The sequence below is a fragment of the Cerasicoccus sp. TK19100 genome (assembly GCF_027257155.1).
Classification (GTDB): Bacteria; Verrucomicrobiota; Verrucomicrobiia; order Opitutales; family Cerasicoccaceae; genus Cerasicoccus; species Cerasicoccus fimbriatus.
In genome coordinates, this window is the sequence record NZ_JAPWDU010000003.1 from 689,970 (window position 1) to 805,312 (window position 115,343).

Genomic DNA, 115,343 nt, shown 5'->3' on the forward strand with positions numbered 1-115,343 from the left:
CTTCACGGGTGGCGCTTGATGCACAAGGCAGCGTCTGGGTGGCGAATTTCCGCACTGGTTCGATCGTTAAAATCGTAACTCCGGAAAGCGAGCAGTGGGTCGACCGCAATGGCAACGGCGAGCTTGATACTTCCTCTGGCTTGGGCGACTTGCGTTTCTGGGGCGCAAGCACGCTACCGGAAAACGCCGCTGACGTCGCCACCGATGAACTCGTCGTCATGCACATTGAGACGGGTATTTCGCAACTGCGGTTCATCACCATTGACCAGTTCAACAACATATGGGCAGCAGGCACTGGAGGCAGCGGCTGGAAATATTTTGACGGGGAAACGGGTGAACTGTTGCGAACCGAGCCAAACAATGGCTATGGCGGTTATGGCGGCTACATCTTCAACGATACGATCTTCTCCGCTGGCAGCAAGTTCCTGCATTGGAACGTCAATGATCCAATCGGCAATACCAATGCGAATTGGGATGGCGTTGTCGGTGGCAACTGGTCTTCGGCCCGGGATAGCCAGGGCAATGTGTGGGTAACCAAAGACTGGCATGATTACATTTATAAGTATTCAGAGGACGGTGAGCTTATTGGTCGGTATAAGCATGGCTCCCGCTGGTCGATGGGTATCGCTATAGATTCCAATGACCACGTCTGGGTATCGCATTCTCACTGTTCCAAATCGGTGGGCCATTTGCTGCCTGATGGCACATGGGTTGGGAATGTGACGGTTGCCAACCACGGGCCGGTTGACTTGGCCTTTGACCGTCGTGGATTCCTGTGGGTCAGCGGCACGCCGGGTATCGTGCAGCGTATCAATACCCAGGGTGGACCGATCGGTGCCGATGGCGTAACGCCGGTTGGCGAGGTTGATTTGCAAACGCCCTGGCTTAAGGGCCCACTGTGGACCTATGGCAAATTTACCGGGCGTAGCACGGAATTAACACCGGGCGCTGGCAGTTGGCGTGTGACTTATGATAGTGAAATTCCTTCTGCGCAGTGGGGTAGCGTGGTTTGGAACGCTTATCTATGCAACGACTCGGACGTCGAAGTACGTGTGCGCTTGAGTGAGAATGGTGTTAATTTCGATGAGTGGCAGACCCTGACATTGGAAGAGCCAATTCCTGCCGGCATGGGGCGCTACATCCAAGTTGAAGCCTCCCTTACTTCCGCGAGCACGGGTCATCGGGCCATCTTAAACGACCTCACAGTCGGTACCCTTGGCTACGATGAGCCCGTGGCAGATCGCTTCTGGACGGTTGATCCGGGTGACGACATTGATGGGCTTTGGCCGGAGACCATTCAATTGCGTGGCGCACTTTGCCGCTCAGACCATGAAATCGAAATCGATCCAACCTATAGCTGGACGCAGATCAGCGGTCCGGGTGTTATAACCTTTAATGATTCCTCCAGCATTGCGCCTGCGATTGTTTCGGTCACGCAGCCGGGAGATTATGTTGTGCGTTTCACTGGCGAGTTTGAAGGCGAGGTGCGCTCGCAAGATTTGAATATCCACCTGGTTCCTTTCAACAAGGCACCTTATGTCAATGGTGGTGATAACTTCTTTGTGCGCGGGCCGAACGTTGCTGCACAACTGCAAGGCGTTGTTCGTGATGATGGTCTTCCGGAAGGAGAAGCGCTCAATGTTACCTGGCGCAAAGCTTTTGGTCCGGGAGGTGAGGAGACCGTTAACTTTAGTGACATCTCCGACCCTGAGGCCACCGTTACCTTTACCGAGGCTGGCATCTATCTATTGGAGCTTGTGGCCAACGATTCTGAGTTTGAGACGGTCAAATGCGTTGAAGTTCGCGTTGGTGCCAGCTGTGAGGCGAACATATCCGGTGGCCTCTACGCATGGTGGCAGGCCAACTGTGACCACATCGACCACATTCATGGTAATGTCGGCTTCCCTGAAAACTATCTCGACGAAAATGATGAACCTGAGCCCGCGTTTGCGGATGGCGAAGTCGCCGCTGGGTTCCTATTTGATGGCGTAGATGATCGCATCACGGTATTTGAGTCGCCGAGCTTGGACATCGGCGGTCTTCGGGGGCTGAGTTTTGAATTCTGGGTCAAGCCGGATCGCTCTCGCGATGACACTCTGCTGGAGTTCGCAGAGCTGGACGCGACCGGAGTTTCCATTCGCACCTATAGTGGTGACGGCATCATTTTTGATGTGGTGGGCGAGGATGGAACCAGCCACGCCATCTCCGTGGATTCCGGATTATCCATTGGCAATTGGAATCACGTTGCCGCCATTTGGAACCGTGGAACCGGCCTGGCTGAGATTTATATCAATGGAACTTGGCGGACCGGCGTGCGCTTTGCCGAAACGGATTTTATCGCTAACACCAAGGGCGATCTGTTCTTTGGCAGTAATCGGGATAACAATGATGCATTTGATGGTGTGATGGATGAAATCACCATGTATAATCGCGCCATCAACCCCGATGAAGTATGGGCGATTTATTCGGCTGGCGAGATTGGCAAGTGCCCGCCCAATACCAATCTGGCTCCTGAAGTCGATGCCGGCGGCCTGTATGTCTTACAGGATATTTCGCAAAGCCTCCGCCTGAATGGATTCGTATCGGATGATGGTGTCCCGGCAGGGTTCCCGGTTGAGCATTTCTGGGAGGTTAGTAGCGGCCCTGGTGACATTGTTTACCTGGAGGGCGATGAGGCCTCGCTCGATCCATTGGTGCAATTCACCGCTGAGGGTTATTACTCGCTAAGCCTCTACGCGACCGATGGCGAATATGTGTTGGAGGATGTTGCGACCATCGTAGTCGGGCAGCCCTGTGAGGTTGACGCACCGGACAGCTTGGTCGCCTGGTTCAAGGGCGAAGGCACGACTCAGGACGCCACTGGTGCTAACAACGGTTATGCGATCAACGGCATCGCCTACGCGGATGGAAAAGTTGGTCAGGCAATGCAGTTTAATGGCTCACGCAGTATCCGCGTGTTTTCTTCGCCGGAGATTGATTTGAACAATTCGGCTGAGGGCTTCACCATTGAGTTCTGGGTTCAGCCCGGTCAAGACGCCTCCCGTAATATCTTCAGCTACAATGAACTTGGCGATACGGGCCTGAGCATGTGGTTCCGCCACCTTGATATGGGCGGAAATTTTGGCGATGACACTCGATATGAGTGGTATATCGAACAACCAGGCGGCGCGACGCGGATCGAATTATTCGACAGCCAAATTTTGCCGGTGGTCTTTAACCGCTATCACTTCGCCTTGGTCTATGACCGGACGTTGGGCGTGCTGCGCATGTTCCGCGACGCCCAACTCGTTGCCGAAACCACGGTCGGAGATATCGAGATTCCGACGCAAGGGGATCTCTATATCGGTGGTTATACCAGTTGGACAAAATTCAATGGCCTCTTGGATGAGTTTAGCATCTACAATCAGCCACTTGCTCCGGAAGAAATCGGCGCAATCTATGCCGCTGATACAGTGGGCAAGTGCCTGCCTTCGAACAATCAGGCTCCTGTTGTGTCTGCCGGGCAAGATTCTGGCCTGGTCACCTCCGCTGACCGTTTGCGCCTACAGGGGGTCGTTACCGATGACGGACTCCCCGAGTCGCAAAGCCTTTCGATCAGTTGGCGTCAAATTGACGGCCCCGATGGCGTGGTATTTGCCGATCCGTCCGAGCCACAAACCACGGCGACTTTCCCCGAGGAAGGTCTCTACGAACTCGAATTGGTGGCGAGCGATGGGCTGAAGCGTTCCAGCGATGTAGTGGTGGTTCAAGTGGGTGCCGGTTGCGGACTGGGTGCCTCGAGTTCGCTGGTTGGCTGGTGGCCGGGCAATCGAAACTTTGAAGACGTGATTAATGGCAATCATGGTGGCCCGGTGCGCATGAGCTTCACCAATGGCCACGTGGGCAGTGCCATGAGTTTTGACGGGACGGGGCTGGTGCGTATTGCGCAAAGCGACGAAACGGACCTCGGCGCCTCGGCGGAAGGCTTCACGATCGACTTCTGGGTCAAGCCGGGCGTGGACGCCTCTCGCACGGTGTTTGAGTTTGTTGATCCCGATGTCTCAGGGCCGCGCATGGGCTTCTGGCATGAAGACCGGGGAGGAAACTTCGGTGACGACACGCAAAATCATTGGTTTATTGAGCAGCCAGGCGGAACAACCTTGGAAGCAGTTGGCCCGGTATTGCCAGTCGTTTTCGATCTTTACCACATTGCGTTGGTTTATGATCGGCAGGCCGGATCGATGCGCATGTATCGTAACGCCGTGCTGGATGCAGAGGTGATAGTCGGCGATATACCGATTCCCACTAAAAAGGATTTGTATTTAGGCGGCTACCCGGACCGGGGCAACAAATTCTCCGGTTACCTGGATGAGTTCAGCATCTATGACCGGCCACTTCAACCTGAACAAATTGCCTCAACCTATGCTGCAGGGTCTACGGGCAAATGCCTGCCGACGGACAATGCGGCGCCCTCGGTCTACGCCGGGGAGGATACCGGAATCCTATCATCCACTGGTTCGCTCAATTTGTCAGGCGCAGTCAGCGACGATGGTAAGCCGGGCGAGAGCCCACTGACGATCAGGTGGACCCTTCTCAATGGCCCAGCGTCGGTCAGCTTTGCTGATCCATTCAACCCGACAACCTCGGTGAGTTTTACCTCCGATGGAACTTATGAATTACAACTCTCGGCCAGTGATGGTTTGGCGACGAGCGTCGATGTGGTTGTCGTTCAAGTGGGACAGTCCTGCACCTTGGGCGCCGATACCGACTTGGTGGCCTGGTGGCCAGGCAACCGCAACTATGACGATGTCATCGGTGGTCATCATGGCGGACCGGTGCGGATGAATTTTGCTAACGGCCATGTGGGCAGCGCGATGCACTTCGATGGCTCCGGCTATGTGCGCGTGAATGCCTCGCCGGATCTGGATGTGGGCCATTCGTCCGATGGCTTCACGATTGAGTTCTGGAGCGATATCGATGCGGATCGTAGCGCTAGCTTCTTTGGTTGGCTGGGTGTGGACGGCTACATGAACATTTTCCACCGCGACATGAACGGGGGCTTTGGCGACGACACCCGGTATGAGCTGAATATTGACCAGGCCGATGGCTCGCGAGTTAGCCTGGTGGGTGCCACCTTGGAAGACTTTAACGGGTGGCGACATCTGGCCATTGTCTATGACCCGGAAACCGATCTGCTGCGACTGTATCTAAATGCTGAAATCTATGCCGAAACCATTGTAGCTGACTTGACCGCGCCAACTGACGGCGAGCTCTATTTAGGGGGCTACATCACTTGGTCTAAAACAATTGGCAAGCTAGATGAATTCAGTGTCTATCGTCGTGCGCTCATGCCCGAGGAGGTCAGCGCGATCTATGAGGCAGGCGTCGTCGGCAAATGCCTGCCGACCGCGAACGATGCTCCGGTGGTCTACGCGGGCGAAGATACGGGCGTGACGGGTATTGGCGTAAACCTGACCTTGCAAGGCAATGTGGTGGATGACGGACTTCCCGGCACATCCGAATTGGAGATCGCATGGACTCAACTTAACGGCCCGGGGACCGCGATTTTTGCCGATTCAAGCTCGCCGGTGAGCTCTGTTAACTTCAGCTCCGAAGGCATCTATGAGTTGCAGCTATCGGCTCACGATGGTCTGGACCTTGCCACGGATGTTGTGGTCGTCCAGGTTGGTCCTGGTTGCGGGTTGGGCTTATCGGATTCACTGGTCGGCTGGTGGCCCGGCAATCGTAGCTACGAGGATATCATCTTTGATAATGATGGCCGGCCGGTTCGGATGAGCTTTACCGATGGCCACGTTGGTAGCGCCATGAACTTCGACGGCTCGGGCTATGTGCGCATCGCGCAAAGCGCTGAAACCGATTTGGGCGCTTCGTTAGATGGCTTTACCATTGATTTCTGGGTCAAGCCAGCTGCGGACGCTTCCAAGAATGTATTTGGCTTCGTGGGCCCGGATAATTCCGGACCTCGCATGTGGTTCTGGCACGAAGACCGTGGAGGGAATTTTGGCGACGATACGCAATACCATTGGCGAATCGAACAACCGGACGGCTCCCTGATTTCAGTTGATGGCCCCGTTTTGCCGGTGGTTTACGACCTTTACCACATTGCCCTGGTTTATGATCGTGCAGCGGGCGTATTGCGGATGTACCGCAACGCTCAGTTGGATACAGAGCTTATAGTCGGAGATATTCCGATTCCGACACAGCATGATCTTTATTTAGGTGGCTACGCTGATTGGGGCAACAAGTTCGATGGCTATCTGGATGAATTCAGCATCTATAATCGTCCACTACTTCCAGAAGAAATTGCGGCGACTTTTGCCGCGGGCACCACAGGCAAATGCCTACCGACCGAGAACGAAGCGCCGCAAGTTTACGCGGGTGAAGATATTGGCATCCTGACCTCGGCTGGACCGCTTACGCTGACAGGGTCGGTGACCGACGATGGCTTACCCGGCGAAGGAGCGTTGAGTATCGTCTGGTCGCTACTCAATGGTCCGGCTCCCGTTGTCTTCGGCGACGTGAGCGATCCTGCGACAACGGCCAGCTTCAGCGCCGATGGAACCTATGAGTTGCAGCTTTCTGCCAGCGATGGCCTGGCGACGAGCGTTGATGTGCTGGTCGTGCAGGTAGGGCAGTCCTGCACGCTGGGCGCGGATACCGATCTGGTGGCCTGGTGGCCGGGCAATCGCAATTATGATGACGTCATTGGCGGTCATCATGGCGGACCAGTGCGGATGAGCTTTGCCGATGGCCATGTCGCCAGCGCTATGCGCTTCGATGGCACGGGCTATGTGCGGGTGGACGCTTCCTCTGACCTTGATGTCGGCCATTCTTCCGATGGCTTTACCATTGAATTCTGGGGCGATATTGATGCCGACCGCAGCGCCAGCTTCTTCGGCTGGTTGGGCGCGGATGGTTATATCAATATCTTCCACCGCGACATGAATGGAAGCTTTGGCAACGACACCCGGTATGAGCTCAATATCGATCAAGCCAATGGTTCGCGGGTTAGCTTGGTTGGTGCTACTCTGGATGAATATGACGGCTGGCGTCACTTTGCCGTGGTCTATGATCCGGAAACCGACCTGTTGCGCCTTTACTTAAATGCGGAGGTTTACGCAGAGGCCATCGTGGCAGACCTCACCGCGCCGACCGATGGCGAGCTTTACTTAGGCGGCTATATTACTTGGTCGAAATTCAACGGAAAATTAGATGAATTTAGCGTCTATCGCCGTGCGCTCATGCCCGAAGAAGTCGGCGGTCTTTATGCTGCTGGTGAGGTGGGCAAGTGCCTGCCGGGAGCCAATGAAGCGCCCGTAGTCTTTGCGGGCAATGACATCGCAGTCAGTGCGGTTGGAGAATCAGTCGAGCTGGGCGGACATGTCGTGGATGATGGTCTTCCTGGAGCTTCGATTCTCGACACTGCCTGGACTCAATTGAATGGTCCCGGTGTGGCAACCTTGGTGGACCCTGCCTCGCCCACCTCATCGGTCAGTTTCAGCGCCGAAGGCGTCTATGAACTGGAACTCTCCGCTCACGATGGCCAAGCCCAGTCCAGTGACGTCGTGGTTGTTCAGGTTGGTCCCGGTTGCGGTTTAGGCGCATCGGATGCGCTGGTCGGCTGGTGGCCCGGTAACCGCAGCTATGAAGACGTGGCAAGTGGCAATGACGGTGGCCCAGTGCGTATGAGCTTTTCCGATGGCCACGTTGGTAGCGCCATGAACTTCGACGGCTCGGGCTATGTGCGCATCGCGCAAAGCGCTGAAACCGATTTAGGCGCTTCGTTAGATGGCTTTGCCATTGATTTCTGGGTCAAACCGGCTGCGGACGCTTCCAAAAATGTATTTGGCTTCGTGGGCCCGGATAATTCCGGACCTCGCATGTGGTTCTGGCACGAAGACCGTGGGGGTCATTTCGGCGACGATACGCAATACCATTGGCGAATCGAGCAACCGGATGGCTCCCTGATTTCAATTGATGGCCCCGTTTTGCCGGTGGTCTACGACCTTTTCCACATTGCCCTGGTTTATGATCGTGCAGCGGGCGCATTGCGGATGTACCGCAACGCTCAGTTGGATACAGAGCTTATAGTCGGAGATATTCCGATTCCGACACAGCATGATCTTTATCTAGGTGGCTACGCAGATTGGGGCAACAAGTTCGATGGCTATCTGGATGAATTTAGCATCTATGACCGTCCGCTGACTCAGGCTGAAGTCACCGCCACCTATAGCATGGGTGCCAGCGGTAAATGCCTGACAGATCCGGTCAACCGTGCGCCGCAGCTTCAGTTGGGGCAGGATATCACGCTGCGTCGTCCCACCACCCAAGTGACCGTGACCGCCTCCGCCTTTGACGACGGCTTGCCGACTGGTACACTATCGGGCACTTGGGCGCAACTGTCCGGTCCCGCAGGTGTGAGCTTTAGTGACGCGAATCCGGTCTTTGATGTGAGTGGCAAGGACACACTCCTAAACTTCCCCGCCGAAGGCGTCTATGAACTCCAACTCAGCGTTACTGACGGCGAGTTTTCAGTGACCGATTCGCTGATCGTTTCAGTGCTGCCACCGATCAATCAAGCGCCAACCGTCGAGCTGGGCGATCCGTTTGAAGTATCCATACTTGATGGTGCGGCATTGGCTGGCATCGTGACTGATGATGGCTTTAACGAAGGTGCCCAACTTACCGGTCGTTGGCTTAAACAGTCAGGTCCTGGTAGCGTTACATTTAACCAGCCGATCAATGACTTTGGGACTCTGGTTGGCACTCCTCGCAACGAACCGCTTTCAACGAATGCGAGCTTCAGCGAAGCGGGGGCCTATGTTTTGGCATATCAGCTCACCGATGGCGAATTTACGGTCCGCGACACGCAAGTCGTCACGGTGATCGAACCGGAGAATTTGCCTCCAATGATCACCGTTTCGGGGGGCGCTACGATTCATCTGGCGAACTCCACGCCATTGATCGCCACCGCTACCGACGACGGCTTGCCGGTATCGGGAAGCCTGACCTACCAATGGCGCAAGATAAGTGGGCCGGGCGCCGCGGTATTTGAAAACGCCTTGGCGTTGGAAACGAATGTCAGCTTTACGCAGCGTGGCATTTATCAAATTGAGTTCTCCGCCAGTGATGGTGCTAAGACAGGCTCAGAATCCGTTACGATTTCGGTCATCGATCCTCCCTACGTGGAGCTAGATCTGACGAATAATGGCGTGGTGATTGCGGCTGATCAGGTCTTCCCCTTTAGCGCCTTTACCTACGATATCCAAGACGGTGTCAGCTCAGTTGAGTTCTTCGCGAACGGTGACTCCATCGGCTTCGGTAACCGGGTTCCGAATTCCGACACCTATCGTCTGTCTTTGGCAGGCTCCAGTCTGCCGCTGAATACGCCGCTGGACATCACCGTTACGTCAACGGACTCACTGGGTGATAGCGCCACCGATGGCGGTCTGCGCATCACGGTGCTTGATGGTAACGTGCCAAACCCGGACGCGTTGATTACCTCTCCCACCGAAGGTCAGGAAATCACCGCTCCTACCGACGTCATTGGCTCGGTCACCAGCGATATCCTGGATAACTACGTTCTGGAAACGCGGCTTAAAAACACCAGCGATTGGACGGTCATTGGTTCCGGTACGGAAGCAATCGAAGATGGAACCATAGGTTCCTTTGATCCAACGCTGCTGCGCAATGGTATCTATGATATTCGTTTGACGGCCACGGATTTACTTGGGCGATCGGTCAGCGACACGATCAGTGTGGTCGTTGATACTGGCATGAAGATTGGTCACTTCACGCTGGCCTTTGAAGACCTGAGTATCCCGGTCAGCGGCATTCCTGTGCAGCTCTTGCGGGCCTATGACAGCCGAGGCGCCCTGCAAGGCGACTTTGGTCTCGGCTGGGATCTGGGCATCCGCACCGTGCAGGTCTATGAAAACCGCACGATTGGCGCTCGCTGGGTGCAGGATTCACGTGGTAGCGGCTTGGGGCAACGCCTTTTCTACAGCCCGGCCGAGCCAATCGTGGTTTCGGTGGTACTGGGTGATGATCAGGTAGAGCAGTTTGAGGCTTACTCTCCGACTGAGAATGCTGCGATTATTGGTCAGTGGCCCTTCGCTGCCCAAATCAGCTTCCGCCCGATTAATGGTTCCGTAGGCCAGCTCAGTCATGAGGAGGCGGGCATCAACTTCTCGATCATCGATAGCGGAGACGGCACATTCCAGTTCGACGACTTTGAAGGCGTCTATGACCCGGATGAGTATGTTTACACTTCACCCGATGGCACGAAGTTGGAAATTCAGGAAATCGTGGGTCTGCGCAAGGTCACTGATCGCAATCAAAACATTCTGACGATCACCGAAAGCAGCATCACGCACAGTAGTGGCAAAAGCATCACCTTCACTCGCGACGCGGCTGGACGCATTACCGAAATCACCGACCCCGATGGTGGCGTGTTGCGTTATACTTACGATGCGCAAGGTCGCCTGAGCCGGTTCACGGACCGGACTGGCACGGATACACAGTCGCCGCTCTATGGGCTTTATACGGAATTCCGCTACCAAAACGCCAACTTCCCGAATCACCTGACGTCGATCATCGATCCGCGCGGCATTGAAGCCATCGCGAGTGAATACGACGGCGACGGGCGTCTCATCGTGCAGAAGGACGCCGATGGAAACGAGATCGGCTTCGTGCACGACATCCCCAATCGCAAGGAAACCATCACGGACCGCCTGGGCAATGTCACCGTTCACGAATATGACCTGCAAGGCAACGTAGTGGCGACGACGACGGTTGACCCGAACAATCCTGATGGCCCTGGCCTGACGACCACTTACGAATACGACGCCAATCGCAACGAGACACGCATTGTCGATCCGCTGGGTAATGTAACCGAGATGGCGTATGACTTGGCGACGAACAATCTCCTCACCGAGACGCAGTATGTCAAAGGCGGCGACGGCAATCCGGTGGCGATGACCACCACCTACACCTACGACAACTTCAGCAACCCGCTGACGATTACCGACGCCGAGGGCAAGGTTACCGATTTCGATTACGATCCAGCCACCGGTGATCTGCTCACGATGACTGACGCCGAGGACAACCCAACCAGCTTCACCTACGACGGCGCGGGCAACCTCAAGACGATGACCGACGCCGACGGAAACGTCACCACCAACACCTACAACGGCTCCGGTTACGTGACACTCACGCAGGTGCGTGACGCTGATGGCGTGCTACTTTCTTCCAGCACCTTCACCTACGATGGTCGCGGCAACCAGACTTCGCAGTCGCAGCGCCGCACGCTCTATGACCAGCAGGGTAACGTGCTGGGCACGGAAAACGTGACGACGCAGTTTGCTTATGATCGTGAAGACCGCGTCATTCGCACGACCTTCCACGATGGCACGTTTACTACCACGACTTATAACGACTTCGGGCAGGTAGCGACTCAGACCGATCAAGAGAACGAGACGACGTTCATGTTCTACGATGATCGGGGCAACCTAACGCGCACCGCCTACCCGGACAATACCGAGGAGCGTACCTACTACGACTTGGAAAACCGGCGTGTGGCCATGACCGACCGCCGGGGCTACACCACATATTTCGTCTATGACGAGTTGGGTCGCATGATCGCCACAATCTTCCCGGACGCGACCACGCCCGACCCGGCAACGCTCGACCTGAGCGATTCGCTCGACATACTGGGGAACGCCGACCTCGCCGACAATCCGATGAGCGAGACGCTCTACGACGAGATTGGCCGGGTGGCGTTCAGCTTCGACGAGCGGGGCAATCCGACGACGTATGAGTATGATCCCAACTGCGGCTGCTCTGGTCGCCGGGGCACGGTCACCAATGCGCTCAACCAGACTACAAGCTTTGCCTACAGTCTTAATGGTAATCAGCTCAGCGTCACCGACGCGAACCTGCACACGACGCAGTTCGAATATGATGACCTGAATCGTCCAACCAAGACTATCTTCCACGACAACACCATCACCGAAACCGTCTACGACGAGCTTGGACGTCGTTCGGCGACCATTGACCAAGAAGGCAAGCGCACAGAATACGTTTACGACGGCCTGGGCCGCTTGGTCACCGTCCTGCAGCCGGACCCGGATGCCGCAGCTGCCTTTATCGAAACGCATTACGGCTACGATGAGCTTGGCAATCAGATTAGCCAGACCGATGCCGAAGGCCGCACCACATATTACCAATACGACTCGCTCGGCCGCCGTGTGGCGCGAACTCTCCCCGAGGGCCAGACCGAGACTTACACGTATTACAACGACGGTGCGCTCAAGACCCGGACGGACTTCAACGGCTACACGACCACCTACGAATACGACAAGCTCAACCGGATGACGGCCAGCATCGCGGACCCGACCCACCCATCGCTGGAGCTGCCGCATGCCGCCGCGCGCATCGACTTCGTTTACACGGATTCCGGGCAGCGCCGCAGTGCGACGGTCACCAATGCCGATGGCGTGGTGCTGGATTATCAAGAGTGGCTCTACGACGAGCGTGATCGCTTGACCGATCACCTGACGCCGCGTGGCGACCTGAGCTACACTTACGACGCTTCGGGGAACCTCAAAAGCGTCGACTCGGGCAATGTCAATGGGGTCGAGCTGGCGTATGATTACGATGTGCTCAACCGTCTCGAAACCGTCTACGACGCCGGGGCCGCCCAGCCCGCGCTGGAGCACGACTATGGTTACGACGACGTGGGCAACCTCCAATCGCTGGCCTACGCTAACGGCGTCACCCACACGTGGACGTATAACAGTCTCAACCGTCTGACGAATCTGGTGCAGTCGAGTGGCTCGGGCACGCTCTATGGCTACACCTATGAGCTGCGTGATTCCGGTCACCGTAGCCGCCAGACTGAAACTTCAGGCCGCGTGGTCGACTACACCTACGACAATCTCTATCGCCTCACCTCGGAGACGATCACGAACGACCCATTCGCGGTCAATGGCGTGTCGTCTTGGACCTATGACGATGTCGGCAACCGCCTGACGCAAACTTCCACGCTGCCCGACATCGCTGCGCAAAATGAGACCTACTCCGACAACGACTGGCTCGACGGCGCCATTTACGACGACAACGGCAACACTACCCTGGAAGATGGCAACGCCGACGTCTATGACTTCATGAACCGCCTCGTGCGCCGCACGACATCAGGCGGCTCGGTGATTGACATCACCTACGATGCGGACGGCAACCGCATCACCAAGTCAGCGCCGGCGGGCGTCACCCACTACCTAGTGGACATGAACAACCTCACCGGCTACGCGCAGGTCTTGGAAGAGCTCGACAGCACGCTCACCACGGAGCGCGTCTATACTTACGGCCTCGACCTCATTGCCCAGCATCAGCTCATGCCGGTCGACGCCCCCACGGGCTGGGAAACCAGCTACTACCTCTATGACGGCCTCGGCACCGTCCGCGCCCTGGCCGACGAAAATGGTTCGATCTCAGACGCCTACACCTACGACGCCTGGGGCAACTTGATTAATACTCAGGGACTGACACCCAACAGCTACCTCTTCACTGGTGAGCAGTGGGACCACGACCTGGGCATGTATTTCCTCAGAGCGCGATACATGAACCCCGAGACGGGCAGGTTCCATACACTGGATACGTTCGAGGGGCGGAATGCTGATCCGCTGACGCTACATAAGTATCTTTATGCGCATGCGAATCCGGTGATGTTTGTGGATCCAAGTGGCAATGAAACAATTGCAGGGCTAATGATTGGTTTTTCTGTTAAGCAAGTTTTAGCCGCATCTGTTGCGCTAACGTTTGCATATATGTGGGCTGTTAGTCCACAATTTCGATTGCAAGTTTTAAATGCCAGTGGTCAAGCCGTTGCTCTTTTAAAAAGCAATTTGAACAAAATGAGGACGGCTATTAGAGATGTAGCGAAGAAAATTGGCGAAACGGTTAAGAAGGTCTTGAGAATGCCAAAGTTCTTCGTCATCAAATCAATTATGCCTCAAATTTACAGCTTCAATGTTGGGGCCTTAGCCACGAATCCATCTTGGCATGTTCTCAGATATAATGGGATTCGAAGCCCAAGAACCAAGTCCAATCGGAGATGGATTATGAGGACTTACCGACATCTCAGAGCAGCGGCTCCTAAGGGGTATCAGTTAGATGAGTTTCCATTTGCTTCCACTCATCGAGGGGGACCATTCGGTCCTGCCCTAGGGCGCATGGTTCAAGCTAGTGATAATAGAAAGCAGGGGGGATACTTAGGAGCATTTTATCTCTTACGCTTGAAAGGAAAGTCTCAACCGTTTTTAGTTGTTCCTGTAGGTATATAAATGATGAAAAAAATATCTTTCAGAGGAATTGAATTTATTCTGCCACCTGGGCTGTCTGTAAAAAGTAAGCTCCCAAATTTTTATGCTGAGAACAAAAGTGGTAGTGTAACTTTTGTGTTCGATCTCAAATTTGACAATGAATCCTATTTTGAATCTTTAAGCATGCTTCGTGAGAATTTTGGAGTTAATGAAATGCTTAAAAGTACGATTATTCGCGAAGGTGAGGTCTCATCTCCTGTGATCGGATATGAAAAAATTATTCACCATAGGATAGTTAATAATTTAAACGATCCTGGAAATCACAGTTGGGCTTTAGCTCTTTCGCATAATAATTTTTCTATTTTTATTGAGCTAAATGCAGAGGGCAGTTATGAGTCTATGCGGGATTATTGGGAAAAAATAGTTGACTCCATAAAAATCAGCTAGGGTCAGCGTAATTAAATGAAAAGTCAAACTACAGGCCAACCATAGCCGAGGATATGCCAAATGACTTTCGTGCTTAAACGTTTTTGCGCAATGAACAGGTTCTCAGCTACCAACCCTCCTTGTTTTCAGGAGCTAATATCACCTACATCTGACTGAACGACCAAAAAACCTAGCCTTCCGCGTGGTGCTGTCCCGGTTAAACAGTCATGCTCCTGCGTTTTTCAGCTAGCAGGCTCTCGGCTCAAATTCGGTAATGGCGCGACTGTTCATGCTATTTAGGCGTTAAATTGCCCCGTTCTTGGCAGCAGTCAATTGTTCTTTGACTTCCTCCTACGACCTCGTCGGCAACCGTCTAACGCAAACTTCCACGCTGCCCGACATCGCAGCGCAAAATGAGACCTACTCTGACAACGATTGGCTCGACGGCACCATTTACGACGACAATGGCAATACCACCTTGGAAGATGGCAACACCGACGTCTATGACTTCATGAACCGTCTCGTGCGCCGCACGACATCAGGCGGCTCGGTGATCGACATCACCTACGATGCCGATGGCAACCGGATCACCAAGTCAGCGTCGGCGGGCGTCACCCACTACCTGGTGGACATGAACAACCTCACCGGCTATGCACAGGTTTTGGAAGAGCTCGATAGCACGCTCACCACCGAGCGAGTCTACACCTACGGCCTCGACCTTATCGCCCAGCATCAACTCATGCCGGTCGATGCGCCCACTGGCTGGGAAACGAGCTACTACCTCTATGACGGCCTCGGCACCGTCCGCGCCCTGGCCGACGAAAACGGCCTAATCAGCGACGCCTATACCTACGACGCCTGGGGCAACCTGATTAATACTCAGGGACTGACACCCAATAGCTACCTCTTCACCGGTGAGCAGTGGGACCACGACTTGGGGATGTATTTCCTAAGGGCCAGATATATGAACACGGAGACAGGAAGGTTCCATACACTAGATACCTTCGAGGGCCGAAATGTCGACCCGCAGACGCTGCATAAATACCTGTATGCCCATGGGAACCCTGTATTTGGTTTTGATCCAAGTGGCTATCAGGCCGTTTCGATTAACGATATGGCGATTGGTGTGGCAATTGCAGGCTCTTTGGCACTATTGGCAGTTCCAAGCTTCCTCGATTCCTTACATCATGTTGGAGAAAGTCTCATTACGTGGGCCGTTGGTGCTGCCGTAGATGGTGTTACTTCAGCTATAACTACAGCGGTCCTTCTTGCACACGCTTTTGTCCATTCTACTTCTCAGGCTATAAAAAATGCTGCAGAAAAACTTAAAAAACAATTGAGAAGGATTCGATGCAAAGGGCGTTTATTGTTCCATTATACAGACCCTGCTTCTGCTGTAGCAATTGGAGCTTCGCGTGTGCTTCGCCCAAGTCGTGGTTTTGGAGCTGGTTTTCCTGCGGGTGCATACGCCTCGGATATTTGGCCAATAGATTTTACTTATACTCAGCGTACGTTGTCTATGGGCTTCTACGGCCATCCAGGCCGCGATGTAAGTGCGTTTGTTGCATTTTGTTCTAGACGCTTCACTCCAGCACCTGGCGGTGGGATTGGAAGGGTTACGCACTACGTTGCTCGATCAAAAACATTAGTTCCTATTGACGTAAAGCTCGCTGGCCCTAACCTAATGCCTCCAAGATGATTTTTAGAGATGAAACTAATAGTTGATGTTGATAAAATTAATGACGGTAGAGAAGAGTCTCTACTGCATAGAGAAATTGAAGCGAAGAATGATCCAGTTGAATCGATCTTCGATTTTTCAATTGGCGACTATCCAGTCGGGTTGATGGTAACTTGCGATCCGTTAACAGGTGGGATTGTTGGCCTTTTGGGAGATGGTGATATACTAAAAAAAGAAACTGCAGCTTACGAAAATACTTATTTAAACGTATCTTGTAATGTTGAGGATGAAACGCCTTTAAGTATTTGTTTCCGCTATAAAGAATTTGAGCTGCAACTTAACTTCTCAACGGTTGGTCTTAGATTTTAAATTCACGAACTAGGGCGAAGGGGGCGAACGTTAAATTCTAGGTAAGTTAAAGGGTCGAACGTAGAAAGTAGAATCCCACTCCTTATTCCTCTTTGGATTTCCTGATCAGTTCTTGAGAATGCATGACAGGGAGAGGGTCGCTCGGCTCCGTGGTGGAAAACACCCGAGCAGAAAAGAACTCCAGCGGGACTTTAGCACTGTGACAAAAAGGCATTAGGATCGTTTTGGGCAAACGATGGTAATCATTTTTGAAAAGAGATTAGGATGTGTTGGAGCAATAGATGGTAATGTGTTACTCCAGCAGATGGTAATGTGATGCCCCAAGACATTAGGTTATGTTGGTCCAGCAGATGGGGATGTGTTGCTCCGGTCTAGACCACGACGCTATACGAGGAGCTTGGCCGGGTGGCGTTCAGCTTCGACGAGCGGGGCAATCCGACGACGTATGAGTATGGTCCTAGCAGCGGCTGCTCGGGTCGCCGTGGCACGGTCACCAATGCCGATGGCGTGGTGCTGGATTATCAAGAGTGGCTCTACGACGAGCGCGACCGCTTGACCGATCACCTGACGCCGCGTGGCGACTTGAGCTACACTTACGATGCTTCGGGGAACCTCAAGAGCGTTGACTCGGGCAATGTCAACGGGGTCGAGCTGGCCTATGATTACGACGTGCTCAACCGCCTGGAAACGGTCTACGACGCCGGGGCCGCCCAGCCCGCGCTGGAGCACGACTATGGTTACGACGACGTGGGCAACCTCCAATCGCTGGCCTACGCTAACGGCGTTACCCACACGTGGACGTATAACAGTCTCAACCGCCTGACGAATCTGGTGCAGTCGAGTGGCTCTGGCACGCTCTACGGCTACACCTATGAGCTGCGCGATTCCGGTCACCGTAGCCGTCAGACTGAAACTTCAGGTCGCGTGGTCGACTACACATATGACAATCTCTATCGCCTCACCTCGGAGGCGATCACGAACGACCCGTTCGCGGTCAACGGCGTGTCGTCCTGGACGTATGACGATGTCGGCAACCGCCTGACGCAAACTTCCACGCTGCCCGATATCGCAGCGCAAAATGAGACCTACTCTGACAACGATTGGCTCGACGGCACAATATACGACGACAACGGCAACACCACCCTGGAAGATGGCGACGCCGACGTCTATGACTTCATGAACCGCCTCGTGCGCCGCACGACTTCAGGCGGCGCGGTGATCGACATCACCTACGATGCCGATGGCAACCGGATCACCAAGTCAGCGCCGGCGGGCGTCACCCACTACCTGGTGGACATGAACAACCTCACCGGCTACGCGCAGGTCTTGGAAGAGCTCGACAGCACGCTCACCACGGAGCGCGTCTATACTTACGGCCTCGACCTTATCGCCCAGCACCAGCTCATGCCGGTCGATGCGCCCACTGGCTGGGAAACGAGCTACTACCTCTATGACGGCCTCGGCACCGTCCGCGCCCTAGCCGACGAGAATGGCCTAATCAGCGACGCCTACACCTACGACGCCTGGGGCAACTTGATCAACGTTCAGGGACTAACACCCAACAGCTACCTCTACACCGGTGAGCAGTGGGACCACGACCTAGGCATGTATTTTCTCAGAGCCAGATATATGAACCCCGAGACGGGCAGGTTCCACACGCTGGATACCTACGAGGGCCGGAGCACGGATCCGCATACATTGCATAAATACCTCTATGGAAATGCAAACCCGATGAGTTACATAGACCCGAGTGGCAATTTTAGTCTGCCATCTTTATCTGCCGCAATGGGTGTTCTTTCAAAAGTTATGTCAATGGCTGTCCCAGCGATTAATGTAGCTTGGCGTGTTGCTGGATTCATCGATACCTTTATTTTGATTAAAGACATAGTCTCAGCGTTGCAGAATGGTGCTATAAAGACTTATGTAAATAATTTTTCAAATACTGTGAATAATTCTACAGGCGGTAGTTACGATTTGAAAAAGTTGAGAGCAATGAACAGTGATCATATACTTGATATTATGGGAGCAATTGCGCCAAGAATACCCGACATTGTTAAGTTGATAAATAAGCATCATACATCTTTGATAAGAAGAGCAGTGAAGAATGCTAACCGTTCTAGATTTGTAATATACTTACCTTCATTGCCTGGGAATTTTAGCAAAGGCCCTTCTGATAGTTCTCTGCCTTTGAAAGTCCCTCTTCGCGTATGGAAATTTAAAGTTCAAGCAGTTGCTGGTTCGGAAGGTGGCAGGCTTTTGGGCTTTGGAATTAAATCAGGGGGCAAACCTACACAACAAATTTTCCGTGTGGATTATCATGGTAGAAGAAAGGGTAATCATCCTGCGCCATATACACATTATTTTCAGGCAGGACCAAAAATTCTGAATGAAACCTTTTCTCCTTGGTTCCATTATCATGTAGTTAAGTAGCTATGGACAAAGACACGCTATGGATTGCTTGCGATGTTCCTAAGATGTTATCATCAGAGCTTGGGATCGTATTTTCATCAGTTTATTATCTTATTACAGAGATAAACGTTCCTATGATAGTCGATTCCAATTTCGAGCGGTATTACAAGTCGCTCGAGAGTTTTCGTGAGGAGATGACACGGAAGTATAATTCTGAAGTTGAAAGCTTCATTGAATCATTTCGTAGTGGTAACTCTCGTGAGAACCTAAAAACTCTAGTGCTTGGTAGTAAATTCTATTTTACTTGGGATATTGATGCGCTCTCTGAATGTATGAGTGAGAAAAATAGTAAATATTGCGAAATGGATTACTATGAATATACGACTGGAACCGACCTCTTGCTTCATCTGCAATATAAGTGAAAGAAGGAAACAGGAAAGGGATCGAACGTAGAATTTAAATATTGAGCGAAATCTATGTCAGACCAGTCATAGTCCATGCGTTAGGGTTAAACCTGCAAGACCAACCACTTGGCAAGTGTGCCGCCGTTGCTGCATAGTCGGTGCCTTCTCTGGCGATAGCAGCGCACTGATGGTGTCGCTGCCCCCGCATACCCCGCTTGGTCGACCCGCTCCAATGTGAACCCACAAAAGTTGACGCCAGTGGACCTTCCACCGGAGAATTGTTCACCCTGTCACCACCTTCGAGTTATTTCCCATTCTCGGTGACGCCCCGAATAACCTGTCAAGCATGGGTCATAGTCGCTTTGCGTTGGGCTTACGTTGAATTTTACCGATGTAGAGTCCGGTGCTTGGTCTTTCGTCGGTTTTTACGAACTCGGCGTTAGTTTGGATCGCTTGTTGCGAGTTCTACAGTAAATTAATCCGATAGAGAGCAGTAATATTGTAACCGCAGCTAGTATAAGGCTTTGCTTATCTTTCGCGGCACCGCGTTTTGAGTCGCTTTCCTTCTCAGTCCTTTGCGTTGGCGCATCCTTTAGTCCTTGGGTTACTAAGATCCTATTAGCAGCAGCGGAGATATCTTCATCATCTGAGGATTCCAGTTGTTGGGCTAATTGAGCTACTTGTGGATTTTCAATACGGGCTACTGTGTGTGTAACAAAAGATGACTTCATGAGGCTTGGATCTGTTTCGATCCGGGAAGTAATGACTGCAACCATAGCATCAACCTCGCCCTCGCTTAATTCCCCTCGAAACTGCTTAAGCTTTCTTGAGAGAATATAAATGGCCTGCCGCGAACGATAGTAGTCCTCCTGCCTGATCTGTTCTAAGATATATGGAAGGGATTCGATGCTTAACGAATCAATCTCCGAGTCAAAGTTTGGAGCCCCGCACTGTCCGGCGAGCCGATACACGACCATTTCTTCATCCTCAGCCCCATGCAGAGATATACTAAGTGCGAGAAACGCAAATAAACTACATAGGGTTTTTACGTAGCAGACAGCAAAGTGGGAAACATAGAATTTATACATTGAGCGGAATCAATGATAGGCGAGTTGTAGTCGCGCATGGTGCGATTGAATGTTCGAGATCCACTAATAGCAAGTAGGCCCACTTTGGCGAAGATAAAAGAAGAAGGAAAGTTTCTGGTAACTTATGAACATGGCCTTCAATTGCCGTAGCCATTATCTGGTCCGATAGGTCATGCTGTCTTGTCGATTAAATCGTCAGGCTATCTTGGGTCGGTTGTCGTGCTTGTTGAGGTAGTCGACTTTTTGCTTCCACAATGGGATTGTATCGCTCCCTTTTCCGTCATTTGACGAGCCTTGCTTGCTCAATGCATTGGTTGGGCAAAAAGCAATGGAGCTTTCTAAGGTATCGTGTGCGATGCGTGCTTTGCGTCCATCGAAGGCTCGCAACTTGTTTTTACAGAAACCGGAGCCGCTATCCGAAAGCTGGCAGCCCAAGGGGCGAGCACCTAAAACAGAAGTCTTGAGCGCCGGATACCCGCTACTTCTCTTTTGAGTGCTCAAGGTTTGGCCTTTTACTCACGCACTTCGACATGGCTGATCTCGGCCCAGGTCAGAGCGCGTTGCTCAATCCATCTAGCACTGAATGACTGTTTTGTGACTTCATCAGCAAATTATCTTGAAACACATCACCGTCCTCGACAATAGCGTCGGCACATGAGAGGTTCTTCGAGAATCGACATTTGGATTCGTTCAAAAATAACATGGCTGGAGCCATCTACTTTTTCACCTCCCATGATTCTCTACATGAACTTACGTAAAACTAGGGCTGCCTTCGCATGAACCTCCGTGTAAATTATATTCCATCTGAGGGGACGAATCAAAGTTCACTTGGGGGTATTGAATGGAAGCAGGTATTGCCGGGGCTAGTTTTTGAGATCGATGATCCGAAGCCAGGTTGGCTTAGCTTAATGGTTGCTTGTGATTTACGGGCAGATTGCGTTGTCAGCCTGGAGGATGATTGTGGGAATGTTCATCAGATCGATGCGAGTTTTGCATCTCATGGTCAGCGATTGCGCGTAGCCTGGCCCGCCGGGAGCAAGCGTTTATGCGTGACTAGCATCGAGGGAGAGGGAGCATTGTGGATCGCATCGGCCGCCGGTTTTGCGCCTTGCTTTGTCGAGGATAATGCGTCGATCGAGCAGAGGAGGGAGGCCGCACTAGAACGACTTAGGCAGGATGCGCTTTGTCAATTCAGTTGGATGGGCGGTTGTGTTTTGGATGGCATGCAGCAATTGAGCCAAACAGCCAATCGCCAGGTATGGCAAAAAGCGATTCACGACTGGCTGTCTTACTTCGTCAAGGCGGATGAGCTGCGCTACCAATCGCCCCGCGGCGAACTCGTGCTCAACCTGTTTAATAATATCGAAGGGACGTTGCCCGTTGCGGTTATCGCACGCGAGGATCCCTGGCATCCGGTGTGTGACTTGGCACTAGAGATGTTTAATCGACTCGCACAAAATAATGATGGACGAATCCTAAACGTCGAAATAACGGCGGAAGGTTGCTATACGGTGGCTTATCCGCTGGCTGTTTTGTCCAAAGGTCGTGGTGACGAGGCGCTTCAATTGCTTGCGTTACATCAACTGGAATTACGCCGCGAGCAGCTTTTTTACGCAGGCGATATCTATCTCCGCTCCGGTGAGCATGGGCGGAGTTTCCGAAATTGGACGCGGGGTATTTGCTGGTATCTGCTTGGGATTGCGCGCTGTCTCTCTGTGCTGGGCGTGGATAAGAGCGCTTCACTATGTGCTCATTTTGTGGAGAGAGCCGCGTGGATTATTGCGCGGCAACGTGAAGATGGCTTGTGGGATAACTTTCTCGATGAGCCGGGTTTTCCGCCGGATAGTTCTGGCTCTTGTGGCATCGCGGCGGCATTGATGACGGGGCATTCGCTTGGCTTGCTGGGCGATGAGGCCAGGCAGTGCGCGCAGCGAACATGGGAAGGTGTTGGCCGCTATTTGGAGCCAGATGGCTGGCTGGGCTGTGTCGCGCCAAATAATAAGCGGGGTGAAGCCTCACAGCATACGCGCCGCCGAACGATCGAACCATTTGCTCTCGGATTGTATGCTCAGCTTGCGGCTTCTCTTCGACAGTAGTGGCAAGGTATAACCAACGGTAGGTGTGCCAATTTTGCTGAAAGAGAAATGGCAATGAAATGCTTCCTTTTTGGAGTATGACAAAGCTCTGCGATAAAGGTCGATCTACTCCATGCCACGGAGGGCAATGGCTGGAGGCCCGGGATTGCTTTGAGCTACAAGGCCGTTTTCCGCCATCCTATCACGCAGCTTGCGCGTGAGACTCTTCGGTGTAGATTGGCTAGTCCGAAGTGGCAACAGGAGCAAGCACTGCCCTATGCGTGATGTGCAACCCGGCTTATTTTCGGTCAAACCCTTACCTTGTTCTGGTTGAAGCGTCGGCGACGCTTATTGGGAGTGTCGTCGACACTTCGGGCAACAGTCGGCGACGCTCGGTTTGACAGTCGCCGATACTTAGCAGGCGCTTGAGGTCACGTTGACCTCAGGTTTTTACCATTTCATCTTTCCATACACGATACTCCACATGCCACCAGAGGGCGAGCCTAATCATTGTCCGCGAGCATTATTGGACATTCTTCGGGGCTAGCGATAAATGTTCTGTAGTGGCTATACATTTGGCAACGGCCGATGCACCGCTTTGAATAATGCCGTGTAGAGATTCATTCGTAAGTTTTTACGCCGAGCTCGTAAAAAGAGAGGTCCATACGAAGAAACAAAAATAGCCGTTTTGTAAACGGCTCTAAATCAGCGCTTTTCGCGCTTTAAAAATGGTGCCAGAGGGCAGATTTGAACTGCCGACCAAAGGCTTATGAGTCCTCTGCTCTACCACTGAGCTACTCTGGCATTATAGAAATTCTTCGACTTATACACGTGTTTAAAAGGTATTTTGACGCTTTTGCCTGAACTATTCGGTGTTCATCAATGAATTTTAATGAACTCGCGAATTGGCCAATGGCAGCCGGTCAAAACCTTTGAAAACCTGTAATAAGAACGAGGAAAGCGGTTTAAACTACGTTTGACGGCACTCCAGTCAAGGAGGAAAGTCGAAATTTGCTGTTTAACGCTTGCGGGTGAGATCGGCCGAATTGACCGGTGTAAAATCGCCATTTGCGTAATTCTACTGGATGGCCAAGGACGTTCGCTAGTTGGGTTCAACTGAAGCGCTGAGCTTACCGCTGATCGCGGCAGGTGCGTTCTGATGGCTCAACGATTCAGGAGTTTCGGGTTATTACACCTATAGACGCGGTTAGCTACTACGGCCCCTTAATCTATTGCTGAGGCTGGAGAAGCACTCCGTTTTTGTTACAGTCACTCGAAAATTTGGCACTCCGTTGGGCAATCGTGAGATTTTCAGGGCAAGGACGTTACACCAAGGTGACAGTATGCCCTCTGCGGCAGGGGTAGTCGGGTAAAAGGCCGGTATGCCCTGTGGCGGTGATAAATAGTCTTGATTCTGAACTGATGTAACCGTTTGTTGGTCACATAAATTCTAAGTATCAACTAACTTACTAACCCCCGTACCACTGTGGAAATCAACCAGGAAAAACAAGACAGCATCAACATTGTTAGCCTGAAAGGCCGCCTCGACGCCGGCACTTCAGGACAGCTGGAAGAAACGCTTAACGCACTGGTGGAAGCCGGTGAGCAGAAGGTGCTCGTGGATTGCCGTGAGTTGGACTACATCAGCAGCGCCGGTCTACGTGTCCTCTTGGCTGCTGCCAAGCAGTTCAAGAAGTTGAATGGCTCTATTGCCCTGTCTTCTCTGAACCCGAACGTAAAGCAAGTCTTCGAAATCTCGGGCTTCACCTCGATCTTCCCGATCTACGGTACCCGCGAAGAAGCCATCGACGGTCTTTCCTAAGACTTCGATTCGATCAATTTTGCAACCCCGCTTTCCTCGGAGAGTGGGGTTTTGTTTTGCACCATGCCGACACTGCGGCAGCTACGGACGCTCCAGGGCCAACGGACAATCAATCTGAGCGCCAATGGCGCGGGCACATATTAGCCTAGGGTTTGCAAGGAGCGTAGCGACGAAGCGCAGCCCTGGGATAATGATCCACTGATTATTGGAGTGCTGAAAGCACGGCTTCATCATGCTTCTTGCAGCCGCCCCTTCAGGGCTCAGGCGACTGATTTGCGCTTAATACCTAGGGCTGCACTCCGGTCGGCCTGCGACTTACGCTGACCCTAGGCTTGTATGTGATCGCACCTTTGGTGCTCATCTTCATGGACTTATGGCAATCCAGGTTAGGGGCGATCCACTCTTTTGAATGTCCGTTCGCCTGCACGATCAGGGTTGGGTGAAGCGGTGTTCGAGGCGGTTGCGGGCCTTTTGGAGCATTTGGTAAAACTCCTCGTTGACCATGGGCTTGTTCATGTATTCGTCGGCACCGGCCTTCATCGCGTCCTGCCGGGTTGCGTTGACGGCGTCTGCGGTAATGATGATAATGAACGCCGGTATGAACCCCGTGCGATCGGCGGCAGACTCACGTTTGCGAATCTTGGCAACCGCGGTCAGCCCGTCCATATCCGGCATGTGAACGTCGGCCACGACCACATCGAAATCGCCCGGCACGTAGGCGCGAAGCAATTCTTCGCCCGAGTCGACAACTTGGCACTGATGGCCGCGGCGATGGAGCAGGGCGGAGAGTAATTTCTGGCTGACCGGGCTATCCTCGGCAACGAGCACGCGGAGCTGGCGGCCGTCGAGGGTAACGGGTGCTTCCAGAACCTTCTCCTTGGGCGGTGCGGCGGCGCGGACCGGGATATTGATGAAAAATGTGGCACCTTGGCCCAGCTTGCTGCGAACGCCGATCTCGCCGCCCAGCATCTCGGTGAGTCGCTTGGAAATGGCCAGCCCAAGCCCGGCACCGCCGAAACGCTTCGTGGCGCTGGCGTCGACTTGGGTAAACGAATTGAAGATACGCGATTGGTTGCCCTCGGCGATGCCGATACCGCTGTCGCGCACTTCGATGTTGAGGGAGTATTCGGTGAGCACCTCTTTGCTGCTAACGGGGATGGCGTCGACGTGGATTTCGACCGAGCCTTCGTCGGTAAACTTGATGGCGTTGCCGGCCAGGTTGAAGAGGATTTGTCTCAGCCGGCTGGCGTCGGTGACGATGGTGTGCGGCGTGCGCTTGCTGATGTGAATAGACAGGTCCAGGTCCTTGCGGGCGATCTCGTGCTGAAAGATGGACTCGGTTTCGTGCAGCAGGGACTCGAGGTCAAACGGGGAGAAGTCCAGTTCGATGCGGCCGGCCTCGATCTTGGAAAAGTCGAGCAGGTCGTTGAGCAAGGTGAGCAAATTGTTGGCGCTGGAGTGGATGATATCGGCCAGTTCGGTTTGCTCTTCATCCAGATCGGTTTCGCGCAGGAGCGAGGCGAAGCCCATGATGCCGTTCATCGGCGTGCGAATCTCGTGGCTCATCGAGGCAAGAAACTCGGATTTGGCGCTGCTGGAGGTCTCGGCCTGTTCCTTGGCGTTGCGCAGGTTTTGTGATTCCAGGCGCTGGGCGATCACCAGACGCTGCTGCAGGCGGCGTTCACGGATTTGGGCTTTGCTGAGTTGCTCCTGCTCGCGGTTGAGCTGCTTAACCTTGCTTTCGAGCTCCCGGCTGGCCTGCTCCAGCTCGGCCTCGCGTGCCTCGATATGGGCGAGCATGTGGTTGAAGGCATCGGTTAGTTGGCCTAGCTCGTCGTTGGAGTTTTTAATCGCGCGCAGGGAGAAGTTGTTCGAGCGGGTGATGCGCCCGGCGGTTTCTGCCAGTTGACGAACCGGGATCAAAATAAAGTCCAGCAGCCTTGAGGACAGGCGATGGGCGACAAACAGGCAAACGATGAGAATGGATGAGGTGGCCAGCAGGCCATAGCCAATGGACTGCCAGAGCGGCGTCAGGCTGGAGGCCAGTGCGAGCACTCCGTAGGTTTTGCCATTGTGCTCTACCTGATGGTAATAGACGGCTTCGCCACCCTGTATGGTCATGGCGTCGAAGTTTGCCTTGTCCCCGACGGGCATTGGCTGATGCCCGGATGCTGCGTCGCTGAAGACTTGAGCGTTGGTGGCAGTGGTGAAGCTAATCCAGTTTAGATGGTCCTGGGTCAGGGGGAGCGTCATCACGGCCTTGGCCTCGGAGGGCTCGCCTCGATCAATGGCAAGCGCCACCTGGTAGCCGAGCAGATCTGCATTGCTCTTTAGCTCGTGCTCCAGAGTGCGCAGGCCGTCATAAGTCTGGTAAATGACCATGCCCATGCCTGAGAGGGCGAGCAATACTATGCCGGTCAGCCCAATAATCAGGGTGATCTTTTCCCGTAGAGAGCGGGATTGCAGCTGCAGTTTGAAATCCAAAACAGAGTAGTCAACCATGGCCGTCGCCTAACTGACCTGCGCCAAGGAAACTAGTTGCAGGTTATTGGGGCGGAGGGGAGTCGTCAAAGCAATTAAGCCCGCCTTAAAGTAGGGCGGCGCGTAATTCCTTTTCCAGCTCCTTCTCATCCGGGCTTTCCACGCCATCGCTGAGAAACAGCTGGTTGCTGAGCTGGAAGGCTTTTTCGCGGGTGGCGGCGTCTCCGAGGTTCTCCGAAATACGGTCGAGAAAGCTTTGGCGTGCCTCCGGAAGATTAGGGATGTCGCGCACGCGGGTCACGGCACGGTCGTAGTAGTTATCCATCGTCTCCACGGCCTGCCAGTCCATGGCTTCGAGCCGACGTTGGATTAGCTGGTCTTCAGCCAGTGATACAGTGCGGTCGGAATACATGCAGAAGACCAGCAGATCGACGATGGCTTCGCGTTGGGTCTGGCTGAGGCCATCGGCAGACGCGCCTCCGGCTTTAAACAGGTTTTTCAGGAAATCGAGCATGGCAGATGACAGGATATGGTTGGCCGGTAAGTAGCGATAGGTTAGGAAGATGCTGTTGGTAATGCCAGTGCTAAATTGACCGGCGACTGCCATTTATTTTACTGCCCGTTTGCAGGGCGATGTGGATTCTCAGCGGAGCGCTGTTTAGCTAGAATTCCTCATTCCAAATGCTTGCCAGTGGGAGTGGGCTCTCGCAGAATGTAGTTGTCATGAAATCTCACGAGGTGGTCAAAGCGTGCTTTGCGGACCAAAGCCCCAAGCAAATTGCGGATGAAATCGGCGTTTCGGTTTCGCTGCTGTATAAGTGGTCGCAGGCGGTGGGCGATGGCCAGAGCGGCGCGATCAACCCGCTAGATCGCGCGGTGCAGCTTAACTCCGTTGCGCCGGATAACGACGTGCTCCACTGGCTTTGCCAGCAGGCCGACGGCGTCTTTATCCGCGACCCCGAAAGTGCCGCGCGCGCCTATCGCTACATGCCGGCGACGAATGAGATCGTCCGTCAGTTTGCCGCCATGCTGTCGGAGATCACCCAGGCCGCGCTCGACAACAAAATTACCGACCAGGAAGCCGTTGCGATCCGCGAGTTGTGGGATCGGCTAAAGGCCTACACTGAAGGCTTTGTGACCGCCTGTGAGGAGGGCAACTTCGCGCAGATTCGCGGCATTCCGCCGCCCGAGCCCCCGCCCAGCGGAATCGACTCGCGTTAGGTGGTGCTACTGGTTCCAGGGGAGCTTGGTCAGCACAATGGCCAAGCCGCATTGGCCGCTGAGACCGGCGAAGGTCAGGCCGATGCCGAACATGCCGGGGATCAGGAGGAACCATGGGTTGATGAATGCGCCGAGTAGGGTGCCTACGAGCACGTTGAGCCCGGCGACCACCTTTACCTGTCGATCCAGGCTGAGTGAGAATCCCTGAGAGCCCTCAATACCGGCTTCGCCCGGCCACTGGTTCATCCCGCCCGAGAGCTCGACGACGTTGTCCAGACCGGAGGAATGCCAGATGCCAAGCGCCTTCTGCGAGCGAACGCCGGACTGGCAAATCAGGCATACGGTGCGCCCGTTGGCGGCTTGGTGAAGCTGCTCTGCGGTCTCTGCGGTGAATTTGTTGATCGGATAATTCGAGGCACCGGGGATGTGGCCGCTCCGGAATTCTCCGGGGCTCCGAACATCGATAAGAAACCAATTCTCCGGACTATGGCGCAGCGAATCAGACAGTTTCTGGGGTGAGATACTAGTCTTCATATTTTAGGTTTATAAAGACCTTGCGTGCGCAATCAAGTCTATAAGTGTATGGTTTTCAGTGATTTATAATTACGGTAGTTGACTGAACTTATCAAGATGCTCCTAATGGCGAATGCGCTAACTAGTCGCCGCTTGGTGACTCAGCAAGGGGGTGGCTTTACTTTATCTGACCGTTTCCGAAGACCAGGTACTTGTAAGAGCAGAGCTCGCGCAGGCCCATCGGTCCGCGGGCATGCAGGCGGTCGGTGGAAATGCCGATTTCCGCGCCGAGGCCAAACTCATAGCCGTCGGTGAAGCGGGTGCTGGCGTTCCAGTAAACCGTCGCGGAGTCCACGCCTTGCAGGAACTTGCGTGCGGTGGTCTCGTTGGTCGTCACGATGCCGTCGGAGTGTGCGCTGCCATACTTGTTGATGCAGGCCACGGCTTCGGCGACGTCGTCCACGAGCTTGATCGCGATTTTGTAGTCCAGGTATTCGGCGTAGAAATCGTCTTCGGTTGCGTAGTGGAACTCCAGGCTGGGCACACCGTGGGAGATGCCACCGGCATTAATTTTTTCCAGCATGCGGCCAGCATCCTGGTCAACGCGGAGCTCGACGTTCTTCGACTCCAGGGCGCGGGCAAGGCGGGGCAGGAGGTCTGGTGCGGCTTCGCGGTGGATGAACAGATTCTCAATCGTGTTGCAGACGCTCACACGCTGGGTCTTGGCGTTGATGACGATGGACTCCGCCATGTCGGCATCGGCGTCGACATCCACGTAAATCGCGCACACGCCGGTGTAGTGCTTGATGACGGGGATGCGGCTGTTTTCCGCGACAAAGCGGATCAGGCTCTCGCCGCCACGGGGGATGATGCAGTGGACGTATTGGTCGAGCTTGAGCAGCTCGGTCAACGCCCAGCGGTCCACCGTCGGCACAAGCTGGACGGCATGCGGATTAATGCCCGCCTCGGCCAACGCGCCTTCGAGGATGCTGGCAAGGGCCATGTTGGTGTGGAAGGCTTCCTTGCCGCCCCGCAGGATGGCGGCATTGCCGCTTTTGAGGCAAAGCACGGCGCAGTCGATGGTCACGTTGGGGCGCGATTCGTAAATGATACCCACGACGCCGATCGGCACACGGACCTTACGGATGTCCAGGCCGTTGGGGCGCTCGATTTTTTCCAACTCCTCGCCAACGGGGTCGGGCAGCGCGGCGACTTCTTTCACGCCGTCGGCCATCTTTTGGATTCGCTCGGGGGTAAAAGTCAGTCGTTCGACCATGGGCTTGGCCAGCTCCAGCGCCTCGGCGGCGGCCAAGTCTTTCTTGTTGGCCTCCAGAAGCTCGTCAGTGGCCGCGACAATGCGCTCGGCAAGGATGTCGAGTGCGCGGTTTTTGGCATCGGCGTCCAGCACGGCCAGCTCCAGGGATGCGGCGCGCGCTTGCTTGGCGATGCCGGTGATCAGCTGCTTCAAGTCTTGGGTTTCTTCGGGCATGGGCAAAGTGGAATGTATTTTGCCTCTTTAGGGAAGCCGTTTTTGACCCGCTGTCAACGGATGGGCAGTAAGAGGCTGACGGCGTGCGCGGTTGGCTTCAGCCATCCGCATGTTGGCTATGCTTAGCCTTTCGGCCTGAAATACATGTCGGCCTCTAAAGAGACCGACCTACGCTACGCCGCTTACTTAAAGCGCGCCATCAGCGGCACGAGCACTTCGGTCACGATGCCGGCTCCGTTGTCCCGGGCGTGGCCACGGGCGACGGCGGATACGGTGCGCGCGGAGGCGCTGTCTTCCCGGCCATCGGGGAAGGCCCGCTGGGCAAGGGAAAGGTAGGCCGTGCCGTAGTCGAGCGCGCAGGCGGCGAGGGCGGGATCGTTGGTGATTTCGGCGGCCAACCCAATGAAGATCGGATTATGCTGGCGCATTTGGCCGTCTTCCTTCCAGTGGGGCTGGTCGGAGTATTTGCCAATGCCGAGGATGTCGTCATCGAAAATGGGGGCCATGTCGAGATCGACCACCTCCACGCCGGTAGGGATCAGGTGGGCAAGCTCGCTCAGGACTGCTTGGTCGTAGCGATCGCTCTTGGTAATGCGGCGATAAAAACGAATGGCGGCGGCAAGGGCCCCGGCGTCGGGGTCCATGAGCTCGGGCAGGAGGGCGTCGATGATCGCCTCGGCCGCTTGCCGGTAGTATTGCTCGCCGGAGATGTTGGAGAGCTTGAGAAGGCTTTCGACGGCTCCCGCGCTCAACAGGGCTTCGGCGCGGTGGAGGTTCTCGCGCGGGTCGTTGGCAATGGCGGGCTCGTAAACGGGGCCCTTTGCGTCGAGGCCGACGGGCAGCTTGTTGCCAGCCAGAATGGCGTCTGCCCAGCGGCCGCCATAGGCGAGGGCCCACTTGGCGTAGCGATCAGAGCGATTGGTCCGATAGGCCGAGAGCGCCAGGGAAATGCAGTGAAAGAGCTCCGGCGTATTAAATGCCGGGGACTGGTCTTTCTGGAAACCTTCGGCACCAAAGGTATGGCTCGGGAAGACGCCATGGGCCGCATCGAACCACGGGTCGACCTGGTCGCTCCAGTTGCCGAGGTGCTCGGCCGCATCGAGGAGCTGCCCAATGGTGGCCACATCGTCATCGAGGCGGGCCAGTTGAGCCAGGAAAATTTCAAAATGCGCCATGCCACGGGTGACGTCGGCCATGCGCCAGTAGCCGTGGCGCCAGGCGTCGGAGCTCTGGAAGTGCTTGGCGGTCTTGTCGCGTAGCTGGTGGAGGAAGCGCAGGCCGGGGTAGGCGGGCTCAAAATACATGAGCGGCATCCAGCCGGTGGCGTAGATGGCTTGGTCTGGCGTGTCTAGCGGGTCTTCGTCCGCGTAGCGATTGATGCATTCATCAGCCCAACTGCGTAGCTCGCGCAAGAGGCATTTACCGGCCTCGCGGGGGTCGGTGTGTCGGGCAAGTTTGAAATGATACATCGGGGATATTAGCCGGCGATGCGGCGACTAAATATGCTTGGAGTCAGCCTCGTCTTTGACGGTATAACCGCTGTCCTGACGGGCGTGGTTTACTTTGTTTTTCTTGGTGTAGGCTTCGTAAACGTCGTCCGCGGACATGCCTAACACCTGGGCGGCGGAAATGAGGAAATGAAACAGATCGACGATTTCCACGCGGGCGTTTTGCTCATCGAATTCCTGGTATTTGGCCCACCATTTCCACGGGACGGAGTCGATCAGCTCAGCGGTTTCCTGCTGCATAGCGCGGGTGTAGTTGAGCACCCACTTGATTTTCTCTTCCTGGGTCAGGGTACTGGTATCGACCCCGATGCGCTTGTTGAGCGCTTCCTGCTGCTGAAAGATTTCGTCGAGCTTATCCATGCCGTCACGTAAGCCTCCGGCGGCGAGCGGGGCAAGACATTAGTCACCAACTTGCACCCTATTTGCGCATAAAAATGCGTTTACTCGGCCAACGAATGTCTCAAGCTGATTCGTTTATGGGACGCCACGCCATCAAACGCGAAATGGACCAGCAAATCCTACTCGAATGGATTGCGGAGGGCGCTCGTGTGCTCGATTTGGGCTGTGGGCGCGGAATTCTCCTCGAAGAGCTGATGAACCGCAAGCAGTGCTACGCGGTGGGAATCGACAACGATTTGGCCAAAATCACCTCTTGCGTGAAGCGCGGCGTGCCCGCCTATCAGGGGGATTTGATGGATCTGCTGCCGAATTTTGACGACCAGTCCTTCGATTGGGTGGTTTGCTCGCGCACCTTGCAGGAGCTCAGCAACTCACACGAAATTCTTCAGCAGGCGCTGCGCATCGGCAAACGGCTGGCAGTGGGTTTTGTGAACCACGGTTTCTGGCTGAACCGCTGGTCCATGCTGCGCGACGGCTCCCGCGTGCAGAACGAGGTTTACCCCGATCCCTGGTGGAAAAGCCGCGTGATGAATCCGGTCAGTGTGCCCAGCTTTGAGGCCTATTGCAGCGAGGAAAACGCCGTAATCAATCGGCGCGTTTACCTGGCAGGCGACTGGCGCACGCCATGTAACATCCTCCCGGGGCTGTTCGCTGGCTATGCGGTGTATGAGGTCTGCCGGGGTGCCGAGGCGCGGCGGAGCGTGTAAGTGCTCTACTCGGCTTCGGTTTCGGTTACACGCTTTTGGGCCAAGGTGTATTCTGATTCACTGAGCTTTCGCCAGCCGGAATTTTCATCTTTGGGGATCTTCTGGCCCAGGCTTAGTTGCTGAAATTGTCTCTCCGGGAGCTCGTAGTAGTAGGTGAGCTTCGTGACGCTACTTTGAACGATGATGATGTGGCGTGGGCTCACCCACTCACTGAATTCTTTGCTGGCCTGTCTCTCCTCGCGCGGCTTATCAATGGTGTAGCCGGGGATGGTTTCCTTGTGCTTGATGACGAGATCTCCGGCCGGGATGATGTTGTCGAGGGTGAGGTTGTCCTTGTTCTGCCAGAGATAATAAAGCCCGTATAGCGCACTCACCAAAATTGCCAGGCCAAGGACGGTCATGAGGGTGCTCCAGACACCGCCGACGGCGTGCTTTACCTTGGTTTTCGCCCGTTTTTTCTTGTGAGCCTGGATTCGGCTTTTGCCAGTGCCGACCTGTGGCGGGGGCTTGTTGTTATCGTTGGGTGGTGGTGTCAGATTCAGCTTGGCCATGGGTGAAAGCGCTTGGTGGTTGGTTTAATTTCTGGGCTTTTCGTTGCCGGTTAAAGTGCGAGCAAAATGAGGGTGTTGCCTAGGGACTGCGACTGCCACGAGTTAATCTCAAGTATTTTTCGTAGGTCAGTTTGGTCCAATGGTCTACGTAGCTGTGCTGTGCATTTGCGCCGACAAAAGCCTTGTCGAAGTCTTCCTCGTTGGTCTGGAAGTAGACCGTGTTCTGGGTGGTATTGCCACGGCAGATTAAAATATAGGTCGGGTCGACCCAATCCGCGTACTCCTTGCTCTTTTGGGTTCGGTCTTTGGATTTATCGACCAGGCTGCCGGGGATGAGCACTTTCTCCGTCACGGTGTAGCTGTCGTCTCTGGGAGCTTGCTGCGTGACGGTATCCGTAACCTTCTCGACGATAGTTTCTACGCTGATACTGTTCTCGGTAGACGCATCCTCGCTCTGTTCGGCCTCGGCCCTGACCATTGGATACACATAGTAGCCCAGGCCAGCGAGCAGTCCCAACAGCAAGACGATGATGACGAGTTTTTTAATCGCAGATTGCCACCTGTAAGCGCTCTGGGCGCGTTGAGCTTTAGACTCTCGCTCGGCGCGGGCTTCTTCGGTGCGGCGGGATGGTTTTGGTGTATAATCACCCATTAGGAAATATCATTATTGATGTTTGGCCTTCGTCAATGATGGATATTGGTTTAAGCGAAAGTACTCATACGGCGCAGCCGGGGGAATTGTTGACGATCCGTTACAGTCCCGGTTTGCCTTGCGGCGGATTACCGCTTTGCATGGGCGGGTGACGAATAAATCCCAGCTTACCCGGCTACGCCGGCGTTTAGGCGATGCCGTGAGCACCGCCGAGGAAGACCTTGCCCGCTGCTCGCTCGACAGCGCGCGCCTGCGGTTTCGGCCCGATGCGGTGGTCCGCCCCCAAACGGATGACGCGCTGCAGCAATTGCTCGTCCTGGCCAACGAGCTGCGTGTGCCGATCACCCCGCGTGGTGCGGGCTCGGCGACGACGGGCGCGGCCTCGCCGGTAAAGGGCGGCTGGGTGCTCGATCTTTCCGGATGGACGAAGATTCGCATCGACGCCACCGCGGGCATGGCGCACGTGGAGGCCGGTGCCGTGACCAAGAATATTAACGATGCCGCCGAGCGCAAAGGCTGGTTCTACCCGCCTGACCCGTCCTCGCTCAAACACTGCACGATTGGTGGAAATATCGCCACCAACGCCGGTGGCCTCCGTGGTGCCAAGTATGGCGTAACGCGTGACTACGTTTACGAGCTGGAGGGCTTCCTGCCGACCGGCGAACCCGTCCGCTGGGGCGCACCGCTGAAGAAATTTGCCTCTGGCTTGAATCTGCGCGACCTGTGGATCGGCTCTGAGGGCATGCTGGGTGTCGTCACCCGCGCCACCCTGAAGCTGATCCCCAAGCCTGCCGCGCGCTGGACCTGCCTCGCCGCTTTTCAAAATGAAACCCAGGCCCTGCGTGCGGTTAAAAAGCTGCTCGGCTTACGCGTCGTCCCGAGCATATTGGAGTTCCTCGACCGGCAAAGCGTGGACTGCGCGCAGCGTCGCCGTGGCGGCCCGTTTTTCCCCAAGCTGCCGCATTGCTCGCTGCTGTTGCTGGAGTTGGATGGCCACCCTGCCGCCGTTCGGGAAACGAAAAAAGTCGTCCAAACGCTCTTTACCGAGCGCGCCCTGGCCAGCCGCCACACCAGTGATCCGGAAAAGGCTGAATCTCTCTGGGAGGCGCGGCGCACCTGCTCGCAGGCGATGTTCCAGATGGGCGACACCAAGCTCAACGAAGACATCGTTGTGCCGGTGCAGTCCTACGAGGCGCTGATCCGCTATACCCTGGAGCTGAAGAAGCAGACCGGGCTCGCGACGCCGACCTTTGGCCACGTGGCCGATGGCAACTTCCACGTCCACCTGATGTATGACCACGGCGACCCCGACCAGTGCGCCCAGGCCGAGCGCGGCCTGCAACTGCTCATGGAGAAAGTGGTGGAGCTCGGCGGCGCGATCACCGGTGAGCATGGCATCGGCTTGGCGAAAAGCCCCTTCATGCACCTGCAACACAGCAAGGCGGAGATTGCCGCGATGAAGCGCATCAAGGACGCGCTCGACCCCAATGGCATTCTGAACCCGGGCAAGATGTTCGAAGAGTTCACCATGTGGCGACACGAGCGCGACTACTCCTGGACCTTCCCCTGGGATCACCAGCGTCCGGGCAGCGTCCCATTGCATCGATAGTTTCGCGCATTGCGCGAAAAGGGTAGGGCGCAGTCCCGCTGAGCGGGACAAGCCGCCTCAGCGGAGTGGCATGTGCACAATGTGCAAATTTATCGGTCCAGCCGGAGGCTGGCTAAGACTCCGAGTTGCTGAAGCGGTGCTCCATGGCGCGGCAGGGCTCGTCTTCGCTGGCGACACCAATTACGCGCGCGGGCACGCCAACGGCGGTGCTATGCGCGGGTATATCGGTCAGCACGACCGAGCCGGCACCGATCTTGGCGCATTGGCCGATCTCGATGTTGCCCAGTAATTTAGCACCCGCGCCGATGAGCACGCCATGGCGCACTTTCGGGTGGCGGTCGCCCTTTTCCTTACCGGTCCCGCCGAGAGTGACTTCGTGCAGGATGGAGACGTCGTCTTCGATCACGGCGGTTTCGCCCGCCACAAAGCTCGTAGCGTGGTCGAGGAGAATGCCAGAGCCGATCTTAGCGGCCGGGTGGATATCTACCGCAAAAACTTCACTGATAAGGCTTTGCAGATAGAAGGCGAGGTCCTCTCGCTCATGTATGAGCAAGTGATGCGCGATGCGATAGCAGGTCAGCGCCTGAAATCCCTTAAAATACAGCACCGGATAGAGCGCATTGGGGCAGGCCGGGTCGCGCTCGTTGACGGCCTGGATGTCGTTAATGACGCGCTTGGAGAGGTTGGGGTCCTGGTCGAAGGCCTCCATGAATATCTCTTTCAGGTAGCCCTCGGGCGTGGCGTGGTAGGCCAGCTTGCGCGACAGGCGCACACTGAGGGCCTCTTGCAGGCTGTGACGTTGCAGGATGACTTCGTTCATGAGACCGGACAGCGCGGGCTCACGCCGAGCCACGTTTTCCGCCTCACGTTTCAATTCCTGCCAAATCTCATCTGCCTGCATGGGCTGAACTTTGCCTCATTGGGAAATCGGCGCAAGTAATTTGACGAAATTCATCTGTCGGCGATTAATATTATTTGAACAAATTCGAACAACTCGGGTCATTCTCTAAACACAACTCCTCCACAGCTATGAAAACCATTAGAAATCTTCTTCTCGCCGCATCAATTTTTTCCCTCGCGCTGACCGCTTCCGCCAAGGTGGACGTGGGCCAGACCGCGCCTGACTTCACCCTCCCGGCCGCCGATGGCAAGGAATACAGCCTCGACCAATATAAGGGCAAGTGGGTCGTCCTCGAATGGACGAACTACGGTTGCCCGTTCGTCAAAAAGTTCTACGACCAGTCCGGCAAAATGCCCGAACTGCAAAAGGAGTGGACGGGCAAAGATGTCGTTTGGCTGTCGATCTGTTCTTCCGCCCCCGACAAGCAAGGCCACATGGATGTCGCTGACGCACAGGCCACCAACGACGAAAAGGGCTGGTCCGGCACGGCTTACCTCGTGGACGAAACCGGCAAAGTCGGCAAGGAATATGGTGCCACCAACACGCCGCAGATGTATGTGATCAACCCGGACGGTAAGATTGTCTACATGGGCGCGATCGACAGCAAGCGCTCCGCCAACCCGGACGACATCGCCAAGTCCGACAACTACGTGGACCTGGCCCTGACTGCCGCCATGGAGGGCAAGAACATCACCACGCCAAAGAGCAAGCCTTACGGTTGCGGCGTCAAATACTAGGTGATATATAAAAGAATAATTTCCAGTTGTTCGGGGTGTGAGGCATCCCGATCAAACTAGGGGTAGATGAGAGGTCCCCGTCCGGTTAATTACCGGGCGGGGAAATTTTTTTGCCAAGTTCGTGGCTGGCTGATTAATTCCGACTCAATGCAAATACCGCGTTTCATCCGTGTCCATCCGCGGCTAAAAATCCACGCCCAACATGCCTAGCTGGATGATCGAATTCTTTGCCGGGGAGACGCTCACGCGGCTGTTCTGGATCATCACCTTGGCCGGCGCGCCGTTTTGGGCGTTAATGATTTTCTTGCCTGGCAAGCCGATGACGCGTCACCTGTGCTCGCCGTTTTTGGCCCCGCCGTTGTTCGCGATCGGGCTGCTGTATTTGTATTATCAACTGTGGACACTTGGCCTGCCCGATGCGCCGACGGGGCTGGACTACAGTGACCAGGCGGCCGTCGCCGCGCACCCGATCGTCTTTCTCATTCTCTGGCTGCACGCACAGATTCTAAACCTGTTTTTGGGCGAATCCTTGTTCGTCGAAGCGCGCAAGCGCAAGATGAGGATCCCGGTCGAGCTACTGCTCTGCTGGCTCTTTGGGCCGGTGGGTTTGCTCGTATTTGGGATAAGATTATTATTAATAAAAATCACCGGAAAATAGGAACCTTGGCGCTTGCGCTGCACAACTCCGGTCGTAGCATTCCGGATATGCCACCTCAAGTATCGGTCTTGCTGCCGGTGAGGAATGCCGAGGATACGCTCGAGCTCGCCGTGCGGTCGATTATGGCCCAGTCGCTTTACGCCTGGGAGTTGTTGTTGGTGGATGACCACTCGACCGACTCCACCGGTGCCATCGCGCGAAAACTATCGCAGGCCGATCCACGTATTCGCTGCCAGATGAACCCCGGGCGAGGCATTGTTGATGCGCTTAACTTTGCGATACAAAGTTCCGAAGGGCGTTACCTCGTTCGTATGGACGCCGATGACATTGCGACCTTTCACCGGCTCGAAACACAGATTCGTTTTCTGGAAGAAAACCCGGATATCGGTATTGTCGGCAGTTGTGTAACCTACATCGGTGACCGCGAGAAGTTCCTCGGCTATGCGAACTATGTGGACTGGATTAATAGCCTGATCACGCCTGCTGACATCGAGCGCTATCGTTTTGTGGAGTCACCCTTTGCGCACCCCAGCGTCGCGTTTCGCCGCAGTGTGGTGGAGGAGTTTGGCGGCTATAAAAACGGGGATTTCCCCGAGGACTATGAACTATGGCTGCGCTGGGCGGACGCCGGGGTCCGCATGGGCAAGTGTCCGGAGTTTCTCCTGCATTGGCGCGACTCGGAAACGCGTCTCTCGCGCACCGATCCGCGCTACGACGTGGATGTGTTTTACCAACTGAAGGCCTACTACTTGCACCGCTGGCTCAAGCGTACCTTTGCCCGCCGCGAGCTCTATGTTTGGGGTGCAGGCCGGACCACACGCAAGCGCTTGCAGCATCTGCGAAGACTCGGCGTAAAAGTCGCCGCCTTCATCGACATCGACCCGAATAAGATTGGCCAGGAGATCGAGGGCATCAGCGTCCGCTCACCCGACGAGCTTCCCGAGCCAGGCCCGGCCGGAGTTATTATCTACGTCGGCTCGCGCGGCGCGCGCGAACTCATCGAGCAGGGCTTGCAAACGCGCGGCTACCGCCTTGGCGTGGATTACATTCCGGCGGCGTAATGCTGCCTCGCCTTGTGCCCCACATGCCGCCTCATTGAACCAAGGAATCTTTTCTACCATTCTCCTGTGCTTGGTTCATTTTCTCAAGTGCCTCATCTTTGTATGTGAGCAACCGTTTGGAGGCTGGGATAAATGAGCTTTTTCGGAATTCGCCATCATACCAAAGCTCAAGATAGGTGACGAATTCACCGTCGGTTGTAGCAAGGATGGAATCGACCTCGGCGATAACCGATTCGTATTGTCCATTGGCCAGCAATGCTCGAACGTAGGTTATTTTATTGTCCAGAGGCAGTTCGGACGGCTCTAAATCGTAATGAGCGGCTGCTTCTGTGATAAGATTGATGGCTTTTTCGGGTTCGTTGGCAGCGAGAAAGAACTGTGCATACTTATCGACGGTAATGAGGGTTCGCTTTTCGGAACTGAATGCAAATTGATCCACGGCATAATTGATCTCACTGGAGAGGTTCACGGTGTCCTTTCGGCGGTGCAGCCACCCCATAAAATCATTGTGCACATGACCAGGGGCATGCTCTCGGTAATGTTGGCGAATGATGGCCTGAACTTCCGGTGAAAACTTTACAAACGATAGCCCGTATTTGGATGCGATGTAATAAAACTTGGAAGCCTTTTTATCCAGCATCTGGTCGTTTAGTACCCTCGCCTCCATCGCGGCTCTGAGGCGCGCATAGCTGTTTTCCGCATACTTGGGATTGTAGCGATAGGCATCGTATCTCATTTGATTATAGAGCACTGACCACGAATGCCCGGATTCAATCATATCGATTGTTACCTGCAGCAGCGTTTCATTGGCCGTACGAAGCAGGTCCTCATTACCACTTTTACTGACACTGTGTCTTAGTGCGTTGGCCTTGACGAGTAGCAGGGGGTTCTTGGGCGATTGGGCATAGAGTTCGAGAAACTGCTCAAGGAACTCCGGGCTCTTTGCATCGATCTTCTTTAGTTTGAGCATTATCTCGGCATCAAGCGCATAGTCGGAAGTGGATTCGGTGGACATGTCTTCCAGTAGTTTGGGTTCTCGAGGGAACTTCTCTTTCAGGTAGAAGTTTCCTTCCCGATCACACAGAACCTGGATGCTGTTAAAAAGAAGCGGACGTTTTGTTGGTGCATCGATTTGGCCTGCGTAGAAGCGTAGCGTCTCTTCTATGCGTTACTTTTTCGCGATTAGAGTGGCGTTATCCGTTGGGGTAAGGTGCGGTTGCAGGGCACTGAGTAGTGTCAGCATCTGTTGACTGGTTTCATGTCGATTTGCCCAGTCCAACTCACCCCCAAGCCGAGTTAAGCGCACTGCCATACCGACCTCATGCCCCGGGTAGTCTCGAATGATTTCGTTTCTGATCTCATCCACTCGGTCGTGGTCGTAGAGTCCGTAGGTGCGGTTGTAGTCCTGCACGATGCCGAGTAGCCAGGGGCGCTGCGGGTGGTCCACCGGTAGCTGGTGCGCTAGCCAATCGGGGTAGCCAAAGCAGACGGGATAATACCCCCAGTCGTGCAGGTCGTCATAGCCAAACTTGTGCGCTATGGCGAGGAAGTCATCGGGATTGGGTGCACTCACGGCAGCCTTGGAAATGATGTCCCAAGGCTTATCCAGAGCGGCGACGGATCCCATGGCCGCAGTTTCTTCATCGACGATAAATGGCATGATCACTGGCTTAAGTTCACCATCAATCATTTCTCGTATGTCTTGCTGCAACTCTGGCGTTGTGGCCAGCTCGGTGATGTTGGCTTTGTTGATCTGGAGGATCCATTTCTTGTGCTTTAGCTGCCATTGGGCGGCACCTTCGATCTCCACGTCCAGGGCTTGGCTGTCGGCAATGTTGAACTGGCCCATTAGGTGCAGGCTGATAGTAATGCTGTCGTCGCTGTCACCGGGATAAGCTAAGGCGATGGCGTTAAACTGGCCGGGGGTTATTTTCCCTCGCTCGTCCCATGCTTGAGAGGTGGGGCTGAGCTTGGTTACCGGCAGCCCGGCGCTTTGTTCCAGTAGTTGGTAGACTGCTTCCTCAAGTGGTGCGGAATTTTCCAAGTGTAGTGCGGCGTCGTGGTAGAGGCCCCAAAAGGCGAGTATTGGTTCGTAGCTGATCTTAGTTTTTACCCGGCGGCGCGTCTTGACGGTGAGAGCCTGCGCGATTTCTGGCATACGCATACGCAGCAAGCTGGCCTGCATGGCTTCCCGCGCAGGGTAGAACTCGGGGTCCTGGTTGTTGGCGCGGGCAAAGGCGCGCAAGGCTGACGCGTAGGCGCCGTCGTCGTAATCCACCCAGCCATTGATGAATTCCTCGAAGACTTCGGGGTAGGTCACGTTGGGCTTCGCCAACAGGCTGAGAGTGGGTAAAAGGAGGAGGGCGAAATAAATTGGTGTTCTCATTAGATATTGAGGACGGTTTTAATGGTAAAAGCGATTTAATGCGCTTTGTTCATTAAAAATAATCAGTAAAACCAAGTTTGGTGCAAGCCCTTATGCTGTCTCAGTCTGCATCGTTGCTCAGAGTGCAGTCTTAGCATATGTTGGCCCTCTGTTTTGCGGAACGGCATTCAACGCAAGTAGCTTCAGCGTTGCAGGCAACACTCAGCCCTCATGCAAGCATGCAGGCTTTGTTAGGGGTATACAGCCCGGTAGTGACGACCAACACCTTACCCTGCTTTGGCAGAAGCATCGCCGACGCTTCAATTATGTGTCGCCGACACTTCGATCTACAGTCGGCGACGCTTGGTCGCGCAGTCGGCGATACTTATTGAGCTTCTTAGGATGCTCGTGGACCGACTTTTCATGGTGATGATGATGTCAAAAAGTCGGTGCCTAAGCAAGCTTTGGCACCGGATGTTTTCAGAAAATGATCCGCGGGAAGCTAGAATAAATCACCCAGCGAGTTGCCGAAGGATTGGTTGCGCTGACGTCCGCGATCATTGCCGCGCTGGCCGCCGCCGAAGTTGCCGCGATTATGGCCGCCTCGCTGATGGCCACGGTCGTTGCGCTGGCCGCGCTGATCGCCGCCACGACCGGCGTGTTTGTGCGGTTGGGCACCGTCGCGTTGGGTCTTCATGGAGAGCGAGATGCGCTTGCGGGGGATGTCCACTTCGAGCACCGTTACCTGCACGCGTTGGTGGACTTTGACCACCTCTGCCGGGTCGTTGACGAAGTCGTCGCTCAGCTCGCTGATGTGGACGAGGCCGTCCTGGTGCACGCCCACATCGACAAACGCGCCGAAGGCCGCGACGTTGGTCACGATCCCAGGCAGCTTGAGGCCGGGCGAAAGGTCGTCCATGTTGTTGACGCCCTCGGCGAAGCTGAACGCCTCAAACTTTTCGCGCGGGTCGCGACCAGGCTTGGCAAGCTCGGACTGGATGTCCTTCAGCGTCGGCAGGCCGACTTCGTCGCTCACGTATTTTTCCAATTGGATCCGCGCGCGGTGCTCGCCGCTGTGGACCAAATCCTTGACCGAGCAGCCGGCGTCCGCGGCCATTTTTTCCACGAGCGCGTAGCGTTCCGGGTGGACCGCGGAGCCGTCGAGCGGGTGCTCGCCATCGCGGATGCGGAGGAAGCCTGCGCACTGTTCGTAGCTCTTCGGGCCCATGCCGGAAACCTTGAGCAGCTCTTTACGGGAGCGGAAGGGGCCGTTGGCATTGCGCGTGGCGACGATGCTTTCGGCGAGGCGCGTGTTGAGGCCGGAAACGTATTTCAGCAGCTGCTTCGAGGCGGTGTTGACTTCCACGCCGACGGCATTCACGCAGCTGATGACGACGTCGTCGAGGCTGTCCTTGAGCTTCATTTGGTCGACGTCGTGCTGGTATTGCCCTACGCCGATGCTCTTCGGGTCTAGCTTCACGAGCTCGGCCAGCGGGTCCATCAAACGGCGGCCAATCGACACCGCGCCGCGCACGGTGAGGTCTTGGTCGGGAAACTCTTCACGGGCGACTTCGGAGGCCGAGTAGATCGACGCACCGCTCTCGTTGACCATGACGACTGTGATTGATTTGGGCAGGCCGCACTTGTTGATAAACGCCTCGGTCTCGCGGCTTGCGGTGCCGTTGCCAATCGCGATGGCTTCGATGTTAAACTGGTGGCAGGTCGCGAGGACAACGTTCTTCGCCTCCTCGTCCTTATAGCCGCCCATGCCCGGGTAGATCACGGTGTTGTGCAGCAGCGCGCCCTGGGCGTCGAGGCAGACGACTTTGCAGCCGGTGCGGAAGCCGGGGTCGACCGCCATGACGCGCTTTTGGCCGAGCGGGGAGGCCAGCAGCAGCTCGCGCAGGTTTTCGGCAAAGACCTTCGTGGCTTGCTCCTCGGCGCGCTTTTTGGAGGAGAGGCGCGAGTCGGTCTCCATCGACGGTCCGAGCAGGCGCTTGAAGGAGTCTTCAATGGCGAGCTCGACTTGCTTGCCGGCCTCGCCATTGCCCGTCAGGAAGCGGCGTTTCATGAGGCCAGTCGCCTGCTCTTCGTCCACGACGATGCGGAAAAACAGGAAGCCTTCGTTCGCGCCGCGGCGGATGGCCAGCATGCGGTGCGAGGGCACGGTTTTGAGCGATTCGCTGAAGTCGAAATAGTCCTGATATTTCGCGCCTTCCTCCTCTTTGCCAAACATGACCTTGGATTCGAGGATGGCGTCGTTCTCATAAACCTTACGCATCTCGACGCGCATCTCGGTGTCGTCGCTGAAGCGCTCGGCGAGAATGTCGCGCGCGCCTTTGAGCGCCTCTTCGGCGTCGGGCACGGATTTGTCTTCTTCCTCACTCTCGACGATGAACTTCGCGGCCTCGGCGTCGACTGCGGCGCCCTGGTTTTCGAAGAGGAAATCCGCCAGCGGGGCGAGGCCCTTCTCCTGCGCGATCATGGCGCGCGTGCGGCGCTTGGGGCGGTAGGGCTGGTAAACGTCTTCGAGGCGGGCGACGGACTCGGCGGCGTCGATCTTGGCCTTGAGGTCGTCGGTCATCAGGTTGCGCTCTTCGAGGGACTTCACGATCGATGCGCGGCGGTCGTCGAGGGCCTTCATCTCGCCCAAGCGGTCGCGGATCGCGGTGATCTGCACTTCGTCCAACTGGCCCGTCATTTCCTTACGGTAGCGGGCGATGAAGGGCACGGTGGCGCCTTCGTCGAGCAGCTTGGCCGTCGCCGCCACTTGCATGACGGGGACGTTTATTTCCTGGGCGATGGAGATCACATGGGTTTCGTTCATAGCGCGAGAAAAAGTGGGGAAATAGACAGATAGCGTTCGGTTTTGGCAAAGGAAATTCGTTGCCGAAGTGGCTTTTTACAAAAGGTAGGGCGCAGTCTCCAGACAAGCCGCTCAGTGGAGTGGTATTTGCCCAATGGGCAAATCAATCGATCCAAGCTTCGACATGCTCAGCCCAAGACAGGATGCTGGCGGCTTGTCTGGAGACTGCGCCCTACCTTTTGTTATTTGAAACTTAACTCTTCCGCCGCCAGCGCGTTCCTTGGACCACCGTCCACTGGTATTTGCGGGCGTGCTCCTTGATCAGCATGGGCATGTCCTGGGTCAGCTCTAGCTTGAAGTCGCCGCTGAGGGCGCTGCGCAGGCCGAGGAAGGAATCCGACTTGTCGGGCAGACCGCCGAGCCAGTTTTCCTTGGGCGTGTATTCTTCGAGCCAGCTGAAAGGCGTGGTAATGACCAACTGTCCGCCGGGCTTGACGAGCTGCTTTGCGCGGTCGAGGAATTTCATTGGGTCGGGGAGGCGGCAGATCAAATTACACGCCATGACGACATCGAACACTCCCAGGTCGGCGGGCAGGTTCATGGCGTCACCCTGGCGGAAGTCCACACGGTCACGCTCCACGCGGTCGGGGGCCACGGCGGTAGTGCGCAGGGTGATGTCGCCCTCGTGCGGGCGTTCGTAGTCGAGTTGCGCTTTGTCCCGCAAAGTTATGGCGGCATCGATGAAGCTCTTGGAGAAATCCACGCCGATGACTTCCTCGCACACGCGGGCGAGCTCGAAGCTGGCGCGGCCAACCGAGCAGCCGACGTCGAGGGCGCGGGCACCGGGTGGCACATCAATGCGGGCCACGAGGTCTTCCACGCAGCGTCGGGGGAAATCCAGCGCGCCTTGCGGGCCGAAGGCGTAGGGTAAAATCTCGGCCGGGGAGCCGTAGTGGAGTAACAAATATTGGGCGAGGAGGGGTTCTGTCTCGTAGACACTCATACGGTTACAGTAGGCAAATTTTGCTGCTCGCCAAGTGCGTTGTGTCAGATTCTTTTGCCGTTGCGGCAGGCGTAGGCTTCTGGCAGGGTAGGTATGTTTTCCCTGAATTAACCTCCAATCTCTCATATTTGTGTCTCAATCAACGATCCTCTGCTTTGGTGAAATCCTGTGGGACTGCCTGCCGCGCGGTCTTTTTCTCGGCGGTGCTCCGCTGAATGTGGCCAGCCATCTCGCACTGCTTGGCGTAGATGCGCGTATGGTTTCGACGGTGGGCCGTGATTTCTTGGGAGAGGAGGCCCTGCGCCGAGCGAAGGAGCGCGGCGTGGACCTGCAATACGTGCTGCAGGACAACGAACTGCCGACGGGAACGGTGCTCGCCACCCTCGACGACGGCGGTAACGCCAGCTATGAATTTCCCATTCCGGTGGCGTGGGATGAAATCCACGTCGGCCAGTCAGTGTTGTCTGTAGCCCCGCAAGCTGCCGCCATTGTATACGGCACGCTGGCCTTGCGACTGCACACCAACCGCGAGCGACTGGAGTCCCTGCTTGGGCCGAAGGGGCCAATGCGGTGCCTGGACGTCAACCTCCGAGAGCCATACGACGACATCGAGCTGGCGCTTAAGCTCGCGGCGAAATCCGACTTGGTGAAGCTGAATGAAAATGAGCTTTCCCGCCTGACCGACTACCCTGAGGCCGATACCGCTGAAGGTGTCGCCGACCAATGTGCAAAGCTCAACGTGATCGCCGGGTCGAAACGAATCTGTGTGACCCGGGGTGCCGAGGGCGGCGTTTTTTGGGACAATGGTGAGGTCCACATCGCCAAGTCACCGCCGGTCGAAGTGAAGGACACTGTGGGCGCGGGTGACGCCTTTATGGCGGCTTTAGTTTACGGCCTTACCTCGGGGCAATCCGTCCCCGATGCGCTGAATGCTGCCTGCGAGCGGGGCGCGACGGTTGCCGGGCAGGATGGTGCGGTATAGCAACTTTGTAATGCAAAGTTAGCCAGGTGCATTAATAGTGCGGCGGGCGCTCGTTGGGGATGTCTTTGGCATCGGCCATGTCTTCCATGCGCTCGCGGAGCTTCTCGGACTGTTGCACAACGCGCTTGAGTAACTCGCCCTGTCGATAAATTTCGCGGTCCTGCTGTTCAACATGCCGTTGCAGGTGTGCCAACTGGCTTTCCAGTCGGATGATGGCTTGCTGCTGCTCGTCGGGTTCCATGGCGTTGATTTGAAGGAAAAAAGGGAAAGGTTAAAGGAAAAAGGCGTGGGATGCGTCACTGCTCTTTGGGCTGAATCAGCAAAGTGCGCCCGGCAATTATCTCTCTTTTGCCGCGATAAACTTTGATCTTTTTCCTTTTTCCTTTTTCGTCCGCCCACTATGGTGGGCGCTAAATGAACTCCACCACCGCATACGCGATCCTCGGCGTGCGCCTTTGTGCGTTGTTTTTTCTGGTGCTGGGCTTGTGGCTACTGGTGGCCAACCTGATCGAAGGCGCGAGCGATTTTAACCCCAGCTATCTAGGCTACTTTTTGCTGACCCAGGTCGTGCGCCCGGTATTGGCAATTTTGCTTGGCCTGGTGCTCTGGGTGCTGAGCAAACCGATGGGCCGACTGCTGGCGCGCGGGCTTTCCTGAGCGATGCGCAAAGGACTGCGCAGTGTTTTTTGGGGGCTCGTGTGGTCTGGGTTGGCGAGTTGCGCGGCGTTCGCAGATGCGCCGGAAGAGGTCGAGGCCATCGTTGAGCAGGTCCGCCTTGAGGCGGGTCAATGGCAACGCCCGGAGGTGGTTGATTGGAGCGAAGCCAAGCTGTCGCCCGGTGAAGTGTTCCCCAACTCCATTGAGACGCTGCCGCTCAGCCCGGAGCGTTTGTCTGGTCTGCTCAACGCCATAGACTTGAACTATCCGGGTTTGGAAAAAGTGCGTGAGCTTTTCAATGCGGGCAATCTGCCGGCGGCAGGGTTTGCCTTAGTTGAGTATTATCGTACGCGACCCTGGTCGGAGAACTTGGCCGATGACGTGACCGGCATTGGGCCAAACTACGAAGTTGCGGAGTTAGCCTTGCGCGACATCCATGAGCAAGGCGGGCATCATGGGCGGCAACCGCGCACTGCCGAGGGCCAACTGGACTGGGAGGACCGCGGCCCGCGCGACAGCCCGGAGTGGTCGTGGTGGGTGAATCGCATGGGCTATCTGGTACCCGTGACTGCGATGTGGGAGGCCTCAGGTGACCGGCGTTATGCGCAGTTTGCCAACGCGGTGATCGCGGACTGGGTGCGGGCGAATCCCTATCCCGGCGGGCGTTCGTTTTCCGCGGCGTGGCGCCCGTTGGAGGTCGCGCGCCGCATCGACCGCGCTTGGCTGTATGCATTTTTTCGACTGAGTGAGTCCACTGATTTCTCGCCGGAAACGCGGCTGCTCATGCTGTCGAGTATCCCCGATCATGCGGACGCGTTGATGAATTACCCTTCGCTTTGGGGCAACCACTTGCTCACCGAAAAGGTCATGCTCGGGCTGCTCGCGGTGGCGTTTCCGGAGTTTAAAGATGCGGACGCCTGGCTTAGTAATTCCGTGGAATCGGTGGCCGGGCTGATTGAAAAACAAGTTTATCCGGATGGCGCTTACGAAGAGCTGACGAATCATTACCAGCTAGTCGCGTTGCTGAGTTTTCAGCGGTATCTGGAGATACTTGAAGTATCCGGTAAGCAGGAATCAATCGACCGCGTGAAGCCCACGATTGAGCGCATGTGGGATTATTTTGCTTACGTGATGCGGCCCGATGGCAACGGGCCGATGAACAACGATTCAGACCTGAAAAATAATCGCGCTGAGCTGCAGCGGGCGCTGAGGATTTTTGATCGGCCGGACTGGGAATTTTTGGCGAGCAATGGGCAGGTGGGCGAAAGCCCGGGCCGTGAGTTGACCCGATACTACCCGTGGGCGGGCCACGCGATCATGCGCGACGGCTGGACGGGCGATGCGCAGTGGGCATTCTTCGATATTGGCCCTTATGGCAGCGATCACCACCACAATGATCGCCTGCACTTGTCGCTGTCGTTTGGCGGTAAGGACTTTCTTGTCGATAGTGGTCGTTACGACTATACGCCGGGCGCGATGCGGGATTACTTCACCGGCCCCATGGGGCACAATACCGTGATGCTTGATGGCCAGGCACCGCTGCCGGGGCCGGGCAAAGTGGGTGCGCCAATGGAGGTGATTGCCAAGATGGATGGAGTCGGCGGGCTGTTTCAGGCAGAGGTTAAATTCCCTGCAAGTCCAACGAAAGGTAAAGGCCCGAAAACACACCGCCGCACGGTGCAGTATTTGCAAGGCGTTAAGTGGACGGTGATTGATGAAGTGATCGCCTTTGGCCCGACCGATGTTGAAGTCCGCTGGCTGTTTCACCCGGGCCGAGTCGTCGAGAAGACAGAGCATGGGCTGATCACGACCGATGCGGAAGGCGCTAACTTCCGCATGGAGCTGATTAGTGACGACCAGTGGGAGGTGGAGCTATTGCGTGGGCAAGAAGAGCCGTTTCCCGCCGGTTGGTATAGCCCGGTGTTTAACAATCGCTACCCGGCTACGCAGGCTATTTTTAAAACGAAGGTTGCCAGCCCTACGCGATTCGTCTGGCTTATCGCGCCCGCAGACGCCGATTGGGACGCGCTGCTTTTACCATACCAATGAGCCAGGATCGATTCAGTTTGCCGATACATCAGATTAGCTCTGCGTTGCAAAGTGCTTTGCAGTGCAAAGTTCCCCGCGCGATCTTGCAGGCCCCGACCGGCTCGGGTAAGTCGACGCAGGCACCGCAGATCATCCTTGATGCTGGGCTCGTGCCCGAGGGGCAACAAATCGTGGTGCTGCAACCACGCCGCTTGGCGGCGCGGCTCTTGGCTAAGCGAATTGCCCACGAGCGTGGCGGACGGTTGGGCGACGAGGTGGGCTACCACATCCGCTTCGACCGGCAGTTCGGCGCTGACACCCGCATCAAGCTCGTGACCGAAGGTATCCTGCTACGGCAGATGTTGACTGACCCGCAGTTGTCCAATGTCGGCGCAGTCGTATTTGACGAATTCCACGAGCGGCATTTGTACAGCGATCTCGGGATTGCGATGGTTCGGCAACTGCAGGAAACCACGCGGCCGGACCTGAAAATTATCGTCATGTCGGCGACGCTCGACACGGAGTCGTTGTCCGATTACCTGGCCCCCGCCGAGGTGCTGACGGTCGAGACGCGCACCTTCCCGCTGACCATTGAATATTCCGCTGGTGCACAAAAAGTGGCCGGTGCGCCGGTCTGGGATCAAGCCGCTCATCACTTTGATCGACTGGCCCGCGAGCACGATGGCGATTGCCTGATCTTCATGCCGGGGGCCTATGAGATTAAGCGCACAGTGGAGTCGATTCAGTGCACCAAGACCGGGCGCGAGTCGTTGGTCTTTCCGCTTTATGGCGAGCTGCGACCTGAGGAACAGGACGCCGCCGTCGCTCAATACGATAAGCGCAAAGTGGTGGTCGCGACGAACGTTGCGGAAACGTCCATCACCATCGATGGCGTGCGCTTGGTGATCGATAGCGGTCTCGTTCGTGTGGCGCGCTACGACCCGCATCGCGGCGTGAACACCTTGCTCATCGAAAAGACCAGCCGTGCTTCCGCTGATCAGCGCGCGGGCCGCGCGGGGCGCACGGCGCCGGGCCACGCGCTGCGCCTATGGAGCGAGAAAGAGCACGAGCATCGTGACGAACGCGAACTGGCGGAGATCAAGCGCATCGACCTCAGTGAAACACTGCTCTCGCTGGGCAAGGCCGGGGTGACCGATTTTCGTGCATTTCCGTGGTTTGAAAAACCCGAGCCAGCATCGCTGGATCGCGGTATCGAACTGCTGATGGACCTTGGTGCTTTGCGTCGCAAAGTTGATTTGCCACGCAAAGTAAAAGGCGAGCATTACGAGCTGACGGAGATTGGCCGTAAGTTGGCGGACTTCCCGCTGCACCCGCGCTGGGCTCGCCTCCTGCTCGCCGCGCACGAGGAAGGCTGCGTCTGGCATGCGGCGCTGCTGGCCGCCTTTGCCCAGGGGCGTGATCTGCTGCTGCCGCTGAACGACCGCCGTAAACGCGAAGAACGCGAGGCCGTGCTTGGCGATTCGCCTTCAGACTTTTTTCAATGGCTCTCGGCATGGGGCATGGCACGTAAGCAAAACTTCAACCACGGCTTCTGCCGGCAATGGGGCATCCACGCGAACGCCAGTCGTGACGCGGATCGCGCGGCCGAGCAGTTCCGCCGCATTGCCGAAGCTCAGGGGTTGAACGCTGGCCCGGGCCCGTTGGATGAGGATGCGCTGCGCCGCTGTCTGCTCTTGGCGTTTTCCGATCACCTGGCCAAGCGCGATGGCCGCGGCACGCTGCGCTGTTCGATTGTCCATGGTCGCCGCGGCGAGCTGAAGCGCGACAGCGCAGCTCGCGATGCCGAGCTATTCGTGGCTGCCGAGATCGACGAGATCGAAATGCGTGGCGACGTGAATACTATCCTCTCGTTGGCAACCGAGATTGAGGAAGCGTGGCTGGAGGAATTTTTTCCGGATGACTTTGCGGTGCAAAGTGAAGTCGTTTACGACAAGGACATGCGCCGCGTCGTGCTGCGTGAAGAGCGTAAGTTTCGTGACCTCGTGCTTTCTTCCACCGATCGCGGCGAGCCAACCAGTGACCAAGCCGCCGCACTACTGGCCGACGAAATTATGGCCGGCAAGCTGGAGCTGAAAAAGTGGACTGGCCAGCGGGATGAATGGATCAAGCGTGTTAACTTTGCGGCGCAAAGTTTCCCGGAGCTGGAGATCGAAGTCATCGACGACGAGGCCCGCAAAATGATCTTGGAGCAATTCTGCTACGGCTGCGTGAGCTATAAGGAAATTCGCGACAAGGACCCTTGGCCGTTTTTAAAAGACTGGCTAACGGGCGAGCAGCTGGCCGCACTGGACTACTTGGCCCCGGAGAGCTTCACGCTGCCCAACCGCCGCAAGCCGGGCTCGATCCGATATGAGCCTGATGCACCCGGTGGCCCGCGTGCGGTGATCTCCAGCAAGCTGCAGGATTTTTACGATGTCGACGCCAAAGACCTGATGATTGGCAATGGCCGCATACCGCTGGTCGTTGAAATGCTCGCCCCCAATGGCCGCCCCTGCCAAATCACCGAGGACTTGGCGAATTTCTGGAAGACGTCTTATGAAGGCGTGAAAAAGGAGCTCAAGGGCCGCTACCCCAAGCACGAATGGCGCTAAGCAACGTGCCGTTGCATCCAGATTTTTGTAATGTTTGCGAATGGGGTCAGGGCCGGAGTGCTGTGATCAATGGTTGTTATTCACAATGGAATTGGCCGTCTAGTGTCTTTCTGGCGGCAAGGCGGGAAGTTATTCACTAATGTGAATAACATGGTGAATAAGCCGTGAAGTTGTTCCGCTTGCGTTGGGAAAAATTGGCGGGCACAGTTGAGCGTTTCGCCGATGTCCAAAGACCCTGAATTTGTCCACTTGCACGTTCACACGGATTACAGCCTGCTCGATGGCTGTAGCCGCACCGATCGCCTGTGCCAGAAGGCGGCGGAGCTGGGCCAAAAGGCGATCGCGATAACCGACCACGGGGTGCTGTTCGGCTTGGCGGATTTTTATAAAAAGGCCGACAAGGCCGGCGTAAAGCCGCTGCTGGGCTGCGAAATTTACCTGATTTTTGAGGACGAGCTCGGCGCGACCAACGACGTCAAAGCCAAGCAAAAGAGCCACCACATGGGTCTTTTGGCGCGCAACTTCAAGGGCTACCAGAACCTGACCAAGCTCGTGAGCCTCGGCCATACCGAGGGCTTTTACCGCAACCCGCGCGTGTCGCGGCGGCAGCTGGCCGAGCATAGCGAGGGCCTGATCGGCTTTAGCGGATGCCTGGCGGCGGTGATTCCGCAGCGGCTGATGGACGGCGACTATGCGGGCGCCAAGGAGGCCTGCGGGTGGTTCGTTGATTTGTTTGGCAAAGAGTTTTTCTTCATCGAGCTGATGGACCACGGCATCGAGGAGCAACAGCGCATCATTCCGGATTTGCTCAAGCTGGCCAAGGAGTTCGACCTGAAAATCGTCGCCACCAACGACGTTCACTACGTCAACGACCAAGACTGGAAGCCGCACGATTCGCTGATCTGCATCCAGACCGGCGCGAAGCTGGCCGACGAAAAACGGCTACGCTACGACAGCAATCAGTTCTACCTGAAGAGCCGCCAGGAGATGGCGCAGGTGTTCGACCGCTACGATCCGAACTGCCTCATCAACACCAACGCCGTCGCCGAAATGTGCGAGGTGAAGCTGCCCTTTGGCGAGGACCATTACCCCGTTTACGAGAAGCCCATCGAGATCACGCACGCGGAAGATGTCGACAACTTCGACCGCATTCTCGACATCTACGAGCAGAAGAAAAACGAGATCAACGCCCGCGATGGCAAGGACCTGATCTCGCTTTCCGACCAGGAGCGTCTCGATTTTCGCAAAAACGGCCTCTACCTGTTTGAGCTTTGCAAAGAGGGGGTCAAGGAACGCTACGATGTCGATTACGACACCTTCCGCGCGGCGGCCAAACCGGACGATGAAACCCACGAGTATCAATACCAGCTCAAGGTCTGCGATCAGCTGGACTACGAGCTGGCGATCATCATCGGCACGGGTTTCATCGACTACTTCCTGATCGTTTGGGACTTCATTAAGTGGGCGCGTGACCGGGGGATTCCGGTCGGCCCGGGTCGTGGTTCGGGTGCGGGTTGCGTGGTCGCCTACGTGTTGAAAATTACCGACATCGACCCGTTCCGCTTTGGCCTGCTCTTCGAGCGAATGCTCAACCTTGAGCGCGTCAGCCCGCCGGATTTCGACGTGGACTTCTGCATGCGCCGCCGTGATGACGTCGTCAATTATGTGCGCGAGAAATACGGCAAAGACCGCGTGGCGAACATCATCACCTTCGGCACCTTTGGCGCAAAGATGATCGTGCGTGACCTGGCGCGCGTGAACGACATTCCTTTCGGTGAGGCGGACAAAATCGCGAAGATGATCCCGGACGAGCTGAACATCTCGCTGGATGATTCCGTGGAAAAGTCGGCCGAGCTCCGCGCCGAGATCAAGACCAACCCGATTGCGAAGAAGATCATCGAGCAGGGCAAGGTCATCGAGGGCATGGTGCGCAATACGGGCAAGCACGCGTGCGGTGTGATCATTGCGGACCAGCCGATCACGAATCTGATCCCGGTGACGCTGCAGGAAGGCGACCTGACCACGCAGTATCCAAAAGGGCCGAGCGAAGACCTCGGCTTGCTCAAGTGTGACTTTCTCGGCCTGAAAACGCTGACCGTTATTTCCGACGCACAAGAGAACGTGCGCCGTTTGCCGGGCATGGCCGACTTCGACATTGAAAAGGTCAGCCTCGAAGACGGCCCGACTTTTCAACTGCTCAAGGAGGCGAAAACGGTCGGCGTGTTTCAGCTGGAATCCGGTGGCATGCAGGGGCTGTGCCGTCAGCTGGAAGTGTCGAGCATGGATGAGATTGTGGCGCTCATCGCGCTGTATCGTCCGGGGCCGATGCAGTTTATTCCGCAATACATCCGGGGTAAAAAAGACCGCTCGACGATTCAGGTGCCGCACCCGCTTTTGAAAGAGCTGGTGGAGGAAACTTACGGTGTGCTCGTTTACCAGGAGCAGGTCATGCAGAGCGCGCAGATCATCGCCGGCTACACACTGGGCGGCGCGGATATTCTCCGCCGCGCGATGGGCAAGAAGATCAAGTCCGTCATGGATCAGCAGAAGGAGATCTTCATTAAGGGTGCCAAGGAACACCATGACATCTCCGCCAAGCAGGCCACGGAAATCTTCGGCATCCTGGAGAAGTTCGCGGAGTATGGTTTTAACAAATCCCACTCGGCGGCCTATGCGATGCTCTCGTATCGCACGGCCTTTTTGAAGGCGAACTTCCCGACCGAGTTCATGGCGGCAGTGCTGTCATCGGAGCTCGGTAACGCGGACAAGGTTTCGCACTTCGTCGAGGAAGCCGAGTCGATGAAGATCGAGGTGCTCGGCCCGGACATCAACGAATCGCGGGAGATGTTTACGCCCGTCGTTCAATTGCAGAATGCGGATTGCGGATTGCGGAATGGTGATGAGAGTGCTCAGAAATCTGAAATCGAAAATCCGCAATCTGAAATGGGTCGCATTCGTTTCGGCATGTCTGCGATTAAGGGCGTGGGCGATGCGGCGGCAAAGGTGATCATTGCCGAGCGCGAGGCAAATGGTCCTTACGAGGGCTTTCACGATTTCGCGCAGCGCGTCGATATGAAGGCCGTCAACAAGCGCGTGCTCGAGTGTTTGATCAAGACCGGCGCGTTTGATTTTGAGGGCGTGGACCGCCAGCATTTGCTCGACTCGATGGAGGGCATTCTCGCGGAAGTCGCCGACTTGCAGAAGGACAAGGAGACCGGCCAATCGAACTTGTTTGACCTCTTGGCCGAGCCTGAGCCCGCTGCGGGCAGCAAGTCCAGTGACAACCAATACGACACGCGCGGGCCCAAGATGACGCAGACCGATAAGCTTCAATTTGAGAAGGAGCTGCTCGGTTTTTACGTCTCCGGCCACCCGATGAACGCCTACGCCGGGCTTGATGACATCATTAACAGCTTTGGCCCGGATGAGGACCTCAAGCGCTGGGATCGCGAGAGCTTCCGCTTGTGCGGGGTGATCAATAACATCGTTAAAAAACTCACGCGTAAGGACAACCGGCCGTGGGCGTTTTTCACGCTTTCGACGCGTCGGCAAGCTTACCAAATCAACGTCTTCCCCGACGCCTTCGAGCAGAATATGCAGAACCTCGAGAACGCGTTCGTCGTGTGTGTCGAGGGCGAGATCCGCTACGACAGCGAGCGCGAGGAAGTGCGGCTCAACGCCAACCGCGTGGCCAAGCTCGACTCGTCGCTGTCGGCCTTTATCGATTCGGTGACCTTCTACGTGGACAACGATGCGACGCGCCTCGATGACTTCGCGCACGAGCTGTCGGACTACCTGCAAAGCAACGAAGGCCCGACTTCGGTTCGGTTGGCGATCATGACCGCACCCGACCGCGCGCTGCATGCCGATCTTGGGGTTTCGCTGAACTGCCAACTGCGCCCGGAGTCGTTTAAAAAGCTTCGCAGCCAACCCTGCGTCCGCGGGGTGCTCGGCCAGGCACGCTCCTTGCCCGAACCCCCCAAGCCCGCCTGGATGCGCGGCAAGAAGTGAGCAACGTGAGGTTGCATCCAGAGTTTCGCACATTGTGCGAAAAGCGGTGGGGCAGGCGGTGATGCTGACGGAATTGTAGCTGGCGGAACGCGAACCTCTGTGTTCGCATATAAGCCATCACTTTTGCAGTGTAATATAGCGTTCCCTGCGCGCAGTGATGTCGCGTATTTATAGAAGGATAGGAGGCGAACACAGAGGTTCGCGTTCCGCCTGCTAGCGATTGGCGCGGGTTAAGCCCATCCACGGTCGCCGGCGGCGGCGAAATCGAGGATCATTTGGGCGATGCGGGAATCGGCCTGCGGGTGCTCGCGGAGCTTTTCAAGGGCCTGGGTCTTGTTAAGATTCTCGCGGTAGAAGATCTTGTAGATAGCACGGGCAAGGGAAATTTCTTCCGCCGTGAAGCCGTCGCGTTCGAGGCCGACTTTGTTGATCGTACGGACCTCGGCGGGGTTGCCGTCGGCAATCATGAAAGGGGGGATATCCTGCACGGCTTTGGCGCAGGCACCGACCATGGCGTAGCTTCCGATGCGGCAAAATTGATGCGTGCCAGCGTTCCAGCCGACGACGACACGGTCGCCCACGATCACGTGGCCGCCGAGCGCGGCGTGGCTGCTCATCACGAGGTGGTTGCCCACCTGGCAGTCGTGCGCGATGTGGCTGTAAGCGAGCACGTGGTTGTCGTTGCCCATCGTAGTGAACTCGCCGTCTTTGGTGCCGCAGTGGACGGTGGCGTATTCGCGGAAAACGTTTCGATCGCCGATCTTCAGGCCCGGGCGTCCGCCTGTGTATTTGAGGTCGTGGGTCTTGCCTCCGACCATGGCGTAGGGCCAGACTTCGTTGCCCTCGCCCATGGTGGTCCAGCCTTCCACGGTGGCGTGGTGGTGGACGACCGTCCCCGCGCCGATGGAGACCTCCGCACCGATGTAGGCATACGCGCCGACCGTGACGCCATCAGCGAGCTGGGCGCCGGATTCGATGATCGCGGTCGGGTGGATGTCGGGCATGGAAATGGTTACGTGTCGCTGGGCGCGTCGGTAATGGTGAACATCAATTCGGCCGAGGATGCGACCTTGCCGTTTACCTTGCAGGTGCCGGCGGCGACGCCGATCTTGTTGCCGCGGTTCTTGGTGAGCTTCACGTGGATCTCCACTTGGTCGCCGGGGATGACGGCTTGGCGGAACTTCACCTTGTCGCAGCTCATAAAGAACGCGATTTTGTTTTCCGAGCTGATGCGGCGCAGCATGAGGATGCCGGCGGCCTGGGCCATGGCTTCGATCTGCAGCACGCCGGGCATAACCGGGTGGCCGGGGAAGTGGCCCTGGAAATACGGTTCGTTGATGGTCACATTTTTGATCGCGGTCAGCTCATCCGGGTTGGGGATGTCGGTCACGCGGTCGATCATGACAAAGGGGTAGCGGTGCGGCAGCGTGTCGAGGATGCGGCGGATATCGAGCAGTGTCTCGTGCTCCATGACCTGCTGCACGGCCTTCTTCTTTTCCTTTTTCGCGGCCTTCTTCTTGGAGTCGATGATCGCCTGGCAGAGCTCGGCGTTGAGCGCGTGGCCCGGGCGGACCGCGACGATGTGGGCCTTGAGCGGTTTGCCGAGGAGCATCAGATCGCCAATGATATCCAGGACCTTGTGGCGGGCGAACTCCTCCTTGAAGCGTAGGGGCTCTTTGGAGAGAATTTTGTCGCCCTTGATGACGATGGCGCTGTCGAGGCTGCCGCCCTGGATCTTGCCCAGCTTGAGGAGCTCCTCAATGTCTTCGTAAATGGTAAACGTGCGGGCGGGGGCGATCTGCGCGGCGAAGGTCTCAGGGTCGATTTCGATCGAGTAGTGCTGCGTGTGGATGCCGCGGTCGTCCGCGCTGGTGCAGGTGATCTTCAGCTTGTCGCTGGGCAGAGCGATGATCGAGCTGGCACCCTTGGTCACGCTGATGGGGTTTTCCAGTTCCATGTATTCGCGCTCGGCTTCCTGCACGACGGGTTCGGCCTCCTGAATGAGGTTCACGTAGTGCTTGGCGGAGCCGTCGAGGATGGGCGGTTCGCTGGCGTCCATCTCGACAATGCAGTTATCCACCGCGCAGCCGTGCAGGGCGCTGAGGACGTGCTCGATCGTGTGGACCTTGGCGTGCCCATTGGAAATAGTGGTGCTGCGGACCAGGTCGGAGACGAGGGCGACGTCGGGCTTCAGCTCGGGCTTGCCGTAAAGATCGATGCGGCGAAAGACGATGCCATGGTTTTCCGGCGCTGGCTTGAGAGTCAGCGTAACTTCCTCCCCGGTGTGGAGGGCTTTGCCTTTTACCGAGGCTTCGCGCAAAATGGTCCGTTGCTTCATGTGCTGGGTAGAATCGATTCCAAAAGCCAATGAACGTAGGGCCCTGCGCGGCGGTGTAAAGCGTGGATTCTACCTGTGTATTCACTAATCTTGACACCGGGCCTGCAATTGCCCACAAGTCAGCGTTTTTCCTGCAAACCAACTTCAACCACCGAAATCCCAATGGCGTCACCCACCGAAATCCGCAAAGGCCGAGTCATGAACTACCAGAATGCCCCGCATTTGGTGCTCGATATGCAGCACCGCACGCAGGGCCGTCAGGCTGGTTTCGTGCAGGTAACCATGCGCAACCTTAACACCGGCGTCTCGACCAACGCCAAGTTCCGCTCCACGGACAGCGTCGACTTCTGCCACACTTCCAACGTAAAGCTCGAGTATTCCTACATCGACGAGATGGGCTACCACTTCATGGACCCGGAAAGCTTTGAAGACCACGTGCTTCCGCCCGAAGTCTGCGACGACGCCAAGATGTACCTCGTTGAAAACAACAGCTACGAAATCCTTTTTGTGGACGACAACCCGGTTTCCGTGAACCTCCCGGCTGCCGTGGAAATGGAAGTCACCGAGTCCGCCGAAGGCGTCAAGGGCGACACCGCTTCCAACGTGCAAAAGCCCGCCACGCTCTCCACGGGTCTGGTGGTGCAGGTGCCGCTGTTCATCAAGCCCGGCGAAATTCTTAAGATCCGCACCGAAGACGGCACCTACCTAGGCCGGGCGTAAATCGGGCAAACTCTCAATTTTGAAGCGTCAGCCATTCGGCTGGCGCTTTTTTATTTCACGTCCAGCGAGCAAAATACCTTCAGCGATTTGGGCTGGCACTCGACTTCGATCGGAGCATTGAAACCCGTTTCACCGTCGATGATGATGCTTTGGCCGGGCTCGGTGGATACCTTAACTTTGCGGCCCTGGTAGCGGAGCACGGCGCTGTTCTCGTCGAGGTCCGTATCGCTGCTCAGGAGCAGGTTCGCAATGGCCTTGGGCGATAGGGCACCCTCGTCCTCTCCAGCCAGGATTACGGTGACGTCCAGCTTGCCGTCGGTAAAGTTCGTCACCTCCAAGCCATTAGCAAATACCGAGGTGCTTGGCGCGGCGTTGGCGATGACCACGCTGCTAACCTGATGCTCGTGTGTCTCGCCATCGATCTCGATCATGGCGGTGAACGCCTCTTGCTCGGAGACACTTTCCAGGCCGCCCAGCAGATAGGCGAGCATGCCGCTTTCGTCCTTCTTCTCGCGGTCGGCTTTCTCGACCATACCGGCTTCGAGGCCGATGCCGGCGAGCAGGAAATACGTGCCGTGGTTGCTCTTGGCGGCGTCGATTTGGGCGATGTTGCCCTGCAAAATCTGGTGGCAGGCGTGGCGGATGGGGTCGATGAAAATACCCGCCCCAAACAGGCAGACGGACAGGCTGTTCGCGGTGCCGCCGGGGACGATGCCCAGCGGAATGTCCTCACCGGCAAGGGCCGAGGCAACCTCGCCCACGGTGCCGTCCCCACCGTAAACGAGCATCTGCTCGAAATCCTGTTGCAGGGCTTCGCGGGCGCGCTCGCGGCCGTTGATCTCGGGCGTCGTTTCGAGGACTTCGATGTCCATATAGGGTGACATCAGCTCGAGGATTTCCTGCTTCACGTCGACCTCGCTGTTCTTGCCCGAGGCAGGGTTGTAGATGAGGCAGGTGCGCGGCTTGGCAATGGGTTGGTTGGCCTCGGCAAACTTATTGAGCAGCTCCCACTGGCGGGCGTTGGGCCGGGCAATAGGGCGAATGTCTTTTATCTCTTGCAGCAGGTCTTCGTAGCTGCGGTCGGGCGCGAGCGCCTTGAAATATGCGAGCACGGCCATGACGGAGCGGCCCTTGCCCAATGCGCAATGGATCAGCACCTGCCGCCCGGCGCGGCGCTGCTCGTGGATCCAGGTCACCGCGCGCTTGAGCTGTGCGAGGTTCAGCGGCTCGTGGTCCATCACGGGCACATTCAGGTAATGGACGTCACTGGGCAGAAGGTCGCGGGGGAGGGTGTCGAACTCGGCCGTTACGTCGAGGATCGCGGTTATCGCGCTTTGGTCGATCAGCTCGGTGTCGGTGGGCAACAGCCGGCGGCCCAGCCAGACGCCGTCGCGCAGCCTTTGCATGCCCGGTTGGCCGTCGCGTGTGCGGGCCACGATGTTATAAACCGTCACCCCGAACAGCACGGGGAACAGCACGCATTTGACCCAAAATGGCAGGCGGCCCTCCTCGGTTTTAAACAGCAACCTGCCGCGACTGGTGAAATACGCGACGCCAAACCACAGCACCGAGGCCGCGATCCACAGCAGCAGAATCATCAGCGGCCAAGGCAGAAAAAATGAAACGATGGCGGTGATCGCGCCGCCGCCCAGGTAGTAGATACCGCGATTTACGTGGTCGAGCATGGTAGTTGCGTTATTATTACCGCAACTCCGCAACTTTGCAACTGAATCACCGACAAAGGCTTCGACACCTGGATGCGCAAACAAAGCTGGCGTCTGCGCATGGCATGAGCCAGTGATGAAGCGTGGTTCGGCATGTGGTCATTTTGATCCTCGGGGTCTTTTGTTGTTCGACGGCGGTGATTTTCATCAAGGCGTCGACGACCAACGTGCTGTGGCTGAGCGCGCTGCGGCTGCTGATCGCCAGCGCCATCATTGCGCCGCTCTGGCTGCGGGATGCGCGGCAGACGAAGATGCCGCCCGGCCTGTGGCGGATGACGTTTTGGCCCGCGCTGTTCCTCGGCCTGCACATGATCAGCTGGCTCTATGGCGCGCGAATCACGCCCGCAGCCCAGTCCACGCTGATCGTGAACCTCGCCCCGCTGGCGAGCCCGTTCTTCCTCTTTTTCATGGTGGGCGAAAAGGTCAGCCGACGCGAAATTGCCGGCACGCTGGTGGCCCTCGTCGGTGTGTTAATCCTCTTTGGTGACGACCTTTTCGACACCGATGGTCCGCTGTTGGGCAACGTGGTGTGCTTCGGCTCGATGCTGTTGTTTTGCGTGTATCTGGTGATCGCGCGGCAGCTGCGGGAAAAGTCGACGCTATGGACCTACCTCGGCCCGCTTTACCTGATGGCGGGTCTGATCTGCGTGCCGCCCGCGCTCATCTGGGCTCCGCTGCCGGACGTAGGGGGCTGGGATTTTAAGGAGTGGGCGATGGTGCTTGGGCTCGCCGTCGTGCCGACGGTGTTTGGGCACTCCGTGCTCAACTTCGCCATGCGCCACTTGCGCGGCCAACTGGTCACTACGGCCAACACCGCCCAGTGCATCTTTGCAGCGGTGATGGCATACTGCCTCTTCGGTGAGGAGCCGGACTGGGCATTCTACGTCGCGGCGACGTTTATCCTGGCCGGCATTTTGATGAATATCCTGGGCAAACGGCAGGCGGGGTAGCTGGCGTTGGCCCTCTGGGGATAGCTGGCGTAGGTTCTCTGGGGGGAGGTAGCGCAGGCCGCACCCCATAGGAGTGAGCAACGTTGTCAGGTAGGGCTCGCGCTCGCGCGACGCCGCAATAGGTGGCCATGTAAGATAAGCTCGAACGTTTGCGGCATCGCGCGAGGGCGAGCCCTACAACTTTTCCGCTGAAGCCGTCAGCATGGGGCGCGGCGCGAGACGCACCTGCGCCACCCGCTTACGGCGTGGAGACGCTCCGCGTAACCATATCTCAGTTCGTCCTGCTGGCCATTTCGCAGTGCGAAATCTCTGGATGCAACCGCAGGTTGCCCAGCTAGGATTTCGACTTGGGCGCGATGAGGGGCACGTAGCGGTAGCCGCCTTCGTGGAAGACATACAGGCGGTTGACGCCGTCCGGGCTAAGCGCGGCGAGGGCCTCGTCGAAATTTGCGACTTCCTGGCCGTTGATGGACTCAATGACCATGCCGGGCGAGAGCAGCTCGGCATATTTGTCGGTGACGCCGGATATCAGCAGGCCGTCGACATTGCCCGGAATCTCGTGTTCGCGACGGTCGCGCGGCGTGATCGGGGTCACGCTGACGCCCTTGATCAAGGTATCCGGCTCGACAATTTCCATGGGCTCAGGCTTGGGCGCGGGGCGGGTGGGGCCGGAGAGCAGCGCGTCACGGTCGCCGAGGGTGACATCGAGATCCAGATACTGCTGGTTGCGGAAAATGGTCAGCGCGACATCCGTGCCCGGTGCCTGGCTGGAGATCAGGTAAATCAGCTCCTGCACGGAGTCGACCCCCTGGCCGTTGACTGCGGTGACCACGTCGCCATGGCGCATGCCGGCTTGTTCACCGGGGAGGCCGGGTGTTACGCGGACGACCAGCGCGCCACGGCTGCTGCTCAGCCCGAAGGCCTGCGCGAGCTGGCGGTCGAGGGAGTCCAACTGCACGCCGATGAAGCCGCGGCGGACTTCCCCGTCGTTCACAAGGCTGTCCATGATCTGGGAGGCGAAATTAATGGGAATGGCAAAGCCGATGCCGATGCTGCCGCCCGAGGTGCTGGCGATGGCGGAGTTGATGCCGACCACACGGCCTTCGGCGTCGACCAGTGGCCCGCCGGAGTTGCCCCGGTTGATGGCGGCGTCGGTCTGAATGAAATTCTCGTAGCCCGGGCCGTTACGCGAGGCGTAGATGCCCAAGTCGGTGCGGTCGAGTGCGGAAACGATCCCCTGGGTAACGGTCAGGCCGATGCTGAGCGGATTGCCCGCGGCAAACACGATGTCCCCCACGCGGAGCTGCGAGCTGTCCCCCAAGCGCAGGTAGGGCAGTGCCTCGCCGTCGGCGGTGTTGAGCTTAAGCACGGCAACGTCGGACTGCGGGTCGGCCCCCACAACGACGGCTTCGAACTCACGCCCGTCATCCAACTGCACAATAATTTCGTCGGCCTTGACGTTGGACCGGCCGCCGGCCACCACGTGGTTATTGGTCAATACATAGCCGTCGGGGGTGACGATAAAGCCCGAGCCAACGCCGGACACCGTAGGGTTGTCTTCCATGCCGTAATAGCGGCGCAGCATTTTCTCCTGGCGGCTAAGCTCGGCAAAATGCGAGGTGTGGACGCTGACCACGGCGGGTGTGACGTCGTCCAGCACGTCAGCGAAGCTGACAATGCGCGGGCCGTTGCGTTCCAGCGGGGCGGTATCGCGCTCCAGCTTCGCGGGCGGCAAATCGCTTTCGGCGACGAGCTGATTGGCGGCGAACCCGGCAACAATCGCCGACGCCGCTGTTATCGTGAATGCGAGGGTGAGTTGGTGGGAACGTTTCATGAGTGTTCGGTTAGACAGAGATCGAACGGAATGGTTTCATTGGGCACCCATTCCGCTGAAATTTATAAGCCAGCTGCATCAGTTTTTCAACTGAATGGTATTAGTAAAGCGCTTGACCTCGCGCCCCCATCTCAGTATTATTGACCATCCCCTTATGAAAAAAGTAATCTATCCCCTCCTCGTTCTCGGTCTCACATCTTCTGTGTCGGCCAACCTGTTTACTTACGATGGCTTTGACGAACCCGTCAGCCCGAACGCCCCAACCAATTGGCTGCCCGACGCCGGAGACGGTGCCAGTTCCCTGCATGGTGAAGTCGTTTCCGGCTCTCTGAGTTACACCGGATTGCAGGACTCCGTTGGCAACAGCTTTGGCCTAGCGAACAGAACTGCCGACTATAATTACGATGTCCCGGATGTGACCCTTGCCGTTGGAGAAACCGTATATTTTTCATTTTTGCTACAGTCCAATGTGGCGGATACCTCGTGGAACGGTAATTTCCGGTTGTTTAATGACCCTGATATTTTCGGCAACGCAATCTCGGTGGGTTGGGGGTCCGCTAACGCTGATGACACGAATATGGGTTTCTCCCTGAACAATAGAAACCGAAATTACACTCATGCTGATTCGATTCAGACCGGAGAAAATTACTCGCAAACTGGCACTCATCTGGTGGTCGCTTCGTTTACGCTTGGTTCGGGAAACACAAACGGTGAGCTAAGCCTGTGGATTAACCCAAGCTCAGCGACCTTTGGCACATCCACGCCTCCAACTGCCGATGTGACTATAGCGAGTTATCAGGCTCAAGATACCTATACCAGCTTCGAAATCGTCTCGAACGGCTCTGGCTCATTCCCGAGTGACTGGCAGATGGATGAGTTTCGCGTCGCTACGGACTGGGCGGACGTGGTTCCGGCAACCGTCCCCGAACCAAGTGTGTATGCGCTAATGGTCGGCTTGTTGAGCATGCTGGTGGTCGCCCGCCGGCGTCTGAGCGCGGCCAAGTAAGCGCCACTCGCTTAATTCGCATCCTGGCACTGCACGCTGGTTCTTTCCGCAGCGAACAGCATGACGACGGCGTAGGCCAGGAGCAGTGCTGGCAGCATCGCCAGGGTCGTCGAAGCTGCCAGAAAACCAAAGAGCGGAGGCAAGAACGTTGCCCCAACGTAGGCCACCGCCATTTGCACCCCCATGAGCATCTGGGCGTTGCTTTTGCCAAAGCGCGCCGGGGTCTCGTGTAGCATACAGGGGAAAATCGGTGCGCAGCCCAGCCCAATGAGTGCAAATCCCGCCAGTGCAAACGGAAGGGGCAGCGGCAGCAGCATCAGGGCGATGCCAACCAGGACAGTCAGGCAGCCAGCGCGGATCAAGGCGTCATTGGAAAAGCGAATGGTGACGAAGCCCGTGAGGAACCGGCCCAGCGTGATGCTGGCAAAAAAGAGGGAAACCCACCGCGCTGCCGAAGCGGGATCGCAGCCTTTTATTTTGAACAAGAAAGAGCCGCCCCAGAGCCCCATGGTGGACTCAATTCCGCAGTAGAGCAGAAAGGTTACCAAGGCCGACTTGGCCCCCTTGAGTCGCAGTGGGTAGAGGAATGATCGCGCGGATGAGTCGCCGTTTGTGGGTTCGTCTGGCTCTTCGCCCGAGCCAACCATGCCCCACAGGCGCAACGTGGCCAGCAGGACCCCCACGAGCACAAACTGCAGCACCGCAATCGACAGGTAGCCGAAACGCCAGGTGTGCCCCGCCAGAAGAGAGGAGGATAGAATCAGCGGGCCGGACAACGCCCCGACACCCCAGAAGCAGTGGAGCCAGCTCATGTGGCGTGACTCATAATTGGCCGCGACAAATGCGTTCAGCCCGGCGTCGACCGCCCCGGCACCCAGTCCGAGCGGAACGGCGGCCAGCGGCAGCCACCAAAACGACGGGCTCAGGGAAAACCCCAGCAGTGCCACCGCCGTGAGCCCGACGCTGCAGGCCGTCACCTTGCCGGTTCCAAACCGGGTCAGCATGGTACCCGCCAGCATGCTCGAAATAATCGTCCCGCCAGCGGTAATCATGTGCACCAGCCCGGCCAACCCATAGGCGACCCCGAACTCGGATTGCATCGCCGGCCACCCGGCACCCAACACGGCATCAGGCAGCCCGAGGCTGATGAAGGCAATGTAGATAAGAATGAGGAGCGCGCTTGCCATTAGGTGATGCTTGGGCCTTGTCTGTTCTGATCGAAGGCTCGACGAAAAGGAGCATGCTGAGAAACTCAAGACAAGCGGCATATATTTCAGCAATCTTCGCCTAAATGGTGGTGCTCCCGGGGAGTCGAGCTTGATTCACGTGCGGTGGCAAGGTGCAGTGCTGCATACGCTGTCGTTCTGCCACAGCACGATCGTTTTCTTGTAAGCCTCAGCCGGGCAATTACTTAGCGGATTTGTCCATTGATAAAAAATCCGGACTGATGCTGCATTTTGCAGTGTGACTTGGCGGTAAAAACGGCGAATCGAGTCATTTTGACCCGTTAAAACGGGCGTTTGGTCTAGAAAAGGCTCGACAAAGAGACGATATTGGTTCTCTTTAGAAGGTTTACGCGCAGTAGCGCTCAATCAACTCACAAGCTATCAAATATATCAATGGCGCAGAAATCGTTATTGGCTTCTCGCAAGTTCATCAAGCCCTCTTTCTCGTATCTCATCGAGAAAAAACGCGATGGGGGTGAGTTCTCGGATGAAGAAATTCGTTTCATTGTCGATTCAATCCTCGACAAGGAAATGCCCGAATTTCAAATGGCCGCATTGGCCATGGCCATCTACTTCCAAGGCATGTCCGCTCAAGAGACGGCGGTATTGGCGGAAGAGATGATGCTCTCCGGCGAGGTAATCGACCTTTCAAAATTAACGCGTCCCAAGATCGCCAAGTATTCCACTGGCGGCGTTGGCGATAAGACCACTCTGGTGCTCGCTCCGCTGGCCGCTGCCTGCGGCGTGATCATGCCGTCGATGAACGGTGTCGACGAAAACTTCGTCATCAGCAACCTGGACAAGCTTAGCGCGATCCCGAAGTTTAAGCCCAACATGGAGCTGAAGGACTTCATCAAGCAGCTCGACGAAGTCGGTTGCGCGATCGTGTCCCAGCATCCGGAGATTGCTCCGGTGGACGGCATCCTTTACGACTTGCGCCAGAGCACGGCCACCATCCCGAGTCTGCAGCTCATCACCGGCAGTGTGCTGTCGAAGAAGCTGTCCGAAGGCGCGGAAGGCCTCGTGGTCGACGTCAAGTGGGGCAACGGTTCTTACATCAAGGATGTTGAGCAGGCCAAGCAGCTTGCCCGCAGCATTACCCGCGTCGGTCGCAGCATGAAGCGCCGTTGCGTGGCTTTGGTGACGGACATGAACCAACCGCTCGGCGACACCGTCGGCACTGGTTTGGAACTGCTCGAAGCCGTGCAACTGCTCAAGGGCGAAGGCCCCGAGGACCTGCAGGAGCTCGTGCTCAAGCTCGGCATGGAAATCGTCCGCCTCGCCGGTGTGGCTGGCTCGACCCTGTCGGCCAAGCAGACCGTGCAAAAGCACCTCAAGGACGGCTCCGCACTCGACAAGTTTAAGGAAATGATCGAAGCCCAGGGCGGCGACACCGCCTTCATCGACGATCCGGAAAAGATGCCCACCGCCAAGTATGTGCGCAAGCTACCGGCTCCGAAGCGTGGCTACGTTCACACCATCAACGCTGGCCAGATTGCCCGCGGTGTGCAGATCCTTGGTCAGCGCAAGAACGGCAAGTATGATCCGGCCGTTGGCGTCTCGGAGATCAAGAAGGTCGGCACCCAGGTCAAGCAAGGTGAGCCGTTGATGATGATCCATTACAACGACGAGTCCAAGCTGGACAGCGCTCTCGAATACCTGCGCAGCGCTTACCGCCTCGCACCGAAGCGCCCGAATCCGCCCGAGCTCATCGTCGAGCGCGTCGCTTAAGCTTCGCCTAAGAACCTCGATGCTGCGCATCATAGCGACCAAAGTTTGGTCGCGGCGATGAGGCAGTCAGGGATTACGAAATTCATTTAAACAAAGCCCCCGGTCACTCCTGATTGACCGGGGGCTTTTTGTGTCTCTGTGTTCTGTGTATCTGTCTGCCTGATTGCCGGGCACTCCCATACCCGGCGAAAGTCTTCAAAGGGGATTACGCTGTGGCCGGGCGCGTGGACTTATCCGAAAAGATCACGTAGAGTGCGTGCAGGATGCCGGGCACCCAGGCCAGAAGCGTCAGGATGATGCTGATGACCAAGTGCGTGCCCGCGCCGCGCTTCACGGCAACGGCTGCCGGTGGCAGGATGACTGCGAGGATGACGAGTAGGATAATTTCCATGGCTTAGCTTTGGGTTTCGGAGGTGGCTGGTTCGAAGACTTCGCCCATCGGCTCGGCGAGGTTTTGCCCGCCTTTGATGCCGAAGTCCAAGGTGCGAATGGGGAACGGGATCACGATGCCTTCATCGTCAAAGGCGTCCTTAATAGCTTTCACGCCATGGTGAATTGCGGCGTAGTAGCTGGTGTCGCCATCCGGATAATTAATCCAGTAGCGCACGCTGAAATTGATGGAAGAGTCGCCGAACTCCAGCGCCCAAATGTCCACGGGCTTGTCGTCGGCGAGAAAGTTCAGGCCCTCGATTGTTTTGCGCAGGGTGTCCTCAACGTGGTCCAGATTTTCGCCATAGGAGACGCCGACGCCGATCGTGATGCGGCGTTTGCCGGACTGGCTGAAGTTTTCGAGGACGTTCTTAAAGACTTCTTTGTTTGGGATGTAAATGATCTGCCCGTCGAAATCGCGGACAATGGTGTTGCGTAAATTGAGGCGCTCTACGTGGCCAAAAATGTCGTTGGACTTGATGAGATCGCCCGGCTGAAACGGCTTGCGCACGCCAAGCATGAGGCCGGCCAACAAATTTTCCGCAAGGTCTTGAAAGGCAAAGCCTAGGGCCAGGCCGATAATACCAGCACCGGCGAGCAGTGAAAAGACGGCCTTTTGCAGGCCAATGAGGTCCAGTGCCAGAAAGAATCCGACGGCGATGATCAGCACCTTGCCGATGGTCGCCATGAGATCGGATATGGCTCGTGAGTCAAATACGCGGCCGAATACCTTTTGCAGCGTCTTGTTGATGACGTTGCCCAGGATAAAGAAAACGGCGACAACGATGCTCGCGATGACCAGATTGGGGATCATGCTGACGCCAGTTTCGAGCCAGTGGGCCAGCTTGCCAATTAGCAGATCGGCGAAGTGCTCCACGTCGTAGTCGAGGTTGGTGTCCGGCATCGTCAGCTCAGCGTTGTCTTGTGTCGCTTGGGCGGTGTCGGTAGTATTTTCGGCAGCCATAAGTCGTTTATTCGGTTAAACATGCCCGCGCAGGTTGTGACTGACGCGGGCATGGCGTGAAAGGTTTCACTTTACGGAGTTATCCGTTTTTTCGAATGGCACCAGTGATGGCGGATACGATCAGCAGCACGAGGAATACGAAGAACAGGATCTTGGCGATTCCAGCTGCGGCACCGGCGATGCCGCCAAAGCCGAGTACGGCTGCAATTAGAGCGATAACGAGGAATGTAATGGTCCAGCTTAACATGATATTTCTTTTGATTGATGATTAATGTCTATTGGTGGTCAGTGGTGGATTAGTAACTGCCGCTGACGTAGATTGCGCGGCCTTGGCCTTCGTAAAAGCCCATGGCTTCCAGGGACTCGCCGAAGTTGTAGTCGCCATCGACACCATCAGTACTGTCGGCGTTGGTGATGACGTAATGGGTGATGTCGCCCTCAATCGGACGGTCGAGGTGGACGCTGTCCTGAGCAACACGCTTGGCTGTGTTCATGCTGTTCTCGACCTTCAGCGTGGAAATCACTGCGATGTCGCCATTATCGAGTTGGATGACGCGCTGGATTTCCAGGTCATAGCCGGGCTCAGGCGTTTCCACCTTGGCGATGATCGGGTAGTGCGAGCGCTCGCCATCGTCGTTGTTGGCGAAGTTGTCGTTGTCGTCCGGCATGTCGACATCGATGGTAGGCACCTTGATGGTCTTTTCTTCCATGCGGACATCGACGTCGGCAACTTCGACATCATATTCTGGCAGTTGGCCGCCCTTGGCATCGACATCGACGGATGGCAGCTCGCCTTCCTCGGTCTTTACGACTTCATACTCGGGGAGGTTGCCGGGCTCGGCTTCCACCTCTACTTCGGGCAGTCGGGCTTCTTTGGTTTGGTCGACGTCACAGCCCGCGCTGAGAAAAGTGATGGCTCCGGCGGCGATGATGATGGTGAATTTGTCTTTCATATTTAAAGCTTTCTGAGTTGGCGGTTATTTTTGATGTGGAATTGATGTTAGTTAGTGGCGTCCTTGATGTTGTCGCCGGCTTCTTCGACTGCGTCTCCAACACTGTCGCCAGCGTCTTCCACTGCGTCTTGAGCGTTGTCGCCAGCGGATTCAGCGGCGTCGGAAATAGAGTCGCCTGCGTCCTCCAAATGGTCGCCGACATCGCCGTCACATCCGGTGAAGGCGGTCATGGCAAGGGCCATTAAAAATGCGGTCAGTGATACTTTGATGTGTTTCATAGCGATTTATTTGGTTCGCCATGTTTAATGCATCACCCTTGCCAACTTTTTGAAACTATCCAGTAAGTCGCTATACATCAGTGCGATGCGAATTTATAACAAAAACACGCTACCCAGAAACCTTGCACATCACGGCGCTCCCAACGCTACGTATCCCGCATTTTGCAATGAATTGAGCACAGTTGGGCACGCCATTTCTGGCGGAGGTCTAACTACACCAATGGAGATGCGCGCACTATATTCGGCATGATGTCAGTTAAACCGATATCCGTGCTTTCGGCTTGAGACTTCGCTCAGAATCAGATTATCCAAATATAACTGCTCATGTTTAAAGCCATATTGCCATTTGCTCTCTTAGTCGTCGCGGTAACTTTGGAGGCTTCAAGTCCTTGCCCTGAGTTTTTTCAAGCTATCAGAAATTACACCAGTGTCTTCAGGAGCCTTGAGGCTATGGACGTAGCAGATGGCGTCAGTTCTGTTAATGAGGTGGGGCTTGAGTTAAAAGAGTCATGGGCAAATACGAAGCCGTTCCTTGATGAATATAACCCTGAGTTAGCGGAATATTTAAATGGTCGAGCAGCCCTTCTCGTGGTTGCGACGTATATGATTCAGTATAATCCGGGATGGGATACCGTAGAGCCAGTGATTGATAAACATGGAAATGTGTTGATCGACCCATACGACGAGACATGGAAGGAAAAATACCACGCAGCAAGCGCCGCCACTCCACAATCTTACACAGATGAACTCACTCAGCAGTTATCACATAAATATCCAGACGCATCTTTCATTCGAAAGAACGGTCTGCTCTACGTTCCAGAGAAAGATATGTCATTTTTGGTAGATGCTATTTCGATTTCTTTAATTGAGTCGGCAAAGGCAATGCTCGAGCAAGAGGATTTGATTGAAATCAATGATCCGGAATCTCGGTCGCGTATTGTTAGTGCGTTGCAAGATGCGATCGATGATATACTGGTGATTCCGTAGCTTTCGAGAGCCGCCTCACCGGTTATCACTTTGCCCCCTCATTTGCGCAATGCGCAAATCTATCGGTCCAGCCGGAGGCTGGTTAGCCTTTGCCACCGGTGGTGGCGATGCCTTCGATGAAGTAGCGCTGGCAGAAGAAAAAGAGCACCAGCACCGGGAGGACGATGAGCGTGGAGGCGGCCATGAGGTAGTTCCAGCTCGTGCCGCCGCCTTGGGATTGGTAGGACTGTAGGCCGAGGGCGAGGGTCATGTCCTGCTGGTCGTTGAGGTAGATCAACGGGCCGAGGAAGTCGTTCCAGGTCGCCATGAATTGGAACAGGGCGACGACGATTAATGCCGGCTTTGCCAGGGGCAGGATGACGTGCCAGAAGATTTGAAACTCGTTGCAGCCGTCGATGCGGGCGGCTTCGGAGAGGTCTTTGGGCAGTGTCAGGAAAAACTGGCGCAGCAGAAACACGTTGAACGCGCCGGCGAAAAATGTCGGCACCCACAGTGGCTTGAAGGTGCCCGTCCAGCCGATCACTTTAAAGAGCGTGTAGATCGGCACCATGACGACGGGGAAGGGGATCATCATCGTCGCCAGGACAAGGAAAAACACCGTATCGCGGCCGCGCCATTCGATGCGGGAAAAGCCATACGCGGCCACTGCGCTGCTGAGCACCGTGCCGAGAACGGTCATTACGCAGAGGAAAACGGTGTTGGCCAAGTAGCGCCAGAAGAAGCGCATTTCCTCAATGGCCTCGGGGTAGTTCTCCCACAGGAACTCATTGGGAATCCAGCGCGGCGGGATCGACATCGTTTCATTGAGCGGCTTGAGCGAGGTCGACACCATCCAGGCAAACGGTGCCAGAAAGGCAATCGCGCCGAGAATGAGCAGCACGTAAAGGCAGAGGGTTTGCGTCTTTCTGGCGGCGTCGGAAGTCATTTTCCTTCGTAGTGGATGTGGCGTGCCGAGAGACGGGTTGCCGCCAAGGTGAGCGCGAGGATAATCAAAAACAGCACCAGCGAAATGGCGCACGCGTAGCCCATACTCAGGCTGCGGAAGGTCTTGTTGAAAATATAAGTCGCCGCAAATAGCATGGACCGGCCGGGTCCCTCGCCGCCCTGCGTCATCACGTAGGGCACGGCGAATACCTGAAACGAGCCGATCAGCGACATGATGCCGTTAAAATAAATGACCGGCGAGATGATGGGCAGCGTCACGTGGCGCGTCTTCTGCCAGAAGTTGGCCCCATCGAGGTCGGCGGCTTCGTAAAGTGAGCGCGGCACATCCTGCAGGCCAGCCAGGAAGATGACGACCATGTTGCCCACGCCCCAGGCCCCGGCGAGGATCAGCCCCAGCTTGGCGTAGGCGGGGTCGGCCAGCCAGTTAGGTGGCATAAAGCTGGTGCCGAACGCGCCGTTGAGAAAATCCGTCAGCGGGCGCAGGGCGTTGTTGATCAGACCGATGCGGCCATTGAGCATCCATTGCCACAGAACGGCCAGGCAGACCATCGGTACGAGCGAGGGCAGGAAGTAAATCGTGCGGAAAATCTTTTTCCCCGGCAGGTCGAAATTGAGCAGGATCGCCAATAGCAGCGCCATGAACAGGTTGAGCGGAATCGAGATTGCGGCGAAGTAGGCGGTGTTCCAAATGGACTGCCAGAAGAGCTTGTCGACCGCCATATCGGTGTAATTTTCCACGCCGATATAGACTGGCTTCGAGAGTGTCGAGTAATCGGTAAACGACAGCGCGAACGAGCTGACCAGCGGGTAGAGCGCCATCAGCACGAAGCCGATAATCCACGGGCTGATAAAGAGCAGGCCGAGGCGGAGGTTACGCTTTTCCGAGCCAGTCATCGCGCGGCCTCCTGGTCGAGCTGGTCCCACTCTCGCTGGCGGGAGTCGGCGACTTTGTTCCAGCGGCGCTGCATGCGGTCTAAGAGTTTTTGCTGGCGCGCCTGCACTTCGGCGAGCGCGTCCTCAGCGGTGGCGTCGGCGCGGCTGACGGCATCATTGGCGTTAACCATGTCGGCCTGATACTCGTGCATGGTCGTCAGCGGCGGGCGGCTGGTCGCCTTGGGGTGAGCGGCGAGGTCACGGTAAATTTTAATGAACTCATTGGGGTGCTCGGCGTAGAAGGTGTCGCTGACTTCCGACAGTGGCGAGAACTTGCGCTGCAGCAGGCAAAGGCGCTCGATGACCTCCGGGCGCTGCACCCAGGCCATGAATTCGAAGGCTTCGTTGGGGTGCTTGGCCCCGCGCGGTATGACAAGCAGATTCGTTTCGACCAGGTTCACGCCGTAGTCGGCGGGGTCCTCCGTGGGGAAGGGCGCAACGCCCCATTCGAAGTCTTCCGGGGCAAAGTTATTGATGAAATTATACATCCACGGCCCTTGGATTTGCATGGCGATCCGGCCTTGAAAAAAGGGGTTCTGCGGTGAGGCGAAGTTGCCACTCATGTCTTTAAAGGCGAGGATCTGACTCCGACCAAATCGCTCCGGGTAGGAGCGCATCCACTCCAGTGCGCGGACGTTGCCCGGGTGGTCGGCGGTGATCTGCTCACCGTCCCAATACTGTCCGCCAAACCAGTAGCACCACGAGTCTTGCCACCAGCCGGGGTCGGTCGGTAAGTGCCCGAGCACGGCGATTTCGCCGCGGTCGTTAAAGCGGGTCAGTTGCTCGTTAAACGCTTCCAGTTCGGCGATGGTTTTCGGCGGAACGTCGGGGTCTAGCCCGGCTTCGCGGAAGAGCGTCTTGTTCCAATGTAGTGCGGTGTTGCCCGGCGTGGTTGGCAGGCCCCAGAGGCGACCGTGCAGGGTGAGTAGCTCCCAAACGGCGGGCAGGTAGTCGGACTCTTCGATGCCGTATAGCGCCGCATGGCCATTAAGCGGGGTCAGTGCGCCGTTCTCGGCAAATACGGGCACATCGGCCGAGCGAATCCCCGCTAAATCTGGCGGATTGCCCCCGGCGGTCGCGAGCAGGAGTTTGCGCTCCATTTGGCTGACCGACAGGAAGTTCACGTAAATGCGGTCCTGCGAAGCATTGAAATCATCGACGATGGCCTGCATCGCGTCTCGCTCAAAGCCGCTCCAGACTTCCCAGTAGTCGATGACCACGCGGCCATCTTGCCGGGCTTCGTCCGCGCATCCGCCCAGCACGCACGCCGCCACGAATAAGACGGCGGCAATTAGGCGTTGGGGCAAGCTGGTGGGGGAGAAGCGCCCGGTCATGCCGCAAGATTCAAATAGGGCACTCTGCGAAACGCAAGCGAGGTTTACGACGATGTGAGGTGCGTTCAGAGAACGCGAAGCTTTGACTTCGCATATTTATCCATCTCAAGAAAATGCAATCCGCCTTAAGAAAGGTAGCGCAGGCGCGTCTCGCGCCACACCCCAGTGGAGTAAGACAAGTGGTCAAGTAGGGCCCGCGCTTGCGCAAAGACGTAACCGCTCAAGCTCGCAGGGTCTACTACGTATTGCGGCGTTGCGCAAGCGCGAGCCTTACTTGGCAGCGGCTTTAGCCATAAGCATGGGGTGCGGCGCGAGACGCGCCTGCGCTACCATGGAGACGCTCCGCGCTACCTGAAAAATGCTGCACTGGCCCGGGGCTCTACACTTTCGCCACCAACTGGTCGTTGCACCAGTCGTAGGTGCGCTGGATGCGGTCCCAGGTGGCCTCGCCCTCTTTGCAGAATTCGACGGCGATGCTGTGGCCGTAGCCGGTGGTGGCGAGGTGCTGGAGCAGGGTGGCATAGTCGACGCCGCAGTTGTGCAGATCGCCGTCGGGGCGGTTGCCGATGTGTGGGTTTAGGTGAACTTGCCGGACGTCGGCTTTGAGCACTTCGTAGTCACCGACGAGATCGCCATTGTCAAAGGCCTGGTAGATGAACTTCAGGTTTTCCGCGCCAACGAGCCGCTTGAGCTTGAGGCAGGACAAAGGGTTGTCCGCCAATGTCTTTTCGTGCGTTTCGACGGCAAAGGTGAGGTCGGGTGCCCACTCGGTGATGTCCTGCAGCGAGCGAACGGCGGTGATCCACTGCTCTTCGGTGGCGACATTGCTGCCGATACCGGTTGGGCCGGCGTCGGTGAATGTGCGGATCATGCGCGCGCCGAGGTGGCGGGCAATGTAGATGCTGCGGCGGGCGATGTCCATGGATTCGCGCCAGAGCTTTTCATCCTGCGTGAACCAGAAATATGGCGCGACACCGGAAATCGTCAGGCCGTGGTCTTCAGCGCAGTGGCGAATGGCGTCCAGCTCGGCGTCGGTCTTGCCCTCGACTTGCTTGTAGATGATCTCAATTTCGTCGAAGCCGACTTTTGCCGCGTGAGGGATGACTTCGCGAACGTCGGTATTGCGGTAGGCGATGGTGCACAGGCCGAGTTTCATGGATGGGGGATAGTTTGGGTTTGGGTTAAGCGCCGGCGGGCAGGGGAAGTCGGTCAAAGTCGTAGCGGGGTGTCCAGCGAAGGCGGTCGATGGTGTGCTGGCTGCCCCACATTTTCTGTGCTTCGCGGGTGCTCATAACGGGGAAAACGTCGAGTGAAGTATCGGTCCGCTCCAGGGCGAGGCGGGCGACTTCACCAACGTCGCGACGATCACAATCGAGCGGGGCACGCTCGGAAATGTCACGCCCATACTTATCCTGCATCGCCTCGGCGTCAACGATATAGCCCAGGCGCAGGATGGAAACGGTCATGCCGAACTCCTCTGCGTATTGGCGGCCCAGGGTTTCCTGGCAGGCCTTGGTCGCACCGTAGAGTGAGCGCGCACTCAGCGGCACGGTCTTTACCCACTGGCGGTAATCGGCAGGTGGCTTCATGCCGGTAGTGGATATGATGACAATTTTTCTTATGCCGAGCTCGGCTGCGGCGTGGAGGACGTTAGCCGTGCCGGTGACGTTGATCTGAAAGCACACCTGCGGTGTCTCGTAGGCATCGGGCTTGCGCGGTGCCATGTGGTTGATGATGACGGCGTCGACTCCGGTCAGCGCGCGGCGGACGTCGTCCAGGTCGGTCACATCGCCCTTGAGGCATTCGTGTGGGGGTAAGTCCAGGTCAAACACGTCCATCAGGCGCAGTTCATGTCCTGCGGCCACGATGGGCTCGATCATGCCACGGCTGAGAAAGCCGCCGCCGCCAGTGATTAGAATTTTCATAAGCACTCCTTCAGGCGCGCGATGACCTGGTCATAGTGGTTCATGTTGATGACGCCGTCGTCACCCATGCGGACGATAATCGCGTCGCACTCGGGGATAATCAGGCAGATTTGGTTGCGGTTGCCCTGGGCGGCAATGACCTGGCCGGAGCCGGAGGGCCACAGTCGCTGGCCATTTAGCTTGATGCCGTTAACCCAGAAATGCAGGCCGTAGGTGCCGGGCAGCCAGTCGCGATACCAGCCATCGAGCGCGTCCCATGGCGGGGCGGCTGAAAGCTTTTGCGAGGTCTGCGCCTCGGTTAGCCACTCTCGGCTGATGAGTTGTTCGCCGTTCCATTCTCCTCCTTGCAGCATCAGGCGGCCAAACAGCAGGAGATTGCGCGGGTTCAAGTGAACTCCCGCCCCGAAACCACCGCTGCCGCCGTTGTTTTTGCCGTCGGGCGTGTCGATTTCGCCCCAGCGAAAATAGTCGTAGTCGAAGCCGATTTTTTCCCCGATTTCTCGGCGAAAGAGCGCGCCCATGGGCTCACCGGCAGCTCGGCGGACAGCCAGCGCCAGCCACTCGGACTCGGGCGAGTAATGCAGGCAACGCCCGGGGGCGAAGCGTGGTTCGCGCACGTCAAAGGGATTCAGCGGCACGCTGGGGTCGGCTTCGTTGGCCTTGGTCTGCACGCCGGAGGTAAAGGTGAGCAAATGCCGGAGCGTGACGCCCGCGTAGTGCTGCTTCAGCTCAGGCAGCCACTCGGTGGCCGGGGCGTCGATGTCGAGCCTGCCCGCGTCGACCATCAGGCCCACGCAAGTAGCGGTAAAAGACTTCGTGGCGGACCAGGCGTTGTAAATACGGTCGGTGATCGGGCCTTCCCAGCGGACTTCGCCCGCCTGCCAGAGTAGGGAGGATTCGGCACCGTCATGCAGCGAAATATCGGCCAGCACGTCCATCACGGACTGGGCATCGGCTTCGCTGATCGCGGGGGCGCTTGTGGAGCTAATTTCTGAAAGTGACATGGTTTGGGTTTTCCTTATCGGGGTCTAACAGAATTGGCTTACGAGTATGGTTGGTCAAGGCCAATATCACGCGTTAGGTCACACCTTCGATTAAAAACTGCTGAGAACGGCATTGACTACGGATATCTTAGTCAAAAAGTGATTGCCGATGTTATTGGCCACGTTTCGCACCGTAGTTCTTCTTATCCTGGCTTTGTCGTGGAGCAGTTTACTGGACGCGCGTACCTGGACGCATCAGGACGGGCGGACATTTGAGGGGGACCTTATACGCGTTGATGACGACTCGGTGGTGATCGAACGCCTTTCCGATGGGGAGATTTTCCACGTTCGCGTAGCCGTTTTATCGACTAAGGATCAGAACTTCATTCGTATGCAGGAGGAGGGTATGTCTGAGGCGACAGCCAAATCGTTGCTCATTCGAACAGTCGCGATTTGGGTAGGATTTAGCTGGCTAGGCCTCATCGTAATCTTCCAAATTGGCCGTGGTTTTCATTTTCCCAATTGGGGAATTCTAAAATTCATCGCTTGGCTGTTCGTCAGTGAATTCATCAACTTTGTCCTGATTGGGTTGGTCTATCTGGCGGTTATTTACCAGAAAAAGGGTTACGAGTGGAACGCGTACAATACCGGTGTCTTTATCGGTGAATCGATTTTGCATCCGGCAACGTATCTCCTCGGGATATTTCTCTTGTTGATCGCCGGCTGGCCCAATAGCTGGTTTATCGGGACTACCTATTGGAGGGCCGTATTGTTCCTGGTCTGTAATTGGGTGATCATGTGGTTGACCTACCTGCTTTCCACCACCACGATCCTCTATACCATGCGGGCAATGCTGGATTTCTAAACGTGACTTTTTCGTAACTTACACGTGTGGGATAAGTTTTGCTTCCCATTGCTGGGGAAAACGGTAAAGCTCTTTCCTCACCATGTCACTGAACACAGAAGCTCTCGCCCGCGCCGCTACCGAAGCGCGCGGCCTTTCCATGGACGCTGTCGCTGCCGCGAATTCCGGCCACCTCGGCCTGCCGCTCGGCGCGACCGAACTGGGTGCCGTGCTTTACGGCTCGGCCCTGCAAATCAACCCGAAGGAACCGAAGTGGATTAACCGCGACCGCTTTATCCTCTCGGCCGGTCACGGTTCGATGTTCCTTTACTCCTGGCTGCACCTGTCGGGTTACGCCGTTTCCAAGGACGACGTCGCGAATTTCCGCCAGCTGCACAGCATCACCCCCGGTCACCCGGAGTTTGGCGAAACTGACGGCGTCGAGTGCACCACCGGCCCGCTCGGCCAGGGTGTCGGCAACGCAGTGGGCTACGCAGTATCGGCCAAGATGCTCGAAGCGAACTTTAACACGCCTACGAACCCGATCCTCGACTACCATGTGGTCTGCCTCGCGGGCGACGGCTGCCTCCAAGAAGGTGTCTCCTGCGAAGCCAGCGCTTATGCCGGCCGCTTTGGGCTCGATAACCTGATTCTTTTCTACGACAGCAACGACGTCACCCTCGACGCCATGGCTGACAAGACCCAGAACGAGGACACCGCCATGCGCTACGAGTCCTACGGCTGGGACGTCACCACGCTGACCGATGGCAACGACCTCGCTGCTATCTCCGCCGCCTACGAAAAGGCCAAGGCGGACAACAACGGCAAGCCGAAGCTGATCATCCTGAAGACCGAAATCGGTCGCGGTATCCCGGAAGTTGCGGGCACGCAGAAAGCCCACGGCGAAGCCGGCGTGAAGTTTATCGACGAAGCCCGCAAGGCACTTGGCCTGCCCGAGGAGAAGTTCTTCGTTTCCGAAGAAACCAAAGCATATTTTGCTGAGCTGACCAAGCAACGCGAAGCCGCCTACACCGAATGGCAGGAAAAGTTCAAGGCTTGGTCCACCAGCAATCCCGAGCAAGCCGCTCTCCTTGAGAAGGGCATCAACCACGAGCACCTGACCGTCGACGAGCTGCTCGCAAAGATCCCGGCCCTCGACGATTCCAAGGCTGCGGCCACCCGCGCTACTGGCGGCAAGATTCTCAACGAAATCGCCAAGCACAGCCCGCTCGTTATCTCCGGTTCCGCGGACCTCCATGGCTCGACCAAGAACTACATCGATGGCGTAGGTGACTTTGACACTGACAATTTTGCCGGCCGCAACTTCCACTTCGGTATCCGCGAGCACGGCATGGGCGCGATCATGAACGGCATCGCATACGACGGCATCTTCAAGGTCTCCGGTGCGACGTTCTTCACCTTCTCCGACTATATGCGCCCGAGCGTTCGTCTCGCCGCGCTGGCCAAGCTGCCCGTCGTCTACATCTGGACGCACGACAGCGTGGGCGTTGGCGAAGACGGCCCGACCCACGAGCCCGTGGAAACGCTCACCGCAGTCCGCGCCATCCCGAACCTCGACGTGCTTCGCCCCGCCGATGGTGAGGAAACCGCCGCTGCCTGGGCGCATGCTATTGAGCGTGCCGACGGTCCGACCGCGTTGATCCTTTCGCGCCAGAATCTGCCCTTCATGAGTGATATCTCCGTCGACGAGCGCCGCCAAGGCACGCTCAAGGGTGCCTACATCGCCAAGAAGGAAACCGGCGAGCTCGACACGATTCTCATCGGCACCGGCTCTGAAGTGCAGCACTGCATGGCGGCCGCCAAGGAGCTCGGCGACGGCGTCCGCGTCGTCTCCATGCCATCCATGGAGCTGTTCGACGCCCAAAGTGACGAGTATAAGGAATCGGTCCTGCCGTCCTCCTGCCAGAAGCGCGTATCGATCGAAGCCGGCATCACGATGGCCTGGCACAAATACGTCTGCTCCAGCAAGGGCAAGATCCTCGGCATCGACCGCTTCGGCATCTCCGCCCCGGGTGACACCGTGATGAAAGAACTCGGCATGACCCCCGAGGACGTCATCGCCGCAGCGAAGTCCTTATAAGCTCTGTCCCGGCCTGAGCCTGTCGAAGCCCGAGCAAAGTAACTTTGCAACACAAAGCCCCGTCAGTTCGCTGGCGGGGCTTTTGCTTCTGAGTTTCCTATTGATCTCCTTGAGGCTCTTTAAGTTTGAAGTCTATTGTAAACGATCTCGGAGGAAACTGCATTGCATGTATTTCATTTCGAAACTCGCCTAAGAGTAGAAAAATTTCTCGTAATTGGTCATTGTTAAAAGTGATTCTATCGCCTGGCTTGAACCACTTGATTAATTTACATTTAGCCATATCGCTATTCGCTAACCCAAGGGAGTGTACGATAGATGTTCTGAGATGCCGCATGTCACCCCAGAAGTCGCTTCTAACCTCTTTGTTTAAAATTTTCCTTGTTTCTTTGGAGTTTTCAGCATCAGCGTCCAATACTCCCATTGCTTTGCCAATTTCTATTCTTAAGAACTCTTCCCAATAAGCATAAGAAGATACAATAATCATACTTCCGAGCGTTTGATAGTTTTTCCCATTCGGTTGGATGCGTGATCGAAATGCTCCTTGCGTCATAAGTGGTTTTAGGGACATCGCTTGGTAGTCGGTACCGCCTAATGCTTTGTATGATATATGGAGCTTGTCTAGGGATTCTCTTTTAGCAAGAGGGTGATCCCCTAGAATTTCTTTTCTGAAATCTTGATGTTTTTCTAAGCGCTCATGAAGTAATTCGTACCCGACAATGCTGTCTAAGTAAAGAGCATGCAAGTCTTCTAAGAATTCACCAAAAAGGTAGTATAGCTCATTGAATCTAGGATAGTTCATTGAGTATGGTTGATGGAAATTATATGTGATAGCTCCGATCTTGAACTATGCGGCATAAATCGTTTCCCGAGAGCGCTCGACTTCCGCTTGGAACAATGGGTTACGAAACTGCTTCTGCGTCATCAGGTCCACGGGGCGTTTGAAAATTTCTTCAAGGCGCATCTTGAAGCCCATGAATTGCTCAAAGGCTCCGGCGAAACCCTCACGTTCAAACTCAACAATTAAGTCAATATCCTGCACTTGATCTAGCGGTTTGCTCAGCACGGATCCAAATGCATGCAGCTGCTTTACGCGAAACTGTTGGCAAGCTTCGATAAATGCAGGATCGCTGAATATGCCAGAAGACATAGTAAACATTGTTTGTCATTTGGGGCGTGAGTCAATTTCTCAGTTATTAGCCTTTGCGTCTCTGCGTCTTGAGCGAGCGAAGTGAGCGAGCGTGAAAATATTGGGTATCTGCTTATGCTGACTCTCTTACTCACGAATAACTTCCATTGCTTGTTGGATGACGGTTAATCCATCCGGCACTGCAGGCAACCCATTGTGCCCTGTCCCATACAACCAGCAGCGCACGCCGACTTCGTCGCAGCGCGCTTGGACGGCGCGGGCGTTGCGCGGATGGTGGATGAGGTCGAGGCGGCTCGCGCGGGTGTGGAGTAAGATCGGCGCGCCGCCTTTCTTGATATACGGTAGCACTTGGTGGACGCCGTAGGGTTGCTCCAGCGCGATGCAGAACGAGATGCTCAGCGGTTCGGCGTAGGTGGCCCATTCGGCGATGATCGCGCCTGCGGATGAGCCGCCTGAGATGAAGCGTGCGGGGTCCAGGTTGTATTTGGCGGTGCGTTCTTGCAAGAAGCGCACGGCGTTAGCGGCTTCGCGCATAATTTTGAGGTAGGGCTCGGGGCCGTCGGTGCGTTTCGCGCCCAGATCGCCCAACAGCGGGTAGCCGACACTGGCCACCGCCACGCCGTCTTGGACCAGCGCGAGCAAGTCGCGGCGGTAGGGCATGTCGCGAACCTTGTTACCACGCATGAATGCCCCGCCATGAAACATGAGCATCAGCGGCGCAGGCGTATCAGCTTCCGGGAGCCAGAGGTCCAGCGTGCAGCGCGCAAAGGCGTCACTGTAGCATAGGTCGGGGTGCGTTGGTGGCGGCTTTGCCGTCGTAGAAGCCTGCCGATTGCGTAGTGTGGACAGGATACGCTGGAGCATGCTCTACTAGTGGCTGCTCAGGGCGCTGCGGGCGACGAAAAATTGCGTCTATCAGGCTTCGATTTCTTCCGCCGCTTCGCCGACCTCGCCCGCGTCTTCGATGGCACCTTCTCCCGCCACGCGGTGAATACCCTCTAAGGCCGCAAGTCTAGCCAAGCCGGCAATTGCTCCGGACGCCGCTGTCCACATGATGATTTCTTTCCAGTCGCCTTGGTTGAGGCGTTTCTTGTTGGGGGCTTCCCTGCCGGAGCCTTTTTCCCAGGCGGCGTTCATGGTTTTGCGTGCGAGGATGCCAGCGCCGGCAACGCCGAGTGTCAGCAGGATCTTTTTAGAAAGTGAGGATGCCATGGTAGTGAGTGGTTATCGCTAGTTACATTAACGAAGCCACGGCCGGGAAAAAGTCAAATGGGGCGTCGGCTACTCCGCTTGCCCAGCCCACACGGCGCGAATGATTTCCATGGCGTGCGGGATCAGCGCCTGTCCTTCGGGAATGGCGGGCAGGCCGTTGCTGCCACTGCCATAGAGGTAGCAGGTGACGCCTACTTCGTCGCATCGTTCTTTGATCGCGCGCGCGAATTGTGGGTGGTGGACGCAGTCGTTCTCGCCGGAGTAAGTGCAAAGAATCATCGGTGCGCCGCCTTCGCGAATGAAACCCTGGATCATCTCGACGCCGTAGGGCTGCTCCATGGGCAGGCAGGCGGAAATACCTAGCGGCTCGGCGTAGGTCAGGTAGATGGTAATCACTGCGCCAGCGGAAGAGCCGCCCACGACAAAGCGCTCGGGGTCGAGGTTATACTTGTCGGCGTTGGCTTGCAGGAAGCGAATCGAGTTCGCGGTTTCCATTAGAATGGTTGCGTAGTCCAGATTGCCTATTTGCCCACCGGTCCCGCGGTCGCCGAGAAACGGATAACCAACGCTGGCCACCGCGATCCCGTCGTCGAGTAGCTGAAGCAGGGCCTTACGCTGAGGCATGTTTCGTTCCTTGCTGCCAGCTTTAAAGCCGCCGCCATGGAACACGAGAATTAGTGGGGTGGGCTCATCGCTTTGCGGAAGCCACAGGTCGAGAGTGGACCGGCCATAGGCTTCGCTGTAGCGCAGGTCGTCATAAGTCGGAACCGGGGCGGACTTTGCGTTGCAAAGTAAACCTGCGAAAAGCGCTGCGCTGGCGATGAGTCTTTTCATGTGAAGTGTATTTATCACTTCGCACAGAGTTTTTACGCTGTCGAGCTAGCTGAGATATGGAGTGCGCCAGCCCTCTGGCTTGCGTGAGCGGATGAAGCAACGATAAACAGAATCTGTTGCTGCACATTTCAATTCTCTTGTCGTTTGAAAATACGAAAGCGCCAGAGGGCTGGCGCACTCCAAACTTTGGCAAACGGTCCGGTTGCCTACTTCTTGTTGTCCGCGGCGAAGATGGTGATGTCGGCGGAGTCGATGCCGGTGATTTGCTGGGCTCGCTTCAGGGCGTCGCGGGTGGAGACGTTGGGATTGCCCGGACTGTAGCGGAAGAAGTTTTCCTCGCCCAAAAGTGTCATGAGTTCGGATTGCCGGAAGACGCGCTCGATGTCCTCATGCGCGCCGCTGACGAGAATTTCGCAGCCCTTGTCTCGCGCGAGGGTGATGAGCTGTTGCAGGCTCATGGCGACGGTGGCGTCGAGGTGGTAGGCATTGCGCAGGCGCAGGATGATCGCCTTTTGCGTGGGGTGTTCGGCGAGGCGTCGCACCTGCTCCAGGAAGAGATCGCTGGAGGCAAAAAAGAGGTCGCCCTCCACGTGGACAATGGCGATTTCCGGCCGGTCGTGCTGGCTGTCTTTTTCGATAAGCTCGCCGGATTCAGCAAAGGAAATTTCTTTCAGGTCGGGGCGGGCAGCCTTACGGATAAAGAACATCATCGAGGCGGCGGCACCGAGGTAAATAGCGGTATCCAGCGGTAGTATAAGGCCTCCGACGAAGGTCGCCAGGAAGACGGCGGCATCGCTCTTGGTCGTCTTGAGCATCAGCTTGATGTGGTCGCGGTTGATCAGCGAAATGCCCACCGTGATGACGAGCGCCGCCAGCGCCGGGCGCGGGATATACTGGATCATGCCACCCAGCAGAAATAGCCCGCCGATGAGCAGCGCGCCGCTGAAGATGCTGGACATCGCCGTCTTTGCGCCGGACTTGTAGTTGAGCACGGATCGGGTCAGCGAGCCCGACACCGTCATACCCGAACCAAAGGCGCACACCATGTTGGCCGCGCCCATACTGAGCATTTGCTGGTTGAGGTCGATGCGGTCACCGGCCTGCGCGGCGAGTGTCTTGGCGATGGACGAACTTTCCAGCAGCGACAGAAACGCGATCGCCATCGCGGCGTTGGCGAGGATGTTGAGCTCATTCCAGTTGAAGTGCGGCACCGATAGCGGCCAGTCCGAGGCGTTGACCGGAGCCAGCATTTCCACGCCGAGCCCTGCGGGCTTAAGCGCCGCCGTGAGCCCGCCCATGATGACGAGCGTCACCGCGACGGTCGGCAGGCCGGAAATTTTCTTTTTCACCGTTTTGGCGAGCGTGTAGTAGATGACAAGCGTGAGCACACCGACGCCGATGGCGTGCCAGTTAGTCGTGGACGCCCAGTCTGCCTCGACGAGGCCAATGGCAAAGTTCCACATCGATTCGGCGAACGTCCCCGCTCGCGGCACGTGGAGGCCGAACACCGTCTTGAGCTGGTTGACGATGATCAGGCAGGCCGCCGCCGAAATATAGCCAATGACCACCGCGCGCGAAATGTACTGCGTGATCGTGGCCACCTTGAAAAACGAGCCGATGATCATGAAGGCACCCACGAGTATCAGCAAAAACGGGAGGGCAATGACTGACTGCGCTGGAGTGTAGCCGAGTGTGAGAAATGTCGACAGCAGCATGACCGCGGTGGCGTTCGTCGGCCCAAGCATCACGAAGCGCGAGCTGGCGAGAAGCGGCCCGGTGATTGACGCGAGCGATGAGCAGAAGATGCCGATCTGCACCGGCAGGCCCGCGATCAGCGCATAGGCCATGCCCTGGGGGAAGTCCAGCAGCGCGACGTTCACAGCGGCACCGAGGTCGGCCTTGGCCTTCTTCAAGTTATACTCGCGCAGCGTTTTACGCAGCGGAAACAAATCTAACCCCCGGGAGCGCCACCATTGACGAATGTCGATCATTGGTTCAGATTGAGGACCTCTGCCGTAGTGGGCACAAGCGCGAAATTTATCCGATAAGCGAATCTATTAAACTATTCGCTTTGACATTAGTAACGCTGACGCCACGATGGCAGATGCTTGCCGCTTTCAACGAAACCACGACGATCATGCCCACACCGGAATTTCACTATCAGGACGTCCTGCCGCTTGGCGAGGACCCGACTCAATACCGCCTGCTGACCAAGGAAGGCGTTTCTGTTGCCGAATTTGACGGCAAGGAAGTGCTGAAGGTCACTCCCGAGGCCCTGACGTTCCTCGCGCGCGAGGCCTTTAAGGATATCTCGTTCAAGCTGCGCCCGGCGCACCTTCAGCAGGTGGCCGCGATTCTTGATGACGAGGAAGCCAGCGAAAACGACCGCATGGTGGCGCTCACCCTGCTGCGCAACGCCGAGGTGGCCGCGCACGGTATTTTGCCGTTCTGTCAGGACACCGGCACGGCGACCATCGTTGGCAAAAAAGGCCAGCAGGTCTGGACCGGCGGATGCGATGCCGAGGCGCTGAGCAAGGGCGTTTACGAAACCTACACGCAGGAGAATCTCCGCTACTCGCAGACGGCCCCGTTGGATATGTTTAAGGAGAAGAACACCGGCTGCAACCTGCCCGCGCAGATCGATCTCTATGCGACCGAAGGTGCCGCGTATAAGTTCCTTTTCGTCGCCAAGGGTGGTGGTTCGGCGAACAAGACCTACCTCTATCAAAAGACGAAGGCCGTGCTGAACCCGAAGGCGCTGGAGGCGTTTTGCATCGAGGCGATGAGCTCGCTCGGCACCGCAGCCTGCCCGCCGTATCACCTCACGTTCGTCATTGGCGGCACTTCGGCTGAAACCTGCCTGAAGACAGTCAAGATGGCGTCGACCAAGTTCCTCGACGAGCTACCGACGGAGGGCAATGACCACGGGCAGGGCTTCCGCGACCTGGAGTTTGAAGAGCTGCTTCTGCGCCGCGCGCGCGAGCTCGGCATTGGCGCCCAGTTTGGGGGTAAATATTTTGCGCTCGATGTGCGCGTGGTGCGTTTGCCGCGTCACGGTGCCTCGTGCCCGATCGGTATCGGCGTGTCTTGCTCGGCCGACCGCAATGCGAAGGCGAAGATCACTAAGGACGGCATTTTCCTGGAGCAGCTGGAGGAGAACCCCGGCCAATACATTCCGGACGCGATGCGCCAGATCAACGACGCTGACCAGGCGATCAAGATCGACCTCAACCAGCCGATGGCCGACATCCTGGCCGAGCTGACCAAGCATCCTGTCACGACGCGGTTGTCGCTCTCCGGCACGATCGTGGTTGCGCGCGACATTGCCCACGCCAAACTGCAGGAGCGGATCGACTCCGGCGAGGGCCTGCCCGATTACATTAAGAACCACCCGGTCTATTACGCCGGCCCGGCCAAAACGCCGAAGGGCTTTGCCTCGGGTTCGTTTGGTCCGACGACGGCTGGCCGCATGGATAGCTATGTGGGTCCGTTTCAGGCTGAAGGCGGCTCGATGGTGATGATCGCCAAGGGCAACCGCAGCAAGCAGGTGACGGATGCGTGTAACCAGTACGGCGGCTTTTATTTGGGCTCCATTGGTGGCCCGGCGGCGATCCTCGCGCAGAACAACATTAAGAAGGTCGAGGTGCTGGAGTATCCCGAGCTTGGTATGGAGGCGGTGTGGAAAATCGAAGTCGAGGACTTCCCCGCATTCATCCTCGTCGACGACAAGGGCAACGACTTCTTCCAGCAAATCAAAGGCTGCGCCGCCTGCTAAGGTGCAGTCTTAGGATCTCCGATGCTTTGCTCTGTCTATTAACTTTGCGATGCAGAGTTAATACTGGAAGAGGATGCCCATGGTGTTCTCTCGCTCGCGGTTCGCGAGGTCGTAGGCACTCTGGGCGTCTTGGAAATCGACGCGGTGCGTGATCATGTCGCTGGTGTTGAAACGCTGGTCTTGCAGATAATCGAAGAACAGCTCCACCGCCGGGCGCGTCTCGAAGAGGCCGTCGTGCGCGCCGACGATGCGAATGCCGTGCACGATGACGCGTGGTGACAGGTGCTGCGAGGCCGGTGAACCGGTGTCACCGAGCACGACCACCGTGCCCCGCGGGCGGCAGCATTCCAGTGCGCTTTCAAAGACGGCGGCGACGCCGGTGGTGTCGATCACGATGTCCGGTAACTCGCCGTCGAAGTGTGCGGGCATATCGTCGATCACGGCATCGATACGTTGGCCGATCACGGCGTGGGCACCACCGCGGGTAGCCATCTCTTGACGGAGCGGTAACGGGTCGACGAGCACTGTGCGCCGCGCGCCACACACGCGGGCCCAGCGCAACGCCATTTGGCCGATTGGCCCGCCGCCGATGACAAGCACTCGGCTGCCCAAGCGAATTTCGCCACTCACGGCACCGGTGTAAGCGATCTTGGCCAGTGCAAACCAAGCCGCCTCGTCCGTCGGCACATTGTCGGGAATCGGGATGATCCGGTCTATCCGGTTGGTCGTGTGCTCCTCCGCATGTGGAAGGCGGGCGGCGATTCTCTGGCCGGGCTTTAAGCCTGGCACATTGGCACCGGACTCAACGATCTCGCCAATCCACGAGTAGCCGGGCGTAAAGGGATACTTTGCCCACTCGTCCCAGTGGGTGCCGGGGTCGAACAGGCGGTTGTAAACGGTGTTTTCCGTGCCGGTGCTCATGAGGGAGCAAATGCCACGGGCGCGGATTTCATCGGGTGCCAGTGGCTTGGGGGCGATGGGGGCCAGGGCAAGCTGCTGCTTCCCGGTGAAGATGAGTTTCTGGGGCATGGCTAACTCTCTAGACCTGGCCATACTTGTTTGGCAAGTGTGTCTTGCCGGAAATGAAAAGCGCCGCCCAAATGGACGGCGCTTTGTGGTGCAAAGTGATTAGGTTTGCCGAGCGAGCTTAGTCCTTCTTTTGCTGATAGGAATAGTCGCGCAGGAGGAGCGTCAGGCTCTCAGCGGCTGCCGGCATGGATACGCGGCTACCGAGAATCCAGGCTGTGGTGATGTCTTCCTTGTCGTAAAGTTCGGCGTTGAACTTTTGGTTCGGCTTTACGATGCCACCGCTGAAGGCGACGCCAACGTCGAGGCCCTTGGTGGTTTCGTAGAGAAGGATGTCTGCCTTAGGCATGGTGCTGGCACCGAGAGAGGCACCGGTCGGGCCGGCAATGGCTTCGAGGCCTACGCCCCACTGGATCTCAGGGTCATCGAGGATGCCTTCGGCTTCGTGGTTCATCAGCACGGCGATGAGGTCCATCTGGCTGGCACCAATCTGCAGACCAAGGCTACCGGAGGCCACGGTGTAGAATGCGGGTGGGCTCCAGCTTTCGATGTTGTTCTTGAACGCCACACCGGCACCTTCGCTGGCACCGAGGATGATGCCGCCGCGGGTGATGCGGAAGATCATGATGGCGTCGGCTTCAGAAAGCACTTCATCGGGGATGCGCTTCTTGGGGTTTGCCTGATTCTTTTCGAAAATCTTGGTGGCCTCCGCGATGAAGGTCTCCAGTTGTTCGTCGGTCGCGCTGGCGGTATCGTCGGCCTGCGCGGCGCTCATCATCAAACCGGCTGCGAGGCCGGCAATCGTTAGCATTTTCTTCATAGCGTGTATCTGTTTGATTGGTGCGGAATCCTTATTGAGTAAGGTTCACACGATAGAGTGGTGAGTGGTCGGAAAATTCCCTCCCGTGTGCGATTAATCGGCGGTGGCGAGGTAAATTTCTTTGCCGAGAAACTTCGGCTCGGTGTTTAAAACGTGAATGTCCAGCACTGCCTTGACGCGGGCCAGCTGCTCGCGAACCTGTGTCTTGAAGCCAACGGCGTAGGACACGTCTTGCGCGGCGAAACCGGTCGCCTCCAGGCCGTGATGCTCGGCAATGTAAATGGCGCGCTCAATGTGGAAGGGCTGGGAAACAATGATGACCTCGTCGCAGCCGAAGATTTCCTTCGCGCGGACGACGGAGTCTAGCGTGCGGAAGCCGGCGTAGTCGCGGGCAATGTTGTCCTTGGGCACGCCACGCTTGATCAGGGCGAGCTTCATCGCCGTGCTTTCATCGTAGAAGTGATTTGGATTCGAGCCGCTAACGAGCAGCCGCTCGACTTTGCCAGCATGGTAAAGCTCGGCGGCGGCATCCATCCGGTGCTCGAAGTAGAGGTTGGGGCGGCCATCGGAGAGCTCAGGGCTGGTGCCCAAGACCAAGGCTACTTCGCTCGGCTGCACGGCGTCGACATTGCTGGCGATGCGTTCGGCCGCAGCGCCTTGCACGACGTAGCGCGCATAGAAGATGAGGCCGGTTGCCAAGGCTCCACCTAGCACGCCTGCGAGGAGCAGGCGGCGGGTCCAAAGCTTAATTCGTGCGCGGTCGATCATTCGGCACCAGCGGACATGATGGCGTTAATCTGGTCGTAAAGGTCGTCCATCAGGGGCGGGGCCGGAACTTCGCCGCTGATGATCTGGTTTACCTTTACGACGTTGCTGTAAACTTCGTTATTCAGGTCGATGTCGAGCTTCACGAAGGCACCACCCACGGTTGCGCCGGCAAAGGCGCCGTCGGACAGGGCGTAAACATAAATGTCGGACTTGGGCAGCTTGTCATTGGCGGCGGCGGCGTGGTCGGGGCCGGCGGTGGCGCTGGCCTTGGCGTCGAGCTCCACCTTGTCGCCCGTGAAGGCGAGGATGGCCTCATTGGTGTTGAGCACGTAAACGTAGTCCACGGTTTCCACGCCGAGCTGGAGGCCGATGGAGCCGCCACCGGTGTTAAATGCAGAGGGTGCCGACCAGCCGTCGCCGGTCTTGGCGATCACAATGCCGTCACCGCTTTGGCCGCCGATGCCGATGCCGCCGCGAGTGACGGAGGCGATGGCCAGACCCTTGCAGTTTTGCAGCACAATGGCGGGGATGGATTTATCCGTCTCCTGCATTTGGCTGACGGTGGCCTCGGCCTTGACGATGAGCTTGTTCATCGCGTCCGGCTTGGGGCCGGCGGGACCCTCTGCCTGAAGCGAGGGCATCAGTAAAGCGACTGTAGCGAGGAATGTGGTGGTGTATTTGTTTAGCATGGGTTAATACTAAAAGGATTTTTACGGGATGCGCAATGGGTGTTGTGGCTATTTTTTCTTCAGCAGCAGGGCTTATTCCGGGTCGCTTTTGCCCCAGCCCTCGGGCATGGAGGTGCCTTCCTTGGCCTGCCGCCAGAGGTAACGCCCAAAGGCCTGCATGACAAAGTAGTGCACCACGGCCTGTGTGCATTCGTAGATCCACCACGGCAGGCGCGGGGCAAAGCCGTGGATTGCCGCAATGAGGCAGAAGTTCTCCGGGAAGATGCGAAACTCGAACCGCCCCGGCGGGTCCACCTTGCGCGCCAGGAAGCCGCCCGAGATATAAAACGCGCGCCGCCGGCCACCCCCGCGGGTGTAGGGCGTGGGCGTCAGCTCCAGCAGCATCAGCTTAAAGCCGAGCAACTGCAGCATGAAGCGGATGGTGTTGTTCTCGTCGCGGGTGACGTTGATCAGGTGGATGGACTTATCGGTGAGCCATTGGCCGTAAACCTGCGCGATGTAAGGCGCGTCCCAACCCGAGGGCAGGGGCATGCGCTGGACGGAGCGCACGCGTCGCGCTTTTTTAATGAGCTTGTCGTCGGTTTTTTGCGTGAGGCTGCGTGGGTTGGGCAACGGTTCGCCGTTGGTGTCAACCGAGCTGTAGAGCGATTCCTCGAAGTCGATGGCGCCGGGCTTGATCTCGTCCATCAGCGGGTTGTCCTTGGCGCGCAGGCTGTGGCTGAGGCTTTCCAAGAGTGGGTTGACGAGTTGCGAGGACACGCCGCTGAGCGCTGCGACCCATTGCCGCGATATGGAAAACCAGTTGACCGGCACATCGAAGCTGATCGGCTTGCGGTCGAGTATCTTGGCCGTGCGCAAAATCATCTCCCGATACGTCATCGGCTCGTGCCCGCCCAGGTCGTAGGTGCCGTTCCAATACTCGCGCTTTTCCAGAGCGAGATCGAACGCGCGAATCGCGTCGCGAATGTCGATGGACTGCGTCTCTGAATACGTCCACTTCGGCATCAGCATGATGGGCAACCGGCGCACGAGATTGATTAAAATCCGCAGCGACGAACCGCCCGGCCCAATGATCAGGCCTGCGCGCAACACCGTTACCGGGACGCTGCGACTGCGCAGCACGTGCTCCACCTCCTGACGGCTGCGCAGGTGCGGCGAGAGGTAGTCGTCGTCCGGGATCAGCCCGCCGAGATAGATAATGTGCTTCACGCCGGTGGCTTCAGCGGCGCGGACAAAGTTATCGGCCAGCAGCAGGTCGAGGTCTTCGAATTTTGCTTGCACGAGACGACTCGATGGCAGCATCGAATGCACCAGATAAATGGCGTAGTCCGCGCCCTCCATGGCCTCCTCCACCCGGGGCAGCGAATACAGATCGCATAAGCGCCAGGTCGTGTTGTCCCGCGTGCTGTGCTGGTTAACGATCGCCTCTGACCGCGTCAACGCGCGCCAGCGATAGCGGTCGGAGAGGGCAATGCGCAGACTCGCGCCGACAAAGCCACTGGCCCCGGCGAGCACCACGGTCGGTTGATCATCCGGCTCGCGCGACGGCGGTGTCTCCACGTCCGGGGCGAAATCCTGCACAACGCGGCGCGCATAATCATGGTCAGTAGCCTCGCCCATAGCCAACGACCTTAGCCCCGCCGTGCGGTGTGGTCAATTCGCGAGTAGTGATTTCACTGTGTGCTCAAGTCGAGCCTCATTGGCTATCGGTGTTTCAAGAATTCTCCGATAGTCATGTCGATGTCAGCGGAAATTTTTCTCAGCAGCGAGGGCGAAATATCCTGACCTTTATGGAGTGGTACTGTGGTGCCGCGACCGTCGGCGTGGCGAAACTGTTTATGCGAGCCGCGTTGGCGAACTTCTACAAAGCCCAGAGCGATCAATATTTTTATCACTTCCTGGGGTTTGAGGACTGGAACGTTGCCCATTTAAACCGCTAGAGTTTGTGTTCCAATGAATTGTCCCTCAAGTATTGGTTCGCCATCCTCTAAAAGCATGGCGATGACTTCCTGCATGTTTTCGCGAAGTTCATCAAGGGTGGTGCCTTGTGAATGGGCACCTGGGAATCCTGGTACGTAGCCGACATAAAGCCCAGTTTCGGTGCACTTTTCTACGACTGCCGTGTATGAATTCATGTTGTTAATACTATTTATTCAGGGGGCAAAGTCAATACAGTCATACCTAATTAGCGGCTAATGCGTATTCGTTGGCAGCAAATATATTTATTTCCGCGTGGAGCATTATGTTTGGCCCCAAGGATACTGGGCCTAGCCTGAATCTCGATACTGGAATGAGAAAATGGCTAGATGGCACGGATTATTGGAGCGCAATGGCGTGTAACTACTTTGTCGCAAATACAGAAATCCGTTGACGCCGTGATTTTATTAGTTACGCCCTGATGGAATGCGGCTCATCGAACAAGCGACTCTCTACACCCGGTTGGGGGGCGCTGTTCAGTTGTATCAGGTGGACCTCTGCGATAACGGAGACGGCGAGTATGTCGTTAACTATCGATGGGGTAAGCTGGGCTCGGTTTACAAGGAGAGCTCGCGCACGGTATTTCCGGTCGCGTTGCCTGAGGCGCAGCGGATCTTTCAAGCGCTGGTCGAGGAGAAGCTGGCGGCGGGCTATGCCACGAGCCAGGAAGCATTGCAGGCACCTGTCGACGGTGAGGCAAGCCCTGCGGCAAACGAGCCCGTGGAAACGCCCAATGCCGAGCCGACGACGCAACCGCCACCGCCCGGGATAAATACTCATCCACGCGCGGACACGGTCTTGGCTCATTTGGCAGCTGCGGCAGATGGCCGCTCGCCGCGCACGTCTTGGAAGCTGTCGCGCATCATTTGGCGCGCAGGGGAGCTAGGCTTGGTTGAAGCGGTTTCGCATCTGTTACGCATCGGGCTTAAGGGCGAGCATTTCCACGACTACTCCCTGCTTTGGTCGCTCGCACGCTTGGGTTCGGCGGACGCCATTCCCCTGCTTCGCGAGACGTTTGACGAAGCAAAGTTCCCCACCGATGATTTGCAACGCGTCGCCGCCGAGGGTCTGATGCGCTGTCTGCCGGCTGCCGAACAGCGGGCCTTTGCCCAGCAGTTGGTCAAGCACCTGCCCGCGAAACTCAAGGACGAAGCGCTAACCGCCACGGCTGAGCAATTGGCCATGCGATTGGCTGAGGTTTGCCAGCGCAGTCAGGAGGCCTGCGATTTCCTTTATGTCGTTTCGCTGCTGAGCGAGGTCCATCCGCCGGTGAGCGCGGGCATGGCGCTCTTTTGTCAGCAGGTGCCTTTGCGGAGTAATCTGTTCCGTGCGATTCGCTGGCTGTTCAAGGCGGCGGAATTGCGCCGTGACGCCGAGCTGTTTGCGGTGCTCAGCTACCGTTTTGAGACGAGTTACCAGAACTACAATTCCCCGCTCTGGGGTGACACCGTATACAAGGACGGGCAGGTGATTCGCAAGGTCAGTAAGGAGCTTAAAAAGCCGAACAGCCGTCTGGCGTATTCGGACAAAACACGGACGGCCTTTCGCCGCCGCGCGGCGAGGAGCATTCACCGCCTGGGAGACGCTGGCAGCACAGACTATGTCGCCATGGCCACAGCGCTGCTGCTCCAGTTCGATGACGACGTCGATGCCAAGCAGCCCTACAACACGACGAACTATGATTACAGTGGCGGCTGGCGCAATGTGGTGACGATACATACGCACTACGATGCCTATTCTGAGTTCCTGGCATTCAACCAGATTTTACACGCCAACAGCCCGCGATTCGAGCTGGCCAAAAATCGCCTCAAATGGAAATGCCGCAGTGGTTATCGCCCCGGGCAGCCCCCGCCTGAGCAGCGCGAAGAAGCCTTCCCGGAGCTTTGGGACGACTCGCCGGATGCGGTGATCCGCCTGCTCGCGCAGTCCCGCTGCGAACGGGTGCACGAGTTTGCCGTGCGGGTTTTCCGCGCTAATTTGGAGGCCTTTGCGCCGCGTGTGAAAGTGGCCGATTTGATTAGCTGGTTGGCGCGCTCCAGCGAGCAAACGCAGACGCTCGCTCTGGACATCGCCATGGCGCAATTCAACCCCGAGAAGCCGTCCTACGAACTCGTGTTGGCCTTGCTGGATTGCGCGTTGGGCCGCGCCCGCGACACGGCGTTGGGCTGGGTGCGCGCGCAGCCGCAAAAGTTTTTGCCCGAGAGTTTGTTTACCGCTGCTTTGCTGACGTCCCCCTATGCGGACGTGCGTGCGACGGCATGCGAGCTCTTGCAACCTGATTCGCTCAGCGAATCAGCATGGGACATCGCCTTGGCGAGGGTGGTCTCGATCCTGATCGATTCCGCGGCTGACGATGGTTTCGCCGAGCGTATCGACGCCGTGCGTGAAGCACTGGACGCCGTCGCGGGCCCGGCCATCGGGCGAATGCCCTTCAGCGTGATTGAGGATCTGCTGCGCCAGCCGGACGCGGCCTACCATGGCCTGGCGGCATCGTTTTTACAGGCGCGTCCGAGCGGCCCCTCGGAGTATCCATCAGGCACGTTGACGCTTCTCATAGAGAGCGCATCGCCCGTTGCACGGCGCATTGGCACGGAGCTGTTTGCACGGTTTAGCGATGAAGAACTGGCCCAGCGCCAGGACGTCGTGGCCAGCCTTTGCCTTTCGTCGCATGCGGAAATTCGTGATGCGGTGCAGGCAGTCGTGGCGCGCTTGGCGGCGCGCTTCCCGGACTTCGGGGGCGACTTGCTGGAGCGGTATTACCCGCTGCTGTTGCGCCGCGAATCTACGCCCGGTCTGCACGACGATTTGCTGCGCCTGATTCGAGCGCACTTGACGCCATTCCTTGATCGCGTGCCGGGCGAGTATGCCTTGCGCATGCTGCGCTGTCCTTACCCGGCGGGCAAGGAGCTCGGCTGGGAAATCCTGCAGCGCCACGGCGGGCTCGACTCACTGACGATGCGCGAGCGCGTCGAGCTCGGGGGCAACGACATCCAGCGCGTCCGCGCGGCGGTCTGCGATTGGTATCGCGCCAATGCGGCGACGGTGTTCAACGAACTCGCCGAGGCCGTGCGCCTGGTCGATGTTTCCTGGGACGACACGCAGGAGTTTGCCATGGACTGGCTGCGCCAAAACGTGGCCGAGGCGCAGTGGACGCCGGAAATCCTCGTCAGTCTCTGCGACAGCAATACGCCCAAGGTGCAGGCTTACGGCAAAGAGCTGATCACGCGCACCTTTAAGAGTGAGGACGGCCCGCGCTACCTGCTGCGGCTCAGCCAGCACCCGGCGGCGAGCATGCAGATCTTTGCGGTCAATTATCTGGAGAAATACGCGGCTGGCAATGTGCAGCGCCTGGCCGAGCTGGAAGACTTTTTCGTGACCGTGCTCGCGCTCATTGATCAGGGGCGCATCGCCAAGACGCGGGTGTTCGCATTCCTGCAAAAAGAGGGCGAGCAGTCCAGAGAAGCCGCAGCGATCGTCATGCGCATTCTGGGCCGCCACTCGGCCACGGTTTCCGTGCTCGATAAGGCGGCCTGTATCGAGGCGATGGCAACGCTGCAAGCCGCGCATGCCGGGTTGGAGTCGCCGCTAACGCTCATGGAAACGGAGGCCGCCCGATGAATTTCGACTACCAATACCACGGCTCGTCATCGGTTTCCAACAGCGCTTCAGGCACGGGCATGAACTTTGTGCCGGATGCCACGCGCGAGCCGACGTTTTTCCGGGGCGAGCTCTCGCACAAGCTGCCGTTTCGCGAAGCGATTTCCGCGCTGCACGATGTGGTCGTGTCGGACCTGCGCTGGAAACCCAAAGACCGCGAGGACTACAAGGCGTGGGCCCAGGAACAGGAGGATATCTGGATCGCCGAAGCCGTCGCGGAGGGCCAGCAGGCGCAAGCGCGCATGGCCGAGGTCAACGACCGCTTGATCGAAATGCGCTCCCAGCGCGCTGCGGTGATGCAGCCGTTTTACGAAGCGCGGCAGAAGTATTTTAACCACCTCTACCAGGTGAACAAGGATTACTGGTTCGTGCTCGATCCGGTGATCACCGTGCACCCCGATTGCGTGTTCTTCGAGTGCTTCAGCCAGGACGAATCGACCTATGGCCGCTTGGCCTGCAAATACGACGTCTTCCAAAACGTGGGCGAGTTTGCCTGCGGCACGACGAACATCGATTACTCCGATTCGCTCTATCAGGAGTTTCAGAAAATTCGCGGCTATAAGACGACGCAGTTCGCGATTGATCCCAGCGGCTTCGAGGCGAAGACCGAGGGCGAGGACGCCTACAAGGAAGTCAAAATCGACCTGCCCGACAGCTGGGTCCGCGGCTTCCTGCAGGTGAGCTCCGCCATGACGCTGCCTGCGGCCACGGTGGAGCTCCACCCGATGGACGTCCACAATATCTGCTTCATGCTGCGGCGGCATAAGGAAAAACTCGGGCCGCGTTCGCTGCGTTTTATCCTGAAGCCCGGCCAGCCTGTCACCCTGCGCTTTGATCCGTGGAACTACGAGGTGCGCTGCCCGCGCTCGATCTACCATGGCAGCGAGGAGACCGAAGTGCGCATTTGGGGAAGGCGTCGTTTGCTGACCTTGCAGCGGCTCGTGCCGGTGGCCAAACGCTTCACCGTGCGCCTGCTCGGTTATGGCATGCCGTCGTTTTTCGAGGCTGACCTCGGCAACATGATCTACACGCTCGGCATCTCCGGGTGGACCGCCAACGACTGGTCGCGCATGGGCAACTTCGACCTCATGGCGCCGCGCCAGCAGGTTGATCAGCACACAGTCGATCAGGTTTACGCCGGGCTCAAGGCCACGTGGTTTGCCGAGCCCGATCAACTCGCGTCGCGTCTCGGGCTGGACCGCAGCATCGTGCTCGGTGCCTTGTCACTGCTCACGCAAGCCGGGCGGGTGATCTTCGACGCGCATGACGGTGTTTACCGCGTGCGCGAGCTGAGCCGCGAGCCCTTGTCGTTCGAGCAATACCGCTACGCCAACGAGCGCGAACAGAAGGCCTACGACCTCGTCGCCGCTGGCGCTGCTCAAGTCTGGGTGGAGGACCAGCAAGGCCGCAAGCAGATGAAGGGGCGCACAAACTTTAACGGCTACGTGCACGAAACGAAGCTCACCATCGACGCCGATGAGCGCATCGTGGCGGGGCAATGTAACTGTAACTTTTTTCAACAAAACGCATTGCGCCAGGGGCCATGCGAGCACATGCTCGCGCTCCGGATTGCGCATCAGCGAAAATCCTGATTCTTTGAAAACACTTTTAACAGAGGGAAGGTCCGCGAGACTTTGCAATCCGAGCGGTGGATCGCCGTTCATGCATACAGCCTTGCGACGCATCACTGGTCCAATCGCGACTGTGCCGCCCGCACCCACCTACCGCGTTTACCGTTCAGGCGCCTTGCGCCTAAACAGCGGTAGGTGGGTCGGGCGGCTTGAGTTGATCGGCCCAGTCCTGAGACTACGCGAAAGTCGCGGACCTTCCCCTGTTGCCTTTGTCGCATGATCTTTAACCGCCAGCCATCCAGCCGAGAGGAGCTCTACCAGCGCATCCGCGAGAGCTCGAAAGACGCGGTTATCCGCGAGGAAATGATCCGCCTTGGCTACTGGAAGCCCGACGCTGCCCAGCCGCAGCTCGCCAACGACTGGATGGAGGAGCATGCCGCGCTGACCAAGGAACTGCAGGAGCTCTACCGGCGCACCGCGCGCATGCAAAACCGCGAGCAGTTGCTGGCCGATATCCGCAAAAAGCGGATGGCGGAATCCCGCGAAAAGCAGAAGCAAAACAAGCTGCGCCGCGAGGCCGAGCGCAAGGCCCGCGCTGAGCGTTGGGCACAAACCCAGGCCAAGGACATTATCTACCTGGGCGAGGGCGTCTCGGGCGGCCTCAACGAACGCCAGACGCGGCCCGAGTTACTCGCGCAAAACCAGTTGCCGGTTTACATGGATGCCGAGTCGCTGGCGGTCGCCATGGGCATCAGCGTCGGCCAGCTGCGGTTCTTGTCCTTTCACCGCAAGGTCGCGAAGACGAGTCACTACCGCCGGTTTCTGTTGCCGAAAAAGTCCGGCGGCACACGCAAGATTTCCGCGCCGATGCCCCGCCTGAAGCGCCTGCAATATTGGATCCTGCACACGCTGCTTTACCAGCTCGACATCAGCGAGCAGGCGCATGGATTCGTGCCGGAGCGCTCGATTAAAAGCAACGCCCAGGCCCACGTCGGGCAGGACGTCGTCATCAACCTCGACTTCAAAGACTTCTTCCCGACGATCACCTATCCGCGGGTCAAAGGCCTGTTTGGCAAGCTCGGCTACTCCGAGCAGATCGCGACGATTTTCGCGCTGCTCTGCACCGAGCCGGAGATTCAGGAAGCGCAGATGGACGGCGAGTCGTGGTTCATCCAGCAGGGCGAGCGCAAGCTGCCGCAAGGCGCGCCCACGAGCCCCGCGATTACGAACATCATCTGCCGCCGCTTCGACCGACGCCTCCAGGGTGCCGCGCAAAAGCTCGGTTTTCAATTTACCCGCTACGCCGACGACTTGACGCTGTCCGCCTCGGGCGAGGCCGTGAAGGACCTCGGCCGCATGCTCTGGCAGACGCGTAAGATCATCGAGGAAGAGGGCTTCGTGCTCCACCCCGACAAGCTCCGCGTCATGCGCAAAGGCATGCGGCAGGAGGTGACGGGCATCGTGGTCAATGAAGGTCTCGGCGTCGAGCGGCACAAGCTGCGCGCGTTCAAGGCGCTCCTGTTTCAGATCGAAAAGGACGGCCCCGTAGGCAAGTCCTGGCAGGGCCAGAGCGACAACCTGCTCGAGCGCATCACGGGCTACGCGGACTTCATCGCCATGGTCGATCCGGCCAAGGGCAAGGCGTTCCAGACCCGCGTGGCCGCGATTTGTCAGAAGGAGCAATACCAGCGCCGCCCCAAGCCGGAGCCCAAGCCTAAGATTCCCCCGGCCCGGCGGCTCTCCAATCAGCCCCCGCCTTTGCCAACGACGCCGGGCAAGGCGTCACCGCCACCTTTGCCATCCAAGACCTCTGGCTCGCCAACTCCCAAGAAATCCTTCTGGGAAAAGCTGATGTTCTGGAAGAGCTGACCGCGACCATGGTGGCTTTCGCCAGTAGGGACGGTCTTTTACGGTCCCCAAAGCACGCCAGCCGAAGCAACTGAGCCAAAAGAACGTTTCCTACACTGGTGTTTCCAAAAAGCCTACTGCTTCTTTTTCAAAAAGCCCTATGCTGTGTTTTGGAAAAGACGCATGCTGTGTTTAGGAAACAACACTACTGTTGTTGAGGCAACACAGCCTGCTGTGTCGTCCTAACAACAGTAGTGGCTTTTTGAATTTGACCATGCGGCTTTTCAAACAACCACTCGCTGCTCCTCCGGCCAATACCCCAGGTTCGCTGAGCAAGGCTACGAGGTCCCCCCTTCCTTCCTGCATGATGCGCGCGCTGCTTTGGGGCTTCGCAATCCACTGCTTGAAGCCCCCTCTGCACACCCGGTGATGAACACGAACTTAGGGTGAAGTAATTTCATGTTTTCCCGGATGATTTGCGTACATAAAAATCACCCAATAGGAATACTAATTAACATAACCTCTTGACTCGCAGGCTCATCAAGTCAGCCTTAACTCAAAACAGACATGAGGTCGTACATGACAGATTTCATGTATGACTTACGTTTAGTGAAATGAAACCAAAGAATTTAAATATTATCGGATTAATCTTCGGAATCATTGGGGTTGTTATGATTTTTATCTGGGGTCCACCACAACCAAACTTAAGTCCAGAGGTATTTATTGAGGCAGATGGGTCTCCAGATCAAAACATAGAAAAAAGAAAGGAGTATGAACTCAAGTCCAGAGCAGGATTATTCTTTGTTCTCATTGGCTTCTTCTTTCAACTTGTTGCTACCTGGATATCTCCTTCATGCGGAGAAAAAACTAAGCCCGAAAAGATAGAATAACAAAAGGGGCTGAGCTGTCTTTTGAAGCAGAATCGAATAATTATCATTTGCTAACAAGCCGCCAGGAACGGGCAGAGCTATAACCAAGCTGGTAAGCAAATAAAGATTACCCCAAAAAGAAAGCCACTAAATCAGACGGCATAGGCAATGTCTTTCGGGCCCCTCGCTACGACCATTGCCAGCCTCCACGTTCTCTCAATAATGGAATTCTATGTTTACAGCTTAGATCTCGGAATCGGATACGGTTTGCATCCATTTGACATAGTCCATTTAGATGGGTGCGACGGTTTTTACGAAGAAACTCTAAGCCCAGAGATGAGCGGCACCGAACTTCACATTTTTTGCCAAATGAAGTCGCTGAAAAAGTGCCACAGCACTTCCGCCTTGATGAGCAAAGCAGATCTAAAGATCGTAAAGGTTGAATTAGAAGAGTGCAGCAGTACACATGGTATCAGCATGGTGACCGAGATTGTCTCATTGTCGGAGTATATCAAGATACCTGTTTTATTGAACGACTACCCTCAAGCGCCAATCATGGAATACATATTAAGAAGTCTTCAGGGCATCCCAGCCTTCAATAGGAAGGTAGAATTCTGCTGGCACGAATCCGTCGGTCTTTTCAATTCAGTGTTTGGATTTGAATTCGATAATCGATTTCGAGTTGTAGCTTTTAGAGGAAACGATAGTCCCTCGTACGTGTTGGATTTCTAGTTGAGAGTTGAGTTTGAGAACAAATCGTGTGATGCAATGTGTTATGCTTCGTTCTACGGCCATGGTAATCACTCACCGTTCTGCGGAATCAAAAGAAAGCAGAGTTGCCTGACCTTTCATTCCCCAAAAAAATCTTTCCGTGCCTGAACCTGACCCAGCGAAAATCTTAGCCTTTGCATCGCCAAAGGAACTCAGCCGGTGGTTGAAAAAGAATCATGCGACTGAGTGGGAGCTATGGGTGAAGATTTTCAAGAAGGGATCGGGATTACCCAGCGTGAATTGGGATCAAGTCGTGATCGAGTCGCTGTGCTGGGGGTGGATTGATGGCATTAAGAAGTCGCTGGACGACCAGGCCTACCTCCAACGCATTACCCCAAGGAGGCCTGGAAGCAATTGGTCCAAGCGCAACACGGAGCACGTGGAACGACTCATCGCCGAAGGGCGCATGGAAGAGTCAGGGCTGGCGCACGTTCGTGCCGCGAAGGAGGACGGCCGCTGGGAGCGTGCTTATGCGCCGGCCAGTGATATGGAGGTCCCAGCCGACTTCGTTGAAGCCCTGGAAAATCGACCCAAGGCCAAAGAGTTTTTCCAGACGCTAAACAAAGCCAACCGGTTTGCGATCGCCTACAGATTAACGACAGCCAAGAAACCTGAAACCAGGAAAAAGCGGTTTGAGCAATTCTTGGATATGCTTGAACGGGGGGAGAAGCTGCAATGAAGGCCTTAGCATGAAAATCAGCGATGTAGGTAGCTGACAGCCTGCATTGGCCGCGTTAGGTCCACGCGTTCGTTAGAGGCTATGGCTATTTTCAAGCTGTCGGCGGATAGTGCATCAAAGTCACCCTGGCAGCCTTTCGGATTCCCTGCTTGAGTTTCGGGAACAAATCGCCTTCATCGACAGACCACTTTTCCCATAACCATGAAAGCGATTTTCATCATTGGCGGCCTGTTGGTCGCGATTCTTAACGGTCTGACCTTTGTTCCGTCCCTCGCGGAGCAGGCCGTGGCCTTTAACGCATTGGCGATCATTGCTGGCGTCGGCCTGGCGCTGGCGGCGCTGGCCAAGTTCCCCGCGGCGACGCAACCGGCGGCGTCTGCCCCCGAGCCGGAACCCGCGCCCAAGCCGCTGGTCGAGTCCGCCCCGCCGCCCAAGGTGGAAAAGCCCGCCGAACCCGACCATGCCGAGCTGGTGCAGTTCCTCGCGCAGTTGCAGGAGAAGGGCCGCTTCATTGATTTCGTGATGGACGACGTCACCGCCTACACGGACGCCCAGGTCGGCGCCGCCGCGCGCGTGGTTCACCAAGGCTGCCAAAGCGTGGTTAAGGAAACGCTGGCCGTCGAGCCGGTCACGACCACCGCCGAAAACGCCAGCATCACACTGGAGTCCGGTTACGCCGTCGCGGATTACCGCCTCGTCGGCAAGGTCGCGGGCGAGCCGCCTTACACGGGCACTTTGCGCCACAAAGGTTGGCGCGCCACGTCGTTCAAGTTGCCCAAGGTCGTCGCCAAGGACGGCACCTTGCCGCCCATCGCCCCCGCGCAAGTGGAGCTGAAGTAAACGCGCCACCCCAGTCCGAAGCTACCCCGCCAACGACTAATTTGCCATGAGCACCACACATTGTTTGGGAATTGATTTGGGAACGAGTAACTCGGCGATGACGCTGACCTCGATTGACGCGCGCGAGCTGCGCGTGCTGCCCGTCACGCAGGCTTTCGGGCCCAACAGCGTCGGCGAGCAATCCGGTTTGCCCTCCGCGCTCTACCTGCCGAACGACGGCGAGTTCGAGCCCGACGCCTTCAACGTGCCGGGGCTGGATGCCGAGCAGCCGGGCATCGTCGGCCGTTTTGCCCGCGAGCATGGCGCGCAGGTCCCCGACCGTTTGGTGACGTCGGCCAAGAGCTGGCTTTGCCATAGCCAGATCGACCACCGTCAGCCGATCTTGCCGTGGGGATCGACTGTCGTGCCGACCGAGCAAAAGCTCTCTCCGATTACCGCCTCGCAGCGTTACCTCGAGGTACTCAAGGCAAGCTTTGCATCGCAAAGTGAATCGCTGGGCGCTTCGCTGGAGTCGACGCAAGTCGTGTTGACCGTGCCCGCCTCGTTTGACGAAGTCGCGCGCCAACTCACGCAGGAGGCCGCGCAAGCCGCGGGCCTCGGCGAAGTGATTTTAATGGAAGAGCCGCAGGCGGCGTTTTACGCGTGGCTCGAAAAGATGGGCGGCGATTGGCGCAACCACGTCACCCCGGGTGATCTCGTGTTGGTGTGCGATGTCGGCGGCGGCACGTCGGACTTCAGCCTGATCGCCGTGTCCGACGAAGGCGGCGACTTGCAACTGGAGCGCGTCAGCGTGGGTGAGCACATCCTGCTCGGCGGCGACAACCTGGACCTCGCGCTGGCCTACGCGCTGCGTGCGCAGATCGAAGGAGAGGGCGCCTCGATTGACGACTGGCAATTCCTCGCGCTAATTCACGCCGCGCGCGTTGGCAAGGAACAGCTCTTTGAAGACTTATCGCTGGCCGAAGTGCAGGTGGCCGTGCCGTCGCGCGGTTCGTCGTTGTTTGCCGGGACCGTGAGCACGGCGCTGCGTCGCGAGCTGCTGGAGCAGATCGCGCTCGAAGGCTTTCTGCCGCTGACTGCGCCCACCGACATGCCCGCTGCGCAAACCGGTGGCGGCTTGAAGGAATTTGGCCTGTCCTACGCGTCAGACCCGGTCCTGAGTAAGCATCTCGCGCGCTTCCTCAAGCGGAGCCTCGACAGCGTGCGCTCCAGCGAAACGCTGTCTGCGCTGTTGCCGGACGAGGCCTTGCAAGGTGAGCTGATCGTGCCGTCGGCCGTGCTCTTTAACGGCGGTTTCTTTAACGCCGATCCGGCTCGCGCCCGCGTGCTGGAGCTGTTGCGCTCCTGGGCAGGCGCGCGCGAAGTCCGCGAGCTGGCGGGTAGCGACTACGCCTTGGCGGTGTCTTATGGTGCCTGTTATTACGGGCTGAATAAACTGTCCGGCCAAGGGGTTCGCATCAAGGCGGGTGCGTCGCACAGCTACTACCTCGGCCTGGAAACGACGATGATGGCGATCCCGGGATTCAAGCCGCCGGTCAAGGGCGTGTGCGTGGTGCCGCAGGGTATGGAAGAGGGGACCGAAGCCGTGCTCGACGGGCAGGAGTTTGGCCTCGTGCTCGGGCAGGAGGTGAACTTCCGCTTCTTCAGCTCGACCGCCCGCGCCGGTGACGCCGTGGGCGCGGTCGTCGCGAACGCCGAGAAAGATTTGGAAGAAACTGCCTCGGTGCAAACGCAGTTGGAACCGGTCGACGGCATGTCGGTCGGCGAGGCTATCCCGGTCAAGCTCCACTCCCGTGTGACCGAGCTTGGTGCGCTGGAACTGTGGATGCAGCACACGCGGAGCGAGGCCAAGTGGAAGCTGGAGTTCTCGGTGAGGACCGCGTGAATTTTTTCTCCCGCAGAGGCGCTGAGTCGCAGAGATATGGTAAATACACTCCGCGCTTCTGCGCCTCTGCGGGATTTTCTTGTGATACATTATTTTAATGCCTGCTCGTTACACCATAGGAATTGATCTCGGCACGTCGAATTGTGCCTTGGCCTACATTGATACCGAGGCACCGACGCCGCGGACGCAGCTGCTCGAAGCGCCGCAGTATGAGTCGCTGGGTAAGTGGCGTGAGGATGCCGTGTTGCCGTCGTTCTGTTATTTCTTAACGGACGATGAGGCGCGTGAGCTGCATGGCGAAGAGCAGGCGGCGGATCAGATTTCGGACTGGTCGCGCTCGAGGGTCGTGGGGCTTTGGGCGCGGGAAATGGCGTCACTGGCGCCGGAGCGCGTCGCGTATTCCGCGAAGTCTTGGCTTTGCCATCGCGGGGTGGATCGCGAGAGCAAACTGCTGCCTTGGCAGTCGACCGTGTTGCCCGCTGAGCGCAAGCTGTCGCCGGTGGATGTATCGGCTGCCTACCTGAGCTACCTGCGCACCGTGTGGGATCAGCAGATGGCGGGCAAGGATAAGACGGCGCGCTTTGACCGGCAGGACATCGTGATCACGGTGCCGGCTTCGTTCGACAGTGATGCGCAGCGACTGACTCAGGAGGCGGCTGAGCGCGCGGGCTACCCGGCCTCGACGCGTTTGCTGGAAGAGCCACAGGCGGCGTTTTACGCCTGGCTGGAGCGTCATCCGGGTGCGGAAGAGCTGGCAGCAGCGTTCCCTAAGTTGGACGAGCGACCGGAGCTGGTGCTGGTGTGCGATATCGGCGGCGGAACGTCGGACTTTAGCTTGTTTGAAGTCACGGCGCCGGAGCAGGCAGGCGCGCTCCCCGCGATTCGACGGCTTGCCGTGAGTGAGCACATTTTGCTGGGGGGGGACAATCTGGACCTCGCACTAGCCAAGACGATGGAGGCACGGCTGACTGATGGCGGCGAACTTTCAACGAGCGCCTGGGCGCAACTGCTTTCGCAATGCCGCAGCTTGAAGGAACGGGTGCTGGCCGAGGCCTCCCCCGATCGCGATAAGAAGCTGCCGGTCTCGGTGACCGAAGGGGGATCTAGTTTGTTCGCCTCGGCGCGCAGTGCGGATATCACGCAAGGTGAGTTGCTGGACCTGTTGCTCGATGGCTTTTTCCCGGATTGCCCGGCGGACGCCAAGCCTACGCGCGAGCAGGGTGGTATTCGGGAGATGGGGCTGCCCTATGCACAAGACTCGGCGATCACGCGTCACTTGGCGGGCTTTTTGAACGGCCGGCGCGTCGATGCCTTGCTCTTTAATGGCGGCACGGTGGCGTCCTCGATTTTACGCGAGCGCCTTTGCTCGCAAGCGGCAAAGTGGCAGGATGAAGCGCAACCTAGCGTGCTGGCCAACGACGAGCCCCACCTGGCCGTGGCCCGTGGCGCGGCGCACTACCGCTACTGCGAGCGCGAGGCGGCCGGGGTGACGATTTCCGGCGGCAGCGGCCATGCGATTTATTTGGAAATCGAAGGCGTGGCCCCCAAGAAACTGCGCGGTAAGAAAAAGAAGAAGCAAGCCGCCGCGATGCGGACCGGCGTTTGCATCCTGCCGCAAGGCGCGGAGATCGAATCGCCGCAGCGACTTGTTGAGCACGACATCCAACTGTTGGTTGACCGGCCGGTGCGCTTTCAGGCGTGGACTTCGCCTTCGCGGCCGGATGACGCGGTGGGCGAGGTTGTTGATTTGAACGACGACGCCTTTCACCGATTGCCTGCGTTGTCGACGCTGGCTCAGTTGCCGCCTACGGTGGAGAAGCCCGCTGACGGCAAGCTCGCGGTTCACCTGATTGCCGAACTGAACAACCTTGGTCTGCTGCAAGTGGTTTGCGAGAGCGTGCGCCGCATAGGGGAGCGCCAGCGTCGCTGGGCGCTGGAGTTCAATCTTCGAGAAAAGCTGACTGGCGACGGCGCGCCGCAGAAGTCAACTGGTGGCGAAGACACCGGCGTATCGACCGAAGATCTGCAACGCGCACAGGCGATGGTAGTTGCTTGCTTTGGGATGCAAAGTAACTCTGCCGTGCAAAGTGAACCGGCGCGCTTACTTAAAAATTTAGAGGAAGCGCTGCGGCTGAAACGCAAGGAGTGGAACACTGCGCTGCTGCGAAAGCTATGGGAGCCCTTGGGCGAGGCGCTGACCAAGCGCGACATTTCGCTGGAGCACGAGCTGTCCTGGCTGATGGCGGCGGGCTTTGCGCTGCGGCCGGGCTACGGACACGCCTTTGATCAATACCGCATGCAGCGCCTGTGGTTTGTGCATGAGCTGGGGCTCGCGCACGACCGCGACAAGGCGATCCGCGAGCAGTTGTTTATCCTGTGGCGACGCACGGCAGGTGGGCTTGACCGCGAACAGCAGCTCACGCTTTACCGATACTGGCAGGAGAAAATTTACGAAGACACCAAACAGGGCTACGAACCGCTGCGCATGGCGGGTGCCCTGGAGCTGTTGCCCATTGAGGAACGCACCAAGCTTGCGCAGCATTGCCTGGCGCTGATCTCGGAGCGCGCGGAGAAATACTGTGATCACGCGATCTGGGCTCTGGGCCGTTTGCTCAGCCGCACGCCGCTTTATGGCGGCGAGGGCGCGATTCTGCCGGATGAATTAGTGGACGAGACATTTGGCCAATTGGAACCTTTGGCGTGGACCGGTTCGCTGGCTGGGCTGACCACCACCTTCGCGCAAGCCGCGCGCCGCCTCGATAGCCGGGACCACGATTTGCCGCCTGGGTTGCGTGAGCGTATTCTGACCAAGCTGCGCAGCTCGGGCGCGAGTGCGGAGCAAATCGAGCGCATTGAGACCTTTGTTCCCCTGGAGGAGAAAGATCGCCAGCAGCTCTTTGGCGAGTCACTGCCCGTTGGGCTACAGTGGTAGCATGGGGAGTGTCTGGGACTTTTAAAAAAAGACTGATACTCCCCTAGACCAAGTTTTTCGCGTAGCTGGCGATGGAGGCGATTTCGGCCAGGTCTACGTCGTCGATGGAGAACAAGGCCAGCAGTGCGATCATCGTTCCGGTGGCGAGAATCATGCCCGCCATAAACAGCCAGAACAGCAGCTGTTTATCGTAGATCAGGTGCATGAACCACAGGATGACGGCAAAGAATTTTACAATCGAAAGCACGACGAGAACCGTCATGACCAGCCATGAGGCCCAAGGCAGAAAGATGATCACGATCTCAATGCCGGTCAGCACCGCCAGCGCCATGGCGAGATTGAAGAAGGTGTGGTAGCGCGCGTTTTCGATGATCGCGGCTTCTTTCCAGGTGGTGGCTTGGGACATGGCTAGAAGATTAAAGTGAGCAAATTAAAAATTAAAGAGCGTGATAACTCGAAACTGGAAACTCGTAGCTATAATTCGATGTATTCGACGAGGTAAACGACGGTGAAAATGACGATCCAGACGATGTCGACGAAGTGCCAGTAAAGGCCGGCGATTTCGACGTCCATGGCGTTGCGTGCAGTCAGGCGGCCAGTGTAGCTGTAGATTAACATCGAGAACAGCCAGAGCACGCCGATGGCAACGTGGGTGCCGTGGGTGCCGGTCATCACGTAGAAAGTGGAGCCAAAGACGCTGTTCGACAGGCTGAGGCCGGGGACGACTTTCACCTGCTTGAACTCGTCGAGCTGGAAGCCGTAGTTGTTGTGTTTAAAGAAGTCTTTGGCGGCGGCCTTCATGCCTTCCATGCTGGTCGGTGCTGCGGCTAGGGTTGGCGCAGACTCATGGTGACCATGGGCTTCTTCAGCTTTGGCCTCATCCTGTTTCTCTTCGCTCTGGGCAACGTCTTCGGAGCCGGACTCGCCCGCATTCTCTTGGGCGTCTTCCTCGGCAGAAGCATTCTCCTGCTGGCCATTTTCGGCGACTTTTTCTTCTGCGGACTGTTTTGATCCTTCTGAGGACTCCTTTGATTCTTCCGCGGACTCTTCGTTGGCTGCGGTTGCTTCGTCCTTGGATTCGTCGGATGCGGTTTCGGTGTTTGCCGCTTCCTTGGAGTCGTCTTTGCCTTCCTCGGATTTCGCCTCTTCCTTCTTGGCGTCTTTCTTGGCAGGAAGTTCGGGCAGCTTGGACAAGATGGTGGTCTTGGAGCTGTCCGGTGAGAGCGGGTTGAAAAGATAGGTGCCGTCAATGATCATCGGGTCCCCGCTGTCCTTGGGGACTTCGAGCTGATAATTGAAGGGGACTGCGCTGCCGTTGATATCGGCGTTTTCAGCGGGCTCGAAGGAGAGCAGCTTGAGCGCGAGGTGCTCGTGGGCGAAGTTTTCCTTGGCGTGTCCGGCGTCGGCGACGTCGTGGAACAGGCCCTTGTTCTGCTCGTTGCCGAACAGCACCTGCCCGTCGTTGGCTTTAGCGGTCCATTGATACCAGCCCTGGCCGTGGTAGAAATGCTGGAACTCATACACTTGGCCGCCGAGGAAGATCAGACCGAAGACGATCACGCCGAAGGTGTAGCGGCGGAAACTCTCGATCGCGCCCTTGTGCATGGCCGAGACCGCGAGCGCCATGAGGAACGAGCTCATCAGCAGGATAAACGTCGAGAAGGAGGTCAGCTCGATGTCGAAGGTGCCGGTGATGTCCACGGCACCCTCCTGCGGGTGGCCAAACTTATAGAGCTTGCGGTAAATCAGGTGCGTGGAAATCAGCGTGCCGAAGAACATGCAGTCCGACGCGAGGAAGAGCCACATGATGAGCTTCTTGTTCTCGATGCCGGTATTGGTGTGAGCGTCGGCGTGGATTTCTTCCAGCAGCTTGTCGTCGAGGGGCGGATTGGCGGGTTGAGAGGCCATCAGTCAGGTAAAGAGAGGTGTGAAATTAATGAGCGGCGTGGGCGACGGGGGCGTCCTTGGGATTGCCCGACTTGTTTTCGTCGTGCGGTGGCTCGAGGTGATAACCGCCGGGGCCTTCGAGTGCCCAGAGGTAAACGCCGAGGAATACCATGCCGAGACCGGCGATGACGCTATAGCCGGCAAACGGTACGCCGCCGCCAAACATCGCCATGGATATGCCGAACCAGCTGAAGCCGATGCCGCAGAGCAAGGGCCACCAGGATTGGCTGGGCATGTGGATGCCGTGGCCGTCGCCGGGCATGTATTCCATTTTCTTGTCGCCGTGCTTGTGGACCCAGTAGCAGTCGCGGGCCTGGACAATCGGCGTTGCGGCAAAATTGTAGGCGGGTACCGGGGTGGGGGTCGACCACTCCAGCGTGCGGCCGTCCCAAGGGTCAGCCGGGGACTTCGGGCCCTTAACGGCGGTCCAGGCCAGGTTGACGAAGCAGAGGAAAACGCCGATGCCGAGGATGAACGCGCCGATGGTGGCAACGAGGTTCCACAGGTCCCAGCCCATGTCACCCAGGTAGGTGTGGGTGCGGCGGGGCATACCGGTGAGGCCCAGGTAGTGCATCGGGAAGAAGGTGATGTTGAAGCCGGCGATGACGAGCACGGCAGTCAGATAACCGAGCTTTTGGTTGGGCATGCGGCCGAAGATTTTCGGCACCCAGAAGTAGAGGCCGGCCAGCAGGCCGAGGAGCACGCCGCCGAGGAGCACGTAGTGGAAGTGCGCGACGACGAAGTAGCTGTCTTGCTGCTGCGCATCGGCGGGGGCGGAGGAGTGCATGATGCCGGTGAAGCCACCCATCATGAACATCCAGATGAAGCCCAGCGCAAACACCATCGGCACGGTGAACTTGATGCGGCCGCCCCAGAGCGAGCCCATCCAGTTAAAAATCTTCACGCCGGTCGGGACCGCGATAGCCATCGTCAGCAAAGAGAAGGCGGCGGTGGCGATCTTACCCAGGCCAGTGGTAAACATGTGGTGCGACCAAACGGCGAAGCCGAGGAAGCCAATCACCGCGCCCGAGAACACAATAATCGGGTAGCCGAAGAGCGGCTTGCGCGAGAAGGTGGGCAGGATTTCCGATACGATGCCCATGGCCGGAAGCACGAGGATGTAAACCTCCGGGTGGCCAAAGACCCAGAACAAGTGCTGCCAGAGGATCGGTTGGCCGCCGTTTTCGATGCGGAAGAAATTCGTGTTAAAGAGGCGGTCGAACATCAGCTCGGCCAGCGCAATGGTGATGGCCGGGAACGCGAAGATGATCAGGAAGCTCGTGATGAGGGTCATCCAGGTGAAGACCGGCAGGCGCATCATGGTCATGCCCGGCGCGCGCATATTGAGAATCGTCACGATGAAGTTAAATGACGCCGCGAGCGAGGCGACACCGAGGATTTGCAGGCCGACGATCCAGAAATCCGTGCCGATGCCGGTGTAGTCACGGCCGGTCAGCGGGGCGTAGCCAAACCAGCCGCCTGCGGGCGCAATTTGCGACAGGTCCTGGTTCTTGCCCATGATGGTCAGCGTGTCGCCGAGCCAGCCCACGGTGTGCGCAAACTGGAAGAACCAGCTGACGTTCAGCACCAGGGCACCGGCGATAAAGGTCCACAGTGAAAAGGTGTTGAGCCGGGGGAAGGCGACGTCTCGCGCGCCAATTTGCAGGGGAACGAGGAAATTAAAGAACGCGGCCGAGAGCGGCATGACGCCGAGGAAGATCATCGTCGTGCCGTGCATCGTGAAGAGCTGGTTGTAGAGCTCGGCCGTGATCAGATGATTCTCCGAGGTGGCCAGCTGCGCGCGAATGAGCAGCGCTTCAATCCCGCCCACGAGGAAGAAGAACATCGCCGCCGCGCCATACATGATGCCGATCTTTTTGTGGTCGACGGTGGTCAGCCAATCAATGATGCCACTGTGGCGATCAGGGCGGGTGAGGCCAAGGTGGGATTTCTCCGGCGCGAGTTGCGTCTTATCCGCAACGGCGTGGTGGTGATGGGGGTCTGCGACGTGGGTGGCGCTCATGATAAAATGGGTCGTTTAAAAATTACTTCAAGGTCTGCAGGTAGGCGGTGATCTTCCGGAACTGGTCTTCGGTCAACCAGCCACTGACCTCAGCCAGCTTGTCCATCATCTCGGGATTTTCTTCGATTTTCTCGACGATGTGGCGCAGGACCAGTTGGTCGCTGACTACCGCGGTGATGGCGGCGTCGGGGTCTTCCTTCAGCAGTGCCAGCTGCTCCTTGGAAACGCCAGCGGTGGTTAGATTCTTATCGGTCAGGCCGACTTTGCTCATCGCGCCGTAGGTCAGGCCGGAGTATTTGTAATCGATCAGGCCGGCGTCCATGCGCTCATACATGAGGTTGCCCGGCTTGTAGAAGTGAGACTTGGAAATCCACTCAAAGATATTCTCCTGCTGCTTGGCCGCATCAATACCGCCATTTTCGGTGTAGTGGTTGAGAATACCGGCGGCGACGGACTTGCGTTCGCCGAGCTTGGTGAGGTTTGGTGCACTGGGGCCGGCGGCGGGGGAGCCATCAATGGCGTGGCAGACGATGCACTTGCCTTCGCCGAAGAAGAGCTGCGCGCCTTGCGTGATGTCATCCTTTTGCTGGTCACCGGTTAAGAGGGACTGCGGGTCCTTGGCGTTTTGCGCGGACCAGGCCATCCAGTGATCCTGGTTGGTGGGCTCGGGCTTGTCGGCGGTGGGCTGCATTTGGAAGCCAGCGGGAGCAGGAGCGCCGTCCTTGTAGCTGGCGATCCATTCGTTAAATTTCTGGTCGCTAACGACTTCCGCGCGGAAAAGCATGTAGGCGTGGGCTTCGCCACAGTACTCGGCGCATTGGCCAAAGTAGTAGCCTTCCTCTTCGGCCATGAGCCACATCCAGTTCTTGCGGCCGGGGACGATGTCCACCTTACCGCCGAGCTTGGGCAGCCAGAAGGAGTGGATGACGTCGTAGCCCCGCAGGTTGAACTTCACCACCTTGTCCTTGGGCATGACGAATTCGTTGGCCGTGGTGATGCCGAGCTGCGGGTATTCAAAAGCGAACCACCATTGCCAGCCGTAAACGTTGATCTCCAGCACTTCGTCTTTGTTTTCGGGGGAGATCAGGCCGCGCTCCATGTAGGCACCGAGCTTGGAGCCCTCGTAGTAGGGCTGGTCCTCGGGCAGATCGTGGGTAAACCAGATCGCGCGCAGGGTCGGGATGGCGATGATGACGAGCAGGAAAATGGAAGCGCCGATCAGGCCGATTTCGATCAGCGGGTTGCCGTGGCCCTGGGAGGGCATGGGCTTGGCGTCGTCACCCGGCTTTTCGCGGAAGCGCCACACGACCCACACCAGTGCGCCGCCGACGAGGACAAAGATGCCGGTGCAGACGTAAACCGTCAGCAGGAACAGGTCGAGCTGCGTCTGGGCCACGGGGCCCTTGGGGTCCAGGCTGGATTGCGGCGTGGTAATGCTGCAGCCAGCAAGCCATAGGCTGAGCAATAGCAGCCCAGCGCCCAAAATCAGACGAGAAAGTCGGGGGTAAAGTGTCATGTGATTCAGTACTGAAGTCAAAGCGAGCAGGTGCGTCGGGAAGCGACAGGGCTAAGGTGCCGTTTCTTATAACGCTGAATACTTTGTTTAATGTGCTTAGCGGGCGCTTAAATTCAAGCGGAATATTGCATCGCGGGGATTTACCGCTTTTACTGCTCGAAATGCGTATCTGTATCAGTTTCTGCACGTTGGCTGTTTTAGCCGCGTTTACTGCCTGTGGTCCCCAGCCGCCCAAGCCGGAGGCCAAGCCCGCCACGGCCAAGGTGTCCAACGCCGCTGGCAAGGCCGAGACGAAGTTTGTCATCGAGGCCAACGACCGTATGCGCTTCAGCGAATCCCTGATTGAAGTGCCTGCCGGAAAGAAGATCACCATCGTCTTTAATAACGTTGGCCACATGCCCAAGGAGCAAATGGGGCACAACCTCGTCATCCTCAAGGACGACAAGGATGCGCAAAAGTTCGCCATGGAGGCCACCTACAGCAAAGACAACGGCTACATCCCCAAGGAGATGGAAGACTGGATCGTCGCCCACACGGAGCTGCTGGGGCCCGGCCAGTCGGAGACACTCGTCTTCAACGCGCCCAAAAAACCCGGTGAATACCCGTTTATCTGCACCTTCCCCGCCCACTACGCCATCGGGATGAAGGGCATCATGCGCGTCGTCGTCGAGGTGGATCAGTAGGCCGTTCGCCTATTGCTCTGTCGGCTGACCGGTGGGAGTCGAACGTTTTTCGATGTTGCGCGCGTGCCGCAAACACCTTGGATTTAAGGCATGATTGCTCGCATTCCCCTGTTCCTGATTTTGTCGCTCGCCGCGCTGGCCCTGCATGCCGGAGAGCTGCCTCAAAAGATCGCCCCTGGCGACGACCATATCGCCCTACAGGGCAGCTGGTCCGAGGAGTTTGTCGGCGAGTGGACGGGGATCGGTTTTAAGGTCCGCACCGACGCGCCTGCGATGAACATCCTCATGGAGGATTATGCGCCCGGCGGCGAGCATCCCAATGGCGGTTTTAAAAACAACTACCTCAACGTGCGCATTGACGACCAGGAGCCGGTGGTCATCCCGCTGCAAAAGGGGCAAACCCGCTACGCCGTTCCAGGCCTCGATGGGAAGCCCCACACGGTTACCGTATTTCGACGCACGGAGCCGCTTTTTAAACCGATTAAATTCCTGGGGCTGGAGCTCCCGGAGGGCGCTCAACTGCTGACTCCACCTGCGCCCGCCGACATCCGCCTGCAAGTGATCGGCGACTCCATCAGCTGCGGCTACGGCAATGAAACCGACAACCACGAATCGCCCTTCACCCAACACACCGAAAACGGCGAAATGACCTACTGGGCCATCGCTGGTCGCGAGCTGGGTGCCGACGTGCGTTGCTCGGCCTGGTCGGGCCGTGGCGTGCTGCGCGATCGCGGGGGCAGGCTCAACGGGCAGCTCCCGGAGATCTGGCGTCAAGCCGTCCCGTCTGAAGGCACGCCCGAGCGCAGCGGCGTCGAGTGGACCCCGACCATCGTGGTGGTCAACCTCGGCACGAACGACATCGCCAAGGGCATCCCGCCGAAGGACGACTTTATCAAGGCCTATCAGGGCCTCATCGACGACATCCGCTCCACCGCTCCAGATGCCGACATCTACACCTGCTTTGGCCCGATGATTGGCGAGAAAAAGCACGGCGACATCCTCACCTATCTCAACGAAATCTCCGCCGCCAACGAGCGCGTTTACGTCGTTAAGCTGACCAACCCGGACGGCGTCAACGGCGTCGGTGCCCACTGGCACCCCAACGTGAAGACCAACCAAAAGATGGCCAGAGAGCTATTGTCCGAAATCCGCGAGCACTCGCTGTAGAGCTATTTTCGATTTCCAGAAGGTAGCGCGGAGCGTCCCCGCTCCGCAAGGATTGAAGCAATGGATGGAAGGTTCGCCCAATGCGATTTGCGCTAAACCGTCGCCATCGCGAACTCATATGGCGCATCCTGTTGGCTTGCGGATCGAGACGATCCGCGCTACCTTTTGTGCTTCAGGATTACTCACCGGGAAACAACCGCTCGCGCTGTTCATCCGTGAGCGGGGAACCATGCTCGGCGATTTCAAAGCCTTCGGCATAGCGAATCTCTTCCGCCGTCTCCGCGCCGTATAGTGGCATCATGTCGGGGCGCAGGCGGTCGGCGCGTTCGCGCCAGCGGCCTTCGATGTGATGTTTATATAGCCACTCACGGCGCGCGGCGGCCTCGCTCGGGGGCGGGTCGAACTGGTGGTTGTAGACGAGCCACTCGAAGACCTGCGATTCGTGCTGGGCAACCATGTCCGTGATGGTCGGCAGGGCGCTTTCGGCGTCGATCACCACATCGGCGCGGAAGGGCGCGGGGCGGGTAAAGCGGTCGGCCATAAACGCGATGACCGGGTCCCGCCGCAAGTGGGGAACCTCGGGCAGGACTGCGGGCACGGTGACGAGGTACGCGGCGTCCTGCACGGCCAGGGCGACGGCGCGGTGGTCCGGATGGTAATCAATCGTGCGGTGCGTTAAGACCAGATCGGGCTGGTATTCGCGGATGGCACGGATGATCTGCAGGCGCACGTCGAGGCTGGGGGTGAGGTAGCCGTCGCGGTTTTCCCACGACTCCGCCTCGGCCCCAATGATGGCCATCGACGCGGCGAACTCCTTGGCGCGCCGCGCGGCCATGCCGGGGCCAAAATCGGTGTGGTGGCCGGACTCGCCGTTGGTCACGCTGACGGCTTTGACCGGCCAGCCGCGCTCGCGATAGCGTATCATTAGCGCGCCCGCGTAGAACTCGGCATCGTCCTGA

At 57.3% G+C, this 115,343-nt stretch carries 87 protein-coding genes and 1 tRNA gene (2 of these 88 cut by a window edge); 37 read left to right on the forward strand and 51 right to left on the reverse strand.

Annotated features, from left to right (window positions below; genetic code table 11):
* From O3S85_RS09515 to O3S85_RS09535, 5 genes are all read left to right on the forward strand, one after another.
* On the forward strand, window positions 1-14,342 hold the 3' portion of the coding sequence (locus O3S85_RS09515; protein ID WP_269540004.1) for a tandem-95 repeat protein. It extends 5,854 nt beyond the left edge of the window; 14,342 of the gene's 20,196 nt are visible here — the last part of the coding sequence; the start codon falls outside the window, past its left edge; its stop codon occupies window positions 14,340-14,342.
* Complete coding sequence (locus O3S85_RS09520) at window positions 14,343-14,768, forward strand: hypothetical protein (protein ID WP_269540005.1); 426 nt, start codon at window positions 14,343-14,345, stop codon at window positions 14,766-14,768.
* Between the two features lie 298 nt (window positions 14,769-15,066).
* The gene (locus O3S85_RS09525) at window positions 15,067-16,446 is read left to right on the forward strand and encodes an RHS repeat-associated core domain-containing protein (protein WP_269540006.1); all 1,380 of its coding nucleotides are present in this window, start codon (window positions 15,067-15,069) and stop codon (window positions 16,444-16,446) included.
* A gap of 9 nt (window positions 16,447-16,455) precedes the next feature.
* Window positions 16,456-16,794 (forward strand): hypothetical protein, encoded by a 339-nt coding sequence (locus tag O3S85_RS09530; RefSeq protein WP_269540007.1) that lies wholly within the window; start codon window positions 16,456-16,458, stop codon window positions 16,792-16,794.
* 405 nt (window positions 16,795-17,199) lie between these two features.
* A complete protein-coding gene (locus tag O3S85_RS09535; RefSeq protein WP_269540008.1) occupies window positions 17,200-19,224 on the forward strand; it encodes an RHS repeat domain-containing protein in 2,025 nt (674 codons plus the stop codon).
* An 808-nt stretch (window positions 19,225-20,032) separates the two neighbouring features.
* Here O3S85_RS09535 and O3S85_RS09540 read toward each other — a convergent pair.
* On the reverse strand, window positions 20,033-20,695 hold the full coding sequence (locus O3S85_RS09540) for a hypothetical protein (RefSeq protein WP_269540009.1): 663 nt from the start codon (window positions 20,693-20,695) through the stop codon (window positions 20,033-20,035).
* A 195-nt stretch (window positions 20,696-20,890) separates the two neighbouring features.
* Window positions 20,891-21,196: a hypothetical protein gene (locus O3S85_RS09545; RefSeq protein WP_269540010.1), complete on the reverse strand. Its 306-nt coding sequence runs from the start codon at window positions 21,194-21,196 to the stop codon at window positions 20,891-20,893.
* Between the two features lie 275 nt (window positions 21,197-21,471).
* On the opposite strand from O3S85_RS09545, the gene O3S85_RS09550 reads away from it, so the two are divergent.
* Window positions 21,472-22,791: a glycoside hydrolase family 88 protein gene (locus O3S85_RS09550; RefSeq protein ID WP_269540011.1), complete on the forward strand. Its 1,320-nt coding sequence runs from the start codon at window positions 21,472-21,474 to the stop codon at window positions 22,789-22,791.
* A gap of 708 nt (window positions 22,792-23,499) precedes the next feature.
* On the opposite strand, the gene O3S85_RS09555 is transcribed toward O3S85_RS09550, so the two are convergent.
* A tRNA-Met gene (locus O3S85_RS09555) sits at window positions 23,500-23,574 on the reverse strand.
* A 682-nt stretch (window positions 23,575-24,256) separates the two neighbouring features.
* On the opposite strand from O3S85_RS09555, the gene O3S85_RS09560 reads away from it, so the two are divergent.
* Window positions 24,257-24,592, forward strand: coding sequence for an STAS domain-containing protein (locus O3S85_RS09560; protein WP_269540013.1), 336 nt, complete (start codon window positions 24,257-24,259; stop codon window positions 24,590-24,592).
* 429 nt (window positions 24,593-25,021) lie between these two features.
* Here the strand turns inward: O3S85_RS09560 and O3S85_RS09565 are convergent, their stop codons facing one another.
* Window positions 25,022-27,094 (reverse strand): ATP-binding protein, encoded by a 2,073-nt coding sequence (locus O3S85_RS09565; RefSeq protein ID WP_269540015.1) that lies wholly within the window; start codon window positions 27,092-27,094, stop codon window positions 25,022-25,024.
* Between the two features lie 85 nt (window positions 27,095-27,179).
* Complete coding sequence (locus O3S85_RS09570) at window positions 27,180-27,680, reverse strand: tellurite resistance TerB family protein (protein ID WP_269540016.1); 501 nt, start codon at window positions 27,678-27,680, stop codon at window positions 27,180-27,182.
* Window positions 27,681-27,796: 116 nt separating this feature from the next.
* On the opposite strand from O3S85_RS09570, the gene O3S85_RS09575 reads away from it, so the two are divergent.
* Window positions 27,797-28,294: a hypothetical protein gene (locus tag O3S85_RS09575; RefSeq protein WP_269540018.1), complete on the forward strand. Its 498-nt coding sequence runs from the start codon at window positions 27,797-27,799 to the stop codon at window positions 28,292-28,294.
* 6 nt (window positions 28,295-28,300) lie between these two features.
* Here the strand turns inward: O3S85_RS09575 and O3S85_RS09580 are convergent, their stop codons facing one another.
* From O3S85_RS09580 to O3S85_RS09595, 4 genes are all read right to left on the reverse strand, one after another.
* On the reverse strand, window positions 28,301-28,828 hold the full coding sequence (locus tag O3S85_RS09580) for a rhodanese-like domain-containing protein (protein ID WP_269540020.1): 528 nt from the start codon (window positions 28,826-28,828) through the stop codon (window positions 28,301-28,303).
* Between the two features lie 157 nt (window positions 28,829-28,985).
* Entirely contained in the window at window positions 28,986-30,296 is a 1,311-nt protein-coding gene (locus O3S85_RS09585; protein ID WP_269540022.1) for a glutamate-5-semialdehyde dehydrogenase, read from the reverse strand.
* A 182-nt stretch (window positions 30,297-30,478) separates the two neighbouring features.
* A complete protein-coding gene (locus tag O3S85_RS09590) occupies window positions 30,479-31,765 on the reverse strand; it encodes a hypothetical protein (RefSeq protein ID WP_269540023.1) in 1,287 nt (428 codons plus the stop codon).
* A gap of 27 nt (window positions 31,766-31,792) precedes the next feature.
* Entirely contained in the window at window positions 31,793-32,164 is a 372-nt protein-coding gene (locus tag O3S85_RS09595) for a dUTPase (protein ID WP_269540025.1), read from the reverse strand.
* Window positions 32,165-32,259: 95 nt separating this feature from the next.
* Here O3S85_RS09595 and O3S85_RS09600 point away from each other — a divergent pair, with 95 nt between their 5' ends.
* Window positions 32,260-32,910: a methionine biosynthesis protein MetW gene (locus O3S85_RS09600; RefSeq protein ID WP_269540026.1), complete on the forward strand. Its 651-nt coding sequence runs from the start codon at window positions 32,260-32,262 to the stop codon at window positions 32,908-32,910.
* Between the two features lie 5 nt (window positions 32,911-32,915).
* Here O3S85_RS09600 and O3S85_RS09605 read toward each other — a convergent pair whose 3' ends face one another.
* Window positions 32,916-33,461 (reverse strand): hypothetical protein, encoded by a 546-nt coding sequence (locus O3S85_RS09605; RefSeq protein ID WP_269540028.1) that lies wholly within the window; start codon window positions 33,459-33,461, stop codon window positions 32,916-32,918.
* Window positions 33,462-33,540: 79 nt separating this feature from the next.
* Window positions 33,541-34,113 carry a hypothetical protein gene (locus O3S85_RS09610; protein ID WP_269540030.1) on the reverse strand — a complete coding sequence of 191 codons (573 nt, stop codon included), beginning with the start codon at window positions 34,111-34,113 and terminating at the stop codon, window positions 33,541-33,543.
* Between the two features lie 199 nt (window positions 34,114-34,312).
* On the opposite strand from O3S85_RS09610, the gene O3S85_RS09615 reads away from it, so the two are divergent.
* Window positions 34,313-35,722: an FAD-binding oxidoreductase gene (locus O3S85_RS09615; protein ID WP_269540031.1), complete on the forward strand. Its 1,410-nt coding sequence runs from the start codon at window positions 34,313-34,315 to the stop codon at window positions 35,720-35,722.
* Between the two features lie 112 nt (window positions 35,723-35,834).
* Here the strand turns inward: O3S85_RS09615 and cysE are convergent, their stop codons facing one another.
* Complete coding sequence (gene cysE, locus O3S85_RS09620) at window positions 35,835-36,623, reverse strand: serine O-acetyltransferase (RefSeq protein ID WP_269540032.1); 789 nt, start codon at window positions 36,621-36,623, stop codon at window positions 35,835-35,837.
* Between the two features lie 128 nt (window positions 36,624-36,751).
* On the opposite strand from cysE, the gene O3S85_RS09625 reads away from it, so the two are divergent.
* The 3 genes from O3S85_RS09625 (at window position 36,752) to O3S85_RS09635 (ending at window position 39,079) form a co-directional block, all read left to right on the forward strand.
* On the forward strand, window positions 36,752-37,360 hold the full coding sequence (locus O3S85_RS09625) for a thioredoxin family protein (protein WP_269540034.1): 609 nt from the start codon (window positions 36,752-36,754) through the stop codon (window positions 37,358-37,360).
* A 202-nt stretch (window positions 37,361-37,562) separates the two neighbouring features.
* On the forward strand, window positions 37,563-38,018 hold the full coding sequence (locus O3S85_RS09630) for an abscisic acid-deficient protein Aba4 family protein (protein ID WP_269540035.1): 456 nt from the start codon (window positions 37,563-37,565) through the stop codon (window positions 38,016-38,018).
* A gap of 5 nt (window positions 38,019-38,023) precedes the next feature.
* Entirely contained in the window at window positions 38,024-39,079 is a 1,056-nt protein-coding gene (locus tag O3S85_RS09635; RefSeq protein WP_269540036.1) for a glycosyltransferase, read from the forward strand.
* 31 nt (window positions 39,080-39,110) lie between these two features.
* Here O3S85_RS09635 and O3S85_RS09640 read toward each other — a convergent pair whose 3' ends face one another.
* The 4 genes from O3S85_RS09640 to O3S85_RS09655 form a co-directional block, all read right to left on the reverse strand.
* Window positions 39,111-40,094 carry a hypothetical protein gene (locus O3S85_RS09640; protein ID WP_269540038.1) on the reverse strand — a complete coding sequence of 328 codons (984 nt, stop codon included), beginning with the start codon at window positions 40,092-40,094 and terminating at the stop codon, window positions 39,111-39,113.
* A gap of 153 nt (window positions 40,095-40,247) precedes the next feature.
* Window positions 40,248-41,465 (reverse strand): hypothetical protein, encoded by a 1,218-nt coding sequence (locus O3S85_RS09645; RefSeq protein WP_269540040.1) that lies wholly within the window; start codon window positions 41,463-41,465, stop codon window positions 40,248-40,250.
* Window positions 41,466-41,946: 481 nt separating this feature from the next.
* Window positions 41,947-44,271, reverse strand: coding sequence for a Tex family protein (locus O3S85_RS09650; protein WP_269540041.1), 2,325 nt, complete (start codon window positions 44,269-44,271; stop codon window positions 41,947-41,949).
* Between the two features lie 232 nt (window positions 44,272-44,503).
* On the reverse strand, window positions 44,504-45,253 hold the full coding sequence (locus tag O3S85_RS09655; protein WP_269540043.1) for a putative 4-mercaptohistidine N1-methyltransferase: 750 nt from the start codon (window positions 45,251-45,253) through the stop codon (window positions 44,504-44,506).
* Window positions 45,254-45,383: 130 nt separating this feature from the next.
* On the opposite strand from O3S85_RS09655, the gene O3S85_RS09660 reads away from it, so the two are divergent.
* Window positions 45,384-46,235, forward strand: coding sequence for a carbohydrate kinase family protein (locus O3S85_RS09660; RefSeq protein WP_269540045.1), 852 nt, complete (start codon window positions 45,384-45,386; stop codon window positions 46,233-46,235).
* A 31-nt stretch (window positions 46,236-46,266) separates the two neighbouring features.
* On the opposite strand, the gene O3S85_RS09665 is transcribed toward O3S85_RS09660, so the two are convergent.
* A complete protein-coding gene (locus O3S85_RS09665) occupies window positions 46,267-46,476 on the reverse strand; it encodes a SlyX family protein (protein ID WP_269540047.1) in 210 nt (69 codons plus the stop codon).
* A 173-nt stretch (window positions 46,477-46,649) separates the two neighbouring features.
* Between O3S85_RS09665 and O3S85_RS09670 the strand changes: the two genes are divergently transcribed.
* From O3S85_RS09670 to dnaE, 4 genes are all read left to right on the forward strand, one after another.
* Entirely contained in the window at window positions 46,650-46,892 is a 243-nt protein-coding gene (locus O3S85_RS09670) for a hypothetical protein (protein WP_269540049.1), read from the forward strand.
* 3 nt (window positions 46,893-46,895) lie between these two features.
* Entirely contained in the window at window positions 46,896-48,941 is a 2,046-nt protein-coding gene (locus O3S85_RS09675) for an alginate lyase family protein (RefSeq protein ID WP_269540051.1), read from the forward strand.
* Window positions 48,938-51,532 (forward strand): ATP-dependent helicase HrpB, encoded by a 2,595-nt coding sequence (gene hrpB / locus O3S85_RS09680; RefSeq protein WP_269540052.1) that lies wholly within the window; start codon window positions 48,938-48,940, stop codon window positions 51,530-51,532. Before O3S85_RS09675 ends, hrpB begins: the two co-directional genes overlap by 4 nt.
* A gap of 222 nt (window positions 51,533-51,754) precedes the next feature.
* Window positions 51,755-55,543: a DNA polymerase III subunit alpha gene (gene dnaE, locus O3S85_RS09685; protein ID WP_269540054.1), complete on the forward strand. Its 3,789-nt coding sequence runs from the start codon at window positions 51,755-51,757 to the stop codon at window positions 55,541-55,543.
* Window positions 55,544-55,773: 230 nt separating this feature from the next.
* Here the strand turns inward: dnaE and lpxA are convergent, their stop codons facing one another.
* Together lpxA and O3S85_RS09695 are read right to left on the reverse strand one after the other, a co-directional pair.
* Window positions 55,774-56,547, reverse strand: a complete 774-nt coding sequence (gene lpxA, locus O3S85_RS09690; protein WP_269540056.1) for an acyl-ACP--UDP-N-acetylglucosamine O-acyltransferase — start codon at window positions 56,545-56,547, stop codon at window positions 55,774-55,776.
* An 8-nt stretch (window positions 56,548-56,555) separates the two neighbouring features.
* Window positions 56,556-57,881 (reverse strand): bifunctional UDP-3-O-[3-hydroxymyristoyl] N-acetylglucosamine deacetylase/3-hydroxyacyl-ACP dehydratase, encoded by a 1,326-nt coding sequence (locus O3S85_RS09695; RefSeq protein ID WP_269540058.1) that lies wholly within the window; start codon window positions 57,879-57,881, stop codon window positions 56,556-56,558.
* Window positions 57,882-58,043: 162 nt separating this feature from the next.
* On the opposite strand from O3S85_RS09695, the gene efp reads away from it, so the two are divergent.
* Complete coding sequence (gene efp, locus O3S85_RS09700) at window positions 58,044-58,601, forward strand: elongation factor P (protein ID WP_269540060.1); 558 nt, start codon at window positions 58,044-58,046, stop codon at window positions 58,599-58,601.
* Between the two features lie 50 nt (window positions 58,602-58,651).
* On the opposite strand, the gene O3S85_RS09705 is transcribed toward efp, so the two are convergent.
* A complete protein-coding gene (locus tag O3S85_RS09705) occupies window positions 58,652-60,286 on the reverse strand; it encodes a diacylglycerol kinase family protein (RefSeq protein WP_269540062.1) in 1,635 nt (544 codons plus the stop codon).
* Window positions 60,287-60,420: 134 nt separating this feature from the next.
* Here O3S85_RS09705 and O3S85_RS09710 point away from each other — a divergent pair, with 134 nt between their 5' ends.
* On the forward strand, window positions 60,421-61,275 hold the full coding sequence (locus O3S85_RS09710) for a DMT family transporter (RefSeq protein WP_269540181.1): 855 nt from the start codon (window positions 60,421-60,423) through the stop codon (window positions 61,273-61,275).
* A 334-nt stretch (window positions 61,276-61,609) separates the two neighbouring features.
* Here O3S85_RS09710 and O3S85_RS09715 read toward each other — a convergent pair whose 3' ends face one another.
* Complete coding sequence (locus O3S85_RS09715; protein ID WP_269540064.1) at window positions 61,610-63,109, reverse strand: trypsin-like peptidase domain-containing protein; 1,500 nt, start codon at window positions 63,107-63,109, stop codon at window positions 61,610-61,612.
* 154 nt (window positions 63,110-63,263) lie between these two features.
* Here O3S85_RS09715 and O3S85_RS09720 point away from each other — a divergent pair, with 154 nt between their 5' ends.
* A complete protein-coding gene (locus O3S85_RS09720; RefSeq protein WP_269540066.1) occupies window positions 63,264-64,115 on the forward strand; it encodes a PEP-CTERM sorting domain-containing protein in 852 nt (283 codons plus the stop codon).
* Window positions 64,116-64,126: 11 nt separating this feature from the next.
* On the opposite strand, the gene O3S85_RS09725 is transcribed toward O3S85_RS09720, so the two are convergent.
* Window positions 64,127-65,302, reverse strand: coding sequence for an MFS transporter (locus tag O3S85_RS09725; RefSeq protein ID WP_269540068.1), 1,176 nt, complete (start codon window positions 65,300-65,302; stop codon window positions 64,127-64,129).
* A 432-nt stretch (window positions 65,303-65,734) separates the two neighbouring features.
* Between O3S85_RS09725 and O3S85_RS09730 the strand changes: the two genes are divergently transcribed.
* On the forward strand, window positions 65,735-67,072 hold the full coding sequence (locus tag O3S85_RS09730; RefSeq protein WP_269540069.1) for a thymidine phosphorylase: 1,338 nt from the start codon (window positions 65,735-65,737) through the stop codon (window positions 67,070-67,072).
* 205 nt (window positions 67,073-67,277) lie between these two features.
* On the opposite strand, the gene O3S85_RS09735 is transcribed toward O3S85_RS09730, so the two are convergent.
* From O3S85_RS09735 to O3S85_RS09755, 5 genes are all read right to left on the reverse strand, one after another.
* Complete coding sequence (locus O3S85_RS09735) at window positions 67,278-67,463, reverse strand: YqaE/Pmp3 family membrane protein (RefSeq protein WP_269540071.1); 186 nt, start codon at window positions 67,461-67,463, stop codon at window positions 67,278-67,280.
* 3 nt (window positions 67,464-67,466) lie between these two features.
* Window positions 67,467-68,465 carry a mechanosensitive ion channel family protein gene (locus O3S85_RS09740; RefSeq protein WP_269540072.1) on the reverse strand — a complete coding sequence of 333 codons (999 nt, stop codon included), beginning with the start codon at window positions 68,463-68,465 and terminating at the stop codon, window positions 67,467-67,469.
* Between the two features lie 79 nt (window positions 68,466-68,544).
* Complete coding sequence (locus O3S85_RS09745) at window positions 68,545-68,712, reverse strand: DUF1328 domain-containing protein (protein ID WP_269540074.1); 168 nt, start codon at window positions 68,710-68,712, stop codon at window positions 68,545-68,547.
* Window positions 68,713-68,761: 49 nt separating this feature from the next.
* Complete coding sequence (locus tag O3S85_RS09750; RefSeq protein WP_269540076.1) at window positions 68,762-69,418, reverse strand: hypothetical protein; 657 nt, start codon at window positions 69,416-69,418, stop codon at window positions 68,762-68,764.
* 47 nt (window positions 69,419-69,465) lie between these two features.
* Window positions 69,466-69,696 carry a hypothetical protein gene (locus tag O3S85_RS09755; protein ID WP_269540078.1) on the reverse strand — a complete coding sequence of 77 codons (231 nt, stop codon included), beginning with the start codon at window positions 69,694-69,696 and terminating at the stop codon, window positions 69,466-69,468.
* A gap of 324 nt (window positions 69,697-70,020) precedes the next feature.
* On the opposite strand from O3S85_RS09755, the gene O3S85_RS09760 reads away from it, so the two are divergent.
* Entirely contained in the window at window positions 70,021-70,683 is a 663-nt protein-coding gene (locus O3S85_RS09760; RefSeq protein WP_269540080.1) for a hypothetical protein, read from the forward strand.
* A gap of 82 nt (window positions 70,684-70,765) precedes the next feature.
* Here O3S85_RS09760 and O3S85_RS09765 read toward each other — a convergent pair whose 3' ends face one another.
* The 6 genes from O3S85_RS09765 to O3S85_RS09790 form a co-directional block, all read right to left on the reverse strand.
* On the reverse strand, window positions 70,766-71,608 hold the full coding sequence (locus O3S85_RS09765; protein WP_269540082.1) for a carbohydrate ABC transporter permease: 843 nt from the start codon (window positions 71,606-71,608) through the stop codon (window positions 70,766-70,768).
* A complete protein-coding gene (locus O3S85_RS09770; protein WP_269540084.1) occupies window positions 71,605-72,522 on the reverse strand; it encodes a carbohydrate ABC transporter permease in 918 nt (305 codons plus the stop codon). The genes O3S85_RS09765 and O3S85_RS09770 overlap by 4 nt, the downstream gene beginning before the upstream one ends.
* On the reverse strand, window positions 72,519-73,868 hold the full coding sequence (locus tag O3S85_RS09775) for an ABC transporter substrate-binding protein (protein ID WP_269540085.1): 1,350 nt from the start codon (window positions 73,866-73,868) through the stop codon (window positions 72,519-72,521). The genes O3S85_RS09770 and O3S85_RS09775 overlap by 4 nt, the downstream gene beginning before the upstream one ends.
* A gap of 406 nt (window positions 73,869-74,274) precedes the next feature.
* Complete coding sequence (locus O3S85_RS09780) at window positions 74,275-75,051, reverse strand: sugar phosphate isomerase/epimerase family protein (RefSeq protein WP_269540086.1); 777 nt, start codon at window positions 75,049-75,051, stop codon at window positions 74,275-74,277.
* A 25-nt stretch (window positions 75,052-75,076) separates the two neighbouring features.
* Window positions 75,077-75,820, reverse strand: a complete 744-nt coding sequence (locus tag O3S85_RS09785) for an NAD-dependent epimerase/dehydratase family protein (protein ID WP_269540088.1) — start codon at window positions 75,818-75,820, stop codon at window positions 75,077-75,079.
* A complete protein-coding gene (locus O3S85_RS09790; protein WP_269540090.1) occupies window positions 75,817-76,824 on the reverse strand; it encodes a serine hydrolase domain-containing protein in 1,008 nt (335 codons plus the stop codon). Before O3S85_RS09790 ends, O3S85_RS09785 begins: the two co-directional genes overlap by 4 nt.
* A 148-nt stretch (window positions 76,825-76,972) precedes the next feature.
* Here O3S85_RS09790 and O3S85_RS09795 point away from each other — a divergent pair, with 148 nt between their 5' ends.
* Together O3S85_RS09795 and tkt are read left to right on the forward strand one after the other, a co-directional pair.
* Entirely contained in the window at window positions 76,973-77,668 is a 696-nt protein-coding gene (locus tag O3S85_RS09795; RefSeq protein ID WP_269540091.1) for a hypothetical protein, read from the forward strand.
* 82 nt (window positions 77,669-77,750) lie between these two features.
* Window positions 77,751-79,748, forward strand: coding sequence for a transketolase (tkt, locus tag O3S85_RS09800; RefSeq protein WP_269540092.1), 1,998 nt, complete (start codon window positions 77,751-77,753; stop codon window positions 79,746-79,748).
* A 97-nt stretch (window positions 79,749-79,845) separates the two neighbouring features.
* On the opposite strand, the gene O3S85_RS09805 is transcribed toward tkt, so the two are convergent.
* The 6 genes from O3S85_RS09805 to O3S85_RS09830 all read right to left on the reverse strand — a co-directional run bounded on the left by O3S85_RS09805 (window position 79,846) and on the right by O3S85_RS09830 (window position 84,932).
* On the reverse strand, window positions 79,846-80,547 hold the full coding sequence (locus tag O3S85_RS09805; RefSeq protein ID WP_269540094.1) for a hypothetical protein: 702 nt from the start codon (window positions 80,545-80,547) through the stop codon (window positions 79,846-79,848).
* A 45-nt stretch (window positions 80,548-80,592) separates the two neighbouring features.
* Window positions 80,593-80,895: a nucleotidyltransferase family protein gene (locus O3S85_RS09810; protein WP_269540096.1), complete on the reverse strand. Its 303-nt coding sequence runs from the start codon at window positions 80,893-80,895 to the stop codon at window positions 80,593-80,595.
* Window positions 80,896-81,021: 126 nt separating this feature from the next.
* Window positions 81,022-81,759 carry an alpha/beta hydrolase gene (locus O3S85_RS09815; RefSeq protein WP_269540097.1) on the reverse strand — a complete coding sequence of 246 codons (738 nt, stop codon included), beginning with the start codon at window positions 81,757-81,759 and terminating at the stop codon, window positions 81,022-81,024.
* Window positions 81,760-81,810: 51 nt separating this feature from the next.
* Complete coding sequence (locus tag O3S85_RS09820; RefSeq protein ID WP_269540098.1) at window positions 81,811-82,107, reverse strand: DUF4235 domain-containing protein; 297 nt, start codon at window positions 82,105-82,107, stop codon at window positions 81,811-81,813.
* A gap of 69 nt (window positions 82,108-82,176) precedes the next feature.
* Complete coding sequence (locus O3S85_RS09825; protein ID WP_269540099.1) at window positions 82,177-82,941, reverse strand: alpha/beta hydrolase; 765 nt, start codon at window positions 82,939-82,941, stop codon at window positions 82,177-82,179.
* Between the two features lie 206 nt (window positions 82,942-83,147).
* Window positions 83,148-84,932, reverse strand: coding sequence for a SulP family inorganic anion transporter (locus O3S85_RS09830; protein WP_269540100.1), 1,785 nt, complete (start codon window positions 84,930-84,932; stop codon window positions 83,148-83,150).
* 146 nt (window positions 84,933-85,078) lie between these two features.
* On the opposite strand from O3S85_RS09830, the gene O3S85_RS09835 reads away from it, so the two are divergent.
* Window positions 85,079-86,716 (forward strand): fumarate hydratase, encoded by a 1,638-nt coding sequence (locus tag O3S85_RS09835; protein WP_343218945.1) that lies wholly within the window; start codon window positions 85,079-85,081, stop codon window positions 86,714-86,716.
* Between the two features lie 57 nt (window positions 86,717-86,773).
* On the opposite strand, the gene O3S85_RS09840 is transcribed toward O3S85_RS09835, so the two are convergent.
* The 7 genes from O3S85_RS09840 to O3S85_RS09870 form a co-directional block, all read right to left on the reverse strand.
* Window positions 86,774-87,745 carry a zinc-dependent alcohol dehydrogenase gene (locus O3S85_RS09840; RefSeq protein WP_269540102.1) on the reverse strand — a complete coding sequence of 324 codons (972 nt, stop codon included), beginning with the start codon at window positions 87,743-87,745 and terminating at the stop codon, window positions 86,774-86,776.
* Between the two features lie 118 nt (window positions 87,746-87,863).
* A complete protein-coding gene (locus O3S85_RS09845) occupies window positions 87,864-88,562 on the reverse strand; it encodes a lipid-binding SYLF domain-containing protein (protein WP_269540103.1) in 699 nt (232 codons plus the stop codon).
* A 93-nt stretch (window positions 88,563-88,655) separates the two neighbouring features.
* A complete protein-coding gene (locus tag O3S85_RS09850) occupies window positions 88,656-89,330 on the reverse strand; it encodes a SanA/YdcF family protein (RefSeq protein WP_269540104.1) in 675 nt (224 codons plus the stop codon).
* Window positions 89,327-90,019 carry a lipid-binding SYLF domain-containing protein gene (locus O3S85_RS09855; protein WP_269540105.1) on the reverse strand — a complete coding sequence of 231 codons (693 nt, stop codon included), beginning with the start codon at window positions 90,017-90,019 and terminating at the stop codon, window positions 89,327-89,329. Before O3S85_RS09855 ends, O3S85_RS09850 begins: the two co-directional genes overlap by 4 nt.
* Before the next feature lie 72 nt (window positions 90,020-90,091).
* Window positions 90,092-91,639: an NAD(P)H-binding protein gene (locus O3S85_RS09860; protein ID WP_269540106.1), complete on the reverse strand. Its 1,548-nt coding sequence runs from the start codon at window positions 91,637-91,639 to the stop codon at window positions 90,092-90,094.
* Between the two features lie 83 nt (window positions 91,640-91,722).
* The gene (locus O3S85_RS09865) at window positions 91,723-91,947 is read right to left on the reverse strand and encodes a type II toxin-antitoxin system HicA family toxin (protein ID WP_269540108.1); all 225 of its coding nucleotides are present in this window, start codon (window positions 91,945-91,947) and stop codon (window positions 91,723-91,725) included.
* Window positions 91,948-92,154 (reverse strand): type II toxin-antitoxin system HicB family antitoxin, encoded by a 207-nt coding sequence (locus O3S85_RS09870; RefSeq protein WP_269540109.1) that lies wholly within the window; start codon window positions 92,152-92,154, stop codon window positions 91,948-91,950.
* A 268-nt stretch (window positions 92,155-92,422) separates the two neighbouring features.
* Between O3S85_RS09870 and O3S85_RS09875 the strand changes: the two genes are divergently transcribed.
* From O3S85_RS09875 to O3S85_RS09915, 9 genes are all read left to right on the forward strand, one after another.
* On the forward strand, window positions 92,423-95,614 hold the full coding sequence (locus tag O3S85_RS09875; RefSeq protein WP_269540111.1) for a hypothetical protein: 3,192 nt from the start codon (window positions 92,423-92,425) through the stop codon (window positions 95,612-95,614).
* Entirely contained in the window at window positions 95,611-97,245 is a 1,635-nt protein-coding gene (locus O3S85_RS09880; RefSeq protein ID WP_269540112.1) for an SWIM zinc finger family protein, read from the forward strand. The genes O3S85_RS09875 and O3S85_RS09880 overlap by 4 nt, the downstream gene beginning before the upstream one ends.
* A 255-nt stretch (window positions 97,246-97,500) precedes the next feature.
* Window positions 97,501-99,093 (forward strand): reverse transcriptase domain-containing protein, encoded by a 1,593-nt coding sequence (locus tag O3S85_RS09885; protein WP_269540113.1) that lies wholly within the window; start codon window positions 97,501-97,503, stop codon window positions 99,091-99,093.
* Between the two features lie 593 nt (window positions 99,094-99,686).
* A complete protein-coding gene (locus O3S85_RS09890) occupies window positions 99,687-99,962 on the forward strand; it encodes a hypothetical protein (RefSeq protein WP_269540114.1) in 276 nt (91 codons plus the stop codon).
* A gap of 147 nt (window positions 99,963-100,109) precedes the next feature.
* Window positions 100,110-100,673 (forward strand): hypothetical protein, encoded by a 564-nt coding sequence (locus tag O3S85_RS09895; protein ID WP_269540115.1) that lies wholly within the window; start codon window positions 100,110-100,112, stop codon window positions 100,671-100,673.
* A gap of 139 nt (window positions 100,674-100,812) precedes the next feature.
* Entirely contained in the window at window positions 100,813-101,391 is a 579-nt protein-coding gene (locus O3S85_RS09900) for a YdeI/OmpD-associated family protein (protein WP_269540116.1), read from the forward strand.
* A gap of 201 nt (window positions 101,392-101,592) precedes the next feature.
* Window positions 101,593-102,231, forward strand: a complete 639-nt coding sequence (locus O3S85_RS09905; RefSeq protein ID WP_269540117.1) for a DUF2760 domain-containing protein — start codon at window positions 101,593-101,595, stop codon at window positions 102,229-102,231.
* A 46-nt stretch (window positions 102,232-102,277) separates the two neighbouring features.
* The gene (locus O3S85_RS09910; RefSeq protein WP_269540118.1) at window positions 102,278-104,116 is read left to right on the forward strand and encodes an Hsp70 family protein; all 1,839 of its coding nucleotides are present in this window, start codon (window positions 102,278-102,280) and stop codon (window positions 104,114-104,116) included.
* A 97-nt stretch (window positions 104,117-104,213) separates the two neighbouring features.
* Window positions 104,214-107,048, forward strand: a complete 2,835-nt coding sequence (locus O3S85_RS09915) for a hsp70 family protein (protein ID WP_269540119.1) — start codon at window positions 104,214-104,216, stop codon at window positions 107,046-107,048.
* A 43-nt stretch (window positions 107,049-107,091) separates the two neighbouring features.
* Here the strand turns inward: O3S85_RS09915 and O3S85_RS09920 are convergent, their stop codons facing one another.
* From O3S85_RS09920 to coxB, 4 genes are all read right to left on the reverse strand, one after another.
* Window positions 107,092-107,454 carry a cytochrome C oxidase subunit IV family protein gene (locus O3S85_RS09920; RefSeq protein WP_269540120.1) on the reverse strand — a complete coding sequence of 121 codons (363 nt, stop codon included), beginning with the start codon at window positions 107,452-107,454 and terminating at the stop codon, window positions 107,092-107,094.
* A gap of 68 nt (window positions 107,455-107,522) precedes the next feature.
* Window positions 107,523-108,956, reverse strand: a complete 1,434-nt coding sequence (locus O3S85_RS09925; RefSeq protein ID WP_269540121.1) for a cytochrome c oxidase subunit 3 — start codon at window positions 108,954-108,956, stop codon at window positions 107,523-107,525.
* A 25-nt stretch (window positions 108,957-108,981) separates the two neighbouring features.
* Window positions 108,982-111,018 carry a cytochrome c oxidase subunit I gene (ctaD, locus tag O3S85_RS09930; RefSeq protein ID WP_269540122.1) on the reverse strand — a complete coding sequence of 679 codons (2,037 nt, stop codon included), beginning with the start codon at window positions 111,016-111,018 and terminating at the stop codon, window positions 108,982-108,984.
* Between the two features lie 22 nt (window positions 111,019-111,040).
* Window positions 111,041-112,534: a cytochrome c oxidase subunit II gene (gene coxB, locus O3S85_RS09935; RefSeq protein WP_269540123.1), complete on the reverse strand. Its 1,494-nt coding sequence runs from the start codon at window positions 112,532-112,534 to the stop codon at window positions 111,041-111,043.
* A gap of 188 nt (window positions 112,535-112,722) precedes the next feature.
* On the opposite strand from coxB, the gene O3S85_RS09940 reads away from it, so the two are divergent.
* The gene (locus tag O3S85_RS09940; RefSeq protein WP_269540124.1) at window positions 112,723-113,217 is read left to right on the forward strand and encodes a plastocyanin/azurin family copper-binding protein; all 495 of its coding nucleotides are present in this window, start codon (window positions 112,723-112,725) and stop codon (window positions 113,215-113,217) included.
* Window positions 113,218-113,307: 90 nt separating this feature from the next.
* Window positions 113,308-114,384 carry an SGNH/GDSL hydrolase family protein gene (locus O3S85_RS09945; RefSeq protein ID WP_269540125.1) on the forward strand — a complete coding sequence of 359 codons (1,077 nt, stop codon included), beginning with the start codon at window positions 113,308-113,310 and terminating at the stop codon, window positions 114,382-114,384.
* Between the two features lie 178 nt (window positions 114,385-114,562).
* Here the strand turns inward: O3S85_RS09945 and O3S85_RS09950 are convergent, their stop codons facing one another.
* A protein-coding gene (locus O3S85_RS09950) for a PIG-L deacetylase family protein (protein WP_269540126.1) crosses the window boundary here: on the reverse strand, window positions 114,563-115,343 show its 3' portion. Its footprint extends 35 nt past the window's final position; the window shows 781 of its 816 coding nt (coding positions 36-816); its start codon lies beyond the right edge, outside the window — the gene reads right to left on this strand; the stop codon is at window positions 114,563-114,565.

Bases quoted from the DNA above. Each gene is read 5' to 3' on its own strand.
- O3S85_RS09910 (WP_269540118.1), top strand. From the start codon at position 102,278: ATGAGCACCACACATTGTTTGGGAATTGATTTGGGAACGAGTAACTCG.
- O3S85_RS09795 (WP_269540091.1), top strand. From the start codon at position 76,973: ATGTTATTGGCCACGTTTCGCACCGTAGTTCTTCTTATCCTGGCTTTG.
- O3S85_RS09530 (WP_269540007.1), top strand. From the start codon at position 16,456: ATGAAACTAATAGTTGATGTTGATAAAATTAATGACGGTAGAGAAGAG.
- O3S85_RS09915 (WP_269540119.1), top strand. From the start codon at position 104,214: ATGCCTGCTCGTTACACCATAGGAATTGATCTCGGCACGTCGAATTGT.
- O3S85_RS09760 (WP_269540080.1), top strand. From the start codon at position 70,021: ATGTTTAAAGCCATATTGCCATTTGCTCTCTTAGTCGTCGCGGTAACT.
- O3S85_RS09570 (WP_269540016.1), bottom strand. From the start codon at position 27,680: ATGGCAGTCGCCGGTCAATTTAGCACTGGCATTACCAACAGCATCTTC.
- ctaD (WP_269540122.1), bottom strand. From the start codon at position 111,018: ATGAGCGCCACCCACGTCGCAGACCCCCATCACCACCACGCCGTTGCG.
- O3S85_RS09820 (WP_269540098.1), bottom strand. From the start codon at position 82,107: ATGGCATCCTCACTTTCTAAAAAGATCCTGCTGACACTCGGCGTTGCC.
- O3S85_RS09765 (WP_269540082.1), bottom strand. From the start codon at position 71,608: ATGACTTCCGACGCCGCCAGAAAGACGCAAACCCTCTGCCTTTACGTG.
- O3S85_RS09670 (WP_269540049.1), top strand. From the start codon at position 46,650: ATGAACTCCACCACCGCATACGCGATCCTCGGCGTGCGCCTTTGTGCG.
- dnaE (WP_269540054.1), top strand. From the start codon at position 51,755: ATGTCCAAAGACCCTGAATTTGTCCACTTGCACGTTCACACGGATTAC.
- O3S85_RS09815 (WP_269540097.1), bottom strand. From the start codon at position 81,759: ATGCTCCAGCGTATCCTGTCCACACTACGCAATCGGCAGGCTTCTACG.
- O3S85_RS09705 (WP_269540062.1), bottom strand. From the start codon at position 60,286: ATGCTCGACCACGTAAATCGCGGTATCTACTACCTGGGCGGCGGCGCG.
- O3S85_RS09610 (WP_269540030.1), bottom strand. From the start codon at position 34,113: ATGGGTGATTATACACCAAAACCATCCCGCCGCACCGAAGAAGCCCGC.
- O3S85_RS09885 (WP_269540113.1), top strand. From the start codon at position 97,501: ATGATCTTTAACCGCCAGCCATCCAGCCGAGAGGAGCTCTACCAGCGC.
- O3S85_RS09540 (WP_269540009.1), bottom strand. From the start codon at position 20,695: ATGTATAAATTCTATGTTTCCCACTTTGCTGTCTGCTACGTAAAAACC.
- O3S85_RS09845 (WP_269540103.1), bottom strand. From the start codon at position 88,562: ATGAAGAAAATGCTAACGATTGCCGGCCTCGCAGCCGGTTTGATGATG.
- O3S85_RS09550 (WP_269540011.1), top strand. From the start codon at position 21,472: ATGAACCTCCGTGTAAATTATATTCCATCTGAGGGGACGAATCAAAGT.
- coxB (WP_269540123.1), bottom strand. From the start codon at position 112,534: ATGACACTTTACCCCCGACTTTCTCGTCTGATTTTGGGCGCTGGGCTG.
- O3S85_RS09640 (WP_269540038.1), bottom strand. From the start codon at position 40,094: ATGTCCACCGAATCCACTTCCGACTATGCGCTTGATGCCGAGATAATG.
- O3S85_RS09945 (WP_269540125.1), top strand. From the start codon at position 113,308: ATGATTGCTCGCATTCCCCTGTTCCTGATTTTGTCGCTCGCCGCGCTG.
- O3S85_RS09840 (WP_269540102.1), bottom strand. From the start codon at position 87,745: ATGCCCCAGAAACTCATCTTCACCGGGAAGCAGCAGCTTGCCCTGGCC.
- O3S85_RS09715 (WP_269540064.1), bottom strand. From the start codon at position 63,109: ATGAAACGTTCCCACCAACTCACCCTCGCATTCACGATAACAGCGGCG.
- O3S85_RS09565 (WP_269540015.1), bottom strand. From the start codon at position 27,094: ATGGTTGACTACTCTGTTTTGGATTTCAAACTGCAGCTGCAATCCCGC.
- O3S85_RS09835 (WP_343218945.1), top strand. From the start codon at position 85,079: ATGCCCACACCGGAATTTCACTATCAGGACGTCCTGCCGCTTGGCGAG.
- O3S85_RS09735 (WP_269540071.1), bottom strand. From the start codon at position 67,463: ATGGAAATTATCCTACTCGTCATCCTCGCAGTCATCCTGCCACCGGCA.
- O3S85_RS09805 (WP_269540094.1), bottom strand. From the start codon at position 80,547: ATGAACTATCCTAGATTCAATGAGCTATACTACCTTTTTGGTGAATTC.
- O3S85_RS09770 (WP_269540084.1), bottom strand. From the start codon at position 72,522: ATGACTGGCTCGGAAAAGCGTAACCTCCGCCTCGGCCTGCTCTTTATC.
- O3S85_RS09600 (WP_269540026.1), top strand. From the start codon at position 32,260: ATGTCTCAAGCTGATTCGTTTATGGGACGCCACGCCATCAAACGCGAA.
- O3S85_RS09810 (WP_269540096.1), bottom strand. From the start codon at position 80,895: ATGTCTTCTGGCATATTCAGCGATCCTGCATTTATCGAAGCTTGCCAA.
- lpxA (WP_269540056.1), bottom strand. From the start codon at position 56,547: ATGCCCGACATCCACCCGACCGCGATCATCGAATCCGGCGCCCAGCTC.
- efp (WP_269540060.1), top strand. From the start codon at position 58,044: ATGGCGTCACCCACCGAAATCCGCAAAGGCCGAGTCATGAACTACCAG.
- O3S85_RS09595 (WP_269540025.1), bottom strand. From the start codon at position 32,164: ATGGATAAGCTCGACGAAATCTTTCAGCAGCAGGAAGCGCTCAACAAG.
- O3S85_RS09780 (WP_269540086.1), bottom strand. From the start codon at position 75,051: ATGAAACTCGGCCTGTGCACCATCGCCTACCGCAATACCGACGTTCGC.
- O3S85_RS09740 (WP_269540072.1), bottom strand. From the start codon at position 68,465: ATGGCTGCCGAAAATACTACCGACACCGCCCAAGCGACACAAGACAAC.
- O3S85_RS09890 (WP_269540114.1), top strand. From the start codon at position 99,687: ATGAAACCAAAGAATTTAAATATTATCGGATTAATCTTCGGAATCATT.
- O3S85_RS09785 (WP_269540088.1), bottom strand. From the start codon at position 75,820: ATGAAAATTCTAATCACTGGCGGCGGCGGCTTTCTCAGCCGTGGCATG.
- O3S85_RS09920 (WP_269540120.1), bottom strand. From the start codon at position 107,454: ATGTCCCAAGCCACCACCTGGAAAGAAGCCGCGATCATCGAAAACGCG.
- O3S85_RS09755 (WP_269540078.1), bottom strand. From the start codon at position 69,696: ATGAAACACATCAAAGTATCACTGACCGCATTTTTAATGGCCCTTGCC.
- O3S85_RS09870 (WP_269540109.1), bottom strand. From the start codon at position 92,154: ATGAATTCATACACGGCAGTCGTAGAAAAGTGCACCGAAACTGGGCTT.
- O3S85_RS09850 (WP_269540104.1), bottom strand. From the start codon at position 89,330: ATGATCGACCGCGCACGAATTAAGCTTTGGACCCGCCGCCTGCTCCTC.
- O3S85_RS09520 (WP_269540005.1), top strand. From the start codon at position 14,343: ATGATGAAAAAAATATCTTTCAGAGGAATTGAATTTATTCTGCCACCT.
- O3S85_RS09575 (WP_269540018.1), top strand. From the start codon at position 27,797: ATGAAATCTCACGAGGTGGTCAAAGCGTGCTTTGCGGACCAAAGCCCC.
- O3S85_RS09750 (WP_269540076.1), bottom strand. From the start codon at position 69,418: ATGAAAGACAAATTCACCATCATCATCGCCGCCGGAGCCATCACTTTT.
- O3S85_RS09645 (WP_269540040.1), bottom strand. From the start codon at position 41,465: ATGAGAACACCAATTTATTTCGCCCTCCTCCTTTTACCCACTCTCAGC.
- O3S85_RS09590 (WP_269540023.1), bottom strand. From the start codon at position 31,765: ATGTATCATTTCAAACTTGCCCGACACACCGACCCCCGCGAGGCCGGT.
- O3S85_RS09895 (WP_269540115.1), top strand. From the start codon at position 100,110: ATGTCTTTCGGGCCCCTCGCTACGACCATTGCCAGCCTCCACGTTCTC.
- O3S85_RS09655 (WP_269540043.1), bottom strand. From the start codon at position 45,253: ATGAGTGTCTACGAGACAGAACCCCTCCTCGCCCAATATTTGTTACTC.
- O3S85_RS09580 (WP_269540020.1), bottom strand. From the start codon at position 28,828: ATGAAGACTAGTATCTCACCCCAGAAACTGTCTGATTCGCTGCGCCAT.
- O3S85_RS09585 (WP_269540022.1), bottom strand. From the start codon at position 30,296: ATGCCCGAAGAAACCCAAGACTTGAAGCAGCTGATCACCGGCATCGCC.
- O3S85_RS09875 (WP_269540111.1), top strand. From the start codon at position 92,423: ATGCGGCTCATCGAACAAGCGACTCTCTACACCCGGTTGGGGGGCGCT.
- cysE (WP_269540032.1), bottom strand. From the start codon at position 36,623: ATGCAGGCAGATGAGATTTGGCAGGAATTGAAACGTGAGGCGGAAAAC.
- O3S85_RS09695 (WP_269540058.1), bottom strand. From the start codon at position 57,881: ATGAAGCAACGGACCATTTTGCGCGAAGCCTCGGTAAAAGGCAAAGCC.
- O3S85_RS09605 (WP_269540028.1), bottom strand. From the start codon at position 33,461: ATGGCCAAGCTGAATCTGACACCACCACCCAACGATAACAACAAGCCC.
- O3S85_RS09860 (WP_269540106.1), bottom strand. From the start codon at position 91,639: ATGGGCGAGGCTACTGACCATGATTATGCGCGCCGCGTTGTGCAGGAT.
- O3S85_RS09650 (WP_269540041.1), bottom strand. From the start codon at position 44,271: ATGAACGAAACCCATGTGATCTCCATCGCCCAGGAAATAAACGTCCCC.
- O3S85_RS09880 (WP_269540112.1), top strand. From the start codon at position 95,611: ATGAATTTCGACTACCAATACCACGGCTCGTCATCGGTTTCCAACAGC.
- O3S85_RS09625 (WP_269540034.1), top strand. From the start codon at position 36,752: ATGAAAACCATTAGAAATCTTCTTCTCGCCGCATCAATTTTTTCCCTC.
- O3S85_RS09790 (WP_269540090.1), bottom strand. From the start codon at position 76,824: ATGTCACTTTCAGAAATTAGCTCCACAAGCGCCCCCGCGATCAGCGAA.
- hrpB (WP_269540052.1), top strand. From the start codon at position 48,938: ATGAGCCAGGATCGATTCAGTTTGCCGATACATCAGATTAGCTCTGCG.
- O3S85_RS09865 (WP_269540108.1), bottom strand. From the start codon at position 91,947: ATGGGCAACGTTCCAGTCCTCAAACCCCAGGAAGTGATAAAAATATTG.
- O3S85_RS09630 (WP_269540035.1), top strand. From the start codon at position 37,563: ATGCCTAGCTGGATGATCGAATTCTTTGCCGGGGAGACGCTCACGCGG.
- O3S85_RS09725 (WP_269540068.1), bottom strand. From the start codon at position 65,302: ATGGCAAGCGCGCTCCTCATTCTTATCTACATTGCCTTCATCAGCCTC.
- O3S85_RS09745 (WP_269540074.1), bottom strand. From the start codon at position 68,712: ATGTTAAGCTGGACCATTACATTCCTCGTTATCGCTCTAATTGCAGCC.
- O3S85_RS09855 (WP_269540105.1), bottom strand. From the start codon at position 90,019: ATGCTAAACAAATACACCACCACATTCCTCGCTACAGTCGCTTTACTG.
- O3S85_RS09730 (WP_269540069.1), top strand. From the start codon at position 65,735: ATGGCGCAGAAATCGTTATTGGCTTCTCGCAAGTTCATCAAGCCCTCT.
- O3S85_RS09665 (WP_269540047.1), bottom strand. From the start codon at position 46,476: ATGGAACCCGACGAGCAGCAGCAAGCCATCATCCGACTGGAAAGCCAG.
- tkt (WP_269540092.1), top strand. From the start codon at position 77,751: ATGTCACTGAACACAGAAGCTCTCGCCCGCGCCGCTACCGAAGCGCGC.
- O3S85_RS09825 (WP_269540099.1), bottom strand. From the start codon at position 82,941: ATGAAAAGACTCATCGCCAGCGCAGCGCTTTTCGCAGGTTTACTTTGC.
- O3S85_RS09720 (WP_269540066.1), top strand. From the start codon at position 63,264: ATGAAAAAAGTAATCTATCCCCTCCTCGTTCTCGGTCTCACATCTTCT.
- O3S85_RS09925 (WP_269540121.1), bottom strand. From the start codon at position 108,956: ATGGCCTCTCAACCCGCCAATCCGCCCCTCGACGACAAGCTGCTGGAA.
- O3S85_RS09905 (WP_269540117.1), top strand. From the start codon at position 101,593: ATGAAAGCGATTTTCATCATTGGCGGCCTGTTGGTCGCGATTCTTAAC.
- O3S85_RS09675 (WP_269540051.1), top strand. From the start codon at position 46,896: ATGCGCAAAGGACTGCGCAGTGTTTTTTGGGGGCTCGTGTGGTCTGGG.
- O3S85_RS09830 (WP_269540100.1), bottom strand. From the start codon at position 84,932: ATGATCGACATTCGTCAATGGTGGCGCTCCCGGGGGTTAGATTTGTTT.